Below are 113530 nucleotides of genomic sequence, written 5' to 3' on the forward strand. Positions count from 1 at the left end.
AGAATCGACAGAAGTTACTGAGCAAATCGTTAAGAAAATTAACGAGGCTCGCCGTAAAGAATACACCCGAATTGCTAACGAGAACGACATTGCTGTTGCCGATGTTGAGTTAGTAGCCGGAAAGCGTGCCATTGAGCTGACTAAATCAGGCCTTTACATCAATGTCGATGGAGAGTGGCGGAAGAAGCCTTAAGCGGCTTCTAAACGCTACCCTCCAGATGTCTTAGAGCGACTCCCAGTCTTGTGCTGGGTATGACGGCAGTTCTAACGGTTTTGACGGTGCTGCACGCCCTTGCTCTGCAAGGCCACAAAATGCGAGAGGAATGATTGTAAGACCAGCAATACTAGTTAAAGTTAGCTGGGGAAAACACTAAGATAGTTCAAAGGGAACTGAAGTTTAATCTAATCGGAATTGGTGCCCGGGGCCGGACTTGAACCGGCACGAAGTTACCTTCGAGGGATTTTAAATCCCTTGTGTCTACCAATTCCACCACCCGGGCACTACATAGAAGTGTTCTCGAATAATGGAGGCGGGTCCCGGAGTCGAACCGAGATCCACGGATTTGCAATCCGCTGCATAGCCATTCTGCCAACCCGCCAGAATTTGGAGCGGGAAACGAGATTCGAACTCGCGACCCCAACCTTGGCAAGGTTGTGCTCTACCAGCTGAGCTATTCCCGCGTATTGGTACTTTTTACAGTATTCTGGAAAGTCTGACGTTGGAGCGGGAAACGAGATTCGAACTCGCGACCCCAACCTTGGCAAGGTTGTGCTCTACCAGCTGAGCTATTCCCGCACCGTCATCTGCCGTGGCATTCTACTGTTTAATCATTTTCAGTCAATGACTTTTTATCAATTTAGTGACTGTTTGCGCAAATTTACGGCAAAGCTGTTATTTTCTGGTCAATTCACCCCTGGCTCCGCGTAAATATTCCCACATTGACCAAACCGTTAATACAAAGGATGCGTAGAATAAAAACATCGATAACCAATAAATATAAATATTAGCGTTCCAGAGCAATCCAATTAAGGCAATCATTTGTGCCACCGTCTTCCACTTTCCTAAATTGGAAACCGCGACTTTTGCTCTATTGCCACTTTGTGCCATCCACTCCCGCAGGGCGCTCACAATAAGCTCACGGCAAATCATTGTTAAAGCCGGAATAGTAATAAAGGCGGAGTTGTAATCTTCGACAATTACCACCAGAGCAGCAACAACCATCGCTTTATCTGCTACCGGATCAAGAAACTCACCAAACTTAGTGAATTGATTAAAGCGGCGGGCGATATAACCGTCTAACGCATCGGTAATTGCAGCTAACCAAAAAATAAATGCAGCCCAAAAGCGCGCATCTTCCATTGGCAAATAGAAAACCACCAGAAACACCGGTATCAGTACTATCCGAAAGCTGGTCAAAATATTAGGGATATTCCACTTCATTATCCGCTCATTCCTTATTGTTTTTACTCATCACGAAATGAGTAATAAATTTTTTCCGCCAATGCTCGGCTAATACCAGGTACGCTGGCAAGTTTCTCAATACTAGCGTTTTTTACCTCTTGTAATCCACCTAGATTTTTCAAGATTGTTTGTCTGCGCCTTGCCCCTACCCCTTCAATTTGTTCTAAGGTTGAGGTTTTCTTAACTTTCGCTCTTTTCTGTCTGTGTCCCGTTATAGCAAAACGATGTGATTCATCACGTATATGTTGAATCAAATGTAGCGCGCTGGCGTCTTTACTTAACGGAATAGTCTCGTGACTACCGGCCATAATTAAAGTTTCCAGTCCGGGTTTACGCGACTCTCCCTTCGCAACACCAATTAAAACCGGCGCCTCTTTGCCCCAGTCACTAAAGTAATTCTCTGCCTGGGCCAACTGTCCCTTGCCGCCGTCAATAAATAATATATCAGGTATGTTGCCTTGTTCTTTGGCGTTATCATAACGCTTAGCCAGAGCTTTTGACATTGCTGCGTAATCATCTCCCGGAGTAATGCCGGTAATATTATAGCGACGGTAGTCAGACTTTTTAGGTCCGTTTTGATCAAACACCACGCAAGAGGCTACCGTTTGTTGCCCCATAGTATGGCTAATATCAAAACATTCCATACGCTGTATGGGCACGCCGAAATCCAACACTTGTTGTAATGCCTGAGTACGACGGTTCATTGTACTTTGTTGATTTAACCGGCTTTCCAGCGCATTAACGGCATTTTTCTGAGCCAGCGACTGATACTGACGTTTATCCCCTCTCACTTTGCTTTGCAGTTTGACGGGTTGTGACAACGCATCACTCATCACTTCGGCTAATACGTTGTCCGGCTGAATATCGACGGGAAGAACCACTTCCTTTGGAATTTTGCGTCCAGCCGTATCCGACAAGTAAAACTGCAACAAAAAGGCTCTGAGCACTTCATCGTCCGGGGTATCTGTCGGCACCTTAGGAAAATAGCTACGACTGCCCTGTAAGTGGTTATCTCGGATAAAAAGCATCTGTACTGTGGTCATTCCATTACCACGCGCTAAACCAATAACGTCCAGTTCCTGCTGGCTACCGGTCACCGAGTTACGCTCCTGCGTTTTTCTTAATGCGGCAATCTGATCACGAAACCTTGCAGCCCTTTCAAAATCCAGGTTTTCACTCGCCTGCTCCATCTTGCTCATAAGCTCGTCAATAACCTGCTGGTTTTTCCCTTGCAGGAATTGCCGCGCCAAAGCCACTTGTTCGGTATATTCCTCGTCGGTACATACATTCACACAAGGCGCAAGGCATCGCTTTAACTGGTGCTGCAGGCACGGTCGGGTACGTGCACGATAATAGGTATCGTCACACTGACGAATCGGAAACAGTTTTTGTAGTAAATTTAAGCTTTCACGCACTGCTGACCCGTTTGGAAAGGGTCCAAAGTATTCACCTTTGGTACGCCGGGCACCGCGGTGAAAGCCTAGCCTGGGGTGTTGATGTGCTGTCAGAATAATGTACGGGTAAGATTTATCGTCTCGCAGCAATACGTTGTAACGAGGGCGATACTTCTTAATAAAGGAGTTTTCGAGTATTAAAGCTTCAGCTTCGGTATTGGTTACGGTGACATCCATAGAAGCAATTTGCTTAACCATGACCTGAGTCTTTACCCGATCAACTTTATCGCGAAAGTAGCTGGATACGCGTTTTTTTAAGTCTTTTGCTTTACCAACATAGATTACGTCACCCGACTCATCGTACATGCGGTATACACCGGGTTGATGAGTCAAGTGACGAAGAAAGCTGTCGCTGTCAAAATGTTTCTGTGTATTACCTTCCGTCATCTACCTTCAAACTGAATTAGGTCGACAAGACCGTGCTGAATTGCAAGATGAGACAATTGTACATCACCATCGATACCGAGTTTAGAGAAAATACGATAACGGAAAGTATTAATTGTTTTACTACTGATACACAGATGCCGGGCGATTTCTCTGACACGAATACCACGACTGAGCATTTGCGCAACTTGCAACTCGCGTTCACTGAGCATATCAACCATGCTTTTCTGTTTCTGAGAACGTGGGTTTTGCGCCAAATATGCCGCTACCGGAGCCGCGACATAAACATTGCCCTGCTTTAATGACCGAATTGCCTGAACTAAATCGGAGCTGTTACATGAGTCAAGCAAGTAGCCATCGACAACACTGATACCACACTGAAAATCCAGTATATCCTGCTGGTTTCTTCCCCACACAATGAGCTTTAAGTCGCAATGACGCCTTTTTAGACGCCGCCAGTGCTCAACTGTAGCGGCCCCGCCCAGTTGGCTGCAAAGTACCACCACAGCATCTTCATATTCATAACACGTGCGACGCAAGTCAGCTATTCCCGTAACAGTCAGCACCGTGTCGCTAAAGTGCTGCTGTAAAACAGAGGCCATACCGGCACTTATAATTGGATTGGGAATTGCTAATATAATACGGTTCATAGGTTACATTCCTTATTTGTATACCTTGTTGGTCATCCTTATTAGTTTAAATCCGTACCGCCCTGCCCGAATTCGCGTCGCATATTCTGAGCTTTTAACGACGATAACAAGTTGCTTTTACAGAATTTTACAAAAGCTCGGAAAAAGCCAGTTTGAGGGTGTGGTAATAGCTATTAAAGACAAGTCAAAGGTGGAGTTTTTGAATAGAGATTACAAGCGGGCCTGGTCCAGCATATCCCACAAATAACAAGCCAGGTAGCTTCTGTAGGGTTGAGCCCTTTCCGGAATAATTAGAATATCCTGATCTTTTAAAAGACTCATAGCTTTACGAAGCGAGCTGTCCTGAATTGGGAAAAGATCCTGATGGGCAAAGTGGAACATCGCTAAAATAGAAGCAGTCCACGGACCAACCCCCTTTAGCCGGGTGACATCGGTAATTAACTCTTTCGACCCCATGCCAGACCACGACTGTACCCTATCCGGTTCTTTTTGCTGACATTGTGCAACACTACTAATAGCGGCAGCTTTGGTGCGGCTAACACCGCACCCCATAAGCTCTTCGACCGGAAGATAAGCGATACCTCCGGCACCAAGTGATTTAGCCTTTTGCTCAGCCCTTTCAATGATGGTTGCCGACGCTTTCAACGACAGCATTTGACGGATAATGATCCGGGGTAATGCCTCAATAACCGGCATATTTGAAGGGGCCAGCAACTCTCGTGACGGTAACTGTAACAACAGCAAATCGATACCCGGTTGAGTATCGATAAGGTGCTGTCGGATTATTTCAGGTGTTGTTTCCATAAACCTATTATGCGAACACAGTGAAGCTCTGTCGACTAATAGCTAACAATTTCCCTTCCTCACTCCATAAGCCTGCTCTACTGTGGCCATACCCTTGTTCAGCATGCTCAATAAAAGCTTCGTACTGAAACCAGTCGTTGGTGTTAAATTCGTCCAGGGGGAGATCCGGAAATTCGATAGTCCAGGTAAGTGACGAAGCCGGCGCGGGGCTATCCAGGTGAGGGAGCACCGCAGGTGGCCAGGCATCAACTAACGCCAAAACTGCTGCTGTGGTCAGTTCTTGCTGCTCTTTACGAAAGCGTATCCAGCCACCAAAGGTTCGACCCGGCTGCCCACTAAATGGCATACCACCGGAAGTAATACGGTAATCAAAGTTTTTTGCAAATTCAGGAACAATATCGGCTTCAGGTAAGCCAGGACCGTCATTAATTGTTTTTAAGTCAGGCGGTGTTTCACCGCTAACCGATACAGAGGATGAGCGCCCTTTACCTAAGCTGGCTAATCCAGCTAACATGACTTCGTCATTTTGTGTTATTTCAACCGACACCTGCAACACAGAAGATCCCTGTCTTAATACCCGATAACTTAACGTTGCATCCCCTGGTGTCGCCGGCGCGACAAAAGAAATAGCGAAGCTCCGCAAATGGTAATCTCCCGGGAACTGTCGCAATAGAAACTGTGCAGCTAAAGCCGCACTAAAACCACCAAAAAATGCCCTACCCTGTGCCCAGCCTTCCGGTAGCTTAATGGTTTGATTGTTTTTGTCGTTTTCTATTAACGCTAAAGTCTCGTGAAACAGCATGACGCTTCCCTGTTAAACAGTTGTTTGAATTAGCTATTAAGAATACCAATTATCACCATGATGACAAAGGATGTTATTAACAAAACCAAATAAACCGCGTTACTAGCATAAAGGTTTTATAAACATATCAGCGAAGGAGGAGTTGTCGAATAACTCTGGAGGTGTGTAAAAAGCAAAAAAGCCCAACTCAAGGAGCTGGGCTTTTTTGCTAAATTTGGCGGAGAGGGAGGGATTCGAACCCCCGGTGGGAATGAACCCACGCCTGATTTCAAGTCAGGTGCATTCAACCGAGCTCTGCCACCTCTCCGTATTGTTTGTTCTCTTCAACTGCGTCGTTGAGAACGAAGCGAATATTAAAGACCTAAATTACGCTTGTAAAGGAAAAATTTGAACAAAGTGTCCGTTTGGGCGTTTATTAGACAAACTGAACGTTTTTCGCTAGAAATTACCCTTTAATTTCCTACCCAAGGCCCCCATTAATGCTGTAGTATTTAGGAAACTTTTTAAATAAAAAACCGTCTTAACAGACAGTAAGTTCAACACGGAGAAATCTATGAACAATCGCAGTCAGACTTATGTCGGTCAGAACGAATCGACGCTGGCCGTTAATAAGGTACTACGCAACACTTATACATTATTGGCAATGACACTGGCTTTCAGTGCTGTTGTTGCAACTATCAGCACTATGATGAACTTACCTTATCCGGGCCTCATCATTACTTTAGTTGCCTACTTTGGTTTGCTTTTTGGTATTCACAAGACCAAAGATAGCGGCATGGGTATTGTATTAACCTTCGCTCTAACTGGCTTTTTAGGTTATACCCTCGGTCCTATCCTCAATATGGCACTATCAATGCCTGGAGGCGGCGAAATGGTTGCTACTGCCCTCGGCGGCACAGCCCTGACGTTCTTTGCAACTTCAGCCTATGTCTTAACCACTAAAAAGGACATGTCTAAATTAGGTGGCCTGGTTACTGCCGGTATTATCATGGTCTTTGTAGCGATAATAGCTAACCTGTTCTTCCAGTTGCCAGCATTACAGCTTGCAATCTCTGCTATCATGATTCCATTAATGGCTATGTTGATTATGTGGCAGACCAGCGACATCATTAACGGTGGCGAGCGCAACTACATCCTCGCAACAGTGACTTTGTATGTCTCAATTTATAACTTATTCCTTAGCATGCTACAGCTGCTAATGGCGTTTGGCGGCGACGAATAAAAGCGACTGCCTACAGGGTTACAATAAACGCCCCGCCATGCGGGGCGTTTTTGTTTAAAGTGAGTATTTATGGCCAAAATAACGCTCATAGTTCAAAACAGTGCTGAAGAACAGCTAAAGTCTCAGGAAGCTTTATCCTTTGCTCTCGCTGCAATTAACGGCGGCCATGAGATTGCTTGTATCTTTTTCTACCGGGAAGCCGTGAATCATGCACTACTGACAACACCGGTTGAAAATAAAGCTTTAATAAATCAATGGGAAGCAATGAGCCGTCAGCATAATGTCCCCTTAGTGGTGTGTCACACGGTAGCAGAGCGTAAAGGAATTGAAGAGTTCCACCCAAGTTTTCAAGCTTCGGGCTTGACCGCTCTGGCAACAGCTATTGCCAACAGTGACCGGACTTTACAATTTTAACCATTATGAAAAAAATCGCTATTTTACAATGCAGTTCAGACACTAACGCAGCAACAGAGGCCTTAGATGTCGCTTTATCGCTGGCAAGCTTTGATCACCCTGTTCAGCTCATACTGGCAGGCGAAGCAGTTAACTGCCTACTCAATAGCCCTTCAAAGCGTTACGGCATGCTGGAGCTACTCGATGCAGAACCTATCGCTATAAGCTCAGAGTCTACAATTAACATAGACGCTCTGCCGGATTCGTTAGACACAGTAATTATTTCTGCAAATGAACTAAAGCAGCACCTGGATCAATTTGACGAGGTTCTACACTTCTCATGACATCTACCCTGCACTGGTTAAGAAATACGGCACTAACTCAATGGTTAGCACAGTACAGTCATTTACTCGGCAATAGGGACGCTCTGCTTATTTCCGGGGAACAACTGGGTCAGTTACCTGATAAACAGCCTGTAAAGCAGTCAATATATGCCAGAAAAAATGACGCTGAGTGTTTAGGAAATACCTTACCAACTTATGTCATGTTAAAATCTGACGAAGAGTGGGTTGAACTGGTTCTCAGTTTTCAGCAGCAAATTACCTGGTAGTCCGCATGATTGAATTTAACGGTAAAACATACGAAACCGACAAGCACGAGTATTTAGCCAATATTGATGACTGGAATGAAGAGCTGGCCCTGCATATTGCGGAGCTTGAAAACATTGATATGACACCGGCACACTGGGAAGTTGTCAATTTTGTACAAGACTTTTACCGAGAATTCGATACCAGTCCGGCTATGCGTGTTTTGGTGAAAGCCATGAAAAAGCAGCTGGGAGAAGATAAAGGCAACAGTCGTTACCTTTACAAATTGTTCCCGAAAGGCCCGGCTAAGCAGGCCACACGAATTGCGGGCCTGCCGAAACCGGCTAAATGCATTTAGGGTTAACCTTAGCCCTTAATAACTTCAAGGCCACCCATATAAGGCCGCAGGGCTTCAGGCACAACTATTGAGCCGTCTTCCTGTTGGTAGTTCTCCAGTACAGCGACTAACGCCCGGCCTACTGCCAGTCCAGAGCCATTTAGTGTGTGCATAAGCTCTGGTTTTTTCGCACCCTTGCGGCGAAAACGAGCCTGCATACGACGTGCCTGAAAGTCCTGCATATTTGAGCAAGAGCTGATTTCACGGTACGCCTGTTGCGCTGGTAACCATACTTCTAAATCGTAAGTTTTAGCGGCGCCAAAGCCCATGTCGCCGGTGCAAAGCAATACCTTACGATACGGCAGTTCCAGCTTTTGCAGCACAGTCTCGGCATGCCCCGTCAGTTGCTCTAACGCATCCATTGACGCTTCCGGTTTCACTAACCAGACAAGCTCGACTTTATCAAACTGATGCTGACGAATAAGGCCTCGGGTGTCACGACCATGAGAACCAGCCTCGCTGCGGAAACACGGTGTATGCGCCGTAAATTTAAGCGGCAGTTCGTCTTCGTCGGCTATCTCGTCACGGTATAGGTTCGTTAACGGTACTTCGGCCGTTGGAATCAATGACATTGGTATTTGGTCTTGTGACTCGCCTTCAATGTGGAATAAGTCTTTACCAAATTTAGGTAACTGCCCTGTTCCCAGCAAAGAATCCTGATTCACCATATAAGGCACGTAGGTTTCCAGGTAACCGTGCTCTTGTGTGTGTAAATCCAGCATGAACTGAGTCAGCGCACGATGCAGACGAGCAATGCCACCACGCATAACCACAAAGCGCGCACCGGTTAATTTCGCTGCAGCTTCAAAGTCCATGCCTTTGGCTAACGCTTCGCCAAGATCAACGTGATCTTTTACTTCAAAGTCGAACGACTTAGGTTCGCCCCAGGTCAGTACTTCCTGGTTTTCACTCTCGTCTTCACCTTGCGGCACTTCGTCTGCCGGCAGGTTAGGGACACCCAGAATAATGTCGTTTAGTTCATCCTGAATGGCTTTAAGTTCTTCTTTTGCGCTATCCAGCTGGTCACCTAAATCACTCACCGCATCCAGTAACGGCTGTATATCTTCACCCGCTGCTTTCGCTTTACCAATCGCTTTGGAGCGACTGTTACGTTCAGCCTGAAGTTGTTCAGTACGTACCTGTACCTCTTTACGTTGTTCTTCAAGCTTGCTGAGTTTAGCAACGTCTAAGTCGAAGCCTCTTTTAGCAAGTGCTTTTGCGGTATTGTCTAATTCCTCACGGAAGTATTTAGCGTCTAGCATGAGTGTCCTATTTAACCGTTGTTGAGTACAACATCATTGCTGCAACAACAGCAGCAATACAGATAATTACGTTTAAGCCTATGTGTAAGGCGGCTTTTAGCATTTCGCCCTGGCTGGCAAGCGTCACAACCTCAACCGAGAACGTTGAAAAGGTTGTAAATGCCCCTAAAACCCCAACACCAAGGAATAAGCGGGTTGTCTCTGACACGGATTGTTGTTGCCCATACGCCAGTAACAGCCCCAATAAAAACGAGCCTAATATGTTAACGGTCAGCGTCGCAAAAGGGAATGCCCGCAGCCCAAATGATTGCATTGCAAGGCCAATAGCGTAACGTCCCGAGGCGCCAATGGCTCCGCCGGCAGCAACGCAGAAAAAATGCAGCAGTAGGTTATTCATCGGGCTCCCTTTTCCAGTCTGACTTAGCATCCATATCTTGTAGCCAGCGCAGCTTTTCCTGCAACTTAATTTCTAAGCCGCGCGGCTCGGGCTGATAAAATTGCGTTTCAGCCAGTTCTGACGGTAAATAACGTTCACCGGGCACATAAGCATTTGGGTAGTTGTGCGCATATTGGTAATCAGCACCGTAGCCCTGCTCTTTATGCACTTTGGTGGGTGCATTGCGTAGGTGTTCCGGTACCGGCGCGTCGCTGTGCTCTTTTGCCGCCCTGAGTGCCCCTTTAAAAGCATTGTACACCGCATTACTCTTAGCGGCACAAGCACAATAAATAACGGCCTGAGCTATGGCTCTTTCGCCCTCTGCCGGCCCTACTCTGTGATACGTATCCCAGGCGTTTAACGCTAACTGCAGGGCTCTTGGGTCAGCATTACCAATATCTTCAGAGGCAATAGCCAATAACCTACGTGCTATAACCAGAGCGTCACCGCCGCCTGTTAATAAGCGCGCGTACCAATATAAGGCACCGTCTGGTGAAGAGCCTCGTACCGATTTATGAAACGCCGATAGAATATCGTAATAATGGTCACCCTGATGATCGAATGCGGTTGCCTTTTCGCCAATAGCGGCGGTAATTAGCTCAGGCGTAATAGGCTGGCTGCTGCTTTCAACAAAGTCGGCCACTACTTCAAGGTAATTCAGCAACCGTCGAGCGTCGCCACCGGCTAAGTCCAGCAGCTTTGCCCGGGCTTCACCTTCTAACCTTAATCCCCGCTGACCCAGGCCCCGCTCTGTATCTTTCAGCGCTCTGTTTAAGGCTAGCTCAAGGTCTGCTTTTGAAAGCCCCTGCAAGCGATAAACCCGTGCACGCGATAACAACGCATTGTTTAATTCAAAGCCGGGGTTCTCTGTCGTCGCGCCAACAAATACAATAGTACCGTCTTCAATATGCGGTAAAAATGCGTCCTGCTGGCTTTTATTAAAACGGTGCACCTCGTCGACAAACAAAATAGTTCGGCGCCCCTGCTGTTGGGCAACCTGCTTTGCTTCTTCAATGGCTTGTCTTATGTCTTTTACACCGGAGGTAACCGCACTGATACGACTGACAGTAGCATTGGCGGTAGTGGCGATGAGCTCAGCTAAGGTGGTTTTACCGGTACCCGGAGGCCCCCAGAGAATCATTGAATGCAAATGACCTTGTTCAACCGCCACTCGCAGCGGCTTTCCGGGGGCTAATAAATGCTGTTGCCCGACATACTCCTCAATAGTTTGCGGACGCATGCGCGCCGCAAGAGGTTTGAAATCAGGCTGAAAGTCTAAATCAAGGCTGGCCACAACAGTTAACTTTGGTCGTCAACATCAACGCCGTCAGGCACGTCAAAAACGAATTGCTCATCATCAATACTTTCGTTTAAAACAACGTCACTTAACATCAGCTCGGTGCGTTCACCTTGTGCCTGAACCATCGTTATCTCTTTTAACTTTTCATCGGAGAAAAGAAGCTCAAGCTTCCGACCATTGGTTTCATGCTCAACGAAATAACGTCCTGCTTCTGAACTCACGCTATAGTTTTCCCATTGCTTGCCATTGCTGTCCAGCACCAACAATAACGGACTGTCATCCACCATGTCCTGCTGTGCATAGACAGTGACTTGCTCGACAAATGGGTTGTAGTACCAAACCTTAGTACCATTAGCGATCATTACACTCTCATCCGGCTCTTTAGTATGCCAGTAAAGGCTTGCCGGACGCTTTAGCTTTAATGTGCCACTAAGGTTTTGCAATACACTGCCCTGCTCGTCTCTCACCTTTTGCTGAAAGTCGGCAGATAGGCTTTGCGTTTGTTTCAGGAGTTTCTGTAACTCATGCTTATCTGACTCAGACTCTGAAGCAAATGCGCTAAAAGAAACGGCCATAATCATGGTAAATACAACTGCTTTCATGAATTTAATCCCTTGGAGCTCTTGGGGCCAACACTTCGCGCTGGCCATTGTTACCGGCACTGGTTACGACACCGGACATTTCCATTTGTTCGACAATGCGTGCAGCGCGATTATAACCAATACGGAATTTCCGCTGTACACTGGACACAGATACTCGTTGAGTTTCGGTCACGAAAGCAACAGCTTCGTCATAAAGCGGATCGGACTCTGCGTCATCCATTTCTTGTTGCTCACCCGGCAGTAAACCCTCTTCACCCTGGTCGCCGGACAGTATTTCTTCCAAATAATTTGGTCGACCGCGTTTCTTCCAGTCTTTAACCACGGCATGCACTTCGTGATCATCAACAAAGGCTCCGTGAACACGCACCGGAGAACCACTTCCCGGCGGTAAATAGAGCATGTCACCCTGACCTAAAAGCTGATCGGCCCCCGGTTGGTCGAGGATAGTACGGGAATCCACTTTGGAGGACACCTGAAACGCAATACGGGTTGGGATGTTAGCTTTTATCAAACCAGTAATAACATCCACTGACGGGCGCTGTGTTGCCAAAATAAGATGGATACCAGCGGCTCGGGCCTTTTGAGCTATGCGAGCAATGAGCTCTTCTACTTTTTTGCCAACAATCATCATCATGTCGGCGAATTCATCAATGACAACAACTATGTTCGGCAACTTCTCTAACACCGGTGGCAACTCATCCATAGAGTCACCCGGTTTCCAGATAGGATCCCGCAGCGGTTCGCCGGCTTTTTCTGCCGCTTTAACTTTGGCGTTATAGCCTTTTAAGTTACGCACACCTAATGCTGACATTAACTTATAACGACGCTCCATTTCGCCGACACACCAGCGTAAAGAGTTTGCCGCATCTTTCATGTCAGTCACAACTTCTGTCAGCAAGTGTGGAATACCCTCGTAGACAGACAACTCGAGCATTTTCGGGTCAATCATAATGAGTCGGACATCTTCCGGTGTGCTCTTATAAAGCAAGCTCAGAATCATCACGTTGACACCAACGGACTTACCTGAACCTGTCGTACCTGCGACCAGGAGGTGCGGCATTTTAGCTAAGTCCACAACCACAGGCTTACCCGCAATGTCTTTACCTAAAATCATTGTCAGTGGCGAGTCGCTGTTCGTGAATTGATCGCTGTTGATCACCTCACTCAGCTGTACAATTTCACGATGCTTATTCGGAAGCTCCAGCCCCACATAAGACTTGCCGGGTATCACCTCGACTACCCGCACCGCAACAGCGGACAACGTACGAGCAATATCTTTTGCTAAATTCGATATTTTCGAAACCTTAACCCCCGGCGCTAAGTCAAGCTCAAACCGGGTGATAACAGGTCCCGGCTGAACGTGGGCTACACGAACATCAACGCCAAACTCTTTTAAGACGGTTTCAACCGTACGTGACACTTGATCAAGTTCTTCCTGGGTAATGGGGTTGTCTTTTTTGTTTGGCCGGTCCAGAAGCTCTATCGACGGTAAAGGAGGAAGCAATTCGCCTTCGTCTGTACCATCGCTTTCCGGCTCTTTTGTTTTTGGTGTTGCCGGTTCGCTACTGTTTGTTTTTTTCTTCGCAGCTTGTTTGCTGAACCGTGGTGCACCACTCTCATCATGCTCATCATGCTCATCATCGACAGAGTTTATCGACGGCAGGCTCAATACCGGCTCTTGTTTATCCGCGCCAAATAAGTCGCTGGTTAAGCTCGAAGCGCTTTTTTCTTCCAGCGCTTGCTCTCGCTTTTCATTGTAGGTTTCGTCATTTTCACTATCTGATGCTTCTGTGCTACCTCGGCTATTCCATAGAACTTTTGCCTTTTCTATCAGCCATAAAACACCGTCAATAACCCACTCACCTAATTTGTCTGCAACCTGCAACCAGCTTATTCCGGTAACTAAGGTTACTCCGGTAAAAAAGAAAGTCAGTAGCAGTAAGGTGGTACCCACAAAATTCAAATACGGCAATAATGAAGCGGCGATAACGTCGCCAATGACGCCACCGGCTGAAAAGTAATAAATATCATCGAAGTTAATGGAAGACAGCGCAGAAGCGCCAATCAGCGCGAGCATTGCGCCAATCATACGTAAACTGACTGCCAGGTAATCCATTTCCAGCAGTTGGTAGGTTTTTCGGAATAATAAGTAGCCTACACCGACAAAGCCAAAAGGAATAAGATAGGCCACAAAGCCAAAAGCAAATAGAAGGACATCGGCCACCCACGCGCCTACGGCTCCACCCGCATTATGTATGCTTCCTTCATAACCTGTTTGTGACCAACTGGGATCAGCCGGGTTAAAGCTCACCAATGACAAAAAAATGAAAATGGCTAGCGCACCACTTATTAGCAACCCTGCTTCTAAAACTCTTTGTACACCTGTCATTATCTTATTGCAGCGCCTTCGTTAATATTATTATTGGTATTCATTAGTATCCGCATGATTGTAGCGGATGTCAGCCCTAATGTTACCCCTTTACTAATACTTTATTTTCCTGTTTTACCTCTTCCATGACCACATAAGTTCGTGACTCATCAACCCCGGGCATCATTAACAAAGTTTCACCCAGTAATTTACGATATGCACGCATATCGGGAACTCGCGCCTTTATCAGAAAATCGAAATCACCCGCCACTAAATGGCACTCTAGAATTTCATCCGTTTTTCGTGCTGCCTCACTAAACTCCGCAAAAGCGTCTGCGGAAGTTCGCGTCAACGTTATTTCAACGAAAACCATCAGGTTAGCACCTAATTTAGCAGGATTAATTTTAGCATGGTAACTTTCTATAACCTGTTCTCGCTCCAGCTTGCGGACACGCTCCAGGCAGGCTGTCTGACTAAGGCCTACACGCCTTGCCAGCTCCACGTTTGACATGCGTCCATCGTCTTGCAATAGACGAAGGATCTTCCTGTCAGTTTTATCAATAGTGACTTCTACGGGCTGCTCGGCATTAAACATCATAATTCTCTAAATAATTAACTTTAAATAGTGTATCACACCAAAAAATAACTTAAAAAAAGTAAGTAATACACTAGGGTTTACGTCTATAATTTGCGCCAAATAATTTCCCTTAAACACGAAAATTTTAAGAGGCAGACAATGCTAATTGGTGTACCAAAAGAAATTAAAAACCACGAATACCGCATCGGCTTAACACCTGCTGCTGTGCGCGAGTATGTGGAGAATGGCCACGACGTTATCGTTGAAAACAACGGTGGTGCTGCTATTGGCTTCACGAACGAACAATACATGGAAGCCGGCGCGACTATTATTGATACACCAGAAGAGATTTTCCAGCGTGCCGACATGATTGTTAAAGTAAAAGAACCTCAGCCAAACGAATGCAAAATGCTTCGTGAAGGCCAAATTCTTTATACTTTCCTGCATTTAGCACCGGACCCAACTCAAACGGAGTTACTGGGTAAAGCAGGTTGTACTGCTATTGCTTACGAAACGGTCACCGATAACCGCAATGGTTTGCCTCTTTTAGCACCTATGAGTGAAGTTGCCGGTCGTATGTCAATTCAGGCAGGTGCACACTACTTAGAAAAAGCACACGGTGGCAGCGGTACCTTATTAGGTGGCGTTCCTGGCGTAGCGCCGGGCAAAGTACTGATCATCGGTGGTGGTGTTGTTGGAACTAACGCTGCAAAAATGGCTATTGGCCTGGGTGCTGAAGTCACTATTCTAGATCGCTCTCTGCCTCGCTTACGTGAACTGGATGATATTTTCGCCGGCCGTGTACAAACGGTTTACTCTACCGTTGATGCCATCGATAAATATTCCCAGGAAGCCGATTTAGTCGTTGGCGCGGTTCTTATTCCCGGCGCTGCAGCACCTAAACTGCTTACGCGTGAAAACATCAGTAAGATGAAACCCGGTTCAGTACTGGTTGACGTAGCTATTGACCAGGGCGGTTGTTTTGAAACATCAAAAGCGACAACGCACCAGGACCCTGTTTACATCATTGATGACGTTGTTCACTACTGCGTCGCTAATATGCCAGGTGGCGTTGCACGTACCTCTACTATCGCTCTTAACAATGCAACTTTACCTTACGGTATTGCACTTGCGAACAAAGGCGTTAAAGCCATGTTGGAAAACGAGCACCTGTTACGCGGCCTGAATATGCACAAGGGTAAAATTACCTACAAAGCCATTCACGACGACTTGGGTCAGCAGTTAGGTCTGGACTACCAGGACCCACGCGAAGCTCTGCAGGGTTAATACTGACTCTAATAGAAACAAGCCCGTGAACAAAAGTTTGCGGGCTTTTTTGTTGCGGTTCTTGTCGGTCAAGCTTGTAAACCCTACAATCAATCCCCATAGCTAAATAATAAACAATCAAAAACGCATTAATGGAGTTTTTCTAATGGCTGAAGCCAAACACTGTAAGTTACTTATTCTGGGATCAGGACCTGCTGGCTATACAGCTGCAGTCTATGCTGCACGCGCTAATTTAAACCCTGTTATGGTGACAGGTATGCAACAAGGTGGGCAGTTGACTACCACGACCGATGTTGAGAACTGGCCCGGGGACGCAGAAGGTCTGACCGGTCCTGATCTTATGGTGCGTATGCAAAAGCATGCGGAACGTTTTGATACAGAAATTGTGTTTGATCATATCAGTAGCGTCGATTTTTCTAAGCGCCCTTTCCAGTTAAAAGGTGACGTTGGCGAGTATACCGCGGACTCAGTTATTATCAGCACGGGCGCTTCAGCTAAGTACTTAGGCTTAGATTCAGAAGAAGCCTTCATGGGTAAAGGCGTTTCAGCTTGCGCAACCTGTGACGGCTTTTTCTACAAAAAGCAAAAGGTCTGCGTTGTCGGCGGTGGTAACACAGCCGTTGAGGAAGCCCTGTACCTGTCGAACATTGCCAGCGAAGTGCACGTTATTCATCGCCGCGACACTTTCCGTGCGGAGAAAATCCTGGTTGACCGGCTGCATGAAAAAGAGCAAAACGGAAACGTTACCTTCCACCTCAACAAAACCTTAGATGAAGTTCTGGGTGATGATGCTGGCGTTACCGGTGTTCGTATTAAAGACACCAAAGACGGCAATACAGAAGAGCTGGAAGTCGCTGGTTGCTTCATTGCTATTGGACACCAGCCAAATACCGGTATTTTTGACGGCGAACTGGAAATGCAGGACGGTTACATTCAGGTGCAGAGCGGTCTTCAGGGCAATGCAACGGCAACCAGTGTACCGGGTGTTTTCGCTGCAGGTGATGTCATGGATCATATCTACCGTCAGGCTATTACTTCTGCAGGCACAGGCTGTATGGCTGCATTGGATGCCGAGCGTTACCTTGACGCACTGACTAAGTCTTAGTCGTCTACAGTGATTGTCCAGCTCGATCCGGCATCGATCAGTTTCCCACCAACAGCGACAGCTTTGCACGAACCCAATGGGCTACTCGCTGTCGGTGGTGATTTATCGCCGGGTCGGCTAATACACGCTTATCAACAAGGTATATTTCCCTGGTTTTCTGATAACGACCCTATTCTTTGGTGGTCTCCCAACCCCAGAGCCGTCTTTTTTCCGGACAAAATTCACATCAGCCGCTCTCTTGCCAAGGCAAACCGGAAACCAAACTGGCAAATCAGTATTAACCGTTGTTTCGTTGATGTTGTTCGTGCCTGTGCCGATCAGCGTTCAGAGAACGAAGGTACCTGGATAACCGAAGAAATGATTGAGGCTTATTGCAAACTTCACCAGTTAGGTCATGCACACTCGGTCGAGGTTTGGTTCGATAACGAACTCGCCGGCGGTTTATATGGTATTTCTGTTGGTCGTGCATTTTGTGGAGAAAGCATGTTTCATTACAAAACTGATGCCTCTAAAATTGCATTAGTGCGCTTTGCCCAGCATTTTAATAACTGTGGCGGACAACTTATCGATTGCCAGGTCGGTAACCCTCATTTATTTTCATTGGGGGCGGTTAATCTGCATCGGGAACGCTTTTTAATGAAATTGAATATAGCTCAACAACAGTCCATGCCGGAAACTTTCTGGCAAACTCGCGAGCTTTCTAATTTCGGAGAATTGTAGTGCAGTTTGGAGTGACGAAAGAAAGCCAGTGTCACTATTTAACGGCACAAGACGAACGTCTCGTTGTCGCCCTCCCCAATGAGTTGGAACCACTTAACGCCGATCTTTACCAGCAATTAATGCAACACGGCTTTCGAAGAAGTCACAACGACGTTTACCGCCCTCATTGTCGTTTATGCAGCGCCTGCCAGTCTCTCCGGGTAGTTGTGCCCGAGTTTCGCTTTAGTAAGAATCAAAAGCGACTGTTAAACAAAAACAGTGACTTAACTCTTAGTATTAAACAAGCACCGGAGGCTGACTATGATGAGCTATTCTCGCGCTTTATTAATGAACGTCACTCTGACGGCGAGATGTACCCGCCGGACCCTGATAAGTTTTGGAACTGGGTTTCATGTGACTGGTTAACTCCGGAGCTATTAGAATGGCGTAATGACCATGAAGAGCTCATTATTGTGTCGGTTGTCGACAGAACCGCGGACACCATGTCAGCAGTTTATACGTTCTTTAATCCTGATCACGACAAACGCTCACCGGGAACATACGCCGTACTGGAAATGCTCCGCTTAGCGCAGCAAAGACAGGTATCACGATTGTATCTTGGGTACCAAATTGATGACTGCAAGAAGATGAATTATAAGACTCGATTTGCGCCATATGAACGACTGGTTGGCAATCATTGGAAAAAAGAGCTAAAATCGCACACACTTTAGGCTTCAAACAAATATTAGAGGATTTTAATGGCGAAAGAAGACAGTATTGAGATGCAAGGAACGGTTCTTGAAACCCTTCCTAACACTATGTTCCGAGTAGAGTTGGAAAATGGTCATGTGGTTACTGCCCATATTTCAGGAAAAATGCGCAAGCACTATATCCGCATCCTGACAGGCGATACCGTGACTGTACAGTTAACTCCGTACGACCTGACTAAAGGCCGCATCGTCTTCCGCGCACGTTAATCCGCACTGAGGATTAAAAAAACCGGCCTGGTTAACGGGCCGGTTTTTTCATTTCTGACTGACGTCCTAAATTAGCCTTCGACAGTTTCGTTCTTACTGTCGTAGTCAAAGGTTAATCCGTCTTTGTCGTTCGCGCTGACCTTCACGCTTCCGCCACGGGCAAGCTTACCGAACAGAATTTCATTGGCTAACGTCTTTTTCAGGTGTTCCTGGATAACCCGGCTCATTGGACGGGCACCCATTTCCTTGTCATAGCCCTTCTCTGCTATCCAGGCATGAGCTGAAGGATCAACCTCAAGAGAAACGCCTTTCTTATCCAACTGAGCCTGCAACTCGCAAATAAACTTATCAACGACTTGTTCAAGCACTTCCGGCGTCAGGTGGTTAAACCAAACAATACCGTCCAGGCGGTTACGAAATTCCGGCGTGAAAATGTTGTTAATTTCAGCAAGCGCATCAAAACTGTGATCCTGCTGCTTAAAGCCAATAGATTTACGAACAGTTTCGCGCACACCTGCGTTTGTTGTCATAACAATAATGACGTTGCGGAAATCAGCCTTACGGCCATTATTATCCGTTAAAGTACCGTTATCCATTACCTGCAGCAGTATGTTGAATACATCGCTGTGAGCCTTTTCAAGCTCATCCAGCAACAACACACAGTGTGGCTGCTTGATAACCGCATCGGTTAACAAACCACCCTGCTCATAGCCGACATAACCGGGAGGTGCACCGATTAAGCGACTCACTGCGTGGCGTTCCATGTATTCCGACATATCAAAGCGTACCAGCTCAATGCCCATAGCTTTAGCCAGTTGCTGAGTAACTTCCGTTTTACCAACACCCGTTGGGCCGGCAAAAATGAAAGAACCTATTGGCTGGTTTTCGTTAGCAAGGCCTGAGCGTGACAAGCGAATAGCCGCTGTCAGCTTATCAATCGCTTCATCCTGACCAAAGACAACCATTTTCAGATTGCGATCAAGCTGTTTCAATAAGTCTTGATCGGACTGAGAGATCGACTGCTCTGGAATACGGGCTATTTTCGCAATAATGGTTTCAATATCCGATACACCGACCGTTTTACGACGTTTCGATGGCGGCAGTAAACGCTGTGAAGCACCGGCTTCATCCATGACATCGATGGCTTTATCCGGTAAATGCCGTTCATTAATGTATTTAGCAGAGAGTTCTGCCGCTGCTTTAATAGCTGGCTGCGTGTAGCGAATGCCATGATGGCTTTCGTATCTCTCTTTTAGACCCATTAATATTTTTGTGGTGTCTTCCACTGAAGGTTCAACCACATCTACTTTCTGGAAGCGGCGAACTAATGCTCTGTCTTTTTCAAAAACGTTCTTAAATTCGTTATATGTCGTCGAACCAATGCATTTTAACTGACCACTGGAAAGCAGAGGTTTTATCAGGTTAGACGCATCCAATACACCACCGCTGGCCGCACCGGCCCCAATAATGGTATGAATTTCATCGATAAATAAAATGGCATGCTCTTTTTCCTGAAGCTCTTTCAAAAGCATTTTAAAACGCTTCTCAAAATCACCCCGGTATTTTGTTCCCGCCAGCAGGTCACCCATATCCAGTGAATAGATGGTTGCATCGGAGAGAATTTCAGGAACTTCGCCCTTAATAATTCGGTAAGCCAGGCCTTCGGCTATGGCTGTTTTACCCACACCGGCTTCACCCACTAAAAGCGGGTTGTTTTTGCGCCGACGGCAGAGAATTTGAGCGCAACGCTCAAGCTCGTAATCGCGGCCTATCAGTGGGTCTATTTTGCCTTCTTTAGCCTGCACATTAAGGTTAGAGCAGAAGCGTTGTAAATAACTCTGCTGCTCGTCATTACCTTTCATGGCCTCTTCTTCGACCATTTCTTCATCTATCGGCTCGTCATCAATACGAGATATTCCGTGTGAAATGAAGTTAACAATATCCAGCCGGGTAATGTCGTTCTTATTCAATAAATAAACAGCTTGGGATTCTTGCTCACTAAAAATAGCGACAAGAACGTTCGCTCCGGTAACCTCAGCGTTGCCAGAAGACTGCACATGAAACACAGCGCGCTGCAGCACACGTTGGAAGCCTAATGTCGGCTGTGTATCAGGACTTTCCTCGTCAGGACCGAACAATGGTGTACTACGGTCAATGTAACTCAGCAGTTCTTCTTTCAATTGTTGAAAGTTTGCCCCACAGGCACGAAGCGCTTCAGATGCATCTGGGTTATCCAGCAATGCAACCAATAAGTGCTCAACTGTCATCAGTTCATGATTACGTTCGCGCGCTAGCCGAAACGCATCGTTTAGCGTTAATTCAAGGGCTTTATTCAACATAGACCACTCCTTCCCAGACAACTCGGCTCATTCCTGCTCCATAGTACACAATAACGGATGCTGATTTTCCCGAGCGTATTGGTTTACCTGTACGACTTTAGTTTCGGCGATTTCCGCAGAATATACACCGCAAACGGCCTTCCCTTTATAATGCACCTGTAACATGGTGTCCGTGGCGCGCTCCTGATCCATCTTAAAAAATCTCATCAACACTTCAATCACAAAATCCATGGGCGTGTAGTCATCGTTATTAATGATGACTTTGTACATGGATGGTGGCTTGAGCTCCTGCTTTTCCTCTGTATCGCTAAGGTGCTGGTGGTCAAACTGACTCATTTATTAACAACCTGCCATAATAATAGTTTTAAATTTACCCGAAATGATAAAAAAACAACCAAAATATTAACAACGTAGGTTATTTTTTAAACTTTAGGGCTTGACTAATCACTCACGTCACCTAGAGTTAAACATGGTGCTAAATCGGCGATTTTTCAAGCCACCGCACCTAATAATAATAAACTATCTGTTACAGAAGAAGGATGTAGAAGTATGGCTACCGGAAAAGTCAAATGGTTCAATAATTCGAAAGGCTTCGGCTTTATCGAAAGCGAGGACCGCGAAGGTGATATTTTCGCTCACTATTCAACCATTGAGATGGAAGGCTATCGCACACTGAAAGCGGGACAACCCGTAGAGTTCGAACTCGAGGAAGGTCCCAAAGGTTTGCACGCCAACAACATTGTTCCCGGTCCTGCCGATAAATAATACCGGCTTAACCAAACAATTAAGTGCCTTTAAAACGCCGGCTTGTCCGGCGTTTTAATTCACTAAAACATCTTCTAACTATCTATACCAAAATAACGCCGTAATTGATCACGTAAATTCGGTGGCGTCCCGTTTATTGTCAACGTATCAGTGGCTGCATCGTAATGCACTCTCTCACCTAAGGCTGTGTGATCAAAGCCGACACTAACACCGCCCCCCTGCCCCTGAAACTTCACCAGCTTACGCAATGTCGACTTATCCGCCGGAAAATCATCAACTAATTCGCGTGAATTCTGTTCTGCAAAATCTTTAGAGAAGCTTTCAAAGCTTTTTTCTGCAGGATAGGCTTCTGCAAACTGCTCTGAGAGATCTTTAATTTTTACCGTATCGCCTTGCTTCCATTGGTCGTCACAGTATTCATAAGCGGCTTTGCTTAATGCTTGCCGTTGCTCATTCTCCAGCTCGGACTGCTTGGCATACTCTTGCACAGAATCAACCAGTTGTTGTGTATGAGCTTTTGAATTTAAGCGCTCGGTACAGCCTAAAAAATCTAAAAAGAAATCGGAAACCTTACGTCCGGCACGACCTTTAATAAAAGAAATGTATCTTTCGCTTTCAGGCGCCGTTTTCCATTCGGTTAAATCAATTCGTGCCGCTAACTGTACTTTTGTAATATCAAGTTGAGACGAGCGGTCAACAGCTAAGTCAGGGTTAATTGTGACCCCTTCCTTTACCGGTAAGAAACACACCAATAAATATTCAGTACTAATGTGCTGGTAACGAGTAACCAACAGGAAGCCCGCTTCCAATAAGTTATAGTTTTGCAGCTCTTCTAAAAGTAACTTGGCAGACTGCTGACTGAACTCAACAAAGTCCAGTTGTCCGTCATACCAGGAGGTTAGCTGCTCGGGGAAAGGCCCCGGCTCGCCCTCTTCGCCTTCTTTTATAAAGCTGGCATAACCTTTTGCAGGTTTGCTGGTATAGACATCCGTTAACTCAACTAATAAGTCATGTAACTGGTCATCTTCCGTTAACGCTGAGGGAGCCAGTCGCAAGCCGACCTGCCCGTCATTTTGGTAAAACTGGTGAATAATGCTTTCTTCTATCCGCAATTGCATAACGGGGACTATCCTTGCTGTTTTGCTGTGTTACTATACCGACATTGTAACACGGGACTGACGAACGATGGGAAAGTACCAACGTAGAGATAAAATTGCCCGACTAATAAGCTGGGGACATTGGTTTACCTTTGCCAATATCATTCTTTGCTTATTTATTGGCCTTTTATATATTGAAGCGGCTCCCAAGCCATCTAGTGCTATTGGCAACCTCTATATGTTGGTTAGCTGGGTTGGCCACTTTGCATTTTTGCCCTTCGTTTTCTTTATCATTCTGATATTTCCATTCTGTCTGGTTGTCCCATACTCAAAGATACTTAGAGGTTTTGCCGCATTAATAACCTCGTTCGGCCTGATAGCACTTATCGCCGACGCATTATTTTTCCGTCAATACGGTTATCATTTAAATACCTATTCTCTGGCGCAAATGACCCGGGACGCCGAGGCAGTATTCACCGGAGCCAGTTTCGTTATCATTTCTGCCATTTTACTTGGCTTCCTGCTTATTGTCGGTATTCAGCTTCTGCTCGCTAATTTAGCCTGGAAGCGTCTCGATGATCTGCAAAACCGTAAAATTGGTGCTCCGGTCACAGCGGTTTTTGTTCTATGCTTTTTTGTTAGTCACAGCGTTCATGTGTGGGCTGATGCGGTGCTTTACGACCCCATTACGCAACAAGACGACATGTTCCCCTTGTCCTACCCGACAACGGCAAAAACCTTAATGGCGAAACACGGGGTAATAGACGTTGAAAGTTATCAGGCCAGACAGCAAATGCTCATGGCGACTGATCAGATCAAACTAAAATACCCTCAGCAGCCCCTACTGTGTTCAAAAACCGACACACAACAGTCAACCACTCTTGTACTCTTCGACCGGGCAAGTTCCGACATACAGCAGGTATTAGAGACTCTGGCAGCGAAACACCGGCTGGAGAAGCCGAATCTGCAATTGCTGGCACACCCTAACCGCGAAGGTGGTCTGTTTCAGGTTCTGTATGGTCTGCCCGACTTTTATCAGGAATCTATTGAGCGTCAGCAACTCACTCCGGCGTATCTGAAGCCGCTGAATGACTTTAACTTTGATATTCGCTGGTATCATAGTCAAAGCTGGGAAGATTCACTTAGCCTGAGCCAGTTCAACAGTGATTGGCACAGCCAAAATCTCACAGAGTTTTCGGCCCGTAGTCAAAATCAACTGAATGTTGTTCTAATGACCGAAAGCGATATTTCAGCACTAGACAAGGTACTTCAGCAAACGGCAGGCCATCAGTTGCTGATAACATCCTTATCACCCGCACAAAGTGAAGAGTTGTTAGGGAATAAGCAGTTTGCACTTGAGAATATGCAAGTACCGCTTTGGCAGCGTAACTACCAACTGGCTGATCAACCGATTGCCGGGCTAATGGACATTGTACCAACCATGCTGGAAAGCCGAATTTCCTGCGCCGGCTCTCATAAAAACTATACAAACGGCGAAAGCCTGCAAACACTTAAACGCCGCTGGCCTTTAGTTGAGACCTACAGTCCTTACATTGTTATCTACGATGAAAAAGAGATTACGATTCTGGATAACAGTGGTCAGTTTAGTGTATACAGCAGCGACAAATTTGAATTGAAGAAACAAGCCGAGCCACCGGTTCCTGTGCTGATTGACGCACTTAAAGACTTAAAGCGCTTTAGCAAAACGGAAGAAACCAATTAATTGATGAAAATAGCAGCAGTTGACTGCCCTAAACCGCGTTCGTGCTTGCTAATTCAGACCAATACAGTAACATAGCACTCCTCGGTCGGCGTGTAGCGCAGCCTGGTAGCGCACTGTCATGGGGTGTCAGGGGTCGGAGGTTCAAATCCTCTCACGCCGACCAATTCTTCCTAGTTTTATCAAACTCTTTTTAATTCCAGTCGGCAGGCAAGCTCAGCTGCTCTTCTATTTCGGTTGTTACTCTCCAGTAGCCTCCTCTGGCAGAACCTTTTCGAACTAACAAGCCCTGATCTTTCAGTTTTGAAATGTGTTTTTCCACCGCCCGCGAAGAAATATTCAACACCTCTGCCACTCTGGCCGCGCTCCAGTCAGGTTGTTCATTAAGTAGTCTAAGAACCATATTTCTTGTATTTACACCAGAATAAGCTCGCTTCTCCGAACCATTAACCGAACAAAACAACGAACTTTTAACCGAACCTTCGGCTTGCTGGAGAGTTAAAGCATTAGCGGCATTACTCTCTTTTTTAGCAGTCGCTTTAGCTGTCTCGGATTTAACTGTGCGGGAAATTGTCTGCTGCATACAGCTCAGAACGAATTCAACCATCGGCACCTTGTCATTCTCTGCAATTGATCGTCTTAAGCAGTCAAGGTACTCATCTTTACTGGCTTTAAATGTCTCTTCAAAACTCAACCATGCAACGGCCGGATGCCAGTCCGCAAGAATGAGGCTAAACCAGAGCCTCCCGATACAACCATTTGCCACAGAAAAAGGCTGGATAAACTCAAATTGCTGCAAAAATATCGCCGCTTTAAGCAATGGATGTTCGTCGCTTTGCTGCAGCCAGTTAAGCAGATCTTTGACCGACTTTCGGGCTTGCCCGGCCGGCGCAGTCATATGTACAAGTTTATTATTCTGATAAACGCCCATTCCGGTAGCACGATAGCTACCAGCACTTGGAGTGACACCTGCACAAACTAACTGATGAGCATTCTTTAAGTCAGCCTCTGAAGAAAAGCTCCACTGCGCCAACTGCGTATAAGCTTCATTTAAACGAATGTTCTGCAACAATTGTGATTGTTCTTCAATGCCGACCGAAGCAAATACTTTCAACGGCATTTGTTGAGACTGAAACTCTGCTAAGTCGCTACCCTCTGACTCTAACAAAGCCAGCCATCGTCCAAATTCAGTACTAATTTGCGCCACTAGGTTAACGCATCGACTGGTAATCAAATAATCTGGTGTTGCCATTATTCTTTTAGTAACCCAAGAGGTTACTCTCCGTTATTTGTTCTAATATTTGTATTATTCTGGTCGATACAACATCTATCAGCTTAACGCATATAATTGCGGTCGGGTAACTATTTGAGGTTCTCATGAATTTACAGAATAAACTCACTCTCAGCATGGCAATTGCGTTAACCACGTTGCTTGTCATAGCCCTGGGAATATCAACCTTCATGATGCGTTCTTTAATTGAAGAGCGTGTAACCAAACAAGAACTCCCGGCCACACTGGGTGAAATTAGGGGGGAAGTTGGCCAATTAATAGCGACTCCAATGTTAATTTCCCAGGAACTGGCTAATAACCAGTATTTAATTGACGCATTAAAGAATGGTGAGTCGCAAACCGATCAAAACGAAATTGTTAGCTACCTTAACCGTATTTACCAGCAGAGAAATGCCGTGGCAGCATTTACGGTCAGCGCCGAAAGTAACAACTATTACACCGCAGAAGGTCTATTTAAAACCGTTTCAGCTAACGAAGAAAGAGACCAGTGGTTTTTCGACTTTGTAGAAAGTAATACCGAGCAAGAACTTAATTTTGATGTTGATGAACAGTCTGGAATTCCCACTGTTTTTGTCAACGTTCGTATTCAGGATAACGGGCGCACTCTTGGCGTCGGTGGTATAGGGCAAAGCCTCGAAGCACTGCAAAATGCCATTGCCGATTTTAATGTGGGAGAAAATGGTATTGCTTACCTGGTAGACGCTGAGGGGCGCATTCAAATTCACCCTCGCATTAGTGACTTTCGACAGTTGTCATCGGAAGTCGGCAATAAAGTCGCGAATAAATTAATGAGTAATAATGAAGTAGAAATTGATTACACCAGCCAAAGTGGCGATGACCTCATTGTAGCCAGTACCAACCTGCCTAACAGTGACTGGCGAATTGTCATTGAACTGCCGGAAGATGAACTTTATTCAGGCCTGAACAAGACCATTACTGCAATTGTTTTTATCAGTTTAGTCATTGGGCTGGGCTTTGTAATTGCAAGTTGGTTTTATGCCCGCCGTATTGTTCGTCCTATTAAATATGTCGCTAATAGCCTCAACAGAATGTCCAATGAAGGCGGTGACTTGACTCAGCATTTAGATATAGAGAGTAATGACGAAGTCGGTGACCTGGCGAAAGGCTTTAATGCTTTTATAGCCAACTTAGGCAGTATTATTACCCACGTTCGAAATACAGCCTACGAAGTTAATGAAAAAGTACAAACTATTGATAAGTCCATGCTGCAAATTGATGGTTTGTCTTCTGAACAGGAAAACAAAACCGACCAAGTTGCGGTGGCTATGAACGAAATGGAAACCACTGTCAGGGAAATAGCTGAAAACGCAAACCAGACGGCCAATCATGCCAGTGAGTCGCGAACGACCACCTCGCAGAATCAGGAGCAGTTGCAACTGGCCGTGGAAACCATGCAGGAACTATCAACTTCCATGCAAAGTGCCGCAAGCTCAGTTGAGCAGCTCGCCGATGAAGTAGCCAGTATTGTTACGGTAATTGATACAATTCAGGGTATTTCCGAACAAACCAATTTGCTCGCATTAAATGCAGCCATTGAATCAGCGCGCGCCGGTGAGGCGGGACGAGGCTTTGCTGTTGTAGCTGACGAGGTTCGTACCCTGTCTCAACGCACCAGCCAGTCAACCGAAGAAATACGGGAAAAAATTTCGCGTCTACAAAAAGGGTCTAAGTCCGCCGTTTCAGCTATGGAAACCAACCGAACCCAGGCAGATAGCACCAGCGAGCGTATTCTGAACGCAAATCAAAAACTTAATGAGTTAGTTGTGCTCATACAGGAAACCGCAGATATGAGCACGCAGATTGCCACCGCAACGGAAGAGCAGGCATCGGTCAGTCAGGACGTCGCTAAGAACATTCAGGCAATTGCAGATTTCTCCAGTCAGGTTTCAACGGCGGTTAAAGGCAGTCACAACGAGTGTGATCAAATGTCTGCACTCGCAGATAGCCTGCGCAACCAACTGGAGCAGTTTAAAACGTAATATCAGCAAATACCGATTGCAGCCGTGCTACCTCCCCATCATTCAGAGGTTGCATTGGCTGCTTCCCCCATACCGGAGCCGGCCAGGCAACATCCGTTTGAAAACGTGCAATGTGGTGCACATGCAACTGCGGAACCACATTGCCTAGCGCCGCAACATTCAGCTTGTCCGGTTGGTATTCTGCTTTTAACCAATGGCACAAAAAACGACTTTCTCTTAACAACTGCAGTTGGTCGTCTTCACTTAAATCAATTACTTCGCGCACATCGGCCACTTTCGGCACTAGCAAAAACCAGGGAAACTGTCCGTCATCCATTACCCTGACTTCACATAATGGCCAGTCAGCTAAATGGTAACTGTCTCTGGCTAATTCCTGAGCTATTGTGAATGACATAAAACCACCCTTATTCTTTAAAGTGTTTGAAGAAAACGTTTAAACAGTGCGTTAGTCTGCTGCAGGCTGTCAACTAAACGATGGTCGTCATCAACGACGTGCAACTGCGAGTGAGTTCTTTTAGCGTAGCGCCAACTGTTTTCTACCGGGACAATATCATCGTTCCAGCCGTGGACAATTTCCGTTACGCAAGTTGGCGTTATTTTGTCAAAGTCGGCTTCACCACCTAAATAAAAGGCCGGCGCCATTAAAAACAAGCCTTTGCAATCAGGTGCTTCTGCTGCAACAGTCGCGACATAGCCTCCCATACTCGAACCAACGAGCACAAAAGGCTCTGGTATAGAGCGAATAGCTTGCTTCAAAGTGTCCACACGTTGGTCTGGATTATCAATGCCCTGATAATCAATACTGCTCACTTCCATTCCCAAAGTTTCAGCTGTTTTTGCTAATACTTTGATCTTAGTCCCCCAGGGACCGCTTTCTTTACCGTGATTAAAAATAACCTGCATTTAACAATTGCCTATTTTTCTATGCTTAGATAAATTGGAATGAACGTTAATCATTTGATAACAAAGTTACCCCATATCATGACAGTAAAATTAAACAGCGTGAAACTGTTAATTTGTTTCTTATTATTGAGCGGCAGTGCAATTGCTCAAGAAGATGAGCTGTCCGCGCCCTTGATTTTTGGCGTCAATGAGTCTCCCCCCTTTCATATTACGCAGGGAGACCAGGTGAATAGCGGTTTTTGTGATGTTTTGGTTGAAACCATCAAGGCCGAACTGCCCGATACTGATCAGGTTATTCGTAAAATGCCGCATGGTCGAATCCGAACCATTATGAAACGCGAAGGCAGCATGTGCTTTCCCTGCATGATAAACCGTACCAGCTACAACCCTAACTACTACTTTAGCAAAACCACACATTTGTACGCTCCTCACGGCATTATTACCCGCGCTTCTCTGGCTAAAGACATTACAGAGAGATACGGCAACCCTGTGTCACTTGAAAAGCTACTAGCCGAGTCTGAATTGCGTTTCGCTCAACCTGTTGGCCGCCGTTACGGTGATATTCAACACCTTATTGATGAGCATTTGGTGGGTACCAAACACCATAAACAAGTATATGGCGAACTTGCGTTATACAATTTACTTGCCATGATCCTTATTAACAGAGTTGATTTTACCATCGACTACGAAATGATGATTCAGTCATACCAACGGAACGCGGGAGCTCAAAAGAGTAAGGAAGCTCTTAGCTTTATTCCAATAAAAGAATATGAAGGCAAAGTCATTAGAGGAGCTGTCGGTTGCAGTAATAACGAATGGGGTAAGAACGCAACTCAATTGATTGATAAGGCCATTAATGACATCCGTCGTAATAAGGATTTTCAACAAAGCCTTGATTACTGGTTGGGTACGGACAGGCCTAAGTTAAACGAGCTAACAACCAAATGAGGGTAGACTCTATGAGTTTTCAAAAGCTAGTAACTGCTCTTTTTTTTACCCTGTTGCTTTGTCAAAACAGTCACGCTGCGTATGAAGAAGATATTATATGGGGAGTAAATTCATCGCCTCCTTTTCATATTTTTTATGGCGAATATAAAGACCTTGGCTTTTGTGACGCCTTAGTTACAGCGTTTCAGCGTCAACTCCCTGAGCTGTCCCACAAAATACGTAAGTTACCATCCCGTCGAATTACCATGCTCATGAGAAAGAATAAAAACCTGTGCTTTCCCTGCCTAATTAAAAAAACAAACTACAACTCGGAGTTTAGTTACACCGAAACAACTCATCTCTATCAGCCTCATGGCATTATTACTCGTGCATCCATCGCTTCTCGAATTATAAAAAACTATGGCCAGCCCGTTGTATTTTCACAGTTAGTGAAAGATCCGGATTTACGCTTTGCACAGCCCACTGAAAGGCGATACGGCCGATTACAGGCTGTTCTTGAAGAGCACCTGATTGATTCAGATAACTTTAGTTTCATTAGCGGCGATAATGCAAATGTTAACCTATTAACGATGATCGTGAACGAGCGAATCGACTACACCATCGATTACAGCAGCATTATGACCTACTACAATGAAACTCAAAGTAAACGAAGTGAATTAGTATTCTTGCCAATCGCCGAGTACGACAATGAATTCATAGAAGGTGCAGTTGGTTGCAGCAATAATGAATGGGGCCGCAAGGCTGTCAACCAACTCAATCGAGTTATTCCTCAGATAAAAACCGACCCGGACTTCCAACGCGCTCTGGATAAGTGGATGGGAAGTAACCGCCCCAGAACAAACTAAGCGAAACGGTTTTCTAAATACTGGTTAATATCGTCAGATTCGTACATCCACTGTACTTTATCACCCTCTTCAATTCGCAGGCATGGCACTTTAACGCGTCCGCCACCATTCAATAACGCATTGCGATGCTCATCGTTATTCTTTGCGTCTCGTAACTCAATGTTCAAATTAAGACGGGCTATTTCTTTGCGAACTTTCACACAAAACGGACACGCAGCAAACTGATACAAGGCAAGTGACTTGCACGCTTCGTCAACTTGCTTTTGCTCTTGTTCTGAGCGTTCTTTTCCCTTTGGCGTTGTTAATTTTTCAACCAATAACACTATGGGTGTCAAAACAAGTCGCAAACCCCGGAAAAAGTAACGAATAATAATTCTCATAAATACAACCAAATAGCTTGTTTAAGATGGCTCTATTCTAACGCGTTTAAAGCATCAGCGGCAATTTCAAAGGAGCGTAACCGGGCGTCATGATCAAACACATGACTGGTAAGAATAATTTCATCTATTCCGGTATCGTCAATAAACTGTTGCAGGTGTCGCTGAACCGTTTCCTTGGTACCTACTGCTGTATAAGTTAACGCATGGTTCGCGCCTGCCAGCTCATGCGGAGCCGCGACCGCTCTTATATCATCCACGGGGGCTTTTAGAGGACCCGGCATACCACGACGTAACGCAATAAACTGCTGTTGCATAGAACTCATCATTTTACGTGCTTCACTTTCATCATCTGCCGCAAAGACATTCATTGCCGCAGCCACGTAAGGTTTACTGAGGTAACGTGACGGTCGGAAATTATCACGGTAAGCTTTTAATGCATGTTGTAGATAATCTGGTGCAAAATGCGATGCAAAGGCGTATGGCAGACCTAAATGCGCCGCGAGCTGAGCACCAAATGTGCTTGAACCTAACAACCATACCGGAATTTTCTGTTGAAACCCGGGAACCGCTTTAATCGCATCGCTTTCCTGGGCTTCTTCCAAATACCCCAATAGCTCCTGGACATCGTTCGGGAACTGCTCGGCATCGTCCGGCTTACGCCTTAGCGCTCGTAAAGTACGACCGTCTGTTCCAGGTGCTCTGCCCAGACCAATATCCACACGGCCAGGGTACAACGCATCCAGCGTACCAAACTGTTCAGCCACCACAAAAGGTGCATGGTTAGGCAACATCACACCACCCGAGCCAATTCGAATTTTGTCGGTTTTGCCGGCGACATAACCTAAAGCAACTGCGGTAGCGGCCGAAGCGATTCCGGTCATATTGTGATGCTCAGCCATCCAGAAGCGGTGGTATCCCCACCGCTCTGCATGCTGGGCTAAATCAGCAGAGTTACGCAATGATTCACCCACTGACCCATCTTCCGTGACAGGCGCCAAGTCAAGAACTGAATATTTCATAACAAATTACAGCTCTTGCTTGGTTGGACGAATGATCATTTCATTCACATCAACTTGCTGAGGTTGTTCAATAGCAAAAGTAATGGCACGAGCAATAGCAGCTGAATCAATTGCATCTGAATATAAATCGTCAGCCATTGCTTTCGCGTCTTTGTCGCTAATGTGGTCCGTCAGTTCTGTTGCTACAGCGCCGGGAGAAATATTCATTGCACGAATTTCACCATTAGATTCCTGGCGAATGCCTTCAGAAATCGCTTTTACCGCAAACTTAGTTGCACAATATACCGTTCCGCCAGCAAAAACCTTCTGACCAGCAACCGATGATAAATTGATGATATGACCCACGTGCTGTTCGCGCATGACCGGTAATACAGCGGCAACACCGTATAGAACACCTTTAATATTTACATCTATCATAGTGTCCCACTCGTCCACTTTCAGTGCATCGAGAGGCGCCAGCGGCATTAATCCAGCGTTATTAATCAATACATCAATGCGACCAAATTCAGCTTTAGTGTCATCTGCCAGTTTTTGAACTGCGGTTTTATCAGTCACATCAACTACTCGGTAAGCTGCCTGACCACCGTCTTTCTTAATTGACTCAGTCAATTCTTTTAAACGATCTTCACGGCGCGCCGCTAACATCAGTTTGGCGCCTTTTTTAGCAAGCATACGAGCTGTTTCTTCACCTAAACCACTGCTTGCACCTGTAATAATCACAACTTTATCTTGTACTTCTGACATAGCTTTACCTCCGGTTGACGCTATTGGTCCACTGCCCCTAACTGCTTTAAAATCATGTTTTCAAAGCGCAGCAGCGGCAGCATAGAACGTTGTACTTTGGCCCGCAGCAATGCCCCCTGCCAACCAGACAGGATAAAAGCGCCCATCTGTTCAGTGTCGACATCCTGCTTAATTTGCTGTGTTTCTTGCGCCGCTTTTAAACAATGCGCAATACGCAACTCCCAGTCAGAAAAAATATCGTCTAACCGTTCACGGAAGAGCGGGCTCTGCGAGGCCAATTCCTGCCCCAGATTGCCTATCAGACAACCCCTGGAAAAATCACACGACTTCATATCTTCAACTGAACAACGCAAGTACGAACGTAACCGATCGACCGGCTGTAAGCTTTCGTTGCCCAGAGTTTCATTCATACGCGCTTCGTACTCTTCTGCGTATGTTTCAATGACCGCCAGGCCAAAGTCGTTCTTACTTTTAAAGTAATGATAGAACGAGCCTTTTGGTACCTGCGCTTCACTCAAAATTTTGTTCAAACCGGTGCTGCCGAAACCATGAATGGAAATCAGGTCAGCACCTATCGTGATGATGTGTTGTCGTGTATCGTTCTTTTTCATGCTTTTAATATTAGACCAGTCGTCTAGAACTTTCAAGGCAAGTCATAAATAAGCCCTCATAGAGCTTCAGCTATAGGCTCTGGCCATACCCCACACTGAACTTTGGCAATATGATCGCTTTGCAGTATTTGCATCACCACGCGAGACTGACCTATTCCCCCACCAATAGTTAAAGGCAGCTCGCCAGCCAAAAGTGACTGGTGCCAGGCTAACTGAAGCTTTTCCTCCTGGCGTCTTAAACCTAATTGTCGCTTTAACGCCAGCTGATCAACACGTATTCCCATAGAGGACAACTCCAATGCGTCATTCAAGCCCGGATGCCAGACAATAATATCGCCATTTAACCCCGTACTGCCCTGCTCATTAACAGAGCTCCAGTCATCGTAGTCTGGCGCACGCACATCATGGGCATAACCATGACTCAGTTCACCACCAATACCGACCAAAAACACAGCGCCGTATTGTTTTACAATTTTGTGTTCTCTCTGTTTAGCCGTGAGCTCCGGATAGGCTTTCATTAACTCTTCCGTATGAACCACATGGATAGTTTCAGGCAGGACATTTTTAGCGTCATATTCCTCAGCGTACAGACGCTCCGTTTCACGCAAGGCCGAGTAAATTTTCTTGACTGTCTGGGTTAAAAAGTTCAGTGAACGCTGCTCCTCTGTAATGACTTTTTCCCAGTCCCATTGATCAACATACACGGAATGCACTGAACTCAAAGCTTCCTCATCAGGCCGCAATGCCTTCATCTGTGTAACGATTCCTTCGCCAGCACTAAAGCCATAGCGACCTAAAGTGTAACGTTTCCATTTTGCTAAGGAGTGAACCACTTCATAGCTTTTGTCCGGCACGGCTTTAACCTTGACCGAAACGGCTTGCTCCCAACCTGAGAGATCATCCTGAATACCACTGCCATGCTCACTAAGTAATGGCGACTGCACCTCAATAAGTCCCAGCTGAATTTGCAGTTGCTGGGTAAAGCCGCTTTTTACAAATTGGATTTTCTCTTGCTGTAACCTGTACTTTGATTTCATAAACACTCCGAATCGTTAAACAAAATAGCTAAAAACGATTCAATTAACACCTTTTTGTTTTTTTTATTCAATATCTTTTAACAGAAATAGCTTTACTTAATAATTTCCGTTAATTTAAGGACACATTAATTATTGAAGCATTAACAAACGATGAAAAAATCAGCTGAAAATTATCAAATCGATGATCTGGACCGCTCAATACTTAACGCCTTAATGGAGGATGCGCGCACACCCTATGCTGAGCTCGCCAAACGTTACAACGTCAGTCCGGCCACTATCCATGTTCGCGTTGAAAAGATGAAACGAGCCGAGATTATTGAAGGCACTCGTTTACAGGTTAACGCCAAACGCTTAGGCTACGATGTCTGTTGTTTCATCGGTATTACCTTAAAAAGCGCAGGTGACTACCCTGCAGCCATTGAGAAACTGGAAAAGCTGGAAGAGGTTATTGAGGCTTACTACACCACCGGACAGTACAATGTTTTTATTAAGATCATGACACCGTCGATTAACCAGCTGCAGCACACGCTTATCAATCGAATTCAGGCTATTGATGAAATACAATCAACGGAAACGCTCATATCGTTACAGCAACCTATCAACAGAGACATACAACCATGAGTCAGGACGTTAAATTAACTGAGTACAGTCACGGCGCCGGTTGTGGCTGCAAAATATCCCCACAAGTGCTATCGACCATATTACAAAGTAAGCTCGATATAGCACCCGACCCTAAACTGTTGGTGGGAAACAGCACCCGTGACGATGCCGCAGCTTATGACATGGGCAATGGCCAGGTTGTATTAAGTACCACCGACTTCTTTATGCCTATCTGTGATGACCCTTTCGACTTTGGCCGCATAGCTGCCACCAATGCCATTAGCGACATCTATGCCATGGGCGGTCAGCCCTTAATGGCTATCGCAATTTTCGGCTGGCCAATCAACAAACTGTCAGCGGAAGTCGCCCAACAGGTTATTGATGGTGGGAGACAAGCCTGCGCTGACGCGGGTATTATGCTGGCCGGCGGACACAGCATTGATGCGCCAGAGCCCATTTTTGGGTTGGCGGTAACAGGTCAGGTAGAAAAACAAAAACTCAAACAAAACGATACAGCTCGCGAGGGTGATGTATTAATGCTGACCAAACCTTTAGGGGTTGGCATTTTGACGACCGCGCAAAAACAGAAAAAGCTGCTACCCGAACATAACGGAATTGCGATTGAAACCATGTGCCAAATGAACAAAATTGGTCCTGTTTTGGCTGGTATTAAGGGTGTGAACGCAATCACTGATGTTACCGGTTTTGGTTTGGCCGGACATTTAATCGAGATGTCCGAAGGTGCAGACCTCTATGCAAAAATTCAGTTCGACAAGATCCCGACACTGCCTCACGTACACGACTACCTGAGTCAGGGATGTGTCCCCGGCGGTAGCTCGCGAAATTTTGATAGCTACGGTCAACATATAAGCCCGGTGCCGGAGCACCAGCGTAACCTCTTATGTGACCCACAAACGTCTGGTGGCTTACTCATCAGCGTGGCAAAGGAAGACGTTGAAGTCGTTTATCAAACTTGTCGCGAGCATAATCAGCTAATACAGGTTATTGGTGAGCTTTATTCTGCGCAGTCACAAACATACCGGGTGGTCGTCGAATAAATGACCGGTAAATGGATAACTCACTCACAATTCGACGAGCTGTTTATTAACGATACGCCGTTGCTTGATTTAAGGGCGCCTTCAGAATTTAAAAAAGGCGCTTTTAGCACAGCCGTTAATTACCCGCTGATGACGGATGACGAACGGGCGAAAGTTGGCACTTGTTATAAACACCATGGCCAGAAAGCAGCAATTGAACTCGGCCATGCGCTGGTTAGCGGCGAGACTAAAAAACGTAGGGTGAATGTCTGGAAAGATTTTTTCAGTGCTCAACCTAAGGCGGTTATCTATTGCTTTCGCGGCGGTTTGCGCTCTGAAATAGTGCAACAATGGCTAATTGATGAAAACATACAACGCCCTCGTGTAAAAGGTGGTTACAAAGCTTTAAGACAGCATTTGATACAACGTACCGAGGAGCTTGTCTCGCAGTTTCACTGGATTGTGGTCAGTGGCCGCACCGGGTGCCAGAAAACCGAGTTTATTAAAGAAAAAGCCCACTCTATTGACTTAGAAGGTTTAGCGCATCACCGAGGTTCAGCGTTCGGCCGTTTTCCTGAACCTCAGCCAACCCAGATAGACTTTGAGAACCAGTTAGCTATTGAGCTTATTAAGTTGAAAGCACAAGGTGCAACGACCCTTTTTATTGAAGACGAAGGCAGCCATATAGGCTCGGTTTCTGTTCCCGAGTGCCTGCGTCTGGCAACTCAAAAAGCAGAGCGCTATCGTATTGAATCCACCGTTGAACAACGGGTAGAGGTTATTTACCAGGAATACGTTGTTGAGGCGGAAAAACGTTACTCAACAAGAGCGCAGTTTGAAAACTACCTGCTGGACAGTTTGGCCCGCACTCGCAAGCGATTGGGCGATCTCAGGTTTCGTCAACTTCGTGATACGTTGCAGCAGGCTCTGAGCAGCAACAGTAAAGAGCTACACAAGCAATGGATAAAAGGACTACTGGTCGACTATTACGATCCCATGTACGACTATCAAATGAAAAAGAGATAAGCATCGCTAAAAATCTGCGACCTACCGAAAACAGCAGTTAATCTCCAAAGCTTTTGTTATGGTGGAAAGATAATAACACCAAGGGGATCTATCTATGTTGAAGCGAATGTTAAGCCGTTTAACAGCGGCCGCATTGGTCATCGTTGCCCTGCCCACTATGGCAGAAACAAAAGACCTTTCGTATTACCTACCACAGGATGTCAGTTACAACCCGGAAATTACTAAGCCAAAAGATGTTCTTGGCTATCAGGTTGGCGAGTGGCATGCACGTCCCGAACAAATCGTTAAGTATATGGAAGTTCTGGCCGAAGAGTCAGACCGTATTACACTGGAAGTTACCGGTCGTACGCATGAGCAACGTCCGTTATTGCTGCTTACGGTTACCTCAGAAGACAACCACGCCAATATTGACGATGTTCGCGAACGTCATTTAGCGGCAGCCGACCCTGACCGTGATGCTGATCCGGACAATACACCGGTAGTCATGTATATGGGTTACAGTATTCACGGCGATGAATCCAGTGGCAGTAACGCAGCGATATTATTCGCCTACTACCTTGCCGCTGCTGAAGGAGAAGCCGTTGACGCGCTTCTGAATGATTCTGTTATTCTGCTTGACCCCGCATTCAATCCTGATGGATTGGCGCGTTTTGCACAGTGGGCAAACCAGCACCGCAGCCAAAATTTGGTTGCCGATCCACAGCACCGTGAACACGTACAGCCGTTCACTCGTGGCCGGGTTAACCACTATTGGTTTGATATGAACCGTGACTGGTTGTTATTACAACACCCAGAGTCACGTGCACGAGTGGCTAACTTTCAAAAGTGGAAACCGAACGTTCTGACCGATTACCACGAAATGGGCACCAACAGCACCTATTTCTTCCAGCCTGGTATTCCGTCGCGCAAAAACCCGCTAACGCCGGATGAAAACGTTCGTTTAACAGAGATTTTAGCCGCAGAACACGCTGACTCTTTAGACGATATTGGCAGCCTTTATTACACCGAAGAGTCGTTCGACGACTTTTATTACGGCAAAGGCTCGACCTATCCGGACATTCAGGGGTCAGTCGGTATTTTATTTGAGCAGGCCTCCAGCCGTGGTCATTTGCAGGATTCAGTTAACGGTGAAGTCAGCTTCCCCTTTACTATCCGGAACCAGTTTGTGGCTTCGCTTAGTACCATTTATGGCACGCACAAGAACAAAAGTCGTTTTATTGAGTTTCAGGAACGGGCTTACGATGAAGGCATTGAAGCCGCTAAAAAAGCGAACTTTGATGGTTACTTAATTGGTGACTCAAGTGACCCTTCACGAGTTGAAGGCTTGCTGGAAATTTTTAAGCAACACGATATTAAAGCTTACCGTGTCGAAAAAGACATTGAACAAAACGGTAAAGAGTTTAAAGCCGGCAGCAGTTATTACATACCACTGGCGCAAGCGCAGTACGGTTTAATTCAGGGTATTTTCAGCACTCGTAAGAGCTTCCCTGATAATACCTTCTATGATGTATCTGGCTGGACGCTTCCGTTAGCCTTTAATGTGCCATTTGAAACACACCGTGGTCGCATCCAAATTGCTGATGCAGCCTGGGATGCTCCTGAGCGTAAATCCTCGGCGCTTACCGACGCTTACGCCTACGCATTTAACTGGGATGACTACCACGCTCCGGGTTTACTGCAGGAGTTGTTAGAGCAGAATATTCACGTACGTCAAAGCACCAAGCCGTTTACTGTCGAGGCTCAACAAGGTCGTCAGGAGTTTTCTCCCGGCTCTGTCATTGTGCCTAAGGCTTACCAGGAGCGTGACTGGCGAGATGTTCAGCGTCGCCTGGCAACGGCAGCAAAAGAAAAAGGCGTTCACGTCACTTCTATAGAAACCGGGTTAACACCAGAAGGAGTTGATTTAGGTAGCCGCAACATTCAGCCAGTAGAAGAGCCCAGCGTCATGATGCTGACTGGTGCTGGTGTAAACCTCTATGAAGCTGGTGAAACCTGGTACTACCTGGACCGTCATGTGGGCATTCCGCTTTCTATGGTCGATACAGAACGCCTTTCACGTGCCGACCTAACTCGCTACAGCCATATCATTATGGTTGATGGGCGCTACGGTAACCTCGACAAAGCGTTACGCAAAAAGCTCAAGCAATGGGTTAGTCAGGGCGGCACAATAATTGGTCAACGTGGTGGTGCCGAGTGGCTCGCAGAAAATAATCTTCTGCATACACGCTTCATCGAAGACTCCGTCTTCCAGGATGCCTTCGCTAAAGATCGTATGAGTTATGACGATCGCGATAGCTTCTATTCAGAACAGCGGATTGCCGGTGCGATATTCTCCATGGAAGTCGACACTTCTCACCCACTCTTCTTTGGCTTCCCTCGTGAGCAAATGCCGGTATTTAAAAACTCGGTTGCTGCTATGGAAGAGCCTGAGTCTCCTTTTGTTTCAGTAGCTCGTTATTCAGAACAACCATTAATGAGTGGCTACACCGATGAACGGAACCGGGAAATTCTGAAAGGAAAAACCAACATTGCCGCTCATCGCTATGGCAGTGGACAGGTTATTGGTTTTGCCGACAACGTAAATTTCCGTGCCTACTTCTGGGGAACAGCGAAATTGCTGAGTAACGCTATTTACTTAGCGCCCCGCATTCAGGTTTACGCCGATAAGCTAGATGATAAAGCAGCAGCGGACGCAGCAGCAGAAGCTCACTAATCATCACTCCTGAAAAACTGAAAACTGCTAAGGTTTATACGCCTTAGCAGTTTTTTACATTTCTGAATACTAGTTATTCTCATAATCATGGTCTACCTTACTAATTGAAACTTCTCAAATAATTAGTGAGGTCACTATGTTACGTTGGGTTCTTATCTTTTTCGTCGTTGCAGTTATCGCAGCCATTTTAGGATTCGGTGGTATTGCTGGTGCAGCCGCTGAAATTGCTAAAATTATCTTCTTTATCTTCGTTGTTCTATTCGTAATTTCATTGGTTGTGCGCCTGCTTCAGGGGAACAAAAGGCTCTAAATGCTTTAAGCTTCTATAGATATTAGACATTGGTCGTATGCCATCGGTTATTGAATCTACGCTACAATAACCGATGGTACTTTACGTTATCTGTCTAACACCACAACAATGAGGCTTTGCCATGAACGCAATCGTAATGATGGTTCTGGGTTTAGGCGCTATGTTTCTCGGTTATGTTTTTTACTCAAAATTCATTGCTGAGAAAATTTTTAAGCTTGATCCAAACTTCAGAACACCAGCTCATGAATTAGAAGACGGCGTTGACTTCGTCCCTACCAATAAATATGTTCTTTGGGGTCACCACTTTACATCTGTAGCCGGCGCGGCGCCTATTATCGGCCCTGCTATCGCCGTTATTTGGGGCTGGGTTCCCGCCTTCCTATGGGTCATTTTCGGAACCATATTTTTTGCTGGCGTACATGATGCAGGTGCTATTTGGGCAAGCAACCGAAATAAAGCAAAGTCTATTGGTAATTTAACCGGCGACGTTGTCGGAAAACGCTCTCAAACCTTATTTATGATCGTGATATTCCTGGTGTTGTTGATGGTTAACGCCGTTTTCGCCACAGCAATATCGGGTCTGCTCATCAAGTTCTCGAGTTCTGTCGTTCCTGTTTGGGGAGCAATTTTCGTTGCGCTTATTATCGGTCAGATAATCTTCCGTAAATGGATGGGTCTTGGTGCCATATCGATCATTGGTGTTTTGGCACTATATGCGCTTATTTGGGCCGGTCCGTCTTTCCCAATTCAGTTACCTGAAACCGTTATGGGAATCAGTGATAACGCCCAATGGGTACTTATCCTGTTTGGTTACGCTGCTATCGCCTCATTGTTACCTGTTTGGGTATTATTACAGCCTCGTGATTATATTAATGGCCTGCAGTTATTTATTGGTCTTATTCTGCTTTACGGTGCAACTTTACTGCTCGGCCCGGAAATATCAGCTCCGGCCTTTAACAGCAACACCCCGGAAGGCACTCCTTCCATGTTGCCATTGTTGTTCGTCACCATAGCCTGTGGTGCTATTTCTGGTTTCCACGGGCTGGTAGCCTCAGGAACAACGTCCAAACAGCTGGATAAAGAAACCGATGCCCGCTTTGTTGGTTACTTTGGTGCTATTGGTGAGGGTTCTCTTTCGTTGGCAACCATTATTGCTGCGACAGCAGGTTTTGCTACGTTAGCCGACTGGGAGGCCGTCTATTCTTCCTTCGGTCAGGGCGGTGTAGCAGCTTTCGTTGAAGGCGGTGCCAATATCATTAGTCAGGGTCTGGGTCTGGACGTAGGTATTTCCGAGACTTTACTGACTGTCATGGCGGTGCTCTTCGCTGGCACAACCATGGATACCGGTCTGCGCTTACAACGTTATATTTTTCAGGAATGGGGCAACCTGTATAACATCAACTGGATGCAAAAAGCCCTTCCGGCAACTTTGTTAGCTGTAGGTAGCTGCTTATTACTGGCATTTGGTGCCGGTGGAGCGGACGGTACCGGGGGGTTAGTCATCTGGCCTCTGTTCGGTACCACAAACCAGTTACTGGCCGGTTTAACTTTATTGGTCATTACTGTCATGCTGGTACGCTTGGGTCGTCCTATGTACTACACCCTGTTACCCTTAATTTTCTTACTGATAATGACTGTATTCGCGCTTATCGTTCAGCTTAAAGGCTTCTACGATAGTGGCGACTGGTTCTTAATGGGTCTGGATTTAGTGGTTCTGGTTGCGGCTATCTGGATTGCCCTTGAGGCCAGTGCCGGATTATCTAAAATCCGTAAAGAACAAAAGGCTCAGAAACAAGAATAAACAGGAGTAAGTAGCATGAACATTCAGTCCGTGCGCCGTTGGTTTAGTCGTGCAAGCGACTTAGCAAACGAGTTTTATAATGCGCCCTATCGCTCTGCTATTGCCCGTGCAAAGCGTGATGAAGACGACTTGTTCATGCTGCTGGTTTTTTCTGAAATGATGGGCGTGCCGAATCCGGCCGCCTATTATACGCTGGAGCTACAACCACTAATGTTGGAACGCTTCCACGAGTGGCATCAACGCATGGGGATGGAACACTCACCTCTTGATCACTTCCGTTGCTGCTAATTTATAACCCGACCAGATACAGGGTTCATTTCTCATGTTGTTAAGCGATAAAAAAGTTTTGTTGATTGGCGGTAAAGGCGGCGTTGGTAAAACAACGGTTTCTTCTGCGCTGGCGGTGCTGGCGGCTCGTCATGGCAAAAAGGTTTTGCTGGTCTCAACTGACCCCGCCCACAGTCTGGCTGATGTTTTTGATCAGCAAATCGGTGATCACAAAACGGTTGTACGCGAAAATTTAACCGCATTAGAAATCGATCCTGACCACGAAGTAAAGGCACATATCGATCGTGTCAGTTCACAGATGAAGCGCTTTACTAACCCTGATCTTTTTCCTGAAATTGAACGGCAGATGCGCTTAACACAGCAGTCGCCCGGAGCACAGGAGGCTGCTTTGCTGGAGAGAATTTGTGCCGTTATTGATGAGGCAGAAAAAGATTACGACTTACTCATTTTCGACACAGCCCCTACTGGCCATACGTTACGCTTGCTAACTTTGCCCGAAGCCATGGCAGCCTGGACTCAGGGCATGCTGCGTTCACAAAAGCGCTCTGAAAACTTAGATTCGGTATTGGATCATTTATCCCCTAAAGCGGGTAAAGACATTAATAACCCCATGTCCGATCCTAAAGACAACGCCAGCGATGGTATGACCGACCGCACTCGCGCAATTACCGAACAGTTGTTAAATCGGCAACGCTTGTTCCAGCGAACCCGCCGATTATTACAAGATGAAAATTACACCTCTATTTTCTTTGTTTTAACTCCCGAGCGGCTTCCTATTCAAGAAACGGACCGGGCGCTGCAGTCTCTAACCACTGAGAAGTTGCCTGTTGGCGGCGTTATCATTAACCGCATTTTGCCTGAACAAGCTGACGGAAGCTTTCTTGCAAAACGACGCACACAAGAAAAGTCTTATTTAGAAGACATAGCAAAGCGTTTTAACGCTTGGCCAAGTTACTCTCTTTATTTATTAGAGGAAGACATTCAGGGAGTCGCCGCTCTGGAAGCATTTGCAGATAACCTGGAACAAGCCGGCTTTTCTTCTTAACTGCCACTTTTTTGTCATCGGTTTCTCTTATAATACGTATACAGTGTCATCATTGTTACTAAGGAGAGCACTATGCGCGCTGTAGGATATAAAAAATCACTTCCTGTAGAAGACTCAAACTCATTACTGGACATTACGGTTGATGACCCAAAGCCAGAGGAAAACGACTTACTCGTTAAAGTAAAAGCTATTGCAGTTAACCCCGTCGATACAAAAATTCGAATGCGAATGGCACCTGAATCCGGCCATAAAATTATAGGCTGGGACGCTGTTGGTGAAGTTATATCAATGGGTAATAAAGTGAAAGGTTTTGAACCAGGAGACAGAGTCTGGTACGCAGGTGATTTAACCCGTCCAGGTTGCAATGCTCAAATGCAGGTTGTTGATCACAGAATTGTCGGAAAGGCACCTGAAAACCTCGACGACTGTCAGGCAGCAGCCCTGCCTTTAACCAGCATTACCGCCTGGGAAGTACTTTTCGATCGGTTGCAAATTGATAAACCCTCTACTCACGCAAAGAGGACTTTATTGGTCATTGGCGGTGCAGGTGGTGTTGGCTCCATCTTAATTCAACTCGCCGCTCAATTGACCGATGCTACGATTATTGCCACAGCCTCACGCGCCGAGTCTCAGCAATGGGTGAAAGCCTTAGGCGCAGACCATGTTATTAATCATTACGACGATTTAGCCGAACAAATTGAAAGCACGGGTTCAGATCCGGTAACGGATGTTGCCTGCCTGACGCATAGCGAGCAGTATTTTACTCAGTGCATGAAGTTTATGGCGCCTCAAGGACGCTTTTGCTTAATAGATGATCCTGCTGAAAATATTGATATTACATTAATGAAGCAAAAGAGCATCAGTCTGCATTGGGAGTTTATGTTTACCCGGTCTATGTTCAATACTGACGACATGATAAAGCAACAGGAGTTACTTAATCATATTTCTGAAATGGTCGAAAAAGGTCAAATACGATCAACACTTGGTAAAACCTTTGGCGAAATGAATGCAGAGAACCTTCGCAAAGCACATGAAGCAGTTGAAAGTCAGAAAACCATAGGAAAAATTGCATTAACTGTTGCCGAATAGTTTTACAAACATACATGAATGTATGTATAATTCCGAAATGCTAATAAATTTATAGGCCAGAGGTAGGTTTAATGAACACGCGTTTTAGGTTTGTCCCAGTTTTAGCAACGGGTATCCTGTTAACAGGAGCACTAGCCGCTTGCAGTGACCAACAGCAGCAACAGCAACAAGGCCAACAGCAAGCGGCCCAAGTAGAAGTGGTTACAATAACCCCTGAATCATTGAATCTAAGCGTTGATCTACCGGGTAGGACTGCCGCCTACCGCGTAGCACAGGTTCGGCCTCAGGTCAGTGGTGTCTTGCTTGATCGAACCTTTGAGGAAGGTACTTTTGTCGAAAAAGGACAACAGCTCTATCAAATTGATCCCGCCGTTTATGAAGCCGAACTTGCCAGCGCAGAAGCTGAGGTGGAAAGTGCTAAGGCGGTATTACGTAGCTCTGAATTACGTTATAAGCGCTTTCAGGAGTTATTGGACGAAAATGCCGTTAGCAGAGATGAGTTTGATAGCGCAGAAGCCACTTTCTCTCAAAATAAAGCCGCAGTTTCTTTAGCTGAGGCTCAATTAAAGAACGCCCGTATTAATCTTGAATACACAAAAGTAAACGCCCCTATTAGTGGCATCATCGGTCGTTCAAACTTTACTGAAGGTGCTTTGTTGACAGCTTCACAGGCTGACCCTCTGGTTACTATTAATCAACTTGACCCTATCTACGTCGATATTAATCAGTCCAGTAAGCAGTTTATGAAATTACAGGCTGACATTAAGTCGGGTCGTATTTAGGCCAACGACAAGGGAAACGCTCCAGTTCGGTTAAAATTGAATGGTCTCGATTACGACCAAAAAGGCGAATTACTCTTCTCAGAAGTTAGCGTTGACGAAGACACCGGTGCCATTTTACTTCGTGCGGTATTCCCTAACCCGGATAAGACGCTCTACCCTGGTATGTTCGTGCGCGCTGAAGTCAGCGAAGGCAGCATAAGTGACGCCATTCAGGTACCGCAAAAAGCCGTTACCCGAGACCCACGTGGACGCCCTTATGTCATGCTGGTTAATGACGACAATACTGTCGAACAGCGAATGATTACAACGGAACGTGCCATCGACAACAAATGGCTGATCTCTGACGGCCTGAAAGAAGGAGACACTGTGGTCATCTCAGGCTTACAAAAGATTCGTCCTGGCGATGAAGTCACTATCGATTCGTCCAACTCTGAACAGCAGCAGTAAGGGAAGTCAGTAATGGCCAAGTTTTTTATTAATCGCCCGATATTTGCATGGGTTATCGCACTGCTGACAATGATGGCCGGTGCCATCGCTATGATACAGCTGCCTATAGCTCAGTATCCAACCATTGCTCCGCCTGCTGTCGAGATTCAGGTGAGCTACCCTGGTGCTAACGCTGAAACAGTGTCTAACACAGTTACCAAAGTGATCGAACAGAACATGACAGGTATCGATAACCTGCTTTACTTCTCTTCACAAAGCAACTTTGGTAATGCAAGTATCAGCCTGACTTTTGCGTCAGGAACAGATCCGGATATTGCTCAGGTTCAGGTTCAGAATAAGCTGTCACAGGCAACTCCACAACTACCTCAGGAAGTACAAGCTCAGGGCATTACTGTCAGTAAATCCAGCAGTTCGTTCCTGATGGTTGCGGCGCTTGTTGCGACCGATGACCGCTACACACAAACCGACTTAAGTGACTATATTGCCTCGAATATTCAGGACCCTATAGCCCGTACAACCGGCGTTGGTAATGTTCAGTTATTTGGTGCGCCTTATGCTATGCGTATTTGGGTCGACCCTTCTGCGTTAGTTAATTACGGCATGACCATGGCCGATATAAAAGACGCTATCCGAGCACAAAATGCTCAGGTTGCGGCAGGTGAATTAGGCGGAACCCCGGCTGTTGACGGCCAGCGGCTTAATTCGACAATTATTGCCCAAACCAGAATGTCGGACGCTGAGCAATTTGAAAACATCACTTTGAAGGTATTATCTGATGGTTCTCAGGTACGCCTGAAAGATGTTGCTGAGGTCGAAAAAGGTGCTGAAAACTACTCTATTCGGGCAAATTACAACGGCAAACCGGCGACAGGTCTGGCAATTAACTTGCAGACTGGTGCTAACGCGTTAGAAACAGCCGATGCCGTTAAAGCCCGCATGGACGAACTTGAACAGTTTTTCCCGGATGGAATGGAATTAGTCACGGCTTATGACACTACACCCTTTATTAAGATTTCAATTTCAGAAGTTGCGCAGGTATTAATAGAAGCGATCATTCTGGTCTTTCTGTTAATGTTCGTTTTCCTGCAGAATTTACGGGCAACCCTAATTCCGACGCTGGCAATTCCAGTTGTTATTCTGGGCACTATGGGTGTCATGTCTTTGGCTGGCTTCTCAATTAACACCCTGACCATGTTCGGTATGGTACTTTCCATCGGCTTATTGGTTGATGATGCCATCGTTGTTGTTGAAAACGTTGAGCGTTTAATGTCTGAAGAAGGTTTATCACCCAAACAGGCAACAATAAAATCGATGGGGCAAATTACCGGCGCACTGGTTGCCATCGGTGTGGTAATGGCAGCGGTATTCGCACCCATGGCCTTCTTCCCGGGATCCACGGGTGCTGTTTACCGACAGTTCTCATTGACCATTATTACCTCTATGGGTCTATCGGTTCTTGTGGCGATAATTTTCTCACCGGCACTGTGCGCTACTTTGCTTAAACCGGTTAAGCATGACAAAAACAGTGGCTGGGGACCGCTTGGATGGTTCAACCGTACCCTTGAGAAGTGGACCGTCAAGTATACAAACTCCATTCATTCAATTTTACGCCGCACCATTCGCTTTGGCTTGCTGTATTTGGGTATTATTGGCGTGCTTGCCTACCTCTTTACTCAACTGCCATCATCTTTCTTACCAGACGAAGACCGTGGCGTATTTCTGACCCAAATGCAGTTACCGGTTGGTTCTACCATAGAACAATCGGTCAACACTATGGATAAGATTGAAGACTACTACCTGAACCAGGAAGATGCAGTGCAGTCCGTCTTCTCCGTTGTTGGGTTCAGTTTCTCAGGACGCAGTCAGGCTAACGGTATCGCTTTTGTTCGCTTAAAAGACTGGGATGAGCGTGACGAAAGCCAGAGCGTTGAAGCCGTTATTGGACGAGCTTTTGGTTTCTTTGCGACCATTAAAGAAGCCATGGTCTTTGCCTTTAACCTGCCACCAATTCCGGAACTCGGCGTTTCCAGCGGTTTTAATCTGTTTTTACAAGATCGGGGGAACCTGGGTCATGCCGGTTTGCTCGAAGCCCGTAACCAATTACTGGGTATGGCCGGACAAAGTGATAAACTGGTTCAGGTACGCCCGAACGGACTTGAAGACGCTCCACAGCTGCGAATTGATATCGATTTTGAAAAAGCTCAGGCACAGGGGCTAACTATCGCAAGTATCAATGACACCTTGAGCACTGCCTGGGGCTCATCCTATGTGAATGACTTTATTGACCGGGGAAGGGTCAAAAAAGTGTACCTTCAAGGCGAAGCTGAATCTCGTATGCTGCCGCAGGATATTAACGACTGGTACGTACGAAATAACCAGGGCGACATGGTGCCATTCAGCTCCTTCTCCAGTTGGGAATGGACTTATGGTCCACAGCGAGTGGAGAGCTATAACGGCGTTTCTGCAATGGAGATCCAGGGGCAAGCTGCTCCGGGCGTTAGCACCGGTGAAGCGATGCTTGAAATGGAGCGAATGATCGAGCAACTGCCGCCGGGAATAGGCTTTGAGTGGACAGGTATTTCACTGCAAGAACGTCAATCCGGTGATTTCGCCCCAATTCTTTATAGCGTATCCCTGATTGTCGTATTCCTTTTCCTTGCGGCGCTTTACGAGAGTTGGTCGATACCCTTCTCTGTCATGCTGGTTGTGCCTTTGGGAATTTTGGGTGCTGTTATCGCGGTCATGCTGCGCGGTATCTCTAACGATGTCTATTTCCAGGTTGGTCTGCTCACCACTGTTGGTGTGTCGGCACGAAACGCGATACTCATCGTGGAATTTGCCAAAGACTTACAGGAACAGGGCAAGGAGCTGTTAGAAGCTACTCTCGAAGCCGTACGTTTACGTCTGCGCCCTATTCTTATGACATCTCTGGCCTTCGTATTCGGTGTTATGCCTCTGGCACTAAGTGATGGTGCCGGTGCTGCAAGCCGTAATGCCATCGGAACCAGTGTTATCGGCGGTATGATAGGCGGTACTGTGCTGGCAATCTTCTTTGTTCCACTGTTCTTTTATGTGGTACGACGAATTTTCCCGCCCAAACAACCTGAAGAGTAACAGAAACAAAAAACCGGAGTTTGAACTCCGGTTTTTTTGGGAAGCTGGAAACTATTTTTAAACAGCCTTTTTAAAGACCAACAACTTTTGACCTCTGTAACTCAATAAAAAAACCAAACCTTCCGCTAGCGGTTTGCCAATAAATGGTGTTAGCCCTATGTACCTAAAGGCCTCTGTCAGCCCATAATTAGCAGCGATCAGGACGACCGCTAAGCATCCATATTTTGTCGCATCCCAGGCAATATGAGAACCCTGTTTGAATACCCACTGACGGTTTAGAGAAAAGTTAAATACTCCGGAAATCACTCTGGCTAAAACAATCGACTCAAGCACTTGCCCTGAAAAAAAGTAGGCGGTAGCAAAAACCGAGTAATCAAGTCCGGCAGACAAAATGCCAATACTGGCAAATTTTAAAAACTTTCGATAAATTTTTATCGAGTCAACAATGGGCCGATAATGACTGGTTTCATTGCCTTCCTCATAGACCGTAGTAATTTCCTGAGATTTTATCCGGTAGCCATAACGTTTAGCAGACAACAGCATCTCTAATTCAAATTCATAACCACAGCTATTGAAGTCAACGAGCTTTTCCAAAAAGCCGACAGGAATTCCGCGCAGTCCCGTTTGCGTGTCTTTAATATCCTGCCCTGTTACAAGCCTGAAAATAACGCGAGTTAACTTATTACCCACTTTAGAACGCAAAGGAATGTCATTTTCATCAAAAGTTCGGCTACCCAGCCATAACTTATCCGGATACCCCTTTAGGCGTGTGCAAACAGCCAGTATGTCTTCAGCAAGATGTTGTCCGTCAGCGTCAGCAGTAACCGCTCCTGAACAACGTTCTTCTTGCTGCGACAGAATCCATCGAAAAGCGGTCCGTAATGCAGCACCTTTTCCCTGGTTTTCCTCATGCTCTAAAATGTGAATGCGGTGTCGGTTGGCAAGTTCCTGAAAAACAGATTTAGACTGACTGCCATCATCAACAATGATAATTCCCAGAAAGTGGCTCCAGTCCGGGTCTTTCGCTGTGACCTCATCAACAAGCGTCAGCAAGTGATGATCAGGGTCCAGCGCAGGAATAACTATATAAGGTTTCTTCATTCGAGCACTGGACCCTGTTTTTTAAGATTTTTTGTCCTGATCGTCTTTAACTTCGTATTCCCCGTCGATAACCGATCCGCCATCCTCTCGCCTATTCTCATAATGTTCTTGTTGTTTTTGATGTTGGCGTTGTTGTTCCTGGTAGTGCTCTTTGGCTTGTTTACGCATTCGCCAAACCTGTTTAATTGTGTGGCGCTGACGCCACATTACAGGAATCGCCAGCAGCAATAAAACTACCGCAATGACCATACCAAACGCCAGTCCAAGACCCACTAAAACCAGCAATAAAAAAAGGCCCAGCAAACGACTGAGCCAGTTACCGGAGGAACTTCCTCCGGTACGTGAACCTTGGTTGAAACGGACATAAACTTTATCTCGTTTATGAGTCATAACTGCTCCTAAAAAATGACTGCAAAGTTAAGACAACTTACGGCAGTGACCGTTCCTACAAGGTTATCTTAACGCTTATTTTCGCATATCTTCTGTTGCTTTACGCGCTGCCTCAAATTCATTTCCGGGTGCCCACTGAGGCCACTCGCGTGAATTTGCCAACTCGTTACCTATTGAGTAGAAGATAGACATATCCTGTTGAACACCGCGCAGGTCCCAATCTTCATTATACTCATCTGCTGGTTTGTGATAAGCATCGCGATTAAAGATAGCACGTTGCTCTTCGGTCCATTCACGGCCTTTCTCGACGTGATCGTTTCCGCCTTTCGCATACAGCATAGGCACACCTCGTTTCGCCAAATTAAAATGATCTGAACGATAGAAAGAGCCAACTTCCGGAGTTGGTTCAGGTGCTACATAACGATCTTGGGCCTTTACGTAGCGTTTCAAGTAGTCTTCCATAGAAGAATTACCATAACCCACCACAACCATGTCTTTCATCGGGCCATAGACGTTCATAACGTCCATGTTAATACCACCAACCGCTTTGCCCAGCGGCAGCATGGGGTGAGTCGCGTACCAGTCAGAGCCCAATAAACCACTTTCTTCGGCACCTACAGCAGCAAAAACAATTGAGCGTTCAGGCTGAGGTCCTTTTGCAAACTGCTCTGCCATGGCCATTAGCGCGGCAGTACCTGAAGCATTATCCTGCGCTCCGTTATAGATAGGATCATCTTCACGGACAGGATCCGTTCCCAGGTGATCGTGGTGAGCCATATAAATAACGTGCTCTTCAGGATATTCAGAGCCCTCAATATAACCAATCACATTGTTGGTATCTAAATACTCAAATTTATTATTAACTGTTAATGACGCTTCAATATTCAATGGCTCTGGCTTAAACTCACCACTCAGCGCCAGCTCCCGCATTTGTTCCAGATCTTTACCGACGCTGGCAAAAAGTGCATTTGCGCTTTCCTCAGTTACCCAGCCTTCAATCGCCGAACGATCCATATTTTTGTTTTCACGTTTCAAGTCAAAACGCACTGGTGAGCCACCAGCCACAACGCCCCAACCGTAACCGGCAGGTCCTGTTTCGTGTATTACAAAGGCGGCTTCAGCCCCCTGCCGAGCAGCTTCCTCAAACTTATAAGTCCAACGGCCATAGTAGGTCATTGCGTTACCATTAAATAGCTCTGGGTCACCGGTTGCGTAGCCCGGGTCATTAACCAACATGACAACGGTCTTACCTTCAACGTCCAGTCCCTCATAGTCGTTCCAGTCATATTCAGGAGCAACAATACCGTATCCGACAAAAACAACATCGCTGTCTTCAACTTTCACTTCATCCACAACGCGAGGCGTCCAGGCCATCATCTCGGTGCGGTATTCCATAGACTCAGGAGCTGACTCACCACTGAAGTTTAAAGAAGTGACTTTGTACGGCATAAGCTTTACAAGTGGAACCGGCTGACGGTAGCTATCATTTTCTTCGTCATAAGGTTTCAGTCCCCATTCACGAAAGTGGTTTTCGATAAAACTCACCGTTTTTTCGCCGCCAGCAGATGCAGGAGCACGCCCTTCGAACTCATCAGAAGATAAGGTTTTCAAATAATCTCTGTAGTTAGGGTTAAAGGCTGAGTCCTGAATATCTGCAACAGCTTTATCGGTGTCGTTATCTGACTGAGTGGCCGGTCCACAGGCTGCTAATACAGTCAAACTCAGCGCCCCCATTATGACGTACTTCATGGTCTCTCCTATTGTTTACTTTTTGTTATTGTTATTTTCTTTTGCCGACTCGCAATTACCGTCCGGGCTTTTATTTAATTGATCACCCGTACGTATACCGTGCTCAGCAAAAAATCCCGCATTCACTTCAAGCACACTCCAGTAACGTTTACCCGGAGAATAGCTTCGACAGTTATTCGGGTCGTTACTGCCACAAGGTCGCATCGTAAAAGTTTTTACAATACGCCGATTTTTATCAAGGTATGCGATATCCAGTGGAATCAAAGTCTGGTACATCCAGAAACCGCTATAACCAGGCCTCTCCTGCCCATAACGAAACCACATGCCATTATATTTGCCCAGCGACTCCCGTTGCATCAATCCACGAGCATGCTGCTCTTGAGTATCGGCAAGCTCTACCGTTAAAGGTTGAGACAAGTCACCCAGGCAAACTTGAGTCGTATCAAATTCCTGAGGCTCGGGAACTTGCCACTGCTGCGCCTGAACGCAAAATGGCAGCATAAAAATTAAAGCGAAAAACACTCGGTAATTCATTCCATTACCCCTGTCATTATCCATTCCTTCGATTCTGTCCTATCCAACGGGAGATCGCAATTCAAACCTCAACTGGAACACGACAATTGAGATACCTGCTCATTGGGCTTCGGGGGCCTGGCCCAGACACTGTCACTTAAAGCATCGTCAAACGGATTCATTAACGCCTGCGTATACTCTTCCAATAATGAATTATCACCAGCCTCTGACGCCTCTATTACACGCTGAGCATGATGCGTTCTGACAATAACCCAGGGGTTTACCTGCTTCATGAAATCAATGTCAGTATAACCATTAATTGCTGATTGATACTCCTTCCACCAGCTTTCTCCACTTTGCTTAAGCAGTCCTTTCGGTGCGCCGGATTCAAGCGAATCAATTAAATCTCTGAACGAGAGCTGGTAATCCGCGTTATTGACTTCAAGCAAACTCAACCACCCCCCTATTAACGCCATTTTCTGTTCATCCGGAACAGCGGATAAGCCCAGCCGCTTGGTCATAAGATTAAGATACGCCTGGCGCAACTGAGTTTCATAATTATCAAGTGCGCTCTGTAACTCGTCAGGCTCTACCATGGTACTCAATGCCTGAGCCAGCCGCTTTAAATTCCATAACCCAATGCCCGGTTGCTGAAAGAATCCGTAGCGCCCGCCGGCATCGGTATGATTGAAAATCTTTTCAGGTTTATAATTATCTAAAAATGCATAAGGCCCAAAGTCAAAGGTTTCCCCGGCTATACTCATATTGTCGGTGTTCATTACACCATGAATAAACCCATAGGCCTGCCACCCTGCTATCATCTCCGCTGTTCTTTTGACCACCTGAGCAAAACCTTCAGCAACGCTGGCATTGGCTAACTGTGGCCAGACCGTTTCAATAGTGTCCTGCCACAGGCGTTTCATAGTATCTTCAAGGTTACGATGAAAACAGTGCTCAAAATGCCCGAAACGCACGTGAGTTGCCGCAGTGCGGGCCAAAATCGCGCCTGGCTCCAGACGTTCCCGCTGTATCTTTCCTTCAGTTGATACTAACGCCAGTGCCCGAGTTGTCGGCACGCCCAGTGCGTAAAAGGCCTCACTTGCCAATAACTCACGCACAGACGAGCGTAAAACAGCTCTGCCGTCCGCCCCTCTGCTGTATGGCGTTGGCCCTGCTCCTTTTACATGAATGTCCTGTAGCTTTTCACCAACAACAACCTGACCCAACAGTAGCCCTCGCCCGTCTCCTAAATAAGGATTAAAATGGCCAAACTGATGCCCGGCATACTTCTGAGCCACAGGCTCTGCGCCCGGCCATGGCTCAAGGCCGCCCAGCCAATCGGCAAGTTTAGCCGGCGGCTTATCCCCTGCTGATAATTCAGCCCATAACGGTTCGTTCAACCACAATAAGTTAGCCTTACCATCCGGCTTAATCGGTTGGCTTGTTGTTATTTCAGGGAACTTACGAGCATAACGGTTATCAAAAACTATTGGCATACATCCTCCTGCTCATTAGATTGTTACACAGTCAGCGAGGCTTGCATAATTCATAATAAATCAGCTAAGGTCGCAGCGTTCGACCAAAGGCAGCAAAGGAAGCCGGATGCAATTGCACTCATTACGACGTATTACCGCAATAGGTGGTGGTCATGGACTCGGTCGAGTTTTATCGACTCTGTCCTTTATGAAACATAAACTCGTAGGTATTGTCGCGACTACAGACAACGGCGGTGCTACTGGTTTATTGCGTGAATCGCAGCATTGCATTGCCTGGGGCGATATTCGTAACTGCTTGTCACAGCTTGTGGAGCAACCGCTCGCGGCCGAAGTGCTCAACTATCGTTTTGACTGCACGTCCTCTCTTCACGGCCATAATTTCGGCAATTTGCTGCTTTATACACTGGACCAACTCAGTGCCCGCCCGTTAGACGGTATTCAGCTTTTAAGTCGTCTATTGAATATCGACAACCGAATTTTACCGATGTCGGAATGCCCGACAGATCTTATAGCAACAACGGCGGACGGCATTCAGTGCCATGGCGAAATTCGTATTGATAAGCTTCCTGCCATGCCTCGAAAGCTGTCTCTATCAGGCACAGTTAAAGCCACTCCTGAAGCCATTCGCCATATACAGAATAGCCAGTTAATATTGCTGGGACCGGGTAGCTTTATGACGTCGGTTATGCCTCCGCTATTGGTTTCTGGTATACGCGACGCGCTGCTGACAACAAATGCGAAAGTCGTCTTTATTGATAACCTGGCGGATGAGAGCGGACCCGCTGGCGCAATGAGTCTCGCCGATAAAGTTTCATTTATTGAAAAACAGCTCGGTCAGCAAATTATCGATTTAGCGCTAAGCAATAAAAAAGAGAAAGACCTAAAGTTACCGGTTATTGGCGGCCTGGAAAGTGATAAAGATGTCCATTACCGCCATAACACCAGTAATTTATTGGCTAAACTGCAAGAGGCCAGCAAGCAGCTTTTAACAGAAAGTGCTTAACCGCCGTCAGCTGAAATCCGCGAAGCCACCGCTCCATGCTGGTCTTTATATTTAGCATCGTCTCGTTTGTTATAAGGTCTTGCGCAGGGACTGCTCAATTTCTCAAAGCTGATGGCACCAATTTTCATACCGGCTCTCAGAGCCAGAGGTAACTTTCCACTATTGTAAAATTCCAGCACTATTTGCCCTGACCAACCCGGGTCAATACGGTGCGCCGTTACGTGAACCATTAAACCTAAGCGTGCTAACGACGAACGTCCGTCCAGCCAGCCAACCATATCTGCGGGTAATGTAATTGATTCATGCGTTACGGCCAGGGCAAACTCGCCCGGGTGAATGAAGAAAGCCTGATCATCTTTTAGCACAATTTCATCACTCATGACTTCACGAATCGCCGCTTCAATAGCTTCACGTGAGCCACTTATATCGATAAAAGGTGCGGCATGATCCTGCAATACACGAAAATCGTTGCCTAAATGAATATCCAGTGTCACGCCTGAAATATTACTGGCTTGGGGTGCAGGTTCGACACCTATAATTCCGTCTTTCAAATGTTGTTCTATTTCAGTGTCGTTTAGGCGCATGGTTGATCTATCTCCGTGTTGTCGTTTAAGACCTTAAGGCCAGTACTATAACGAATTTTCCTGTTGATAATAGAGGTTTGCCGCAACTTGTTGTGCAGAATTAAAAATTAACTGACTTAACGGGTGTTGTGGCTGTGCTATTAACAAGGGTGTATCACCATCAAGACTCTCTCTTAGCTCACTGTTTAAAGGCCACTGTCCGAGTAATGGCAAATGATGCTCTGTTGCCATGTCCGCTCCCCCATTTTTGCCAAAAACCGGATCTTCATGCCCGCAGGCCGGACATTCGTAATAGCTCATGTTTTCCAATATACCCACTAATGGAATATTCAGTTTTTTAAACATGGCCACACCTTTTTCTGCGTCTTTCAACGCTACCGTTTGCGGTGTTGTCACCACAACCGCCCCGGTAACCGGCAGTTTCTGAGCCATGGTCAGTTGAATATCGCCAGTGCCGGGTGGCATATCGACAATAAGATAGTCCAATGCCGGCCAGGCAGTATCTTTGTAGAGTTGCTGCAACGCACCACTGGCCATTGGCCCACGCCAAATTGTCGCGTCTTTATCATCGACTAAGTAACCCAGCGAATGCACATGGAGGCCGTGTCGTTGCAGTGGCTGCATTTTATTGTTTTTTGTCAGCTCCATATCGCCGTGCCTTCCACCTAACATGGTAGGAATCGACGGGCCATAAATGTCGGCATCAAGCAGGCCAACACTAGCACCAAGCTCAGATAAGGCCAAAGCCAGGTTAACACTTACCGATGACTTACCAACGCCGCCCTTACCGGAAGAGACGACAATGACATTTCCAGTCGTTAGCGGTAACTCTGGTTGAGAATTTTTCAGCTTTTTGATGTGACAGTTAAGTTGCCATTCAAACTCCCCCAACTCGGCGTCATTCTGAATGGCCTGAAGTAAACTCTCGCCGGCAACAAAAGGTAAGTTCAGGACCCGCTCTTTACCTGAACCGGTCACCCAGTTCTCAGGAATACCATTCGGCAATAAGGGGTGAGTAAAATCTGTCATCATCAACCTCAAGGATCTGTGTATCAGGCAAGAGCTATGCTAACATGAGCGGCATAAAACTTTGGGTTTAGATTCGATTAATCAACGAAACGGAAGCAGATTTTCGCATGAGCCAATCCGCACGTAAAATACTGGTTACTAACGCACTACCATACGCTAACGGACCTATCCATATTGGTCACATGTTAGGTTATATTCAGGCCGATATCTGGGTACGCTTTCAAAAGCTACGCGGTAACGAGTGCCACTTCGTCTGTGCAGACGATGCACACGGCACCCCAATAATGCTGAAAGCTCAGCAGCTTGGAATAACGCCGGAGCAAATGATTGGCGACATGCAACGCTCGCATGAATCAGACTTTAGCGACTTTTTGGTCGGCTTCGATCACTATTACAGCACACACAGTGATGAGAACCGTGAGCTGGCTGAAACCATTTATACGCGCCTTGATAAAGCCGGTCATATCAAAACAGAAGTCATTGAACAGCTGTATGACCCGCAAAAAGAAATGTTTCTTCCCGATCGTTTCGTTAAAGGCGAATGTCCCGACTGTGGTGCCGAAGACCAATACGGAGACAACTGTGATGTCTGCGGAGCAACTTATGCGCCGACCGACCTGAAGAACCCAAAGTCAGTCGTCTCTGGTGCTGAGCCGCAATTGCGTGAATCAGAACACTACTTTTTTGACCTGCCGGCATTTGGTGACATGTTAAAAAGCTGGACCCGTTCAGGCTCACTGCAAAATGAAATGGCGAACAAGCTGAACGAGTGGTTCGAGCAAGGTTTACAGCGTTGGGATATTTCCCGCGATGCCCCCTACTTCGGTTTCAAAATTCCAGGCACAGAAAACAAATACTTCTACGTCTGGCTAGACGCGCCAATAGGTTACATGAGCAGCTTTAAAAACTACTGCACAACCACAGGCAAAGCCGACTGGGATACTTATTGGCAAGCTGACAGTGAAGCAGAGCTTTATCATTTTATTGGTAAGGATATTATCTACTTCCACAGCTTATTCTGGCCTGCCATGCTTAAAGGCGCAAACTTCCGCCAGCCAACCAATGTGTGGGCGCATGGTTTTATCACAGTTAACGGCACTAAGATGTCCAAGTCTAAGGGCACTTTTATTAAGGCTCGTACTTACCTCGAACATCTTGATCCGGAATATCTGCGTTATTACTTCGCAGCAAAATTAACCAGTCGTATTGATGATTTGGATTTAAACCTGACGGATTTCACTCAACGAGTGAACTCTGATCTCGTCGGTAAAGTCATTAATATCGCCAGCCGCTGCGCCGGTTTCATTCAGAAAAAATTTGACGGGAAGTTGTCTGCCAATATTGCTGACTCAACACTGCTAAAAGATTTTCAGATCGCCGGTGATGATATTGCTGTCCTTTACGAAAAACGCGAATTTTCCCGTGCTATGCGCGACATTATGGCATTAGCTGATCGTGCCAATCAGTATATTGCTGATAAAGAACCCTGGCAGTTAATTAAACAGGAAGGCAGCGAGCAGGAAGTTCATGAAATCTGCTCTTTAGGGATCAACTTGTTCCGCGTGTTAATGGTTTACCTTGCGCCGGTAGTTCCTAAGTTGACTGAAGAAGTACAACACTTTTTAAACGATACTTTTACCTGGGAAAGTCACAAAACAGCTTTGACCGACCATCCTATTAATAAATTTAAAGCGCTCATGCAGCGTGTTGAAATGGACGACGTAAACGCCATGATTGAAGCATCAAAAGAAGAGCAAGCCTCGCAAGCGCCAGTGACTGAAGTTAATGATGAGCTCAAAAAAGAGCCAATTGCTGATGAAATTAACTTTGATGATTTTGCTAAAGTCGACTTAAGGGTTGCTCTTATTGCCAATGCTGAGCACGTTGAAGGTGCTGATAAACTATTGAAACTGACGCTGGATCTGGGGGGTGAAACTCGACAGGTTTTCGCCGGTATTAAATCAGCTTACGAGCCAGAGGCTCTGAAAGGCCAACTGACTGTTATGGTTGCCAATCTGGCTCCCCGTAAAATGCGTTTTGGCCTATCCGAAGGCATGGTGCTTGCAGCTGGCCCGGGTAAAGATGAAATCTATATCCTGAACCCGCATGATGGCGCAAAACCAGGCATGAGAATTATGTAGTAACCAGGCTGTCAGCTCATTGAAATAATACGACAGCCTACAAGAGACTCTCCGCTGTTGTCGCCCAGTCGCTGGCTGCGAACGACTTCAGCGTTGATTTTTAAAGGTGCAACTGGGCCCGAAGACGAAATTTCAACAAAGACTTTGTCGCCAACCTCGAGATTAGCCGACAGCTGAAGTGACAACCCCTCTGCACTCAAATCAAGACAAACGCCTTCGAGTACTTTTTTACTCTCACCCTCTGCCAAAGTAACTTTCGCATCCGCATTGACAGCCATCCGCATAAAATTCCGGTTTTCCTGCGATTCCAGCATGTTGCCCTCAACTTTGTTTAAAAAGTGTAAATCTTACTTCAGTTTTAGCACGGTCTGGCCGATAAAAAAATAGTATCGGATAACAAGGAACCGTCATCATGGTAGAGGCAAAATTTTCAATTGGTCAACTCATCACCCACAGTCTTTATGGTTATCGTGGTGTGATCATTGATGCTGACCCCTGCTTCACATTATCTGACAGTTGGTATGACAAAATGGCGACCTCTAAACCGGCAAAAGATCAGCCTTGGTACCATATTTTAGTGAATAACTCGTCAATCCAAACCTATGTCAGCGAAAGCAGTCTGGAAGCTGACTTTTCAGAACAAGAAATTCAACACCCTATGGTGGATCTTTTGTTTTCCGGAAAATCTGCCAGCCAATATAAGCTGTCTGAAAATCTTAACTAAATTTGCCGACGCCTACTGCTATAGTTACCATAGACTAAAATAGCGTAATAAGGGCAAGGTAATGGCAGAAGAGACAATTTTTACGAAAATTATTAACCGTGAAATTCCTGCGGATATTATCTACGAAGACGACCAAGCGCTTGCGTTTAAAGACATCAACCCGCAAGCACCTTTCCACTGTTTAGTAATTCCTAAAACCCCGATTGCTACAGCTAACGACATTAATGAAGACAACGCCGCATTAGTGGGACACCTTTATGTGGTAGCCGCTAAGTTGGCTGCTGAGCACGGTTTTGCAGAAGACGGGTATCGACTTGTAATGAACTGTAACGAATACGGCGGCCAAACCGTATACCACATTCACCTGCACGTTTTAGCAGGAAAGCAAATGGGCTGGCCACCTTATACCGATAAAAAGAAGCAAGGCTAAACCCTTACGGGCGGTATCTGGCGTCGAGAATTTTATCGACAACCCAGCTGCCGTCCTGTTGAATCAGAACCACATCGCGACTGTCTTTAATATTATCGCCTTCGTACGTTCCTTCGAAGATAACCGTTGCTCGTAGCTCATTAGAGTCATTCAGATAATCGGTAAGCGAGTCACTGACAACTTCAATTTCAACGGTATCGAAATAACGCCCAAGCACATAACGCTGAACCTGGCTGACAGCTCCGTAATGCGTAATTAGGTCAGCCAGTCGATTCGAAGAAAGCTTTTTCGCCTGTTCCAAGTCTTCCTGTTCGTATACCGCATTATAAAATCCGCTGATCACTTCAGCAGGTTTCGCAGATGTATAGTCGTCTGGTTGTTCGTCACCGCTACAAGCGGAAATAATGGTTGCTACCAGGGCTAAAAAAGCAACTCGTAATAGTGCCATGATACTCTACTCTCCTTTTGCCACGCCTTCACGACGAGGATCAGCGCCACCCACCAAGGTGCCGTCTGAATTAATAGTAATTCCGTGTAAACCGCTGTTTAGGTCGATGACCCTGACATCATGCTTTCGCTTCTCTAAAGCCGCTTTGAGTTCGCTGATATCCCGTCCTTTCTCCAGAGAGGTGTAATCATTACGGTTGGTTACATGGCCAAGATTAATCGCTTCCTGCACGTTAAGGTTCCAGTCCAGCATACCCACTAACGTTTGAGTGACGTAGTTAATAATTCTGCTTCCGCCAGGAGAGCCAATAGCATGTATAAGCTGCTGCCCTTCTTTATCAAGAACTACAGTCGGAGCCATTGAGCTGCGAGGCCGTTTGCCAGGCTCCACACGATTAGCAAACTTCTCTTTACCGTCACCCGGTGCCAGAGAAAAGTCAGTTAATTGATTATTGAGCAGAAAGCCACCGGCCATAACAGTGGAACCGAATCCCATTTCAATGCTGGTGGTCATAGAGACCACATTACCTTCGCCATCAACAATAGAAATGTGGCTGGTGTTAGGCAGCTCGTAGGCAATATCTTGCTCGTACGCGGGCTGCAGTTGAACACCCGGCTTGGCTTTCCCCATATCGTCTTTCTTAATAGTTTCTGCCCGGCTCGATAAATAAGCTTTATCCAACATAGCCTCGACCGGAATCTCAACAAAATCAGGATCAGCTATCCACTGGTTTCTGTCGGCATAAGCTAAACGCGATGCCTGAGTGAACCAATGCACAAACTCTTCAGAATTTGGTTTCAGTTTACCTAGCTCAAAGTTCTCCAGTACGCCCAATGTCTGCAGCGTTGTTATTCCCCCTGAGCTAGGCGGCCCCATACCGCAAACCTGATATTCACGGTAATCATTACATACCGGTTCGCGCAGTTTTGCGCTGTATTGACTCAGGTCTTCAAGGCTTAACACACCGGGTTCAATAGTACTGTTCTGCACAGCCTTAACAATTTTCTCGGCTAATTCGCCCTCATAGAAGGCATCAGCCCCCTGCTCAGCAATCAAACTAAGGCTCTTTGCATACTCAGGGTTTTTCAATGTGTCTCCAGCTTTTAAGGCGTTACCATTAGGGAAGAAGTAGCTGCTGGCCGCCGGCATTTTCTTAACACCGGGGTTAATCTCCATTTCCACTAACTTAGCGAGCCTTGGCGACACTTCAAACCCCGCTTCTGCCAACTCAACGGTTTCACTAAAGAGTGAAGACCAGTCTGACTTACCCCAGCGTTCATGGGCCAGCTCCAGTCCGCGAAGAACACCGGGAGTCCCTACTGAGCGGCCGCCAACAACAGCCTCAATCCATTTGGGAGGATTACCCTTGTCGTCCAGAAAGAGTTCCTCTGTAGCAGCCTGAGGTGCAGTCTCACGCGCATCAATGGTATAAAGTTTGTTTTCGTTGTTATCCCAATAGAGAATAAAAGCGCCGCCACCAATACCTGAAGACTGAGGCTCAACTAATCCCAGCATAGACTGAACTGCTACAGCCGCATCCACGGCAGAGCCGCCTTTTTCTAATACATGATACCCGGCTTCAACTGCATGTTTATTTGCGGCAGCAACCATGTACTTATTGGCGGTCGCAGCGGTTTTCTCGGAAAAACCTGTAGCCGCTTCCGGTTCACGGACTTCTTGTTCAGTACCAGGGGTACAGGCAGATAAAACACCTGCGGCTATTAAACCAGGGAACCAGAACTTCATAAGGCCTCATTCATATTAGGAACAATTTGCCCTATCATACGAACCAGAAACCAATGACGCAACGAAAAGGAAAGTAAATGGAGAGGTTTAACCAATATTGGGCAGGGCTCATTCTGGTTCTGCTACTATCGGTTTTTCTGCAATTAATGCCTCACTGGCATGCGACGCTGAGCTTTAACTCAAGTACTGTCATGTCCGAGGGCTGGCCACTCATTACGACCCATTTTATTCATCTTGACTGGTGGCATGCCTTATTCAATTTTATTGGTTTAACACTTATTGTTCTAATTTGGCGGGAATACTGGACCACCCGCTGGTTAATTAATGCGTTATTGCTCAGTGGCACTGCAACTGCTGTATTGCTCTGGCTGGCTCCATTGAACCTTAGCTTTGTTGGTTTATCAGGAGTACTCCATGGCTTACTGGCTTACTGTTTAATAAAGGACATTCGTTCGGGTAAGAAATGGATGTGGCTTATATTGATAGCACTGGTTGCCAAAGTCATTGCTGAACTCCTGGGCTGGCGACCTACCCATTTTGTCGGAGAGCACGTTAGCTATATTCACGCAGCTGGTTTAGTCAGTTCTTTATTGCTGTACAAACTAGAACGGCGCCGCATTAGCGACGCCGTTAGTCGGGATGAGTAAAACCAACAAGTTTACTTTAAGTTTTCCTCAAACAATTTAAATATCCGACGGTATTCGTTCAGCCAGCTTTCTGGCTGGCGGAAACCGTGCGGCTCTACCGGGTAAATTGCCGTTTCCCAGTCTTCTTTCTTCAACTCAATCAGGCGCTGAACAAGGCGAACACTGTCCTGGAAGAAAACATTGTCATCAATCATGGGTGAATTGATTAACAAGGCATCCTCTAAGCCTTCAGCAAAATAGATGGGTGAACTGCGACGGTACGCAATTGCATCATCCTGTGGCAAGTTCAAGATATTAGACGTATAGCCTGTGTTGTAATGAGCCCAGTCTGTAACAGGACGCAGCGCCGAGCCCGCTTCAAATAATCCGGGTTCGTTAAACAAAGCCATAAAAGTCAGGAAGCCACCGTAAGAACCGCCATAAGTTCCTAATTTGTCACCATCAACGTTCAGGTCACTTTCTAAGTAACTTGCAACATCGACCAGATCTTCAACTTCCGGCGTTCCCATTTGACGGTAAATAGCGGTGCGCCAGTCGCGTCCATAACCTTTTGAGCCACGGTAATCGAGGTCAGCAACCACGTAACCGTGCTTATTCAACAAACTATGGAACATGAACTCACGGAAATACCCTGACCAGCCCATGTGCGCATTTTGCAAATAGCCAGCACCATGAATGAACACAACCGCAGGATATTCTTCAGCCCGGTTTTCATCAAAGCCTTCTGGCTTATAAATGCGGGTATAAATAGGCTCGTCAACATGAGAAGAATTAACGCCCACCAACTCAGGAGCCGTCCAGTCAATACTTAAAAACTTCTCCGAAACCGTATGAGTCAAACGCTCTGCTGTTCCAGAAGCATTGACAGACTTATGGTATAGCTCTGGTGGCATTAACGGCGTTGAATGCGTCAGCAATAACTCATCATCTTCAGGGCTGAGCTCAAAGGCTGTCATACCATCAAGGTCCGTCAGCGCTTCCGGCTCACCACTACCATCAGTCTTCACCCGGTACACTTCATAGATACCCGGGTGCTCGATGTTTGCCTGAAAGTATAAGTAGTCACCATTACTGCTTAAGTCGGCATCTTCAACGACATAACTTCCGTCAGTCAATTGACGCGTGCTGCCGTCAAGCGGTTTAACATACAAGTGCGAATAACCATCGGCCTCTGACATGAACCACAACTCATCGCTGTCTAACCAGCCGAATTCGTTATGGGTGTAGTTGATCCAGGCATCATCGTGTAAACGGTCTTGAGAAACCAGTTTTTTACCGGCGGTGTCTACTGTTGCAAGCCAGCGATCTTTGTTGTCCCAGGCTTCCAGCATAACCGCAACTTCAGTGCCCTCTTCATTCCACTGAATAGCGCCGTTTTCCCAGCCCCAGTCAGCCATTAGCGTAATTGGGCGAGGTTTCTCTTCCGACTTGTAGGTTTCACCACGAGCTTCATGGTTTTCACGTTTAACTTCTGCCAGAACATCTTCATTCCAGCCCGGTAAGGTGTTGTAGGTTAGCGTCGACTGGCTGCCGTCGCTTAAATTAAGTAAAACCAATTGGTGTTCAACCGGCTTTGCATCGGCCACACGACGACGCACATTTTCGCTTTTTACACGGCCATCTTCGCTAATGTAATTCGGCATAATATCGCCTTCGTCACGCCAGCTTTGCGGCTCGGTAATGGCTATCAGCATAAAGTCGCCCTTTGGCGATAAGCTTGCAGAAACCAGTTCCTTATCCTTTGGCAAATAGAACGGCTCCGGCGCCAATGTCGAATTTCGGTTTTGTAACTCAGAACGCTGAGCAAAACGCTCTTCAGACGCTTTTCGTTCTTTCTGCACGTACTGAATTAACTGTTGTTCTTCACGGGCCAGGTAATCCTTCGGCTCTTCATTCGCTTTCGGCTTTTCCTGAAAGGCCAAAGCAGCGACCTGACGGCTTAAACCTGAGTTCACGTCAATAATGAAGAAGTTATTACCCTGCTGGTAACTCAGTTGTCCATTTGCCATAGGCTGCAGGTTGTGCTGCCTGGCGTCGTCACGTGTCAACTGGCGAACCGTACCGTCATTAAAGCGAACAAAAACATTGCCTTCAAAGGTATAGGCTAAAAAGCTGCCATCCACTGCATGAACCTTTTCATCTGCCACGTACTGATGCAGGTTTTCTACAGCAACTTTCTGCGGTTCTCCAGCCCCATTTTCCCGCATCATTAGGTCACGAATATCACTACCTTCGCGCTTCTGGTAAAACAGAATATCTTCACCGTCCATGCTCCAGAAAGCCTGTTCAGGGAATCTCCCCATCCAGTCTGGATCAGCCATAATTTGTTCCATAGTCAGTTCAGCCGTTCCTTGCGCACTGGCAAGTGAGTTGGCTTGTATGGTCGGTGTGCTTCTCTGCGTATCTGCAGTGGTCGTGCCTTGTGGGGAGGTTGATGCGCAAGAGGCGACAAACAATGTCGCCCCAATGGCCATCACCAGACGTGATTTCACCATATTATTTTTCCTTTTTAGGATCCGCTGGATTATTGTGCATCCGCTTGATTTTCAGGCCGAGCCTGTTGCACCGCGTCAAGCGCTTGCAAACGTTCATGCACTGCCATTAAGGTTGGATAAGAAGATAAATCCAAATTAAAGCGTTGTGCATTGTATACCTGAGGTATCAAACAGATATCAGCCAATGTTACCGAATTACCATAGCAATAATCACCTGCATACTCGGTCAGCCGCTGTTCAAATGCGGTAAAACTTTTTTCTACCCAGTTTGCTATCCATTCTGAGCGTTGTTTATCGCTGCAATTCAACTCACCGGTTAAATACTGTAACACCCGTAAATTGGTAACAGGTTGCAACTCGCAGGCTAAATCATAAGCCAAGGCTCTGACTCTGGCTTTATCAGCGGGAGCCGACGGTAATAATGGGTTTTGTGGGTAACACTCTTCCAGATACTCAATAATGGCTAAGGACTGATTTAACTTAACATCGCCATCGATAAAGGTAGGAACCAACCGCGCTGGATTAAGCTTTCGATAAGCCTCACTGTGCTGTTGCCCGCCATCTTTTACTAAATGTACCGGTTCATACTCGTAGGATAAGCCCTTCAGGTTTAAAGCAGTACGAACCCGGTAACTGGCGCTTGAGCGCCAGTAGCCGTAGAGTTTCATCACTTTTGAGGACCTTCGTATTGAACAACTTTCTGATTAATGGTGCCGAATATTGACTGATCACCATCATCTTTCATTTCAATTTTAATGGTGTCGCCAAACTGCATAAACTGAGTTGCCGGCTTGCCATCACGAATGGTTTCAATCATGCGCACTTCGGCAATGCAGCTATAACCTACGCCACCTTCATCGATAGACGTACCGTGATCAGTCCCCTGTTTATTTGAGACGGTTCCTGAACCAATGATAGCACCAGCACCTAAGTGACGTGTCTTCGCAGCATGAGCAACTAACTGACCGAAATCAAAGGTCATATCTTCGCCAGCGTTAGGCTTACCAAAGGCCTTACCGTTGTACTCTGACAGTAACGGTAAGTGGACTTTATTCGCTTTCCAGGCATCGCCCAGTTCATCGGGGGTTACCGCTACCGGGGAGAAAGCTGACGATGGTTTACTCTGGAAAAAACCAAAACCTTTGCCCAGTTCGCCCGGAATAAGTCCACGCAGTGAGACGTCATTAACCAGCATCAACAATTTAATGTGTTGCCCTGCTGCTTTAGCGTCAACACCCATAGGGACATCATCAGTAATAACGGCAACTTCGCCTTCAAAGTCGATGCCCCATTCGGTGCTGCCCATTTCAATGTCGTCGTACGGCGCCAAAAAGTCATCAGAGCCGCCCTGGTACATCAAAGGGTCTTCCCAGAAGCTCGGTGGCATCTCGGCACCACGGGCACGACGAACCAATTCAACATGGTTCACATAGGCACTACCGTCAGCCCACTGATACGCACGAGGTAAAGGCGATTCACATAATGCTTCATCGAACTGGACGCTGCCATCAACGTCACTGTCATTCAACTGCTGATAAATTTTCTCAAGCTTCGGTGCAATACCGTCCCAGTCATCCAGCAACTCTTGCATGCAAGATGCAATGGCCGGAACCGCTACTGCTGAACTTAAATTTTTGCTGACCACCATTAACTGGCCGTCACGTGTACCATTTCTGTATGTGGCGAGTTTCATAAGTTGTTATTTCTCCTGCCAACTGTAGACGTAGTCCGGGTTCTCTACTGCCAATGCCTCGTCACTTGCTTGCAAGGCATCGCGGGTGTCGAGCATGACCGCAACTTCGTCAGTGAATTTCTTTTTATGCTCACGCCCGGCTTTAAACGCTTTCGGGTGTGGGCCATGAGTAAAGCCTGCCGGATGAAAGGTTACCATACCGCGATCGATATTATCACGGCTGAAAAAGTCACCTTCATGATAAAAAAGCACTTCATCGTAATCGTCATTGTTGTGGTAGAAAGGCACCTTCAATGCGCCCGGGTCTGACTCAATAGGACGCGGAACAAAAGTACAAACCACAAAACGATCAGCAACAAAAGTCGTATGCGCCGAAGGCGGCAGATGGTACCGGTGGCTCATTAACGGCCGGATATCACGCCAGTTCAGACGAACCGGAGCTAACTCACCGTGCCAGCCTATCGCATCCAGCGGGTTATAAGGGTACGTAATAACCGATACCTGCTGATGGCGTTTTACATACACCTGCCACTGCTCTTCGCTGTATTGCGCCTGAAACGCCTCATCAATATCCGGCGTATCCAGAACCGCAGGGTCAAAAATGGCATGATTACCCACCAGGCCTTTCTCCGGCAAGCTATAAGAACCATTGGTCGCTTCAATCATCAGCAACTGCATGGTTTCATCAGGCTCAAGGCGCCAGTTAGTAGAACGGGGAATTAAGAAGTAGTCCCCTTTCACCAGGTGAATATGCCCGTAGTCACAATGCAGATGACCACTGCCTTCATGAACAAAGAGCAAGTCATCGCCATCGGCATTACGCACTAAATAATTCATTTTGCTGTGGCAATGCCACAAACGAAAACGACAGTTACTATTGTGCAGTAAGTCAGGCGTTAACCAGGGGTTTTCCGGAGCTATGGCTTCTAACTTATTAAAGTCAAACGCCCGTGGACGCAAGGGCCCACGCCACTCCGACCAACCGGTCGGAGCATGCTGATGGTGAAAATGCGTGGCCGGGCCAAAAAAGCCACTACGACCAGCTTCACGTTCATAAATGGCCTGCTCCGGAAAATCAGCATGAGCTTGTCGAGACGACTTGCCCACCTGTTTCGGAAAGCTGATCCATTTACGCATCGCTTAACACTCCCCGGCGGATCTGGTCTTCTTCAATACTTTCGAATAATGCTTTGAAGTTACCTTCGCCGAAACCTTCGTTGCCTTTACGCTGAATAATTTCAAAGAACACCGGACCAATGACGGTTTGAGTAAAGATTTGCAGTAAAATGCCATCTTTCATTGGCGCACCGTCAATTAGAATGCGCTGTTCACGCAGTGCGTCTAAATCTTCCTGATGCCCTTCAACGCGCTCATTGACTTTCTCGTAGTAGGTTTCAGGTGTGTCCATGAAATCCATACCAATAGAACGCAGATCTTTTACGGTTTTGTAGATATTGTCACTGGTTAAAGCAATGTGCTGAATACCTTCACCTTTGTACTCTTTTAAATATTCTTCAATTTGCGATTTGTCGTCGTGAGATTCGTTAATTGGAATACGGATCTTACCGCAAGGCGCTGTCATAGCGCGGCTTAACAAGCCTGTCAGCTTACCTTCAATGTCGAAATAGCGAATTTCGCGGAAATTACCAATGCGCTCATAGAAACCTGCCCAGGTATCCATGTTTCCACGGAATACGTTATGCGTCAGATGGTCTATTTCGAACAACCCGGCTGCGTGATCGCTCATTTTCGCTTCCCAGCTTTCATAGAAATCGAAATGCTGGTTATAAATTTCATGGCTTTCGTAGTTATCGACAAAATACAACGCACTTTCGCCAATACCAAACACCGCCGGTACACCTTCAACAACACCTTTATCAGCTGGGAAAGCTTTGGCCCCGTTATCAAGAGAGTGCTTTAACGCGTGGTCAGCGTCTTTAACACGCCATGCCATACCGCAGACACTTGGGCCGTGGTCTTTAGCAAACTCTTCAGCCTGTCCGCCCGGCTCAGCGTTAATGATGAAATTAATGTCGTTCTGTTTGTACAACCACGCCTGTTTGCTTTTGTGCTTAGCCACTTCAGTGAAACCCAGCTTGTCGAACAAGTCTTTTAACGCATCAATGCCTTTTTGATCCGGAGCGGTATACTCAACGAATTCAAAACCGTCTGTGTTTAACGGATTAATCATCTTATCTGTCATGGTTACTTCCTCTTATTATTCGGTTGTTAACAACATGACTATAGCGGTACATGAGGGAAAAAGGCGAATAAGAGAAAAAGATAACTGAGCGGGGAATTTATGACCAGAACGTAAAGTTTACTGTACAGGCTACACACTTGCTCTGGATCAAGGTGCAGCCTTGTTAAGACGTAAAGTTAAATTTACAAAGCTAGTTTTTTGTCCGTTCTGCTTTACGAGCGCGTCCGCTGCGCTGCTTTCCAATGCCATAATCACGCAGTTTATTCGCAACGGCAGTATGTGAGAGTCCCAGGCGTTTCGCCAATTGGCGGGTACTCGGAAAGCTGGGGTATAAACGGCGCAGTACGTGGCTTTCAAAACGGCGTACCGCATCATCCAGGCTCATGTCATCAATGTCTAATGCTAACTGGTCGTCTTCCTGATTCAACTCGGGCAAACGTATATCGGCGGGCTCCAGCGTGTAGCCTTCTATCATTGAGACAGAACGAAACATGGTATTTTCCAGTTGGCGAACATTACCTGGCCACTGATAACGTTTTAGTCGCTCTTTTGCTGCCCGGCTTAAGCTCACCTGACTTCGCCCGAGCTTCTTGCAGGCCTGGGTTACGAAATGCTCCGCCAACAACAAAATATCACTTTTACGCTCGCGCAGTGGTGGAACATTGAGCGCTAATACATTGAGTCGATAATACAAGTCTTCACGGAACTCACCGCTTTCAACCAACTCATAGAGATTTCCCTGAGCGGTGCAAATGACCCGCACATCGACACTCACTTCCTGCTCTTCGCCGATGCGTCGAAAAACGCCGTCTTCTAAAAAACGCAGTAGCTTAGCCTGCAGGCCAATAGACATCTCACTAACCGAGTCCAGTAACACGGTGCCGCCGGCGGACTGCTCTAAAACGCCAGTTTTACGAGTGCTTTGAGCGCTCAGGCTGCCTTCACCATGGCCAAAGAGTTCGCTCTCTGCAACATTATCCGGTAGCGCTGCACAGTTTATCGCCAAAAATGGTTTGTCTTTACGCGGGCTGGCCAAATGACAAGCTTTTGCCAGCAGCTCTTTGCCAACTCCGGTCTCACCTTCAATCAAAAGTGGTGCATCCAGCTCAGCCATGCGCTGAGCGTCTTTAATCACTCGCTTCATTGTGCTGTTGTCTGTCAGCAAGCGTTCAAAAGCTTTTTCGTTACTCTGACTCTGCCAGCTTGCTGTTACGGGTTCTGACTTACAGGTCATTACCGCCCCTGCAAACGCGGTGCTGCCTTCCTCGTCATTCACCCAGATAGGTAAAAGCTGAGCATAGTATTCCGAGTTACCAATGGTAACCGCTTCATAAATTGGATCCTCAGGCTTTTTGTCCAACCACCGCTGCAAAGAGATACCGTGTACATACTGCATCAGCGGCTCGCCCTTAAGACTGTCTTCGTGGCCAGCCAGTAGCCGCAGTCCGGCATCATTAATAATGTCTATACAGCCTTTGCTATCAATGGACAGCACCGGATCAGGTAACGTGCTCAACAACAAACTGAACTCATAGTGCTCGCGTTCAAACGGCATATAAGGAATGGTTTTCACATCAATAACGTTAGGAATGCGACGAATTTGGGGCATTAAATGCCGAAAGTCATCGAAAGCGAGTTCAGGAAAGTTCAGAAAGATTTTTCCTTTAGGATCGACCTCAATACCACGTAAATCAATCTCGTGGTCTCGCAAGATTTGCAGAACGTCCTGGCAGATACCCAGACGGTCATCACACGTTATCTCAAGTCGCATAAACCCTACTGCATCGAACTAAATGTAAAGCAAATAATACACTATTGTTCCCGCTTAAAAAACAAAAACCCCGGCCAACAGACCGGGGTTTTATGTCATTCATCGACAAAAGCGAGTTATGCGTCAAGCACGCTGTCGGTTTTTGCTGCCATAATAAAGTCATTTTTATGCAAACCGTTGATGGCGTGTGTCCACCAGGTAACCGTTACTTTACCCCATTCAGTGATTAGCTCAGGATGATGTTTTTCTTCCTCAGCAATGTCACCAACTCGGTTAGTAAAAGCCAGCGCCTGTTTAAAGTTCTTAAACTTAAACTCGCGCTGCAGCATCATAACGTTGTCTTTTGTTACCGGAGTCCAGTCCGGTATTTCACGCATCAGCTCTTTCAGTTCTTCATCGCTCACTTGTGGCGCGTCTGCATGACACGCTTCACAACGTGCATTTTCCAAGTTTGACATTATTTATTACTCCTTTGCCTTAAGCTGCATCTTTTGGTGGAAATTTCGGCTCAAACAACCCAAGCTCCATAGCCTCATGAACCAACGCCATAATATCCATGTCGGATATCTTAAACAGCTCGTCCACACTCTCTATGGTGTAGTAGATAGGTTGAATGATATCAATTCGGTACGGTGTACGCAGTGCATCCAACGCTTTTAGCGGTTTGCGCTCTGGCGTATCACTATTAACGGCATATTCTGTTTCCGCAGGTGACGATAAAATACCGCCGCCATAAATTCGAATGCCCTCTTCGGTTTTTAATAACCCGAACTCTACGGTAAACCAGTACAGACGAGCCAGATAGACCCGCTCTTTAGGTGTAGCTGCATAACCCAATTTACCGTATTGGTGAGTAAAATGCGCAAACGCCGGGTTGGTTAATAGCGGGCAGTGTCCGAATATTTCGTGAAAAATATCCGGTTCCTGCAAGTAATCAAACTCTTCCCGTGTGCGAATAAAGGTTGCTACCGGAAACTGCTTGTTTGCCAGTAAGCGAAAAAACTCGTCAAATGGAATTAACGCTGGAACTGCTGCAACTTGCCAGCCTGTCTCTCTCTCCAGTACTTCATTAATTTCATGCATCTGTGGTAAGCGATCCTTCGGCAGGTCGAGTAATTCCAGTCCCTTCATATACTCATCGCAAGCTTTTCCTGGTATGCATTCCAACTGACGTTCAACGAGATCTTTCCAGATACCGTTCTCTTCGTCGCTCCAGTGAATAATACCGTTTTCGTCCGGTTGCTTTGATACGTATTGACTTTGTTTACCCATAATTCAGCCTTGTTGCTTCCTCATTAGTGTTAGATCGTTGTTGTTATTATTAGTTCAGATTACGCAGATTGCATCCATTGCACGCGGCACGCTTCCAACGCTTGTTCAAGATCAGCAATAATATCGTCCGCCGCCTCTAAACCAACGGCAATTCGAATCAATGTATCCGAGATACCTGCTTTAGCCCTTGCTTCAGGCGTATATGGCGAATGTGTCATCGATGCCGGGTGCTGAATCAAAGTCTCTGCATCTCCCAGGCTCACAGCCAAAGTAATCATCTGCAGTTGATTCAAGAAATAACGCGCTTTTGTTTCATCACCTTCCAGCTCAAACGCAATAACCGCGCCGTGACTGCTCATTTGTTTACCCATTAAGGACTGCGCTTCGTGATCCGGCGCTCCAGGGTAGTAAATCTTCTTAATATCATCGCGCGCTGCCAGAAACTGATAAACCGCGTCTGCATTTTCACAGTGGCGCTGCATACGCACATCCAGAGTTTTCAGACCTCGTAATATAAGCCACGCGTCATGTGGGCTGATAGTTGCCCCCATGTCTTTTAACGTCGTACTTTTAATGGTGCTAATATCTTCGTCACTGCCACAAATAATCCCGGCAACCACATCGCCGTGCCCATTCAGAAACTTAGTTGCGCTATGCACAACAATATCGGCGCCATGCCTTTTGGGTTGCTGCATCAGTGGCGTCATAAACGTATTATCAACCACGAGTCTAATGTCTAAATCAGCAATTACCGCATGAACCTTTTCGATATCAACCACTTTCAGGTGAGGGTTAGCCGGAGTTTCCAGGAATACTAAGCGGGTATTTTCTCGCAAAGTTTCTTTTAGCAGGCCTTCGTCGTTTAAATCAATAAAGTCGGCTTCGACCCCAAAGCGTTCAAACAGCTCGCTGAACAATGCGAAGCTGCAGCCGTAAATGGCATCAGATACCACAATATGATCACCGCTGCGCACAAAAGCCATAGTCGCGGCAGCTATAGCACCCATTCCGGTCGCAGCAGCTGCCGCTGCCTCATAACCTTCAAGCGTTGCCATGCGGCGTTCAAGCTCGGCTGTTGTGGGGTTGCCTAAACGGCTGTAAATATAACCTTCTTCTTCGCCTGCAAAACGGCGAGTGCCCTGCTCTGCAGAAGAGAACTTAAATGTGGACGTTTGATAAAGTGGTGAAGTTAACGCCCCATGGGGGTCATCGTGCGCTGCACCGGCATGAATAACCTGAGTCGCTGGCTGCCAATTATTATTATGTGTTTTTACATCAGAGGACATGCGTTTTGGGCTCGTTTGTCAGAAATTTGTTAACGAGCAACAGAGTGCAACGAGCTTACCTTAATTGGCAATCTTTGCGCTGCGTCAAAGCTTGGAAAAACTGTAACGCTAATTTTCCACTTCCTGCTCTGAGGCCGCTTTAGCCTTTGCCTGACGAGACTTATAGACAAAAGGCAAAACGCTCTTTAACTGGCTTAGTAAGTCCTTTTGTAATTTAAGGTAGCCTGGCTTTTTTACGTTAACAAAAGGCATCGGCCGACAGAGTTCAATGACCTGGTATCCCAGACGAGCTGTGAGCAAACCAGCACCGAGCCCTTGTCCTGCCCGGGTAGACAAGCGTGTTAACAGCTCCGCACTTACCCACTGCGCACCCAGGTCAACGGCAACTTCACTGAGCCCGGCGTAAGCAATATTCGCGAATACCTGACGCCATAAACGAATACGGGCCCAGTAACCCAGTTTTACGCCGTAAAGTTCAGCAATACGCGATATCATGCGCTGGTTACGCCACATCACAATCAACATATCCAGTAAAGCAAAGGGACTAACAGCCACCATAGCGGCAGCTTCAGCTGACCAGCGGCTGATAACCCGGGTCGCCTGCTGATCAACCCGGCTTAGAATATCGACTTCAAATCGCTCACGCTCTTCATCTGCGGACCAATACGGCTGCTTGATTTGCTGCCAGCGGTGCTCTAAATCGGGGTGTTGCAACAACTGCAGCTGTTGCTCTGGTTCCGGCTCATCAGATTGCTTTTTCCAACGCCGCTTCAAGCGCTGTAACAACCAAACTTCCCGCACAATAAAACTTAAAAATGCCAAAGCAATAACGCCAAAGCCAACAGCCCATAAACTGCCTAAGAAAATATTCTGCTGCAGCCGCTCAAGAACCATCAATACCGCTTCAATTAAGGCGGCCGACAACGCAAAAACCACACCCACTGCCAGCCACTTACCCCAACGGCCGGGTTTGCGGTCAACTGTGCCTGCTGTCGCCTCTGGCTTTAATCCATCTGGCACATTACTGCTTTCTGAGACTTCAACTGCCGGTTCTTCCACCGAATAATAAGTTAGCTTGCGCGAGTCACTCACTTCAGTTTATCTCCTAAAACGTATTCAAGTAGCTGATCGAGACGAATATGTGGCAATGGCGAATCTTGCACGGTGAAGCCTGGATAAAATTGCGGATAAACGTAACCTCGTCGCCAGTCTGCTCCGGTTGGTATAGCGTCCGGCATCTCCGGAGCCCCTACCCGCACAAGCTCTCGCTGTTCATTAATACCGTCAAGCACCGTAGTTCCGTCACTCAGTTTCTTAATTTGACTGGTCGCAATGCCGGCAACACTAAATACCTGATGCGGAATTTGGTCGAACTGAAGCTCCTGACGCTGCTTTTGTGTCATCAATCGTAATAGATTAGTCAGTTTTTGATGGTCTTGCGGAGCTATGCTGTCAGCTTTAGTGGCAACCAGAGCCACTTTATCAATCACGGGTGAAAACAGTCGTTTCAGCAAGCTGTTATTGCCATAAGAGAAGCTCTTCATCAGCTCATTGATAGCCAGTTGCAGCTCGGCAAAATGGTGTTCACCATTTTGTAGCGCCTGCAGCACATCAACCAATACAACCTGTCGGTTAAAATACTTAAAGTACTTTTGGTAAAACGGTGTAATAACGTGTTGTTGATAATAGCGGTATTTTTCCTGCAGTCGTTTTGCCCAGACATCAGGTAATGGCCGGGACAAGGGCCAGGGGAAAAACTCGAGAGCCGGAGCTCCTTCAAGCTCACCGGGTAACACCATCCGCCCGGGCTGCAACAGTAATAATTTTCGACTTCTGCACTGACGCAAGAAGGCGCGATAGTCGGCCGCTAACTCGCGTAGCTGCTGCTCAGCACTGTCTTCCGATGCTTCATTTACCATTGAGTTAACTTTTTCCAGCCACTCACTGGCCAGTTTATGGCGCAGTTCCGCGTTAAGCAGCCGTTGCTGTTGCTGGCTCCATTCATCATAGCTCAGCTGCAATAAAGGTAAATCGAGTAGCCATTCACCCGGGTAGTCAATTAAGTCTAAGGTTAACCGACGAGTCTCCAGAACACGTCCTGCAAGACCACTTCGCGGCTGGTATTTTACTTCTACCCGTATTTCGCTAACGTCGCGAGTTGACTGAGGCCACTTCGGGGTGTCTCCGGTTAAACAATTAATAGCCCCCTCATAATCGAAACGGGAAACCTGCCAGTTGCTGCTGGTATGTAAACGACAGCCATTAAGCCGCTGCTGCTGTTTCACCTTTAAGTAGGGCAGTTGCTGAGTTTCGTTGGCGTAGAGTAGCTGCTCTAAAATTCCGGTAATTAAAGCGGTTTTACCGGCACCACTTAGGCCTGTTACAGCAAGACGGATATGACGATCAAACCCGCGATGAATAGCGTCGCGGGTTTGGTGCTTAAGCTTCTGGAAACGGCTCACAGACGATTGAATTCTCGTTGAAGATTATAGTGATTCGAGGTTACGTACTTTTCCATTGATTGCAACTGCTCTTCCAGCTCATCAAACTCGCGCTTAATGTCACGGAAAGCATCTCTTGGCGGCTCTCCGCCCTGCCATACCTTTGTCTTAACGTCGACATTGTGGCGTATGCCATTTGCCGGCTTTTTATCCAGAATAAACCATCCTGCGATATACAGTATAAAGAAAAAGCCATCGGAGAAAATTAAGCCGGTAAAAAACACCACACGTACTAACCAGGGTTCCAGATTCAGGTACTCTGCAAGCCCGGCGCAAACACCGGCAATTTTCCCTCTTTCTGAGTCGCGACGTAGTTCACGTTTCGGTAATTGCACACTCATTGTCTGTCCCTCCAACCCGGAGCGTCAGCATCCAAAATGCGTTCCAGTGTCTGTACACGCTCCCGGATGCGTTTCGCCTGATCGGCCAGTAACGCCAAAGATTCCCTTTCTTCCTCATTCAGTCCCTGGTTCATTTGCCGCTTACTGCGATAATGAAGGATGATCCAGATGGGCGCGACCACCAAAACAAACAGAATGATCGGCGCCATAAACATCCCTAAAATTGCTTCAATATCCATTTTGTTCAGCCTGCTTTAAGAGTCTTGTTTTGTTTTTGAGCTCATACGAGCGCGTAAAGCTTCCAACTCGTCATTCACTTTACTCTCGTTTTCCAGCTCTGCAAACTCATCACGCAATGTCCGTTTACCCATATCGTAGGATTCGACCTGAGCTTCTAAATCATCGATCTTCGCTTCGTAACGGTCAAAACGCTGCATTGCATCGTCAACTTTGCCACTATCAACCTGCTGTTTAACCTGTAAACGGCTGCTCGCGGTTTTCTGACGCATTAAAATGGTTTTTTGACGAGACTTAGCATCGGCCAGTTTTTCCTGAAGCTGACCAATTTCATCATTCAGTTTATCCAGGCTTTCGTTAACGCGATCCATTTCCTGCTGCAGCGCATCAACGCCTTGCTGTGCTTTTTGCTTTTCAACTAAAGCCTGGCGTGCTAAATCTTCACGCTCTTTAGTTAACGCCAGTTCAGCTTTGTTTTCCCATTCCTGAACTTCGTTTTCCATACGCTGCTGCTGACGCTGAATGTCTTTCTTTTCAGCCAACAAACGTGCAGATGTTGAGCGTACTTCAACTAACGTATCTTCCATTTCCTGAATGATCAGTCGCACCATTTTCTGCGGATCTTCAGCTTTATCCAATAAAGAATTGATATTGGAGTTCACGATATCGCTAAAACGTGAAAAAATACCCATAATAATTACCTCATACTGGTTTAATAAACGATTCGGTAATTTATTATTCAAGTATCAAGCCAACTTTTATTTATTTTTTAACAAGCTGTTTTATAAAAGTTTTTTTGATTTCACGAACATTTTGCACTTGCGCCAGTTCGTAAAATAAACTAATAATTAGCAAAAATAACTATAATATAAGGCATTCGACATGCGCCCTGAGCGACAACCCGACAACCTCATTGGCCAGTCCAACAGTTTTTCCGACGTGCTGGAACAAGTTTCGCAAATTGCGCCTCTCGATAAACCCGTCCTTATTATTGGAGAACGTGGCACCGGTAAAGAGCTTATCGCCTCACGCTGTCATTACCTTTCCAAACGTTGGCAACAACAATATATTACGCTTAATTGTGCTGCGCTGAATGAAAACCTGTTAGACAGTGAGCTGTTCGGGCATGAAGCCGGCGCATTCACCGGAGCCGCTAAAAAACACGAAGGCCGCTTTGAACGCGCCGACGGCGGCTCGTTGTTTCTTGACGAGCTGGCAAATACTTCATTACGAGTACAAGAGAAACTCCTGCGCGTTATTGAGTATGGAGAGTTCGAACGAGTCGGCGGACGCCACCCGGTTAAAGTGGATACGCGCCTGATAGCCGCTACAAATGAAGACCTTCCTTCACTTGCTGCCAGTGGTAAATTCCGCTCAGATTTGCTTGACCGCCTCGCTTTTGATGTCATCACCCTGCCACCCTTACGTGAAAGACGCGACGACATTATGTTACTTGCTGAGCATTTTGCGATTTCAATGGCCAGAGAAATGGAGCTTGAACTGTTTAGCGGTTTTTCAGAAAAAGCCCGAAAAACACTAATGGAATACCACTGGCCCGGTAACGTAAGGGAATTAAAAAATACCGTTGAGCGCAGCCTGTACCGACTGGGCAATGGGCATGTCCCTATTCACGATATTATTATTGATCCGTTTAATAGTCCGTTCCGCCCTAAAACTTCAGTCACGAAAACTGCGGCACAGGAGCCGGTGGTCAGCGAAATAGCGCCTCAGGACAATAACGGATCGAACGACCTGCCTAAGTTGAACCCAGAACAACCCATCGACTTTAAGCTGAAGTCTCAGGAGTATGAAACTGAAGTCTTGTCACAAGCCTTACGTTTATGTCAGTTTAACCAAAAGAAGACAGCAAGTTTTCTCGGACTGACATATCATCAATTACGTGGTTACTTAAAAAAGTACCAGTTATTGGAAGGGGCTTCTGCAGCTAATGATTAAAGCGTACGCCAACGTCGCTGTTATTGCGGCCGCACTGGTATCGGGTTGCCAGTCGGAAGAGCCAGAGCCCGCGCCTCTGGCTGACGGCATTATTTACTGCTCAGAAGGCAACCCGGATACCTTTAATCCGCAGCTCATCACTTCCGGAACAACAGTAGATGCTACGGCAGCTCAGTTATACGACCGCCTAATAGACTACGATGCCAAGCAGCAAAAGTTTGTACCGGCATTAGCAAAGCGCTGGGAAACTTTAGACAATGGAACACGCTACCGATTTTATTTACGTGAAGGCGTTCAGTTTCATAAAACCGACTACTTTGAACCAACAAGAGAATTAACCGCTGAAGATGTTCAATTTAGTTTTAACCGTTGGCTCGATGAAACCAGTCTTTACCATCATGTCGGCGGAAGCTATCCGTTTTTCAGTGCTACCGGCCTCGATCAACTCATCAATAAAGTCGTGAAGATTGACGAAATGACAGTCGATATTGTACTTAACAATGCCGACAGCTCATTCCTGGCAAATTTAGCAACAGATTTCGCTATCGTTTTGTCCGCCGAGTACGCACAGAAACTTTTAGTCGCGGAACGACCAGAGCAAATTGACAGCTTACCGATAGGAACCGGCCCTTATCGTTTTGAAAGTTACCGAAAAGATATCTTAATTCGGTACTCGCGTCACCCTGACTACTGGCGTGAAGGGCCAGGTATTAAGCACTTAGTTTACTCTATTACCCCCAACGCCAATAAACGCATGCTGAAATTAGTTACCGGCGAATGTGACATCATTCCTTACCCATTGGTCAGCGAGTTGAAAGCTCTTAACCGGGAGCAACTCATGGTCACCAATGAGGTCAGTCCTAACGTTTCATTTTGGGCTTTTAACACGCAAAAAGAACCCTTTGATGATCCTCTCGTTCGTCAGGCTTTAAGTCACGCGATTAACCGCGAAGCCATTATTCAGACAATTTATTACGGCAACGCAGAGCTGGCGCAGTCGATATTGCCCCCAACATCCTGGGCATACGATGACCGGGGCATTCAGTATCAATACGATCCGGAAAAAGCCAGACGCCTGTTACAGGAAGCAGACCACTCCAGCCTGGACATTACGATTTGGGCGATGCCCGTGCAGAGAGTCTACAACCCCAATGCCCGTAGAATGGCAGAGTTGATGCAATCGGATTTAGCTCAAATAGGCGTATCTGCGCGCATTGTTTCATACGAATGGAATACCTTTCGGCGACGCCTTTCTCGGGGGGAACACGATACAGTACTTATAGGCTGGTATGCCGATAACGCCGATCCTGATAACTTTTTCCGGCCCCTGCTGAGTTGTGCCGCAGTAGCGACCGGCGGCAATCGGGCGAACTGGTGCCATACCGGTTTTGATCAACTTCTGTACAGTGCCATTGCAACGACAAACCCAGAAGAGCGCAAAGCTTTATATCGGTCAGCGCAGCACTTGTTGAATCAACAACAACCTTTACTGCCCATTGCTCATTCAAAACGTTTTCAGGCACAACAGAAAAGTATTAGCGGTGTCGAATTACCCCCTTATGGCGGCATTAACTTTCGTCTTGCGACTAAAAAGCCTGTACAGGAGCAATCGCAATGACTCGCTATCTTGTTGGCCGCTTAAGTGTTTTTATTATTGCCGTTTTTTTACTGACAGTTTTTAGCTTCAGTCTTAATTACCTGTTTCCGGGTGACCCGATAACCAATATGACCGGTGTTCGTACCTTCCAGAACAATTATTCATTAGTGATGGAGTTACGCGCCGGAGACGAAAACATTGCCGCGCAGTATCTGCATTACTTACGCCACTTGTTCGCAGGTGACTGGGGGCTGTCGTTAAGTAATAGCACACCAGTGTTTGCTGACGGTCTCCAGCATTTTATGGCGTCAATGGAGCTGATTATTCTGGCGTTATTGGTTGCAGTCATCTTTGGTTTACCTTTGGGCGTGTTTGCAGCGACCCGCTTCAGACAACGCTCAGACAAGGCAGTAATAAGCCTGGCAATGATGGGCTACTCTATTCCGGTATTCTGGCTAGCACAGCTCTTGATCTTACTGTTCGCTATAAAGCTGGGCTGGTTTCCCATTACGGGCCAAATTAATCCACTATATGGCGTAGAACCACAAACCGGCTCTATTCTAATCGATGTATTCCTTAGTCAGTCAGAGTATAAAGCTGAAGCACTTCAGGACGCTTTAAACCATATTGTTTTGCCGGTGCTGATATTGGCCATTATGCCTATGATGTTGCTACTCAGACTTATGCGAAACGCAACTCAGGAGATGCTGCAGAAACCTTTTGTCAAAGCAGCCAGAGCCCGCGGTTTAAGCGAATGGCGCGTACTAGTAAAGCACGCTATTCCCAACGCCGTGCAATCGGTACTGCAACAAACCACGCTACTTTTTAGTTTACTGTTAACGAACAGTATTGTTGTCGAGTCCATTTTTAACTGGCCCGGAATGGGTAATTGGCTTATCCGCAGTATATTTGAACGCGACTACCCTATTATTCAGGCTGCAGTGCTTATGTTCGCTTTCGTGATTTTACTATTCAACCTCCTGGTTGAGCTGTACCACGGCTGGCGCTTTCCAATAGTGAGGCATGAACAAAATGCCACAGATTAACCTCTATCATCACGACGAAACACCGTCTCCGCTGCAACTGGTCTGGAAAAGCTATCGAGCCAGGTTTTTATCCATGGCAGCGCTTTATGTTTTATTAGCAATGATTCTCGTGGTTATTTTGTCGCCACTGCTGGCGCCGTTTAACACTTCAGCTCAATTTTCTGACGCTATCGCACTACCACCCTCATGGGTTGAAAGCGGTAATATGAAGTATTTATTCGGTACGGATGATCTTGGTCGCGACATGCTTTCAAGGCTTCTGATAGGCGGGTTATACAGCCTTGGCCTTCCCATACTTATGGTTGCTGTATCGTCATTAATAGGAATGAGTATTGGCGCACTTGCGGGCATTGATCGCACCATCAAGTATCAAAGTCTGTCGCGATTATTTGATACTCTGCTATCTATCCCATCCTTTTTGATGGCTCTTATCATTATTGCTATTCTCGGCACCGGTTTTAACAACGTTGCCTTTGCTATAACACTGTCGCTCATTCCACAGTTCATTTTTGTCACGCGCAATGCTGTTCACGAAGAGTGGCACAAAGACTACGTGACAGCTTCGCGGCTAAATGGTTGCTCAAAGGCTTATTTGCTTTATCGGGTTATCTTACCCAATGTTACACCAACACTGGTCATGCAGTTAACGGTGTCTCTTTCTGTTGCTATTATGGATATTGCTGCGCTTAGCTTTCTTGGCCTGGGTATTCAGGCACCTACTCCAGAGTGGGGAAGCATGTTAGCGCGGAGCCTGGACGAAGTTTATTTATCACCCTGGTCAATGGTGTTACCGGGCGTTACCCTGTTCATTACGATAATGGCTATTAATATTGTTGGAGACAGTTTACGTCGCGCCTTAAAAGAAAGGGTTAACAGCTAATGCAGTTACTCGACATCCGCAATTTGACGGTTGAAATGCAAACGCCACAAGGTGTTGTTCGCGTGCTCGACAAGGTCAACCTGCAACTCAGCGAAGGCGAAATACACAGCATAGTGGGCGAATCTGGCTCAGGTAAAAGCTTGCTGGCTAAAGCGATTGTCGGCTTTATTAATCCTAACTGGCAGGTTACTGCAGACAGACTCTGGTGGAACGGTCAGGATTTGCTGGCAATGACACCTAAGCAACGTCGGCACATTACGGGTCGCGACATGGCAATGATTTTTCAGGATCCTAACGCCTATCTTGACCCTAACAGCACGGTTGAACAGCAAATTATTGAGGCCATTCCACAAGGCGATGTGCGCGGCACCTTTATGCGCCGCAGAGTAGATCGTAAAACTCGGGTAAAAAGATTATTGCACCGGGTTGGTATTCGCGACCATGAATCAATTATGGACAGTTACCCTTTCGAATTGTCTCAGGGCATTGCACAGAAAGTGAGTATCGCCATCGCTATAGCTCACCGCCCCCGTCTACTCATTGCTGATGAGCCAACCACTGCCATGGAGCCATCGACACGACTGCAGATTCATCGTTTGATTGCCCGGCTGGCTGTCAGTCAGCAGATGTCAGTCGTACTTATTTCACAGGACGTAGCGTCAATTTTGCCGGAAACTAAGCGGCTAACAATGCTCTACTGTGGTCAGTTAATGGAAACCGGCCCGGCAAATGAAGTATTGTCAGAGCCTGCGCACCCTTACACCGACTCAATGATTCGCATGTCGTTACAAACACAACAGCAGCTTCCTCATAAAGCTCGGCTACCGACCTTACCAGGTACTATTCCAACGCTGCGCCATATGCCCATTGGTTGCCGCTTAGGACCAAGATGCCCATACGCGCAAAAAACCTGTGTAAAAGCACCGGTAGCAACCCATGAACGGCAACGTGTCTTTCATTGTCACTTTCCATTACTGGATACAACACCATGAGTCATTTACTCGAAGTGCGCAATTTGGGTAAAACCTTTCGTTCGCGTAAAGGCTGGCCTTGGTCACCCAAGTCGGTCGCGATAGAACCACTTTCATTTACACTTGAAGCTGGCGAAATACTGGCCGTTATGGGCGAAACGGGTTCGGGGAAATCCACTCTTGCGCAAATTATTGGCGGCGTTGCGACCGCCAGCAGTGGAGAAATTTGGCTCAATGGTCAAAAAGTTCATAGCAAGAACTACTCTCAGTTATGCAACAATATTCGCATGATTTTTCAGGACAGCGAAAACTCACTGAACGCTCACCTCACCATAGGTAAGCAGCTGGAAGAGCCTTTGTTGTTCAATACGGAGCTTAGTCCTGCTGAGCGCCGGGAACGGGTCAATCTGACTTTACAGCGTGTTGGTATGCTGAGAGAGCATTGGGAGTTTTACCCCCATATGCTCTCTAGTGGCCAGAAACAGAGAGTGTGCATTGCGCGGGCTATTATTCTTGAACCACAAATTGTGGTTGCCGATGAAGCCTTGGTTGCACTTGACCCATCAGTTAGAGCTCAAATCATTAACCTAATGCTCGATCTTCAGAAAGATATGGGTATATCTTACATTTTAGTGACACATTCGCCGCAAATCGTGAAACACATTGCTGATAAGATCTTAATTTTATATCGTGGTAAAATGATCGCGTTTGATAAAACAGACATAGTACTAGAAGACACGCAGCAACCTTATGTTCAACAGTTGCTGCACGAGCACTTGAAACAGAACATTCAATATAACAGCGACAGAAGCGCTAAGATCGCTGACTAAAACTAAAAAAACAGGAGTTTAATGTGGAAACAGGTACTCTGATATCACTAGCGCTGTACTTTATTGTCATGCTAGGTATTGGGCTTTATGCCTACAAAAAATCTACTGACTCAGTTTCAGGCTATATGCTTGGAGGACGGGGTTTAGGACCTGGTGTTACAGCATTGTCAGCTGGTGCATCCGACATGAGTGGGTGGATGTTGATGGGCTTACCCGGTGCAATTTACGTCTCTGGCGTATCACAGTTGTGGATTGCAGTGGGTCTGGTCATCGGTGCATATCTTAACTATGTGATTGTCGCACCACGCCTAAGAACCTATACAGAAGTCGCTAACGACTCTATTACTATTCCCGACTACTTTGCCAATCGCTTTAACGATAAAGGTCGTCGGCTGCGTATTTTTTCTTCCGTCGTTATCATTATATTCTTCACCCTATACACCTCTGCCAGTCTGGTTGCGGGAGGCAAGCTGTTCGACAGCTCCTTCGGCATGGACTACACCACCGGCCTCTGGGTAACAGCCGGTGTTGTTTGTGCTTATACACTGTTCGGGGGCTTCCTTGCGGTCAGTATGACTGACTTTGTGCAAGGCTGTATCATGTTTGTCGCTTTGGTCTTGGTGCCTATCGTGGCCTTTTCCGAACTTGGTGGCTACAGCAGTGTTGTCGGTCAGGTAGGAGACATTAATCCGGACTTCCTTGCCTTCTTTAAGGACGGAGCTACCGGGGAGATGTTAGGCACACTGGGTATCATTTCGCTTCTGGCCTGGGGTCTTGGCTACTTCGGCCAGCCACATATTATCGTGCGCTTCATGGCGATTCGTTCAGTGAGTGACGTAAAAGCGGCTCGCCGTATTGGTATTTCCTGGATGACCGTTTCTATCATCGGTGCCATGGCAACGGGCTTTGTCGGCATAGCTTATGTGGCAGAAACCAAAATGAGCCTGCCCGATGCTGAAACTATCTTCATCATTTTCTCGCAGTTCTTGTTCCACCCATTAATTGGTGGTTTCCTGCTGGCAGCTATTCTGGCCGCAATTATGAGTACCATCTCATCGCAATTGTTGGTTAGCTCAAGCTCTTTAACAGAAGACTTTTATAAGGCCTTCCTGCGTAAAGACGCCAGTGATAAAGAACTTGTTTTTGTTGGACGCATGTCGGTTTTAGCGGTTTCTTTAGTCGCTATTTGGCTGGCATGGAACCCGGAAAACACCATCTTGAGTCTGGTCAGTAACGCCTGGGCTGGCTTCGGTGCCGCATTCGGCCCCGTAGTTATTCTGAGTCTATTCTGGAAACGCATGAACCGTAATGGCGCATTAGCAGGCATGTTAGCCGGTGCCGTCACTGTACTGTTCTGGATTTACGGACCAACCTTTGGCGGCGAGCACCTTTCAGCGTACGTCTATGAAATTGTGCCCGGCTTTATTCTGTCTACTCTGGCTATTATTATCTTCAGTAAATTTACCGCTGAACCAGAGCAAGAGCTTCAGGATAAATTTGTTGAAATGGAAAGTGTCATTGACGACTACTACCATGGTGACAAGAAAGGCTAAAATGGCTTTCGCTATGTAACTGATAAAAAGACCAGCCCATCGCGGCTGGTCTTTTTTGTTTTAAGAGTCCAGCCTATAGTGATAGAAAACAAAAAAGGTAAACACTATGGCTAAATTAAATATTATTGCATCAGCCGCAATCGCTTTCTCATGCGCTACGGCAACTCTACCAAGCAATGCCAGTGACCGAATTACCGGCCATCACTTTGCGACCCGATCTGAAGCTATGGCACCGACAGCTATGGCTGCAACCAGTCAACCCCTAGCAACTCAGGTTGCGTTAGATATTATGCAGGAAGGCGGTAACGCTATTGACGCGGCAATTGCTGCCAATGCTGTATTAGGACTGGTTGAGCCCACAGGTAACGGTATAGGCGGCGACTTATACGCCATTGTATGGGATGCCGACTCAGAAAAACTCTATGGGTTGAATGCCTCTGGCCGTTCGCCACAAAGTCTTTCGCTGGAATACTTTCAAGAGAATGGCTATGAGTCGATTCCGGCCCGGGGCGTATTGCCACTGTCTGTACCCGGTGCCGTAGATGGTTGGTTTGAATTACACGGCCGGTTTGGCAATTTGAGTATGGATAATATCCTGCAACCGGCCATAAACTATGCCGAGTCTGGCTTCCCGGTTACCGAAGTCATCGCTTATTACATGGAGCGTAATGCTGCAGTACTGGAAGACATACCAGGGTTTGCAGATGTCTTTATGCGTGACGGTAATGTATCGGAAAAAGGAGAGCGATTTAAAAACCCTGATCTGGCAAATACTTACAAAATGCTCGCCAACGAGGGTCGTGACAGTTTTTATAAAGGTGAAATTGCCCGCACCATTAGTGACTTCGTGGAGGAGCATGGTGGCTTTCTTTCCTACGAGGACTTAGCTCAGCATACATCAACCTGGGTCGACCCTGTCTCGACTAACTACCGCGGGTACGATTTATGGGAATTGCCGCCTAACACCCAGGGAATTGCCGCTCTTCAAATTTTAAACATGCTTGAACAGTTTGATATCAAAGCGATGGGTTATGACAGCCCGGAGTACATTCATCATTTTGTTGAAGCCAAGAAGCTCGCTTTTGAAGACCGTGCTAAATACTATTCCGATCCGGACTTTAGCGACGTACCGGTTGAAGGTCTTATTGACAAAGAGTACGGCAAAGAACGCGCTACACTGATTAACTCTGAACGTGCCGGACGTTCTTATGAACCGGGAAACCCGCCAACTGAGGGCGATACTATTTATCTCACCACGGCCGATAAAGACGGCAATATGGTTTCTCTTATCCAGAGTAATTATCGTGGTATGGGCTCTGGTGTCACCCCGACAGGCTTAGGTTTTGTTCTGCAAAACCGTGGAGAGCTATTTGCTTTAGATCCAAACCATCGCAACGTATTTGAGCCAGGAAAGCGCCCTTTCCATACCATTATTCCTGCCTTTGTGACTAAAGATGGCAAACCAGTAATGAGCTACGGTGTTATGGGGGGCGCAACACAGCCTCAAATGCATGCACAGATTCTTATCAATATGATTGATTTTGGTATGAACCTACAAGAAGCTGGTGACGCTCCTCGCATACTGCACACAGGCTCAAGTCAGCCAACAGGATCTAAAATGAACGACGGAGGTGTCGTTAGTCTGGAAAATGGCTTCTCAAAGCATACACGCCGCGAGCTAATTAAAATGGGGCACACCCTACAGGAGGCTGTTGGTCCATACGGTGGTTATCAGGCTATTTGGAAAGACCATGAGCAAGATGTCTACATTGGTGCTTCTGAAAGCCGTAAAGACGGTCACGCAGCTGGTTACTAATTAAGTGCCCGTTTCGCTGCTTACCGAGCAGCGAAACGGCTTTGTTTTTACTGTATCGAACTAACCTCTTCGCTCGCGATACAGATCAATTTCTTCCATGATCAAATCACGCATTCTCGTTGTTGTCTCATAACCAAGATCAATGGCTTCCTGACCACGATAAAACTCCATAATACCAATATGACCAAGTTTTGGTTGTACGAGTATGTCCGGCGGATCACCCGCCATACGGGCCTTAGTAATACGCTCCTGCATAATGTCTATGGAGCTGGCCATAACACTGAACATACCCGGTGCTTTTTCACCATTATTTCTAAAGCGTTCTTTAAAACTATCCAGATATTCTTTACTACCAGACCACATGTTATCGAAAAAGCCATTTTCGTTATCCTGAACTTCCATATCAGCTTTTTCTTTTTCAAGCTGTTCAGCTTCTGTTTGAGGTGGAATACTGCGCCCACGCCGTTGTAGTGCTTTAGAATTCAACTGCGAGTTAAGATGTACTGCAATAACAAAGTCTGCGCCTAGAGCTCTGCACAAAGACACAGGTACCGGGTTAACCAGACCACCGTCAATTAGCCATCTTCCGTCAAAAGATTTAGGGGATAAAACCCCCGGCATCGCACAAGAAGCGCGTGAAGCATCGTAGAGGTCGCCTTCGCGCAACCAAATTTCGCGGCCGCTGTATAAATCTGTAGCCACGGCACCATAAGTAATTGGCAAGTCTTCTATATTTCGCTGACCGAACTCTTCCCGCGCACGGTTAAATACCTTTTCGCCGCCAATAATACCGCCATGGTTAAAGCCGAAATCCAGCAAATTGAATACTTCCCAGCGGTTCATGCCCTGAACCCATTGCTCGATTTCAGCTAACCGACCTGAAGCATAACCCGCTCCGACTAAAGAGCCTATTGACGTTCCTGCCACCATATTAATCCGGACGCCCATTTCTTCCAGCGCCTTTATAACCCCAATATGCGACCAACCCCGAGCAGCACCAGAGCCCAGAGCCAAAGCGACTTTCACTTCCGACATGTTCTTTTTCCTGCTTTTCTTACTAATGCATCTATCGTACTATGATTATTCATTCGTCAACAACATCACTGAGCAGTTAGATGATTTGGACAGAACGCCAGTCAGGTACATCAGAGCAGCGCCCGAACGATACCCGCACGGACTTTCAACGCGATAAAGCCCGGATTCTTCATAGCGCTGCATTCAGGAGACTGCAGGCTAAAACGCAAGTCATGTATGTTGGTATGCACGACTTCCCGCGGACTCGACTGACACATTCGCTCGAAGCCAGCCAAATAGGCGCAAGTCTGGTTGTTCATTTAAGTAACCAGAATCCAGACGTCGCTTCTCAGCTTGAACTGTCAGAGCCGTTACTTGAATCATTATGTCTGGCTCACGATATAGGCCATCCACCATTTGGTCACGGCGGCGAAATTGCCCTTAACTACATGATGCGAAATAACGGAGGGTTTGAAGGTAATGGCCAAACCTTTCGCATTGTAACTCAACTTGAAGCCTACACGCCCCAGCATGGCATGAACTTAACCCGGCGAACCTTAATGGGGTTACTAAAGTATCCGGTCTTAGCCAGTCGTATTTGCCAACAGAAACTCCCTGCCGATGTCACTAACTTTCGCCATTTACGCACCCGCGAGTGGTTACCTCCTAAAGCCTTATACGATGATGACTCTGAGCAGTTGAACTGGGTCCTTCAACCCTTAAGTGATTCAGATAAGAAAGGCTTCCAGGAATTATTACAGCAACCTTCTGGCAATACCCATGGCAAAAGCGCGCTCAAAAGCATTGATGCATCCATTATGGAAGCTGCAGATGACATCGCTTACGGCGTCCACGATCTTGAAGACGCTATTGTCGTAGGTCTTATTCAGCGACATCACTGGGAAGACCAAATGCTTTCTGACCTGCGACAACTGGAAGCAGAGCTACCTAACTTTAATGCAAAGGAACTGACAGAAGATCTCTTTTCCGGAAGCCATCACCGTCGAAAACAAGCCATTGGTGGCTTAGTGAACCGCTTACTGACATCTGCAAAGTTAGAACGAACGGCCTATGACTTCGAATGTCCGTTACTTCAGTATCAAGTTCAGCTCGGTGAAGCCGAGAAAATTCTGCTGAACTCATTGAAACAGTTTATTTTTAATTGGGTAATTCGTAAGCCGGAAATGCAGGCTCAGGAGTTTAAAGGCCAGCAAATTGTCATGGAATTATTCGAAGTTCTGGCCGTAGAACCTGAACGGTTGCTTCCGGAAAATACGCGCTTACGTTATATGCAGCAAAAGCAGAAAGGCGAAAATGCATTACGCGTTATTTCCGACTACCTGTCAGGCATGACCGACGGTTACGCGGCTAAGCTGTATCAAGAGCTGTTCTCTGTTAGCTCACCCAAAAGCGCTTTTCAGTAACACTTCTAGACAAAAAAGCCGAAGCAATAAGCTTCGGCTTTTAACTCTGATAAGAAAGCTTTTATTTATGACAGACTAATGTCATCTTTCTCATTGGTTTTTGCTTCGTTCTTAGCTTCTTCTTTCGCCGCAGCGCGTTCAGCTTCGCGGTCTTCTTTCGTTCTCTTTTCTGGTCTGGATAACAACAGCTCACGCAGGCGACCTTCTAGTTCATCAGCAATTTTCGGGTTGTCTTGCAAGAACTTCATTGAGTTCGCTTTACCCTGCCCAATTTTATCGCCGTTATAGCTATACCAGGCTCCTGCTTTGTCGACCATTTTGTGCTTAACACCCAAGTCGATTAGCTCGCCTTCTTTAGATATGCCTTTTCCGTATAAAATTTGGAAATTTGCTTCTTTAAACGGCGGTGCAACTTTGTTCTTAACGACTTTAACACGGGTTTCGTTACCGACCACTTCGTCGCCTTCTTTCAATGCGCCGGTACGACGAATATCCAGACGAACCGAAGAGTAGAATTTCAACGCGTTACCACCTGTCGTGGTTTCAGGGTTACCAAACATAACACCTATTTTCATCCGAATTTGGTTGATGAAAATACACATGGTGTTTGATTTCTTAATGTTCGATGTCAATTTACGCAAAGCCTGTGACATTAAACGAGCTTGCAAACCAACATGGCTGTCACCCATTTCGCCTTCAATTTCAGCTTTAGGTGTCAAAGCCGCTACAGAGTCGACAATAACTACATCGACAGCGCCTGAGCGAACTAACATATCGCAGATTTCCAGCGCCTGCTCTCCGGTGTCTGGCTGTGATATCAATAAGTCATCGACATTAACCCCAAGAGCTTCAGCATAGATTGGGTCGAGTGCGTGCTCAGCATCAACGAAAGCACAGGTCTTACCCATTTTCTGGGCTTCAGCGATAACTTCCAGAGTTAACGTTGTTTTACCGCTCGATTCAGGACCATAAATTTCTACGACCCGACCAAAAGGCAAACCGCCAATACCCAGAGCAACATCCAGCCCTAATGAACCGGTTGAAACAGAGGCAATATCCAGAGTCTGGTTATCGCCCAGACGCATGATAGAACCTTTACCAAATTGACGTTCGATTTGTCCGAGCGCTGCATCTAACGCCTTTTGACGATCATTGCTCATTATAAGCTCCGTTATTAATCACTGGTTTTATACACAGTATACTGTACACATTTACAGTATCAAGTATTGTTCTGACTTTTTCCTTGAAATACAACTAAGTTATTGTAATTCAATTATATTTATCAGTTTATTTAAAACTGAGTCCATTGTTTTCAAACGAATCTCTGCGCGATTACCCGAAAAGTGCTCATGCCAAGTCCAGCAGCTTTTATGATTCGTAATAGCCATCCAGACCAAACCAACCGGTTTATCGGCAGTGCCACCTCCCGGCCCTGCTACACCGCTAACTGCAATACTCCAGTCAGCACCGCATAAGGACAAAGCCCCGGAAGCCATTTGTTCAACACAGGCTTCAGAAACAGCCCCATGTTCTTCCAGTACATGTGTTTCAACCGACAGCAGCTTTTGTTTGAGCGCATTAGTATAGGTGATTATTCCACCATTAAACCAAGCAGAACTTCCAGCAACTTCGGTAATAGCGTATCCTATTCCTCCTCCGGTACAGGATTCTGCGGTACAGACTGTCTGCTGTTTTTGCTGCAGGCGTAGACCGACTTGTTCCGCGAGTTCAAAGGTTTGCGGCGCGACTGCCGTGGTTGCTAACATAACAATGGCTCCAGATAAGAATATTCAACTATGCCTGAATTCTCTGACAAACAGATCCAATCACATACCCCAATGATGCAGCAATACCTACGTATAAAAGCAGAACATGCTGACATGCTTTTATTCTATCGTATGGGGGACTTTTACGAACTGTTTTTTGAAGACGCTAAACGTTCGGCACAGTTACTGGATATCTCTCTGACGGCACGAGGCCAAAGTAACGGCGAACCTATCCCTATGGCGGGCGTGCCTTATCATGCGGTAGAGAACTACTTAGCACGCCTGGTCAATATGGGAGAATCCGTTGCGATTTGCGAACAAATTGGCGACCCGGCAACCAGTAAAGGCCCGGTTGAAAGAAAGGTAGTCCGCATTGTCACTCCCGGAACAGTCACCGATGAGTCACTATTAACTGAGAAGCAGCAAAACCTTTTAGTCGCTATTTGCCCTCTGGATCAGAAACAACCAGAAGGCGAGTATGCCATTTCCAGCCTTGAGCTTAGCAGTGGCCGCTTTTGGTTAACCAAAGCGTACTCAGCCGAGCAGCTTGCAGCAGAAATGCAACGCCTTGAACCCGCTGAACTGCTTTACCCAGAGTCCATTTCTCTGGCCGGGCTGCCACTGGCAAAAGCCAAGTGTAAACGCCGCCCTGCCTGGGAGTTCGAACAACAAACAGCTTTCATGTTGCTGACCCGTCAATTCGGAACTCAGCACCTTGAAGGCTTCGGTATTAAAAACAATGAGCCGACCCTTGCTGCTGCCGGAGCTATTCTACACTACGTAAAAGAAACTCAACGCGCCGCTCTGCCCCATATTCAGGCCCTGGTAACTGAACATCCTCAGGATGCCATTATTCTGGACGCGGCAACACGGAGAAACCTAGAGCTGCAACAGAGCATGGGCGATGGCAACACGCATCTTTCTGCGGTACTCGACAAAACCGTTTCCGCTATGGGAAGCCGTCAGTTTCAACGATGGTTACAGCGCCCTATCCGGAATCATGAGGAACTGAACCAGCGTTACGACGCTGTCGATGCTTTACAGGGCAACAATAGCTACGAAAATGTGCAGTTTTCGCTGAAGAAGCTGGCCGACATTGAACGTATTGTCGCGCGGGTTGGTTTGAGAAGTGCCCGCCCCAAAGACTTTGCCAGACTTCGCGACAGCCTGGCGCAAGTACCCGAAATCCGCGACTACCTGTCTCATAACGCTTTAAGTTATTTGAAACAGAACATCCAACCCTTTCCGGAAATTGTCGATCTGCTGACCAGAGCCGTAATTGAACAACCGCCCTTATTGATTCGTGATGGTGGAGTCATTGCAAAAGGCTACGACAAAGAACTCGATGAATTACGAGATCTCGCCACCGGAGCTACTGACTACCTTAAGCAGTTAGAGCAGCGCGAACGGGAAAGAAGCGGCATTGCCACACTAAAAGTTGGATACAACAAAGTCCACGGCTACTTTATTGAAGTCAGCAGGCAGTCATCAGGGTCCGTACCAGATGATTATCAGCGCCGTCAGACGCTTAAAAACACTGAGCGTTATATAATTCCCGAGCTAAAAGAGCACGAAGATAAAGTACTTAACGCTCAGGCTCGCTCGCTGGCCAGAGAAAAATGGCTGTACGATCAGCTTTTTGAACATCTTCTACCGCAGGTCAATGCTTTACAAAAGAGTGCCTCCGGCCTTGCGCAACTCGATGCTCTTTGTTGCTTTGCAAAGCTAGCGGATAACTACCGCTACTGTCGGCCTCAACTTAAAAAAGACAATAGCTTAATTGAGCTGGAAGCGGCCCGTCACCCAGTTATTGAGCAGCTAAGTGACGAGCCTTTTATCGCTAACCCGATGTCTCTGACACCCGAGCAGCGAATGCTAATGATTACAGGCCCGAATATGGGCGGTAAGTCGACTTATATGAGACAAGCAGCGCTCATTGTTATTCTGGCTCACATGGGCTGCTACGTGCCCGCGGATAAGGCGATTATTGGAGATATCGATCGTATTTTCACACGTATTGGGGCTTCCGACGATCTAGCCTCAGGCCGCTCAACATTTATGGTAGAAATGACAGAAACCGCTAATATTTTGCATAACGCTACCGCAAAAAGCCTGGTTCTCATGGATGAGATAGGCCGTGGCACGTCAACCTACGATGGTTTATCTCTAGCCTGGTCCTGTGCGGACTACCTGTCCCGACAGCTTAAATGTTTAACTTTATTTGCGACACATTACTTTGAACTAACGGAGCTTGCTGAAGAGCTGCCGGCAACCATCAACGTGCATGTTGATGCTAAAGAACATGGCGACACCATAGCGTTTTTGCATAAAGTCAGTGCGGGAGCTGCAAGCCAGAGTTTTGGTCTGCAAGTTGCGAAGTTAGCCGGGGTTCCCGATAATGTCATAAAAAGCGCAAAACAAAAGCTAACAGAGCTCGAACACACTCACCATGGCATTTCAAAAGCACCCCAACAAAAAGCTATGGAACTCCCCTTGCCAACTGAAGAGCAGAACCCTTTGCTTAGCGAGTTAGAACAGCTCGACTTAAACGATTTAACGCCAAGGCAGGCACTGGATATCCTTTACCAATGGCAGCAGAAACAAAAAAGCTCAACCTGAGGTTGAGCTTTTTCTTCTAACGACTTCTATTCCGGGCTAAACAACGAATCAAGTGTTAATCCTTGCTGCTTAAGGGAGTCCCTCAGTTTTCGTAAAGCCTCAACCTGTATCTGCCTAACACGTTCACGCGTCAGCCCTATTTCATGGCCGACATCTTCCAGTGTTGACGGCTCATAACCCATAAGCCCAAAGCGACGAGCAAGTACTTCCCTTTGCTTAGGATTTAAAGACTGCAGCCACTCGGTAATGTTAATTTTCAGATTTTCATCCTGAAGAATGCCTTCCGGGCCGGTATCAGAATCATCCGTTAATATGTCTAGCAATGCTTTGTCGTTATCACCACCAATAGGCGTATCGACTGAACTTATTCGTTCATTCAAGCGCAGCATTTTGGTAATGTCACCGACCGGTTTATCCAGACTTTCTGCAATATCTTCAGCCGTTGGTTCGTGATCCAGCTTATGCGCTAGCTCCCGAGCAGCACGAAGATACACATTCAGCTCTTTAACTACATGAATTGGCAGACGGATGGTTCGCGTCTGATTCATAATAGCTCGCTCGATAGTTTGTCGTATCCACCATGTGGCATAAGTTGAAAAGCGAAAACCACGTTCAGGGTCAAATTTTTCGACTGCCCTGATAAGACCCAGGTTACCTTCTTCAACTAAATCCAAAAGAGGTAAGCCCCGGTTAGAATAACGACGGGCAATTTTAACCACTAGTCGTAAATTACTCTCGATCATTCGGCGGCGAGCTGCCTTGTCGCCTTTTAAGGCTCGGCGGGAATAAAAGACTTCCTCTTCAGCAGTCAATAAAGGAGAGAATCCTATTTCTCCTAAATAAAGCTGCGTTGCGTCCATCTTTTTTTGATAACTGGTGGATGATGACAATAACGCTTCTTCCAGCTCTTCTGCAGAACTGTCCGCGCTATCAACTAACGTTTCTTCGTTAACTTCACCATTAATTTCTGCATTGTCGACTGATTCTTCCTTTATGCGGCTCATAACAAGCTCCTGTTATACTGAACACCGTGTTACTACACACGTCGACTTCCCTATCTTGTTATTATTATTCCCACATTACTAGCGAGATCTTGGTAAGTAATGCCTCGGATTAACCGACTTACCACGGAAACGAACTTCAAAATGTAACTTCACTCGCGGACTGCCTGAATCTCCCATTCGGGCAATTGTCTCACCTACGTCCACCCATTCCTGTTCCTTTACGAGAATTTTATCGTTGTGGGCGTACGCAGTAATAAAATCATCGTTATGTTTCAATATGATTAAATTACCAAATCCGCGTAATGCATTTCCGACATAAACCACTTTTCCAGCTGCTGCAGCATTCACCGAATCGCCGCGCTCACCTGCAAAATCAATACCTTTATTACCCTGTTCCTGCAACGAAAAATCAGCTAAGACTTTTCCCGATGAAGGCCAACGCCAGACAATTTTATCGTTACTGGGCAGATCAACTTCAGGCCTTTTAATCTGCTGCTTAGGCTGCCTCTTACGACGCTTATCGGTTTGTTTTGCAACTGTTTTTTTTGTGCTCGTTTTTTGACCATACTCTTTCTGTTCAGTATTAGCAACGGGCGTTTTTATATTATTTTGTGCGTTATTTGAGGTTTTATTATTCTGTTTAGCACTAGTCGTTCGCTGTGCCTTTCTGGCTGAGGTGGCCCCGTATTGCGGCTTACTCACCAGACTCAGTTTCTGTCCCGGATAAATAGTGTAAGGTTTTTGTAAATTATTAATTTGAGCAATATCCTGAACATCCATATTGGCTCTGAATGCAATTGAATAGAGGGTTTCGCCGCGTTGAACTTCATATTCTTTATCGTTCAATGAGTTTGGCTCAAAATCCCGGTAAGTTTTTCCGGTGTACAGTTCATCGACCGGTGCAGGTGCTGATCGACCGCTGCATGCCTGAAGCAGAGTAATGGCAAAAATCAATAATATTAATTGCTTGATTGCCCCGGACGATAGAACCATCATTACACCAATTGCGCTATTACGTACCCAATAATAACCAGTATTACCAGTGTCCAGCCAATACGGTCAACATATTCACGAAGTTTTACACCCATTTCCGGACCGCCGGTACGTAGTAACCATGCGACAAGATAGAAACGCATTCCACGGCTAATAGCGGATGCAATAACAAAAGGGAAAAAGGCTATCTGCATGACACCTGCAGTTACCGTAAATAGTTTATAAGGAATTGGTGAAAATCCGGCAATAAAGACTATCCATACGCCCCAGTCCGCGAACCAACCCTGTACCGTTAAAAGTTTATCCTGATAACCGAGCGTTTCCACAGCAGGCAATACCAACGACTCATAAGCCCAGTACCCCAGGAAATACCCCAAAATACCGCCAGCTACCGACGTAACTGTGGTTAAAAAGGCCAGTCGCCAGGCTTTTTTTGGTTGAGTCATAGCCATTGGCGCCAGCATGACATCGGGAGGGATTGGAAAAATAACGGACTCAGCAAAACTTAATAAACCGAGGATGACATTCGCTCTGGGGTGTTGTGCCCAGGATAAGACTTTATCGTACAGTGCTGAGAACAACTTCAAATGACATCTCCCTTAACTAACGGTACAAAACGAACATCGCCAATGCGCTGCTGCTCCAATGAATCGCCAAAACGGCGCATAACGACCAAACTTTGTGATTCATTCTGTTCACCAACCGGAATGATCATCACACCGCCATCGGCAAGTTGATCGACTAAATCCTGAGGGATATCGCTTGCCGCAGCCGTGACAATAATACCGTCAAACGGACCTTTACTACGCCAGCCTTTCCAGCCATCACCGTGGCGCATGGACACATTATGCAAGTCAAGCTGACGCATACGTCGCTTCGCCTGATACTGCAAAGTAGCAATACGTTCGACGCTAAAGACCTTATCAACCAACTGAGCCAGCACAGCCGTCTGATAGCCCGAGCCTGTACCTATCTCCAGCACGTTTTTGCAATGATGCTGCATTAACAACTGAGTCATAGTTGCCACCATTAACGGCTGCGAAATGGTTTGCCCATTACCAATGGGCAATGCCGTATTTTCATAGGCTTTATGAGCTAATGACTCAGGCATAAAGAGGTGCCTCGGGGTATTTGCAATAACCCTCAAAACCTCTTTATTGGTAATACCCAGTTCTTCCAGTTGTTGAATCAGCCGCTTTACCCGCGACTGTCCGTTACTAATCATCATTTTTGTTGTTCTAACCAGTCTGTCAGTGTGTCGGTATGTCGTTGAGCTGTCATGTCCAGACTTAACGGAGTTATAGACACATAACCTTCATGTATTGCTGTAAAATCGGTATTTGGCTCGTCACTTGCGTGGTGACCAATTGGGCCATACCAAAATATCTCACTGCCAAAAGGGTCGCGATCGTGGACCATAGTTTCTGCGCGGTGCCGGCGACCCAGTTTAGTTACCCGTGTACCTTTTAACTTATCGTAAGTTGTGTAAGGGACATTAATATTCAGCACTGTGTCCAGGCGAAGCGGATCATTTTCCATGCTGGCAACAATCTCGGCGACAACACGTCCGGCAGTATCGTAGTAGTCGTGTCCGCGGCCGCCCATCGACACTGCAATAGAAGGAAGCCCCATAAAGCGCCCTTCCATCGCCGCTGCAACAGTGCCGGAATACAGCACATCGTCACCCATATTGGGGCTGTCATTAATGCCGGAAACAACTAAATCCACGTCTTCCGCCATCGGTGAGTTCGTGCCCAAATGAACGCAGTCGGTCGGTGTACCGTTAACTGAAAAGAAACCGTTATCCAGACGGCGTACACGCAATGGATTATGCAGTGTCAATGAGTTACTTGCGCCGCTGCAGTTACGGTCAGGAGCGATGACTCTTACATCAGCGACTTCTTTTAACGCTTGATACAATGCCCGAATCCCCGGGGCATGGACGCCATCGTCGTTACTTAATAGAATTTTCATCATCTGGATTCACCACTTAAGTCCACAATTTCATTTAACACAGTCGTTGCATATGCGCCTGAAGGTAGCGTAAAGCGTAATTCAGCATCCTTGCCATGCCAGCTTAACTCTGGCTCTTTTACGCGCAATAGTATGCTGCGTCGCGCCGCATCGACCCGTAGTTTTCTCAATGCTTCCAGCCAGTTTTCATAAGGCTCTAATAAACTTGATTCAAACGCTTCTGCTTCATCTTTTACCAACGGTTTATTGGTCGTGCCAACCAGAGGTGCGGTTAAATAAATGTCATTATTTGCAAAACGTTGTCTGAGTTCATCGTTCCATTGTTCAACGGTAAAAACAGACTGAGAGCCTTTTAGCATGACACAATCACCCGCCAGTGTGCCTTCTGGCCCAAACTGACGCAGTCGTTCCGCCACAATTTGGTTGAATAAATAACTGCGCAGAGACGATAAATACAAGCTTCGTTTGTTACGGCTAATTCGTGCAGGACGGCTTGCCATCAACCAGCGTTCAGCCTGTGCAACGTTGTCGCCGTTGCGACCAAAGCGTTGCTCACCAAAATAATTTATAACACCCTTCTCAGTAACGCTCTTCCATAACGCTTCCAGCTGCTGCGGAGAACTGACACCGCTAAGCCGAATCACAAATCGGTTACCGTCGTGAAAACCAGACTTTAGCTTTTTTGTTCTGCGAATGACTCGCTCGACAGACATTTCCTCGTCGTTCAACTCTTGCCAGTTCAGCGTTTCTTTACCCGGCAATTGAACTGAAAACCACTGCCAGGTTACCGCCTGACGATCTTTTAATCCTGAATAGCTCACGTTTTTTACCGATACGCCAGCAAAACGCGCTATTTTTTCAGCACAAAAATTGGTGTTTGCACCTTCTTTTCTAACCCAAAGCCACTGATGTTCGCCTTCCCCGTCATCGGGTACATCCAATTGCTCAATGACCTGAAAGTCCTGCGGTGTTTGCTTAAACTCAGCCTGTGGCCGGTCGCCATGATTTAAACGCGGCAGCTCATTAAGTGTCACTTTTTGCGGAGCCAGCATTAAAGAGACTCCATAAGAACCACTGCATGGCAAGCTATACCTTCTTCACGCCCGACAAAACCGAGCTTTTCAGTTGTTGTAGCTTTAACATTCACGTTATCAACACAAGTTTTTAAGCACTGAGCAATGCTGGCTCGCATGTCGTCGATGTGCGGTGCCATTTTAGGTGCCTGAGCAACAATGGTTACGTCGATATTTCCCGTTCGGAATTCTTTTTCCTGACAAAGCTGAACGGCATGACTTAGCAGCTCAGCACTGTCAGCACCCGCATACCGCTCATCGGTATCTGGGAAATGCTGTCCTATATCACCTAAAGCAAGAGCCCCTAACACAGCGTCGGTTACCGCATGCAACACAACATCGCCATCAGAGTGCGCCAACAATCCCTGATGATGTTCAACGTTAACACCACCCAGAATCAATGGTTTATCAGAGCCCCAGCGATGAACGTCATAACCATGACCGACACGGATTTTCATGAACCATTTTCCTTATTGTTGTCTTTGGCAAGCAACCAGTCACGAACACAGTCGAAATCTTCCCGGTGAGTCACTTTTAAATTACGAATAGAGCCGTTAATAAGCGCAGGCTGAAAGCCACACCATTGCATTGCCGATGCTTCATCCGTTAACTGGGGGTTTTGTGTGCCCATATGTTCAATGGCGTGTTGCAGTTTCTCTGCATTAAAAACCTGAGGGGTTTGAGCCTGCCATAGTGCTTCGCGTTCAACGCTGGATTCAATGTGAACAGATCCCTTTCCGGATACCGTTGAAATAAGTGAACGCTTTAATGAATCACGCACAGGGATAGCCAGAATAGCACCCTGAGGGTCAAATAAACCGGTATCGATAACACGCTTTAACGCAGGTTCAGGAAGACACGGGCGCGCTGCATCGTGAACCAGTACATGAGTTGCTCCCTGCGAAACCGCGGCCCGTACTCCGGCTAATACAGACTCAGCTCTACTACTTCCGCCTTTTAGCCATGCTACTGGTAATGACTGTCTCTTTTTAATATCGTCTATGAACTCAGCATCGGGATCTGAAACAGCAACAAAAACCTTCTGTACGCGAGGATCCTGACAAACCGCGTCAATGCTATGCTCCAATAAGGTCTTGCCAGCGACGGTCAAAAACTGCTTAGGAACATCGGTTTGCATGCGGCTTCCGTTGCCGGCAGCCGGAATTACTGCCATCAATGCATTATTCACCTGACTCTCCACCTGATTATCCATCTGACGCTACGGGTTGCGGTCAGGAACAAGACGGAAGAAAACTTCATCCTTTTTAATCATCCCTAGTTCGTTGCGAGCACGTTCTTCCAGCGCATCCTCCCCTTCACGCAAATCTTCAATATCCGCGTAAATAAGTTGATTGCGCCGTTCCAGGTTTTCGTTCGTTGTTATCTGATTGCTGACTTCTTGCTGCAACCGCCAATAGTCAGGTAAGCTATTTTTCCCAAACCACAGACGATACTGTAACGCAATAAACAAGGCCAACAACACGACCAGAGTCACCCGCATACCCAGCTCCGTTGTTTTTCCTGTTATCATTATGAAGACTATTCGCGTGGCTGAAAAGCCGTTTTCAGAATTTACAGATAAAAGAGGTTAATTTGGAGTATTTTGCTGCTGCTTTGGTGTTCTTTTTTGCTGCCTTGCTACAGGGTATCAGCGGCTTTGGCTCTGGACTGCTCGCCGTGCCAATTCTTGCTCTTTGGTTCCCAATTAGCGTTCTTACTCCAGCACTGTCTGTTATAAATATTATTGTCGGCGGCTGGATCTACTGGAAGAACAGAGAAGCAGCGCGACCCTCGCAGTGGAAGTGGCTCATTCTGTCCGGCGTTATCGCCTCTTTAATTTCAGGCTCTTTGCTATTAACCGTTAATGAGCAGCTTATTAAACTCATTCTTGGGTTTGTGATACTTGCTGTCGCACTTATTTTGGCCAGCGGTAAGCAACTACCTACGGCTGAGCATGCTCCCGGTCACATTGCCGTAGGCACTGGCTCTGGGCTACTCAATGGTTTAATGACTTTAGGCGGCCCTCCCATAGTATTATTTTTGGCCAATGCTCGTATCCCTAAACAGCAGTTCCGAGCCACCCTCAGTCTATTTTTTTGCTGTATCGCTATTGCAAATGTCGCAAACTTTTCACGTCAATCGATCTACGCTGAACCGCACCTTTATCTCATTTTGACCTTATTGCCCTGTGCCCTGATTGGTGCCAGTGTCGGCCATAGGCTTCAGCACCAGGTGTCAGAAAGACGTTTTCGTCAGTTTACTCTCGTACTTATGATACTTTCGGGCCTAAGCGTCGTAATACAAAGCATTAAATAGTCTTAGTACTCAAGCCACCTGCTCTGGTAAAGTCAAAGTTATGCAAGACATTCTTTATACATTTTTTGATTTGGGTCAGTTTGCCCAACTGCCACTGACGGGTTCCCATCACTCAGGTTTGGTGGCGCTATCCTACTGTGTCGCATTATTAGCTTCCTATACCGCCATTTTAACACTTGAGCGAGTGCAGTTTCATTCAAAAAATACCTCTCGATACAGCTGGCTGTTGGTCAGTTCAATTATTGCAGGCATAGGCGTCTGGAGTATGCATTTTATTGGTATGCTTGCCTTCGAGCTCAACTTACCAATGAACCATGGCGTAGGCCTAACCTTACTTTCCATCATTCCGGCAATAGTCGGTAGCTTTTTCGCTTTAAAAGGGCAAATAGCCTCGCCATCGGTGCGTCAGACTTTATTCGGAGGAACCGTTTTAGGTGCCGGCATAGGGCTCATGCATTATACGGGTATGGCAGCAATGATATTGCCAGCATCTCTGCGTTACGATCCTTTATGGTTTCTGTTTTCTGTCGTTGTCGCTGTTTCGCTGGGCATAATTGCGTTGCTTACCTACCGTCGATACCGACACGCAGAAAACATGACGTTAAGTAAACGTCGAACGGTGCAAATTATCGTCGCGGCCATTATGGCATTGGCAATATCCGGAATGCACTATACCGCCATGATTGCCGCTAACTTTTATCCAACGGGCGAATCGGAAACTCTGTTTACTGGCCATAGCAGTTGGCTTGCATACGGTGTGGGTATTGGCGCTGCTTTCAGTGCGTGTATGGCAATTGTTGCAACCCGAATTGATCACCGTATTCAGCAACAGCAAAAATTAGCTCAAATGTCTGCCAAACAGCTTTATGAGGTCATCAGTGCAATTGATGATGGACTGCTGTTATTTGATGAACGCAACCGCGTCCTTCTCGCTAATGAAGCCTTCGCAAGGCTAACCGGTGATAACCTGGATAAAATTAAGGCTCAAAAGCTGGATATCGAACACTATCTCGAACACGCGAGTGAGTTATTAGAATATATACAAAGTACACTGGACAGCGGTAAAGCCTGGCATGGCAAAGTCGAAGTGAAGAAACGTTCAGGGGTCAGCTTTCCAGTACGTTTAAGCATTTCCGAAGTGCGTTACCAGGATCAAAAAGAACGTCATTTCGTTGCCACAGTAACAGATATCACCGCAGAGGTTGAGGCCAGCGAACGTATACGAAACCTAGCTTATAACGACGCATTAACCGGACTGGCAAACCGTCGCTCATTACTGGACCATCTACACCAAGAGCTGACAGATTGTGAGAAAAGTGATGAAACCGGCGCCCTAATTCTTTGTGATATTGATAAGTTTAAAATACTTAATAATACTCTGGGCTCGGATATGGGCGACCTGTTACTGAAACGTGTGGCAGAAAGATTACAAAACTCCACCAAAAGTAACTCTTTTCTCGCTCGTTTAAGTGCTAACGAGTTTGCAATTGTTTTAACTGGAATAAGCAGTGGTAACCTTGCCAATGTAAAGCAACAATTATTAACCCGAATTTATCAGTTACAGGAACAACTCCAGCAACCTTATCAACTGAATAGTTATACTCACCTATGCTCTTTTAGCGCCGGAGCCTCGCTTTTCGAGGACAGTCAACTAAACGCAGAAACTTTAATGACACAGGCAGGGCTGGCGTTATCTCACTCTAAGCGCAAAGGCATTGGTGAGGTCTCACTTTTTCATCAAGAGCTTGCTGATGCCGTAACAAAGCGAGTGAAACTCGAAGAACAGTTACGCCATGCCATTAAGCAACAGGAGTTCGAGCTCTACCTGCAACCTCAGGTAAATTCCGTTGAAAAGATAACCGGAGCAGAAGCACTTATCCGTTGGCCACAAAAGAACGGCAGTTTTATCTCTCCCGCCGACTTCATACCACTTGCGGAAGAAACGGGATTAATCATCCCTTTGGGTTATTGGATAACGGAACGAGCTTGTAGCATTTTGCAGCAATGGCAACAAGACCCGGTTAAATCCACTTTGCAGTTGTCAATCAATGTCAGCGCTAAGCAATTTCAACAGCCTGACTTTGTTGAGCAAGTAAAGGGATTAATCAAAGCATATGCAGTCAAAAAGCATCAACTGAAACTGGAATTAACGGAAAGTTTGCTCATGGATGATATTTCCGATATTACGAACAAGATACAGCAGCTAAAAGAGGTAGGCGTCGAGTTTGCACTGGATGACTTCGGAACCGGCTATTCTTCCCTTTCTTACCTTATGCAAATTCCGTTCGATACACTTAAAATTGACGTTTCTTTTGTTCGCAATATGTTAGACAGCGAAGAAAAAGCACAGATTGTTCATACCATCATTCAGTTAGGGGAAAGCCTGAAACTCAGCATCGTTGCTGAAGGCGTAGAAACTCAGCAACAGTTCGATTATTTATCGAGCTTGGGCTGTAGTAATTTTCAGGGATATCTATTCAGTAAACCTCTGCCTGAGGCTGAGTTTTCTAAAAGCTAGAATTCCACTATTTAACGAAGTTGGCTGTCTTTACTTCCGCGTCGATTAAAGCTGCCTTCGCGTGAATCTTGCTTATCTTGCTCTGCCTGACAGTCGACACATAAACGAACACCGGCAATAGCTTCTCGCCGGGCCTGAGGAATGGGCTCACCACACTCTTCGCAATACTCCAGGCTCTCGCCATCCGATAATTGGCTTCTTACCCGTTTTACTTCGTCTTCTGTGCTTGCATCAATTTGTTCCTGCACCGCACCATCGTGTGACCAGCCACCGGCCATAATTAACTCCTCAAAGCAAAATGGAGAACACAAACGAACTCTTAGTCTGATACATTAATTATAACGTAAAAACCACAAACACTTTAGTGACAGCCGAAGAAGGCCTTATGAAACTTATTTATACGCGCGAAAACAAACTATTGGTGGAAAACGCCCGTAACTTACTGCAAATGGAAGGTATTGAAACAGTAATGAAGAACGAGTTTTCCAGTGGTGCGGCGGGTGACCTGGCGCCACAAGACACCTGGCCTGAGCTTTGGCTAGTCGATGAGATACAATTGGACAAAGCCAAGGCATTGCTTGAGAGAATGGAAGAACAAGCTGAAGGTGATGACTGGCGCTGCAATAACTGTCAGGAAGTTAACGGAGCCGCTTTTGAGGTTTGCTGGAGTTGTGGAAGCCCGGCTTAACTAACTAAAAGTAACTGAGGGATATCATAATATGCTGCTATGGATTCTTGGCTTTACGTTATTAGGCAGCTTAGGTGCTATCTTTTGCGCAGGCCTTTTTCTGACCTTCCCGCACAGTGTGCGTAAGTTATTAACGCCCAGCTTAATGAGTTTTGCCACCGGTACCCTGTTAGCTGCGGCTTTTCTTGGCATGATACCCGCCGCCTTAGAACTTGCTGACGGTTATCAGGTATCGGCCAGTGTACTGGCCGGTATTATTTTATTCTTCGTAGTAGAAAAGCTGATTCTCTGGCGCCACTGCCGCGACCGCGACTGCGATCCTCACGAACGTGCAGGCCCCTTAATTCTTATTGGCGATGCCGTGCATAACTTCACCGATGGTGTCGTTATTGCCGCGGCTTTTCTCACCTCTGTGCCTTTAGGCATTGCCACTGCGTTAGCAATCATAGCGCATGAAATACCGCAAGAAGTCAGCGACTTCGCTATTTTACTGGAGAGCGGTTTTGAGCGGAAAAAAGCACTTTTACTGAACAGCCTGGCCTCATTAACAGCCATCCCCGGTGCTTTAATTGCCTATTTCTGGCTTGCTCAGGTCAGCTCCGCTGTTCCCTATGTATTAGCAATTTCCGCTTCAAGCTTTATTTATATTGCAGCAGCGGATCTTATTCCAACGCTGCAGCGACAACACAACCCTGCCTCATCGGTTCGGCAGTTTATTATGATAATCATTGGCATCGCAATTATCGGCTGGGTAAATACCCTGGCTTAATTTGAAAAAGGAGACATAACATGAACGGAAGTGAAACTTATACTATGGCTTATTGGGGTGTGCTCATTGCGCTGGTCATTTTGCTGGTTCAATGGCTTATAGCCAGTGGCCAGAAAGCCAAACAACCGGGGGCCGTACCCGGAAAAATTGATGACTCACTCAGTCACTCATCTTTTGTATTTCGTGCTCACCGCACCTTAATGAATTCACTGGAAAACTACCCATTGATGCTGGGAACGGTATTTCTTGCCTTTTTCATCGGCACCAGCGCTTTCTGGACTGGGTTATTCATCTGGGTATTCGCAATTGCGCGCTTAATTCACATGATTCTCTACTACAAAATTGCTACAGAGAAAAACCCAAGCCCACGCAGTTATTTCTTTATGATTGGCCTGGCAGCCAACGTCGCTTTACTGATTTTGTGCGGTATAACCCTCGTCTGAGTATGTTTCTAAAAGGGCTGATTAAACATCAGCCCACTCTCTTAGCAGGTTATGAAATACTTTCGTCAGCCGGTCAAAGTTTTCAGATTTACCATTGGTATCGAACTCTGCTTTTAGGGATTGCTCCAAATCAAACAGCAGTTCTCTGTGGGAAGGCTGCTTCACTAAGCTCTGTACCCAACCTATCATCGCCAACCTCTCCCCTTTTGTTACCGAATTAACCCGATGGAGGTAATGACTTGGATACATGAGAATATCACCCTGCCCCAGACGCCAGCTTCGCTCACCACTGGTATCCTCGATGACTAATTCTCCGCCTTCAAAATCAGACAATGGTGACAAGCCCAGAGTAAAGGAGATATCGGTTCTTACCCCGTTCATTAAAGAGTCATCCATGTGCGTTCCATAATAATCACCCGGCTGGTAGCGATTAATACTAACTCGCGCAACCTGCTTAGGTCGCATTACTGATTGCACCAGGCTATTTTGCTGCAGCCTGTCCAGTAGTACCTCAGTTGCGGCCTGTGATTTCTTGCCGGCCAGTTGCTGATTATTTTTCACATCCTTTGCCGCCCAACCAGCCGTGCTTATACCGTCACTAAACTGACTGACATCCAGGCCGGAAACAACGCTGCTTATGGTTTCTTTATCAATAGCATTGCTGATTTGTAATATCATACTGCTGCATTTCCAACTTGCGAATAGTTATCATTTCTGCAAATATACAGAAGTTCACTCTTTTAAAAAAGCTTACTAAGGTTTTTCTATGTTTGAAAAGAAAAAAGTCTGGTTAGGTGTTGGTAGTGTTCTCGCCACCACCGTAGCCGCCTCACAAGTATCAGCCACGGCGCTCACGCAACCCGGTGCGGCACCCACTATGTTTATGGCAGCCCCGATGGCAGAAGGCGAAATGGCGGCTCCTGAAATTGATTTAAACACGAATGATACCGCCTTTCTGGCGCAGCTTGGCTTTATCCGCGGGCATTTGTGGGTAGGCATGAAACTTTATGAACAAGGTCACATTGAAATGGCCAAGACTCATATGAAACACCCCGGCGATGAGCTTTACAGTGGCCTGACTGAAGCCTTTGAAGCCCGTGGCTTACCGGGTTTCGCTGAACCTTTGAATACACTGGCAGAAAGCGTGATTAATGACCAGAGTAAAGACGTTGTTATGAATAATTACAACGAACTCCGGGATGCTATCAGCGCTAATGAGCCCATTGATAATATGTCAGCTAAAGACGTAATACTCAGCGTTTCATCAATGCTCATGGTTGCAGCCGACGAATATGCCATCGGCATCCAAAATGGCGAGGTTGCAAACGTACACGAATATCAGGATGCCATGGGCTTTAAAGAGATTGCGTTGGATCGTTTGAATCGCATTAACGATGCAGAAGCTAATAAAGCCCAGGATGCAATCAATGAAACCCGCCAGGTCATTAATAACCTGAATAACCTCTGGCCGACTACCACTCCGGAAGGCAAAATTGAAGGCGAACCCAGTAAAATTTATGGGGCTGCGTCTCGTATTGAATTAGAAGCACGCAGTATTTAGTACTCCTTTCTTAGTTTTGGACCTACTCCCATTATACCCATAGGAGTAGGTCTTTCTTACCTCTTCATATCACTAGCTAAAACCCGCCACAGCGCTATTCTAGGGGCATCTTAAGTCAGTCACTAAGGTGTCATTATGAGCATTCATTCTTTCGTTAAAGTATCACTCATCGCAGTGTCACTTGCTGGTCTATTTATGAGCCAGTCAGTCAGTGCCAGCGACGGCGAAAACGTTTACAAAAAATATTGTCAGGCCTGCCATCAGCCAAACGGTAAAGGTATGCAGGGTATTTTCCCTCCGCTGGCAAACAACCCAAACCTTAAAGATAAACCTGCTTATATCACAGAAGTCATCATTAAAGGTAAGTCTGGCCCTATCACTGTCAACGGAACTAACTACAACGGCTCCATGCCGCCCATGGGTTATTTAAAAGACGCCGATATTGCGGCGTTAGTTAATTACATCAACACAGAACTGGTGCAGGGCAGCGAAGAAACAACTGCCGATGCGGTTAGCAGTTTACGTTAAATCTATTTATTAGTTGTTAAAGGAAATATCACTATGAAAACTCTCAGCTTATCCATTATCAGTGCGTCTCTGCTAGCCGCTATGGCTTCTGTATCAACTCCTGCCACTGCGACAGACATGAAGCTTAAGCACGACAGCGAGTACGTTATTGACGGTAAAATCTATGGCCTGCCAGAAGCTAAGGTCTATCGCGAAGAATACAACGGTCCAGCGGTTGTTGGCAACTATCTGACTTCAGTTCCCCATTTAGCGGAACTGGATTATGAAGGTAATAAAACTCATGACGTACGCATGGATGTTTTCTCTCAACAAGTTGAAGTTGCTCCTGGCGTCAGTTATTCAGCCTGGACATTCGGCGGCTCAGTACCTGGTCCGGTATTGCACGTGCGTGAAGGCGACCGTGTCATTTTCAAAATGAAAAACCGCTCTGATGAAGAAGTGGTCATTACTAAGCCGGTTAAAAATGGTTCACCTTTCTTCCAGCAAATACAGGACAACCCTTACCAGAATAACCAGCCTGTCATTAACCCTATGCCACACTCTATGGACTTTCATAGCGGCACAGTAGCGGCGGAAGACAAGTGGCGTACCATTTCTCCGGGTGAAACTATTGAGTTTGAATGGATAGCCAACTACGCCGGTACTTACATGTACCACTGTGGTACTTCCAGTGTGCTTATGCACACAGCTATGGGCCAGTATGGTGCGGTTGTTGTATCGCCCAAAGACGGTTACCCAACTGATAAAGACGTTGATCACGAGTACGTTTTGGTGCAATCAGAGCACTATTTGGAAGAAGCGGCTGAAGGTAATTATATTTACAACCACGGCGCAGCGCTCGATCGTCAACCAAGCCACGTTACCTTTAATGGCCATGTTGCAGCTCTTAGCGACAACCCATTACGTGCAAACGAAGGTGACCGGGTACGCCTACATGTATTAAACGCAGGCCCGTCCGGCACATCAAGCTTCCACGTTATTGGAGCCATTTTTGACCGCGTGTGGTACGAAGGCGACCCGCGTAACGAGTGGTACGGAATGCAAACTGTTCTGCTGGGTGCCAGTAACAGTGCAACCATCGACTTTATTGTTCCGGAAGAAGGCATTTACAAACTGGTTGATCATGAATTTGCTGATGCAGAACGTGGTGCAGCTGGTGCGTTAATTGCCGGCCCTCGTAAAGAGAAATAAGGGGAAAGGTTATGGTTAAGTGGCTTGGAGTTGCAGGTGTTTTGTTTTCACCGTTAGTGCTCGCGGACCCAGTCCTGATTAACGGTGGTCCTTTCGAACCTCCGGTATTACTGGACAAAGAGCGCCTCAGCATTGAAGTGGACAGTTTTATGCTGGATGCAACTCCGGTCACTAACCAAGCTTACCTGGAATTTGTACATGAGAACCCTCGTTGGCAGCGAGATAACATCGCTGCCCTGTTCCACGATGGAAACTATCTGAAACACTGGCGTGGGAACACCGCTATTGCAGAGGATAGAGAAAACGAACCTGTGACTTATGTTTCCTGGTTTGCCGCACGAGAATACTGCGCCGCTCAAGGTGGTCGGTTGCCCAGTCTTAATGAGTGGGAATATGCTTCTGTGCAATACCGGCAACAGCAAAACATTAGTGACAACGACTACGCACGCAAACTGTTTGCCTGGTACAGCCAGCCACACACGAGTAAACAACAAACTGTTGATCCAAACGCAGACCAACTGATGCACATGCACGACCGCGTCAACGAATGGGTGAACGACTATCAATTATTATTAAGTAACGGCGATGATGTCGATTTGCTCTCCGGTTCTTGTGGCGACGGAGCGCGCTTTATGTCCAGTTTTACCAACGCCAATTACGCCACATTTTTCCGTTATCAGTCTCGCAGTGATTACGCTCCTCAAAGTGCAACCAGCACTATGGGATTCCGCTGCGCATACGACCTGGAGAACGACCATGAATAAATTCTTTCAACTTACTGCTCTGGCTTCATTGGTGTTCTCTGCGCAGTTAATAGCGCAAGATCATTCACACCACAATAAGCACGGTGACCATAGCAATCACACAACAATGAATGCGGCAGAAGTGTCTCACTCCCAGTCGGTATACCAAATTGATGCGTCCTGGAAGACACATCAAAAAAATGAGTTAAAACTGTCTGAGCTTGAAGGAACACCGGTAATTATTTCGATGATTTACGGCAGTTGCACCACCGCCTGCCCGGTGTTGGTTCATGACGTAAAACGCTTATACAGCAAGCTGGACGAAGATACCCAAAAGCACGTTAAGCTTGTTATGGTGAGCTTCGACACTAATCGCGATACACCCGAGGCACTAGCCGACTACGTTAAGCAATATAAGCTTAACAATGACAACTGGCTGTTTCTGAATGGTTCAGAGCAGGACATCAGAACACTTGCTACAGTACTTGGAGTGAGATACCGCCAACGGCCTGACGGCGATTTTGATCACAGCAATTTGATCACCATTCTCGATAAGCAAGGGGTTATTGCTGAGCGTATAGAGGGCTTAAGCCAGCCGATGGATAAGCCTGCAAAAGTTGTCACTAAACTGGTTAGATAATAACGGCGGTTGCATTCGCTCTAAGATTTTGTTCCACTAAAAAAGAATCTTGTCGGAGTGCCGGTTACTTTATTGAGTAAGTAGTCGGCTGAGACCGCAATTGCGGGATCCGTTGAACCTGATCAGGCTAATACCTGCGAAGGGAACAAGAGAGCATCAGCATGACACAACCGTCGTTTCTGCGCTGGTGTTCCTTTCAACACTCCTGACAAGCATCTCTAACATCAACAAAATGAGAGAATGCTATGTCAACTGCACCATCGAATAACCGTTTAAACCGCCAACAGGCTGAATCTTTTTTATCCTCACTTTCCGGGCATTATTACCCTAATTCCAGCCGTGAATTTCTGTCCGGCACTAACGATATCCAGGTGCCCTTTCGTCGCATTCATTTAAGCGAAACCTTGCACCAGCCCACGCCTGGCGTTAAGTTACCACCAAATGAACCGGTGGATGTCTATGATACCTCCAGTGTCTACGGCGACCCGGAAGCTAAAATCGACGTCAAAGCGGGTTTGAAAAAGGTTCGTGAGAACTGGATTCAGCAACGACACCGCGACAGTCAACAAAACAATCACGGTATTACTCAACTGACCTACGCCCGACGTGGCATCGTTACGCCCGAGATGGAGTTCATTGCACTGCGCGAGAATATGGGTCGGGAGCATCTGGAAAACCCCATAACGCCCGAGTTTGTTCGCGATGAAGTTGCCAGTGGGCGCGCAATTATACCCGTTAATACCCACCACCCGGAATCAGAGCCAATGATCATTGGACGCAACTTTTTAGTGAAAGTGAACGCCAATATCGGTAACTCCTCGGTCAGTTCGTCCATTGAAGAAGAAGTTGAGAAGCTGGTATGGGCCACGCGCTGGGGCGCTGATACCGTTATGGACTTATCTACCGGCCGTAATATTCACCAAACTCGGGAATGGATCTTACGCAACAGTCCAGTCCCTATTGGTACTGTCCCTATTTACCAGGCATTAGAGCGCGTAAACGGCATTGCCGAAGATCTGAGCTGGCCAGTATTTAAAGACGTACTGCTGGAACAGGCTGAGCAAGGAGTCGACTACTTTACGATTCACGCCGGCGTACTGCACGACTTCATTAAACTGACCGCAAAGCGGGTTACCGGCATTGTTTCGCGCGGCGGTTCAATTATGGCGAAATGGTGTATGGCGCACCAGCAAGAGAGCTTTCTTTACCAGCACTTCCGGGATATCTGCAAAATTTGTGCGAAATATGACATATCACTGTCTTTAGGTGACGGCCTGCGCCCCGGATCAATAGCCGACGCTAACGATGAAGCTCAGTTCGCAGAACTTCGAGTACTCGGCGAGTTGACTCAAATAGCCTGGGAATACGATGTGCAGGTGATGATAGAAGGCCCAGGCCATGTGCCCATGCATAAAATTCAGGAAAATATGGATGAGCAGTTAAAGCATTGTCATGGCGCGCCGTTCTATACCTTAGGGCCGCTAACCACCGATATCGCCCCCGGTTACGACCATATTACTTCAGGTATTGGTGCTGCCATGATTGGCGCTTTTGGCTGCGCCATGCTCTGCTACGTAACACCGAAAGAGCACTTAGGCCTGCCCAATAAAGAAGATGTTAAACAAGGGATGATCGCGTACAAGATAGCCGCTCATGCCGCCGATTTAGCCAAAGGTCACCCGGGTGTTCAGGCGCGGGATGACGCTATGTCAAAAGCCCGCTTCGAGTTTCGCTGGGACGATCAGTTTAACCTGGCGTTGGATCCTATAACCGCTCGCAGCTATCACGATGAAACACTGCCGCAGGATTCGAACAAAACAGCACAATTCTGCTCTATGTGCGGCCCTAAATTCTGCTCAATGAAAATTTCTCATGAGGTGCGTCAATACAATCCGGACACTCGCATTGATGTAAAAGTAAAAGATGCGGCGACCGAAGGAGCAGAGTAATGTCGGTAGCTGTCGTATGGACCGTCGCTGGTTCTGACAGCGGCGGTGGCGCAGGCATTCAGGCGGACTTGAACACCTTCCGCAGTCTGAACGTGCATGGCTGCAGTGTCATAACCACAGTGACCGCTCAGAACTCTGTTGAAACCACCGGGTTATTCCCTTTAGCTGCTGACGCCATTCGTCAGCAGTTAGAATGCCTGCAACAGGACATGCCCCCTGCTGCGATAAAAATTGGGTTGCTTAGTAATGTGCAACAGCTTCAGTGTGTGGCTGACTTTTTAAAGCAATGGCCTGATACCCTTCCCCGACCTTTCGTGGTTTGGGATCCGGTCGTTGTCAGCACTCAGCAGGATAGGCTGTCAGAGCTGCTCCCGGAACACTGTACGGAGTTGCTCCCACTGGTTGATATTATGACACCGAATTTGGATGAGCTCAGTTGGTTGAGCGGCGTAGAAGTTATTGATGAAAACTCAATGTGTCGCGCCGCCGAAAAACTCTTTCATGCGGGACTAACTCAGATCCTTATCACTGGTACTGAGCTTGGTCACTCCGATGAAATCTCTGACTATTACCTTAGCGCCGATGAGCATATTCAGTACATTCAGCAAAAGCTGGAAACAAAGCACAGCCACGGAACAGGTTGTACCTTGTCTTCTGCCATTGCCGCGGCACTAGCACATGACTATCCACTTGAGGATGCCATAACAGTCGCTAATGCCTATGTCCATCAGGGCCTGATTGAGGCGAAAGGTATAGGCCGCGGACCAGGCCCTGTTGCTCATACACACTGGCCACAGAAAATTAAACATTTTCCAAGGATTAAAACGCCGGAGTTGCCCTGCGTTGACCTCCAGTTTCCCAGGCTGGACAAGGAACCCGGACTGTATCCGGTAGTAGATTCTTATGAGTGGATAGAAAAGCTCTTAAAACTGGGCATTAAAACGCTTCAGCTGCGTATTAAAGACCCAGATGCTCCTCAGTTGGAAGCCGCTATTAAAAAAAGCATTCAGCTGGCGGAGCAATATTCAGCTCAGTTGTTTATTAATGACCACTGGCAACTCGCTATTAAGCACAGCGCTTATGGCGTGCATTTAGGTCAGGAAGACTTAACGGAAGCTAACCTTCACGCTATTCAGCAAGCAGGGTTGC

Annotated in this window: 113 protein-coding genes, 6 tRNA genes, 1 pseudogene and 1 riboswitch (2 of these 121 only partly in view); of the genes and pseudogenes, 55 read left to right on the plus strand and 65 right to left on the minus strand. The window is 46.5% G+C overall.

Features of this window, described 5'->3' with window-relative positions; translation table 11 throughout:
- Nucleotides 1-193, plus strand: partial view of a YdbL family probable chaperone protein gene (locus BM359_RS03025; protein WP_054487835.1) — the 3' portion only. It extends 161 nt beyond the left edge of the window; 193 of the gene's 354 nt are visible here — the last part of the coding sequence; the start codon falls outside the window, past its left edge; its stop codon occupies nucleotides 191-193.
- Between the two features lie 220 nt (nucleotides 194-413).
- Here the strand turns inward: BM359_RS03025 and BM359_RS03030 are convergent.
- From BM359_RS03030 to BM359_RS03075, 10 genes are all read right to left on the minus strand, one after another.
- Nucleotides 414-500, minus strand: a tRNA-Leu gene (locus BM359_RS03030).
- 25 nt (nucleotides 501-525) lie between these two features.
- A tRNA-Cys gene (locus BM359_RS03035) sits at nucleotides 526-599 on the minus strand.
- 6 nt (nucleotides 600-605) lie between these two features.
- Nucleotides 606-681, minus strand: a tRNA-Gly gene (locus BM359_RS03040).
- Between the two features lie 39 nt (nucleotides 682-720).
- Nucleotides 721-796 (minus strand) — tRNA-Gly (locus BM359_RS03045).
- A 96-nt stretch (nucleotides 797-892) separates the two neighbouring features.
- The gene (gene pgsA / locus BM359_RS03050; RefSeq protein ID WP_054487837.1) at nucleotides 893-1441 is read right to left on the minus strand and encodes a CDP-diacylglycerol--glycerol-3-phosphate 3-phosphatidyltransferase; all 549 of its coding nucleotides are present in this window, start codon (nucleotides 1439-1441) and stop codon (nucleotides 893-895) included.
- A gap of 23 nt (nucleotides 1442-1464) precedes the next feature.
- On the minus strand, nucleotides 1465-3303 hold the full coding sequence (gene uvrC / locus BM359_RS03055) for an excinuclease ABC subunit UvrC (RefSeq protein WP_054487839.1): 1839 nt from the start codon (nucleotides 3301-3303) through the stop codon (nucleotides 1465-1467).
- On the minus strand, nucleotides 3300-3950 hold the full coding sequence (locus tag BM359_RS03060; protein WP_054487841.1) for a LuxR C-terminal-related transcriptional regulator: 651 nt from the start codon (nucleotides 3948-3950) through the stop codon (nucleotides 3300-3302). Before BM359_RS03060 ends, uvrC begins: the two co-directional genes overlap by 4 nt.
- A 210-nt stretch (nucleotides 3951-4160) precedes the next feature.
- On the minus strand, nucleotides 4161-4754 hold the full coding sequence (locus BM359_RS03065; protein ID WP_054487843.1) for a DNA-3-methyladenine glycosylase family protein: 594 nt from the start codon (nucleotides 4752-4754) through the stop codon (nucleotides 4161-4163).
- A 7-nt stretch (nucleotides 4755-4761) separates the two neighbouring features.
- Complete coding sequence (locus tag BM359_RS03070; protein ID WP_054487845.1) at nucleotides 4762-5556, minus strand: thioesterase family protein; 795 nt, start codon at nucleotides 5554-5556, stop codon at nucleotides 4762-4764.
- Nucleotides 5557-5771: 215 nt separating this feature from the next.
- Nucleotides 5772-5863: transfer RNA gene (locus BM359_RS03075), tRNA-Ser, on the minus strand.
- A gap of 246 nt (nucleotides 5864-6109) precedes the next feature.
- Here BM359_RS03075 and BM359_RS03080 point away from each other — a divergent pair.
- The 5 genes from BM359_RS03080 to BM359_RS03100 all read left to right on the plus strand — a co-directional run bounded on the left by BM359_RS03080 (nucleotide 6110) and on the right by BM359_RS03100 (nucleotide 8116).
- Complete coding sequence (locus BM359_RS03080) at nucleotides 6110-6778, plus strand: Bax inhibitor-1/YccA family protein (protein ID WP_054487847.1); 669 nt, start codon at nucleotides 6110-6112, stop codon at nucleotides 6776-6778.
- Between the two features lie 69 nt (nucleotides 6779-6847).
- Nucleotides 6848-7192: a sulfurtransferase complex subunit TusD gene (tusD, locus tag BM359_RS03085; RefSeq protein WP_054487849.1), complete on the plus strand. Its 345-nt coding sequence runs from the start codon at nucleotides 6848-6850 to the stop codon at nucleotides 7190-7192.
- A 5-nt stretch (nucleotides 7193-7197) separates the two neighbouring features.
- Nucleotides 7198-7515, plus strand: a complete 318-nt coding sequence (locus tag BM359_RS03090; RefSeq protein WP_054487851.1) for a DsrE family protein — start codon at nucleotides 7198-7200, stop codon at nucleotides 7513-7515.
- Nucleotides 7512-7781: a hypothetical protein gene (locus BM359_RS03095; RefSeq protein WP_054487852.1), complete on the plus strand. Its 270-nt coding sequence runs from the start codon at nucleotides 7512-7514 to the stop codon at nucleotides 7779-7781. Before BM359_RS03090 ends, BM359_RS03095 begins: the two co-directional genes overlap by 4 nt.
- A 5-nt stretch (nucleotides 7782-7786) precedes the next feature.
- Nucleotides 7787-8116, plus strand: coding sequence for a TusE/DsrC/DsvC family sulfur relay protein (locus BM359_RS03100; RefSeq protein ID WP_054487854.1), 330 nt, complete (start codon nucleotides 7787-7789; stop codon nucleotides 8114-8116).
- An 8-nt stretch (nucleotides 8117-8124) separates the two neighbouring features.
- Here the strand turns inward: BM359_RS03100 and serS are convergent, their stop codons facing one another.
- The 6 genes from serS to lrp form a co-directional block, all read right to left on the minus strand.
- Nucleotides 8125-9417, minus strand: a complete 1293-nt coding sequence (gene serS / locus BM359_RS03105) for a serine--tRNA ligase (RefSeq protein ID WP_054487856.1) — start codon at nucleotides 9415-9417, stop codon at nucleotides 8125-8127.
- A gap of 7 nt (nucleotides 9418-9424) precedes the next feature.
- Entirely contained in the window at nucleotides 9425-9814 is a 390-nt protein-coding gene (crcB, locus tag BM359_RS03110) for a fluoride efflux transporter CrcB (RefSeq protein ID WP_054487858.1), read from the minus strand.
- Nucleotides 9807-11093, minus strand: a complete 1287-nt coding sequence (locus BM359_RS03115) for a replication-associated recombination protein A (protein WP_278354708.1) — start codon at nucleotides 11091-11093, stop codon at nucleotides 9807-9809. Before BM359_RS03115 ends, crcB begins: the two co-directional genes overlap by 8 nt.
- 59 nt (nucleotides 11094-11152) lie before the next feature.
- The gene (lolA, locus tag BM359_RS03120; protein ID WP_054487862.1) at nucleotides 11153-11755 is read right to left on the minus strand and encodes an outer membrane lipoprotein periplasmic chaperone LolA; all 603 of its coding nucleotides are present in this window, start codon (nucleotides 11753-11755) and stop codon (nucleotides 11153-11155) included.
- Nucleotides 11756-11759: 4 nt separating this feature from the next.
- Nucleotides 11760-14144 (minus strand): DNA translocase FtsK, encoded by a 2385-nt coding sequence (locus tag BM359_RS03125; protein WP_054487864.1) that lies wholly within the window; start codon nucleotides 14142-14144, stop codon nucleotides 11760-11762.
- Nucleotides 14145-14226: 82 nt separating this feature from the next.
- Entirely contained in the window at nucleotides 14227-14718 is a 492-nt protein-coding gene (gene lrp, locus BM359_RS03130) for a leucine-responsive transcriptional regulator Lrp (RefSeq protein WP_054487866.1), read from the minus strand.
- A 141-nt stretch (nucleotides 14719-14859) separates the two neighbouring features.
- Here lrp and ald point away from each other — a divergent pair, with 141 nt between their 5' ends.
- From ald to infA, 5 genes are all read left to right on the plus strand, one after another.
- The gene (gene ald, locus BM359_RS03135) at nucleotides 14860-15987 is read left to right on the plus strand and encodes an alanine dehydrogenase (RefSeq protein WP_054487867.1); all 1128 of its coding nucleotides are present in this window, start codon (nucleotides 14860-14862) and stop codon (nucleotides 15985-15987) included.
- Between the two features lie 145 nt (nucleotides 15988-16132).
- The gene (trxB, locus tag BM359_RS03140; protein WP_054487869.1) at nucleotides 16133-17092 is read left to right on the plus strand and encodes a thioredoxin-disulfide reductase; all 960 of its coding nucleotides are present in this window, start codon (nucleotides 16133-16135) and stop codon (nucleotides 17090-17092) included.
- A 9-nt stretch (nucleotides 17093-17101) separates the two neighbouring features.
- The gene (gene aat / locus BM359_RS03145) at nucleotides 17102-17812 is read left to right on the plus strand and encodes a leucyl/phenylalanyl-tRNA--protein transferase (protein WP_054487871.1); all 711 of its coding nucleotides are present in this window, start codon (nucleotides 17102-17104) and stop codon (nucleotides 17810-17812) included.
- The gene (locus tag BM359_RS03150; RefSeq protein ID WP_054487873.1) at nucleotides 17812-18522 is read left to right on the plus strand and encodes an arginyltransferase; all 711 of its coding nucleotides are present in this window, start codon (nucleotides 17812-17814) and stop codon (nucleotides 18520-18522) included. The genes aat and BM359_RS03150 overlap by 1 nt, the downstream gene beginning before the upstream one ends.
- A gap of 27 nt (nucleotides 18523-18549) precedes the next feature.
- On the plus strand, nucleotides 18550-18768 hold the full coding sequence (infA, locus tag BM359_RS03155; RefSeq protein ID WP_054487875.1) for a translation initiation factor IF-1: 219 nt from the start codon (nucleotides 18550-18552) through the stop codon (nucleotides 18766-18768).
- A gap of 71 nt (nucleotides 18769-18839) precedes the next feature.
- On the opposite strand, the gene clpA is transcribed toward infA, so the two are convergent.
- A complete protein-coding gene (gene clpA, locus BM359_RS03160) occupies nucleotides 18840-21107 on the minus strand; it encodes an ATP-dependent Clp protease ATP-binding subunit ClpA (RefSeq protein WP_054487877.1) in 2268 nt (755 codons plus the stop codon).
- 27 nt (nucleotides 21108-21134) lie between these two features.
- Nucleotides 21135-21443, minus strand: a complete 309-nt coding sequence (clpS, locus tag BM359_RS03165) for an ATP-dependent Clp protease adapter ClpS (protein ID WP_011233927.1) — start codon at nucleotides 21441-21443, stop codon at nucleotides 21135-21137.
- 213 nt (nucleotides 21444-21656) lie between these two features.
- On the opposite strand from clpS, the gene cspD reads away from it, so the two are divergent.
- Nucleotides 21657-21872: a cold shock domain-containing protein CspD gene (gene cspD / locus BM359_RS03170; RefSeq protein ID WP_054487879.1), complete on the plus strand. Its 216-nt coding sequence runs from the start codon at nucleotides 21657-21659 to the stop codon at nucleotides 21870-21872.
- Nucleotides 21873-21946: 74 nt separating this feature from the next.
- Here the strand turns inward: cspD and yejK are convergent, their stop codons facing one another.
- Nucleotides 21947-22990, minus strand: coding sequence for a nucleoid-associated protein YejK (yejK, locus tag BM359_RS03175; RefSeq protein WP_054487883.1), 1044 nt, complete (start codon nucleotides 22988-22990; stop codon nucleotides 21947-21949).
- Nucleotides 22991-23057: 67 nt separating this feature from the next.
- Between yejK and BM359_RS03180 the strand changes: the two genes are divergently transcribed.
- Together BM359_RS03180 and BM359_RS03185 are read left to right on the plus strand one after the other, a co-directional pair.
- Nucleotides 23058-24692, plus strand: a complete 1635-nt coding sequence (locus BM359_RS03180; protein ID WP_054487885.1) for a DUF3413 domain-containing protein — start codon at nucleotides 23058-23060, stop codon at nucleotides 24690-24692.
- An 86-nt stretch (nucleotides 24693-24778) separates the two neighbouring features.
- A tRNA-Pro gene (locus BM359_RS03185) sits at nucleotides 24779-24855 on the plus strand.
- A 27-nt stretch (nucleotides 24856-24882) separates the two neighbouring features.
- Here BM359_RS03185 and BM359_RS03190 read toward each other — a convergent pair.
- Nucleotides 24883-25941: a Fic family protein gene (locus BM359_RS03190; protein ID WP_054487887.1), complete on the minus strand. Its 1059-nt coding sequence runs from the start codon at nucleotides 25939-25941 to the stop codon at nucleotides 24883-24885.
- Between the two features lie 125 nt (nucleotides 25942-26066).
- On the opposite strand from BM359_RS03190, the gene BM359_RS03195 reads away from it, so the two are divergent.
- A complete protein-coding gene (locus BM359_RS03195; protein ID WP_074930761.1) occupies nucleotides 26067-27980 on the plus strand; it encodes a methyl-accepting chemotaxis protein in 1914 nt (637 codons plus the stop codon).
- Here BM359_RS03195 and BM359_RS03200 read toward each other — a convergent pair.
- Together BM359_RS03200 and BM359_RS03205 are read right to left on the minus strand one after the other, a co-directional pair.
- Entirely contained in the window at nucleotides 27970-28374 is a 405-nt protein-coding gene (locus BM359_RS03200; RefSeq protein ID WP_054487894.1) for an HIT domain-containing protein, read from the minus strand. The two genes, BM359_RS03195 and BM359_RS03200, sit on opposite strands and share 11 nt — an antisense overlap.
- A 17-nt stretch (nucleotides 28375-28391) precedes the next feature.
- The gene (locus BM359_RS03205; RefSeq protein ID WP_054487896.1) at nucleotides 28392-28883 is read right to left on the minus strand and encodes an alpha/beta fold hydrolase; all 492 of its coding nucleotides are present in this window, start codon (nucleotides 28881-28883) and stop codon (nucleotides 28392-28394) included.
- 78 nt (nucleotides 28884-28961) lie between these two features.
- Here BM359_RS03205 and BM359_RS03210 point away from each other — a divergent pair, with 78 nt between their 5' ends.
- The gene (locus BM359_RS03210) at nucleotides 28962-29831 is read left to right on the plus strand and encodes a hypothetical protein (protein ID WP_054487898.1); all 870 of its coding nucleotides are present in this window, start codon (nucleotides 28962-28964) and stop codon (nucleotides 29829-29831) included.
- A gap of 11 nt (nucleotides 29832-29842) precedes the next feature.
- Nucleotides 29843-30676 (plus strand): TIGR02285 family protein, encoded by an 834-nt coding sequence (locus tag BM359_RS03215; RefSeq protein ID WP_054487900.1) that lies wholly within the window; start codon nucleotides 29843-29845, stop codon nucleotides 30674-30676.
- Here BM359_RS03215 and BM359_RS03220 read toward each other — a convergent pair.
- The 5 genes from BM359_RS03220 to asnA are packed head-to-tail and all read right to left on the minus strand — an operon-like array spanning nucleotide 30673 to nucleotide 34467.
- Complete coding sequence (locus BM359_RS03220; protein ID WP_054487902.1) at nucleotides 30673-31056, minus strand: glutaredoxin family protein; 384 nt, start codon at nucleotides 31054-31056, stop codon at nucleotides 30673-30675. The two genes, BM359_RS03215 and BM359_RS03220, sit on opposite strands and share 4 nt — an antisense overlap.
- Before the next feature lie 32 nt (nucleotides 31057-31088).
- Nucleotides 31089-32075, minus strand: coding sequence for an LLM class flavin-dependent oxidoreductase (locus BM359_RS03225; RefSeq protein ID WP_054487904.1), 987 nt, complete (start codon nucleotides 32073-32075; stop codon nucleotides 31089-31091).
- 6 nt (nucleotides 32076-32081) lie between these two features.
- Nucleotides 32082-32819: an SDR family oxidoreductase gene (locus BM359_RS03230; RefSeq protein WP_054487905.1), complete on the minus strand. Its 738-nt coding sequence runs from the start codon at nucleotides 32817-32819 to the stop codon at nucleotides 32082-32084.
- A gap of 20 nt (nucleotides 32820-32839) precedes the next feature.
- On the minus strand, nucleotides 32840-33430 hold the full coding sequence (locus BM359_RS03235) for a TetR/AcrR family transcriptional regulator (protein ID WP_054488532.1): 591 nt from the start codon (nucleotides 33428-33430) through the stop codon (nucleotides 32840-32842).
- Between the two features lie 56 nt (nucleotides 33431-33486).
- Complete coding sequence (gene asnA / locus BM359_RS03240) at nucleotides 33487-34467, minus strand: aspartate--ammonia ligase (RefSeq protein ID WP_054487908.1); 981 nt, start codon at nucleotides 34465-34467, stop codon at nucleotides 33487-33489.
- 150 nt (nucleotides 34468-34617) lie between these two features.
- Between asnA and asnC the strand changes: the two genes are divergently transcribed.
- The 11 genes and pseudogenes from asnC (at nucleotide 34618) to BM359_RS03295 (ending at nucleotide 48719) form a co-directional block, all read left to right on the plus strand.
- Nucleotides 34618-35088 (plus strand): transcriptional regulator AsnC, encoded by a 471-nt coding sequence (gene asnC, locus BM359_RS03245; RefSeq protein ID WP_054487910.1) that lies wholly within the window; start codon nucleotides 34618-34620, stop codon nucleotides 35086-35088.
- Nucleotides 35085-36125, plus strand: coding sequence for a selenide, water dikinase SelD (selD, locus tag BM359_RS03250; protein ID WP_054487913.1), 1041 nt, complete (start codon nucleotides 35085-35087; stop codon nucleotides 36123-36125). The genes asnC and selD overlap by 4 nt, the downstream gene beginning before the upstream one ends.
- Nucleotides 36126-37130, plus strand: a complete 1005-nt coding sequence (gene mnmH / locus BM359_RS03255) for a tRNA 2-selenouridine(34) synthase MnmH (protein ID WP_054487915.1) — start codon at nucleotides 36126-36128, stop codon at nucleotides 37128-37130.
- Between the two features lie 94 nt (nucleotides 37131-37224).
- Nucleotides 37225-39843, plus strand: a complete 2619-nt coding sequence (locus BM359_RS03260; protein ID WP_054487917.1) for a M14 metallopeptidase family protein — start codon at nucleotides 37225-37227, stop codon at nucleotides 39841-39843.
- A gap of 136 nt (nucleotides 39844-39979) precedes the next feature.
- Complete coding sequence (locus tag BM359_RS03265; protein WP_074930764.1) at nucleotides 39980-40153, plus strand: DUF1328 domain-containing protein; 174 nt, start codon at nucleotides 39980-39982, stop codon at nucleotides 40151-40153.
- A gap of 121 nt (nucleotides 40154-40274) precedes the next feature.
- On the plus strand, nucleotides 40275-41954 hold the full coding sequence (locus BM359_RS03270; protein ID WP_054487919.1) for a carbon starvation CstA family protein: 1680 nt from the start codon (nucleotides 40275-40277) through the stop codon (nucleotides 41952-41954).
- Nucleotides 41955-41969: 15 nt separating this feature from the next.
- Complete coding sequence (locus BM359_RS03275; protein ID WP_011233950.1) at nucleotides 41970-42242, plus strand: cory-CC-star protein; 273 nt, start codon at nucleotides 41970-41972, stop codon at nucleotides 42240-42242.
- Nucleotides 42243-42276: 34 nt separating this feature from the next.
- Nucleotides 42277-43287 (plus strand): ArsA family ATPase, encoded by a 1011-nt coding sequence (locus BM359_RS03280; RefSeq protein ID WP_054487920.1) that lies wholly within the window; start codon nucleotides 42277-42279, stop codon nucleotides 43285-43287.
- Between the two features lie 72 nt (nucleotides 43288-43359).
- On the plus strand, nucleotides 43360-44376 hold the full coding sequence (locus BM359_RS03285; protein ID WP_054487922.1) for a zinc-binding alcohol dehydrogenase family protein: 1017 nt from the start codon (nucleotides 43360-43362) through the stop codon (nucleotides 44374-44376).
- A 71-nt stretch (nucleotides 44377-44447) separates the two neighbouring features.
- Nucleotides 44448-45605 (plus strand): annotated as a pseudogene (locus BM359_RS03290) (efflux RND transporter periplasmic adaptor subunit).
- 12 nt (nucleotides 45606-45617) lie between these two features.
- The gene (locus BM359_RS03295; RefSeq protein ID WP_054487924.1) at nucleotides 45618-48719 is read left to right on the plus strand and encodes an efflux RND transporter permease subunit; all 3102 of its coding nucleotides are present in this window, start codon (nucleotides 45618-45620) and stop codon (nucleotides 48717-48719) included.
- Nucleotides 48720-48776: 57 nt separating this feature from the next.
- Here the strand turns inward: BM359_RS03295 and BM359_RS03300 are convergent, their stop codons facing one another.
- From BM359_RS03300 to BM359_RS03320, 5 genes are all read right to left on the minus strand, one after another.
- Nucleotides 48777-49820 carry a bifunctional glycosyltransferase family 2/GtrA family protein gene (locus BM359_RS03300; protein ID WP_054487926.1) on the minus strand — a complete coding sequence of 348 codons (1044 nt, stop codon included), beginning with the start codon at nucleotides 49818-49820 and terminating at the stop codon, nucleotides 48777-48779.
- 21 nt (nucleotides 49821-49841) lie between these two features.
- A complete protein-coding gene (locus BM359_RS03305; RefSeq protein ID WP_054487928.1) occupies nucleotides 49842-50210 on the minus strand; it encodes a hypothetical protein in 369 nt (122 codons plus the stop codon).
- Nucleotides 50211-50285: 75 nt separating this feature from the next.
- The gene (locus BM359_RS03310) at nucleotides 50286-51959 is read right to left on the minus strand and encodes a M28 family metallopeptidase (protein ID WP_054487930.1); all 1674 of its coding nucleotides are present in this window, start codon (nucleotides 51957-51959) and stop codon (nucleotides 50286-50288) included.
- A gap of 15 nt (nucleotides 51960-51974) precedes the next feature.
- Complete coding sequence (locus BM359_RS03315) at nucleotides 51975-52493, minus strand: DUF192 domain-containing protein (RefSeq protein WP_054487932.1); 519 nt, start codon at nucleotides 52491-52493, stop codon at nucleotides 51975-51977.
- Nucleotides 52494-52561: 68 nt separating this feature from the next.
- Nucleotides 52562-53968, minus strand: coding sequence for a protein adenylyltransferase SelO (locus BM359_RS03320; protein ID WP_054487934.1), 1407 nt, complete (start codon nucleotides 53966-53968; stop codon nucleotides 52562-52564).
- Nucleotides 53969-54074: 106 nt separating this feature from the next.
- On the opposite strand from BM359_RS03320, the gene BM359_RS03325 reads away from it, so the two are divergent.
- Nucleotides 54075-54971 carry a gluconeogenesis factor YvcK family protein gene (locus BM359_RS03325; RefSeq protein WP_054487936.1) on the plus strand — a complete coding sequence of 299 codons (897 nt, stop codon included), beginning with the start codon at nucleotides 54075-54077 and terminating at the stop codon, nucleotides 54969-54971.
- Here the strand turns inward: BM359_RS03325 and dcd are convergent.
- Together dcd and apbC are read right to left on the minus strand one after the other, a co-directional pair.
- Nucleotides 54968-55555 carry a dCTP deaminase gene (dcd, locus tag BM359_RS03330; protein WP_054487937.1) on the minus strand — a complete coding sequence of 196 codons (588 nt, stop codon included), beginning with the start codon at nucleotides 55553-55555 and terminating at the stop codon, nucleotides 54968-54970. The two genes, BM359_RS03325 and dcd, sit on opposite strands and share 4 nt — an antisense overlap.
- Nucleotides 55556-55600: 45 nt before the next feature.
- Nucleotides 55601-56587, minus strand: a complete 987-nt coding sequence (gene apbC / locus BM359_RS03335) for an iron-sulfur cluster carrier protein ApbC (protein WP_234972455.1) — start codon at nucleotides 56585-56587, stop codon at nucleotides 55601-55603.
- Between the two features lie 104 nt (nucleotides 56588-56691).
- Between apbC and metG the strand changes: the two genes are divergently transcribed.
- A complete protein-coding gene (gene metG / locus BM359_RS03340; RefSeq protein ID WP_054487941.1) occupies nucleotides 56692-58725 on the plus strand; it encodes a methionine--tRNA ligase in 2034 nt (677 codons plus the stop codon).
- Between the two features lie 11 nt (nucleotides 58726-58736).
- Here the strand turns inward: metG and BM359_RS03345 are convergent, their stop codons facing one another.
- Nucleotides 58737-59039 carry a PilZ domain-containing protein gene (locus tag BM359_RS03345; protein WP_054487943.1) on the minus strand — a complete coding sequence of 101 codons (303 nt, stop codon included), beginning with the start codon at nucleotides 59037-59039 and terminating at the stop codon, nucleotides 58737-58739.
- A 98-nt stretch (nucleotides 59040-59137) separates the two neighbouring features.
- Here BM359_RS03345 and hspQ point away from each other — a divergent pair, with 98 nt between their 5' ends.
- Nucleotides 59138-59449 (plus strand): heat shock protein HspQ, encoded by a 312-nt coding sequence (gene hspQ / locus BM359_RS03350; protein ID WP_054487945.1) that lies wholly within the window; start codon nucleotides 59138-59140, stop codon nucleotides 59447-59449.
- A gap of 61 nt (nucleotides 59450-59510) precedes the next feature.
- Nucleotides 59511-59879 carry a histidine triad nucleotide-binding protein gene (locus BM359_RS03355; protein ID WP_054487947.1) on the plus strand — a complete coding sequence of 123 codons (369 nt, stop codon included), beginning with the start codon at nucleotides 59511-59513 and terminating at the stop codon, nucleotides 59877-59879.
- A gap of 4 nt (nucleotides 59880-59883) precedes the next feature.
- On the opposite strand, the gene BM359_RS03360 is transcribed toward BM359_RS03355, so the two are convergent.
- The gene (locus BM359_RS03360) at nucleotides 59884-60327 is read right to left on the minus strand and encodes a hypothetical protein (protein ID WP_054487950.1); all 444 of its coding nucleotides are present in this window, start codon (nucleotides 60325-60327) and stop codon (nucleotides 59884-59886) included.
- Nucleotides 60328-60333: 6 nt separating this feature from the next.
- Nucleotides 60334-62073 (minus strand): gamma-glutamyltransferase, encoded by a 1740-nt coding sequence (ggt, locus tag BM359_RS03365; protein WP_054487952.1) that lies wholly within the window; start codon nucleotides 62071-62073, stop codon nucleotides 60334-60336.
- A gap of 77 nt (nucleotides 62074-62150) precedes the next feature.
- On the opposite strand from ggt (BM359_RS03365), the gene rrtA reads away from it, so the two are divergent.
- Entirely contained in the window at nucleotides 62151-62720 is a 570-nt protein-coding gene (rrtA, locus tag BM359_RS03370) for a rhombosortase (protein WP_054487955.1), read from the plus strand.
- Nucleotides 62721-62731: 11 nt separating this feature from the next.
- Here rrtA and BM359_RS03375 read toward each other — a convergent pair whose 3' ends face one another.
- The 14 genes from BM359_RS03375 to pspA all read right to left on the minus strand — a co-directional run bounded on the left by BM359_RS03375 (nucleotide 62732) and on the right by pspA (nucleotide 77211).
- Nucleotides 62732-65215, minus strand: a complete 2484-nt coding sequence (locus tag BM359_RS03375) for a S9 family peptidase (RefSeq protein ID WP_054487957.1) — start codon at nucleotides 65213-65215, stop codon at nucleotides 62732-62734.
- A gap of 29 nt (nucleotides 65216-65244) precedes the next feature.
- Nucleotides 65245-65883 (minus strand): maleylacetoacetate isomerase, encoded by a 639-nt coding sequence (gene maiA / locus BM359_RS03380; protein WP_054487959.1) that lies wholly within the window; start codon nucleotides 65881-65883, stop codon nucleotides 65245-65247.
- Nucleotides 65883-66908, minus strand: a complete 1026-nt coding sequence (locus BM359_RS03385) for a fumarylacetoacetate hydrolase family protein (protein WP_054487961.1) — start codon at nucleotides 66906-66908, stop codon at nucleotides 65883-65885. Before BM359_RS03385 ends, maiA begins: the two co-directional genes overlap by 1 nt.
- Before the next feature lie 6 nt (nucleotides 66909-66914).
- Nucleotides 66915-68045 (minus strand): homogentisate 1,2-dioxygenase, encoded by a 1131-nt coding sequence (locus BM359_RS03390; protein WP_054487963.1) that lies wholly within the window; start codon nucleotides 68043-68045, stop codon nucleotides 66915-66917.
- Nucleotides 68038-69111: a 4-hydroxyphenylpyruvate dioxygenase gene (gene hppD / locus BM359_RS03395; RefSeq protein WP_054487965.1), complete on the minus strand. Its 1074-nt coding sequence runs from the start codon at nucleotides 69109-69111 to the stop codon at nucleotides 68038-68040. Before hppD ends, BM359_RS03390 begins: the two co-directional genes overlap by 8 nt.
- Before the next feature lie 190 nt (nucleotides 69112-69301).
- Nucleotides 69302-70882: a transcriptional regulator TyrR gene (gene tyrR, locus BM359_RS03400; protein WP_054487967.1), complete on the minus strand. Its 1581-nt coding sequence runs from the start codon at nucleotides 70880-70882 to the stop codon at nucleotides 69302-69304.
- A 116-nt stretch (nucleotides 70883-70998) separates the two neighbouring features.
- Complete coding sequence (locus BM359_RS03405; protein WP_054487969.1) at nucleotides 70999-71340, minus strand: 4a-hydroxytetrahydrobiopterin dehydratase; 342 nt, start codon at nucleotides 71338-71340, stop codon at nucleotides 70999-71001.
- 19 nt (nucleotides 71341-71359) lie between these two features.
- Complete coding sequence (gene phhA / locus BM359_RS03410; protein ID WP_054487971.1) at nucleotides 71360-72154, minus strand: phenylalanine 4-monooxygenase; 795 nt, start codon at nucleotides 72152-72154, stop codon at nucleotides 71360-71362.
- 59 nt (nucleotides 72155-72213) lie between these two features.
- Nucleotides 72214-73440 carry a trans-sulfuration enzyme family protein gene (locus tag BM359_RS03415; RefSeq protein ID WP_054487974.1) on the minus strand — a complete coding sequence of 409 codons (1227 nt, stop codon included), beginning with the start codon at nucleotides 73438-73440 and terminating at the stop codon, nucleotides 72214-72216.
- A gap of 108 nt (nucleotides 73441-73548) precedes the next feature.
- Entirely contained in the window at nucleotides 73549-74532 is a 984-nt protein-coding gene (locus BM359_RS03420) for a YcjF family protein (RefSeq protein ID WP_054487976.1), read from the minus strand.
- Nucleotides 74529-75902, minus strand: a complete 1374-nt coding sequence (locus BM359_RS03425; protein ID WP_054487978.1) for a YcjX family GTP-binding protein — start codon at nucleotides 75900-75902, stop codon at nucleotides 74529-74531. The genes BM359_RS03420 and BM359_RS03425 overlap by 4 nt, the downstream gene beginning before the upstream one ends.
- Nucleotides 75899-76282 carry an envelope stress response membrane protein PspC gene (pspC, locus tag BM359_RS03430; RefSeq protein ID WP_054487980.1) on the minus strand — a complete coding sequence of 128 codons (384 nt, stop codon included), beginning with the start codon at nucleotides 76280-76282 and terminating at the stop codon, nucleotides 75899-75901. The genes BM359_RS03425 and pspC overlap by 4 nt, the downstream gene beginning before the upstream one ends.
- On the minus strand, nucleotides 76279-76521 hold the full coding sequence (pspB, locus tag BM359_RS03435) for an envelope stress response membrane protein PspB (protein WP_054487982.1): 243 nt from the start codon (nucleotides 76519-76521) through the stop codon (nucleotides 76279-76281). The genes pspC and pspB overlap by 4 nt, the downstream gene beginning before the upstream one ends.
- Nucleotides 76522-76536: 15 nt before the next feature.
- Nucleotides 76537-77211 (minus strand): phage shock protein PspA, encoded by a 675-nt coding sequence (gene pspA / locus BM359_RS03440; protein WP_054487984.1) that lies wholly within the window; start codon nucleotides 77209-77211, stop codon nucleotides 76537-76539.
- Between the two features lie 190 nt (nucleotides 77212-77401).
- On the opposite strand from pspA, the gene pspF reads away from it, so the two are divergent.
- The 8 genes from pspF (at nucleotide 77402) to ggt (BM359_RS03480) (ending at nucleotide 87168) form a co-directional block, all read left to right on the plus strand.
- Nucleotides 77402-78475 carry a phage shock protein operon transcriptional activator gene (gene pspF / locus BM359_RS03445; protein WP_054487986.1) on the plus strand — a complete coding sequence of 358 codons (1074 nt, stop codon included), beginning with the start codon at nucleotides 77402-77404 and terminating at the stop codon, nucleotides 78473-78475.
- The gene (locus tag BM359_RS03450) at nucleotides 78468-80093 is read left to right on the plus strand and encodes an ABC transporter substrate-binding protein (protein ID WP_054487988.1); all 1626 of its coding nucleotides are present in this window, start codon (nucleotides 78468-78470) and stop codon (nucleotides 80091-80093) included. The genes pspF and BM359_RS03450 overlap by 8 nt, the downstream gene beginning before the upstream one ends.
- Nucleotides 80090-81118, plus strand: coding sequence for an ABC transporter permease (locus tag BM359_RS03455; protein WP_054487991.1), 1029 nt, complete (start codon nucleotides 80090-80092; stop codon nucleotides 81116-81118). The genes BM359_RS03450 and BM359_RS03455 overlap by 4 nt, the downstream gene beginning before the upstream one ends.
- Nucleotides 81105-81998 (plus strand): ABC transporter permease subunit, encoded by an 894-nt coding sequence (locus BM359_RS03460; protein WP_074930767.1) that lies wholly within the window; start codon nucleotides 81105-81107, stop codon nucleotides 81996-81998. Before BM359_RS03455 ends, BM359_RS03460 begins: the two co-directional genes overlap by 14 nt.
- Nucleotides 81998-82990 (plus strand): peptide ABC transporter ATP-binding protein, encoded by a 993-nt coding sequence (locus tag BM359_RS03465; RefSeq protein ID WP_054487993.1) that lies wholly within the window; start codon nucleotides 81998-82000, stop codon nucleotides 82988-82990. The genes BM359_RS03460 and BM359_RS03465 overlap by 1 nt, the downstream gene beginning before the upstream one ends.
- Entirely contained in the window at nucleotides 82987-83799 is an 813-nt protein-coding gene (locus tag BM359_RS03470; RefSeq protein ID WP_054487995.1) for a peptide ABC transporter ATP-binding protein, read from the plus strand. Before BM359_RS03465 ends, BM359_RS03470 begins: the two co-directional genes overlap by 4 nt.
- A 23-nt stretch (nucleotides 83800-83822) precedes the next feature.
- Nucleotides 83823-85352 (plus strand): sodium/proline symporter PutP, encoded by a 1530-nt coding sequence (gene putP, locus BM359_RS03475; RefSeq protein ID WP_054487997.1) that lies wholly within the window; start codon nucleotides 83823-83825, stop codon nucleotides 85350-85352.
- 106 nt (nucleotides 85353-85458) lie between these two features.
- Nucleotides 85459-87168, plus strand: a complete 1710-nt coding sequence (ggt, locus tag BM359_RS03480; RefSeq protein WP_054487999.1) for a gamma-glutamyltransferase — start codon at nucleotides 85459-85461, stop codon at nucleotides 87166-87168.
- 60 nt (nucleotides 87169-87228) lie between these two features.
- Here ggt (BM359_RS03480) and rssA read toward each other — a convergent pair whose 3' ends face one another.
- Entirely contained in the window at nucleotides 87229-88203 is a 975-nt protein-coding gene (gene rssA / locus BM359_RS03485; RefSeq protein ID WP_054488001.1) for a patatin-like phospholipase RssA, read from the minus strand.
- A gap of 80 nt (nucleotides 88204-88283) precedes the next feature.
- Between rssA and BM359_RS03490 the strand changes: the two genes are divergently transcribed.
- On the plus strand, nucleotides 88284-89606 hold the full coding sequence (locus BM359_RS03490) for an anti-phage deoxyguanosine triphosphatase (RefSeq protein ID WP_054488003.1): 1323 nt from the start codon (nucleotides 88284-88286) through the stop codon (nucleotides 89604-89606).
- Nucleotides 89607-89671: 65 nt separating this feature from the next.
- On the opposite strand, the gene recA is transcribed toward BM359_RS03490, so the two are convergent.
- Both recA and BM359_RS03500 read right to left on the minus strand, forming a co-directional pair.
- Nucleotides 89672-90766: a recombinase RecA gene (gene recA / locus BM359_RS03495; RefSeq protein ID WP_054488004.1), complete on the minus strand. Its 1095-nt coding sequence runs from the start codon at nucleotides 90764-90766 to the stop codon at nucleotides 89672-89674.
- Between the two features lie 99 nt (nucleotides 90767-90865).
- A complete protein-coding gene (locus BM359_RS03500) occupies nucleotides 90866-91372 on the minus strand; it encodes a CinA family protein (protein WP_054488006.1) in 507 nt (168 codons plus the stop codon).
- A gap of 30 nt (nucleotides 91373-91402) precedes the next feature.
- On the opposite strand from BM359_RS03500, the gene mutS reads away from it, so the two are divergent.
- Nucleotides 91403-93991, plus strand: coding sequence for a DNA mismatch repair protein MutS (gene mutS, locus BM359_RS03505; RefSeq protein ID WP_054488008.1), 2589 nt, complete (start codon nucleotides 91403-91405; stop codon nucleotides 93989-93991).
- A gap of 26 nt (nucleotides 93992-94017) precedes the next feature.
- On the opposite strand, the gene rpoS is transcribed toward mutS, so the two are convergent.
- From rpoS to ftsB, 9 genes are all read right to left on the minus strand, one after another.
- Nucleotides 94018-94995 (minus strand): RNA polymerase sigma factor RpoS, encoded by a 978-nt coding sequence (rpoS, locus tag BM359_RS03510; protein ID WP_054488010.1) that lies wholly within the window; start codon nucleotides 94993-94995, stop codon nucleotides 94018-94020.
- A gap of 78 nt (nucleotides 94996-95073) precedes the next feature.
- Nucleotides 95074-95991, minus strand: a complete 918-nt coding sequence (locus tag BM359_RS03515) for a peptidoglycan DD-metalloendopeptidase family protein (protein WP_054488012.1) — start codon at nucleotides 95989-95991, stop codon at nucleotides 95074-95076.
- Complete coding sequence (locus BM359_RS03520; RefSeq protein WP_054488014.1) at nucleotides 95991-96575, minus strand: YqaA family protein; 585 nt, start codon at nucleotides 96573-96575, stop codon at nucleotides 95991-95993. Before BM359_RS03520 ends, BM359_RS03515 begins: the two co-directional genes overlap by 1 nt.
- On the minus strand, nucleotides 96572-97213 hold the full coding sequence (locus BM359_RS03525) for a protein-L-isoaspartate(D-aspartate) O-methyltransferase (RefSeq protein WP_404813262.1): 642 nt from the start codon (nucleotides 97211-97213) through the stop codon (nucleotides 96572-96574). Before BM359_RS03525 ends, BM359_RS03520 begins: the two co-directional genes overlap by 4 nt.
- A complete protein-coding gene (gene surE, locus BM359_RS03530; RefSeq protein ID WP_054488018.1) occupies nucleotides 97213-97965 on the minus strand; it encodes a 5'/3'-nucleotidase SurE in 753 nt (250 codons plus the stop codon). Before surE ends, BM359_RS03525 begins: the two co-directional genes overlap by 1 nt.
- Nucleotides 97962-99014 (minus strand): tRNA pseudouridine(13) synthase TruD, encoded by a 1053-nt coding sequence (gene truD / locus BM359_RS03535; RefSeq protein ID WP_054488020.1) that lies wholly within the window; start codon nucleotides 99012-99014, stop codon nucleotides 97962-97964. The genes surE and truD overlap by 4 nt, the downstream gene beginning before the upstream one ends.
- Nucleotides 99014-99493, minus strand: a complete 480-nt coding sequence (ispF, locus tag BM359_RS03540) for a 2-C-methyl-D-erythritol 2,4-cyclodiphosphate synthase (RefSeq protein WP_054488022.1) — start codon at nucleotides 99491-99493, stop codon at nucleotides 99014-99016. Before ispF ends, truD begins: the two co-directional genes overlap by 1 nt.
- Complete coding sequence (gene ispD, locus BM359_RS03545) at nucleotides 99490-100248, minus strand: 2-C-methyl-D-erythritol 4-phosphate cytidylyltransferase (protein WP_054488024.1); 759 nt, start codon at nucleotides 100246-100248, stop codon at nucleotides 99490-99492. Before ispD ends, ispF begins: the two co-directional genes overlap by 4 nt.
- Nucleotides 100249-100254: 6 nt before the next feature.
- A complete protein-coding gene (ftsB, locus tag BM359_RS03550; protein WP_054488026.1) occupies nucleotides 100255-100536 on the minus strand; it encodes a cell division protein FtsB in 282 nt (93 codons plus the stop codon).
- Nucleotides 100537-100628: 92 nt separating this feature from the next.
- Here ftsB and BM359_RS03555 point away from each other — a divergent pair, with 92 nt between their 5' ends.
- Nucleotides 100629-101351 (plus strand): sulfite exporter TauE/SafE family protein, encoded by a 723-nt coding sequence (locus tag BM359_RS03555; protein WP_054488028.1) that lies wholly within the window; start codon nucleotides 100629-100631, stop codon nucleotides 101349-101351.
- Nucleotides 101352-101391: 40 nt separating this feature from the next.
- The gene (locus BM359_RS03560) at nucleotides 101392-103869 is read left to right on the plus strand and encodes a bifunctional diguanylate cyclase/phosphodiesterase (protein ID WP_074930770.1); all 2478 of its coding nucleotides are present in this window, start codon (nucleotides 101392-101394) and stop codon (nucleotides 103867-103869) included.
- An 11-nt stretch (nucleotides 103870-103880) separates the two neighbouring features.
- Here the strand turns inward: BM359_RS03560 and BM359_RS03565 are convergent, their stop codons facing one another.
- The gene (locus tag BM359_RS03565) at nucleotides 103881-104147 is read right to left on the minus strand and encodes a DksA/TraR family C4-type zinc finger protein (RefSeq protein WP_054488030.1); all 267 of its coding nucleotides are present in this window, start codon (nucleotides 104145-104147) and stop codon (nucleotides 103881-103883) included.
- A gap of 107 nt (nucleotides 104148-104254) precedes the next feature.
- Between BM359_RS03565 and BM359_RS03570 the strand changes: the two genes are divergently transcribed.
- The 3 genes from BM359_RS03570 to BM359_RS03580 are packed head-to-tail and all read left to right on the plus strand — an operon-like array spanning nucleotide 104255 to nucleotide 105769.
- Nucleotides 104255-104557 (plus strand): putative signal transducing protein, encoded by a 303-nt coding sequence (locus tag BM359_RS03570; RefSeq protein WP_054488032.1) that lies wholly within the window; start codon nucleotides 104255-104257, stop codon nucleotides 104555-104557.
- 31 nt (nucleotides 104558-104588) lie between these two features.
- Nucleotides 104589-105326, plus strand: coding sequence for a ZIP family metal transporter (locus tag BM359_RS03575; RefSeq protein WP_054488034.1), 738 nt, complete (start codon nucleotides 104589-104591; stop codon nucleotides 105324-105326).
- Between the two features lie 20 nt (nucleotides 105327-105346).
- Complete coding sequence (locus BM359_RS03580; RefSeq protein WP_054488036.1) at nucleotides 105347-105769, plus strand: MAPEG family protein; 423 nt, start codon at nucleotides 105347-105349, stop codon at nucleotides 105767-105769.
- 21 nt (nucleotides 105770-105790) lie between these two features.
- Here the strand turns inward: BM359_RS03580 and BM359_RS03585 are convergent, their stop codons facing one another.
- The gene (locus BM359_RS03585) at nucleotides 105791-106447 is read right to left on the minus strand and encodes a Fe2+-dependent dioxygenase (RefSeq protein ID WP_054488038.1); all 657 of its coding nucleotides are present in this window, start codon (nucleotides 106445-106447) and stop codon (nucleotides 105791-105793) included.
- An 88-nt stretch (nucleotides 106448-106535) separates the two neighbouring features.
- Between BM359_RS03585 and BM359_RS03590 the strand changes: the two genes are divergently transcribed.
- The 7 genes from BM359_RS03590 to thiE all read left to right on the plus strand — a co-directional run.
- Nucleotides 106536-107330 (plus strand): hypothetical protein, encoded by a 795-nt coding sequence (locus tag BM359_RS03590; RefSeq protein ID WP_054488040.1) that lies wholly within the window; start codon nucleotides 106536-106538, stop codon nucleotides 107328-107330.
- A 135-nt stretch (nucleotides 107331-107465) separates the two neighbouring features.
- Nucleotides 107466-107858, plus strand: a complete 393-nt coding sequence (locus BM359_RS03595) for a c-type cytochrome (protein ID WP_054488043.1) — start codon at nucleotides 107466-107468, stop codon at nucleotides 107856-107858.
- 33 nt (nucleotides 107859-107891) lie between these two features.
- Entirely contained in the window at nucleotides 107892-109049 is a 1158-nt protein-coding gene (locus BM359_RS03600; RefSeq protein ID WP_054488046.1) for a multicopper oxidase domain-containing protein, read from the plus strand.
- An 11-nt stretch (nucleotides 109050-109060) separates the two neighbouring features.
- Nucleotides 109061-109813: a formylglycine-generating enzyme family protein gene (locus tag BM359_RS03605; RefSeq protein WP_054488050.1), complete on the plus strand. Its 753-nt coding sequence runs from the start codon at nucleotides 109061-109063 to the stop codon at nucleotides 109811-109813.
- On the plus strand, nucleotides 109806-110432 hold the full coding sequence (locus BM359_RS03610) for an SCO family protein (protein ID WP_054488052.1): 627 nt from the start codon (nucleotides 109806-109808) through the stop codon (nucleotides 110430-110432). The genes BM359_RS03605 and BM359_RS03610 overlap by 8 nt, the downstream gene beginning before the upstream one ends.
- 43 nt (nucleotides 110433-110475) lie before the next feature.
- A riboswitch (TPP riboswitch) is annotated at nucleotides 110476-110594 on the plus strand.
- Nucleotides 110595-110677: 83 nt separating this feature from the next.
- Complete coding sequence (thiC, locus tag BM359_RS03615; RefSeq protein ID WP_054488055.1) at nucleotides 110678-112381, plus strand: phosphomethylpyrimidine synthase ThiC; 1704 nt, start codon at nucleotides 110678-110680, stop codon at nucleotides 112379-112381.
- On the plus strand, nucleotides 112381-113530 hold the 5' portion of the coding sequence (thiE, locus tag BM359_RS03620) for a thiamine phosphate synthase (RefSeq protein WP_054488057.1). Its footprint extends 365 nt past the window's final position; the window shows 1150 of its 1515 coding nt (coding positions 1-1150); its start codon is at nucleotides 112381-112383; its stop codon lies off the right edge, out of view. The genes thiC and thiE overlap by 1 nt, the downstream gene beginning before the upstream one ends.

The organism is Idiomarina abyssalis (assembly GCF_900116625.1).
Lineage (GTDB): Bacteria > Pseudomonadota > Gammaproteobacteria > Enterobacterales > Alteromonadaceae > Idiomarina > Idiomarina abyssalis.

What these genes read in the sequence shown, in the direction of transcription:
- pgsA (WP_054487837.1), bottom strand. Translation starts at nt 1,441, where the DNA reads ATGAAGTGGAATATCCCTAATATTTTGACCAGCTTTCGGATAGTACTG.
- uvrC (WP_054487839.1), bottom strand. Translation starts at nt 3,303, where the DNA reads ATGACGGAAGGTAATACACAGAAACATTTTGACAGCGACAGCTTTCTT.
- BM359_RS03060 (WP_054487841.1), bottom strand. Translation starts at nt 3,950, where the DNA reads ATGAACCGTATTATATTAGCAATTCCCAATCCAATTATAAGTGCCGGT.
- BM359_RS03065 (WP_054487843.1), bottom strand. Translation starts at nt 4,754, where the DNA reads ATGGAAACAACACCTGAAATAATCCGACAGCACCTTATCGATACTCAA.
- BM359_RS03070 (WP_054487845.1), bottom strand. Translation starts at nt 5,556, where the DNA reads ATGCTGTTTCACGAGACTTTAGCGTTAATAGAAAACGACAAAAACAAT.
- BM359_RS03080 (WP_054487847.1), top strand. Translation starts at nt 6,110, where the DNA reads ATGAACAATCGCAGTCAGACTTATGTCGGTCAGAACGAATCGACGCTG.
- tusD (WP_054487849.1), top strand. Translation starts at nt 6,848, where the DNA reads ATGGCCAAAATAACGCTCATAGTTCAAAACAGTGCTGAAGAACAGCTA.
- BM359_RS03090 (WP_054487851.1), top strand. Translation starts at nt 7,198, where the DNA reads ATGAAAAAAATCGCTATTTTACAATGCAGTTCAGACACTAACGCAGCA.
- BM359_RS03095 (WP_054487852.1), top strand. Translation starts at nt 7,512, where the DNA reads ATGACATCTACCCTGCACTGGTTAAGAAATACGGCACTAACTCAATGG.
- BM359_RS03100 (WP_054487854.1), top strand. Translation starts at nt 7,787, where the DNA reads ATGATTGAATTTAACGGTAAAACATACGAAACCGACAAGCACGAGTAT.
- serS (WP_054487856.1), bottom strand. Translation starts at nt 9,417, where the DNA reads ATGCTAGACGCTAAATACTTCCGTGAGGAATTAGACAATACCGCAAAA.
- crcB (WP_054487858.1), bottom strand. Translation starts at nt 9,814, where the DNA reads ATGAATAACCTACTGCTGCATTTTTTCTGCGTTGCTGCCGGCGGAGCC.
- BM359_RS03115 (WP_278354708.1), bottom strand. Translation starts at nt 11,093, where the DNA reads ATGCGTCCGCAAACTATTGAGGAGTATGTCGGGCAACAGCATTTATTA.
- lolA (WP_054487862.1), bottom strand. Translation starts at nt 11,755, where the DNA reads ATGAAAGCAGTTGTATTTACCATGATTATGGCCGTTTCTTTTAGCGCA.
- BM359_RS03125 (WP_054487864.1), bottom strand. Translation starts at nt 14,144, where the DNA reads ATGACAGGTGTACAAAGAGTTTTAGAAGCAGGGTTGCTAATAAGTGGT.
- lrp (WP_054487866.1), bottom strand. Translation starts at nt 14,718, where the DNA reads ATGTTTAATGCCGAGCAGCCCGTAGAAGTCACTATTGATAAAACTGAC.
- ald (WP_054487867.1), top strand. Translation starts at nt 14,860, where the DNA reads ATGCTAATTGGTGTACCAAAAGAAATTAAAAACCACGAATACCGCATC.
- trxB (WP_054487869.1), top strand. Translation starts at nt 16,133, where the DNA reads ATGGCTGAAGCCAAACACTGTAAGTTACTTATTCTGGGATCAGGACCT.
- infA (WP_054487875.1), top strand. Translation starts at nt 18,550, where the DNA reads ATGGCGAAAGAAGACAGTATTGAGATGCAAGGAACGGTTCTTGAAACC.
- clpA (WP_054487877.1), bottom strand. Translation starts at nt 21,107, where the DNA reads ATGTTGAATAAAGCCCTTGAATTAACGCTAAACGATGCGTTTCGGCTA.
- clpS (WP_011233927.1), bottom strand. Translation starts at nt 21,443, where the DNA reads ATGAGTCAGTTTGACCACCAGCACCTTAGCGATACAGAGGAAAAGCAG.
- cspD (WP_054487879.1), top strand. Translation starts at nt 21,657, where the DNA reads ATGGCTACCGGAAAAGTCAAATGGTTCAATAATTCGAAAGGCTTCGGC.
- yejK (WP_054487883.1), bottom strand. Translation starts at nt 22,990, where the DNA reads ATGCAATTGCGGATAGAAGAAAGCATTATTCACCAGTTTTACCAAAAT.
- BM359_RS03180 (WP_054487885.1), top strand. Translation starts at nt 23,058, where the DNA reads ATGGGAAAGTACCAACGTAGAGATAAAATTGCCCGACTAATAAGCTGG.
- BM359_RS03190 (WP_054487887.1), bottom strand. Translation starts at nt 25,941, where the DNA reads ATGGCAACACCAGATTATTTGATTACCAGTCGATGCGTTAACCTAGTG.
- BM359_RS03195 (WP_074930761.1), top strand. Translation starts at nt 26,067, where the DNA reads ATGAATTTACAGAATAAACTCACTCTCAGCATGGCAATTGCGTTAACC.
- BM359_RS03200 (WP_054487894.1), bottom strand. Translation starts at nt 28,374, where the DNA reads ATGTCATTCACAATAGCTCAGGAATTAGCCAGAGACAGTTACCATTTA.
- BM359_RS03205 (WP_054487896.1), bottom strand. Translation starts at nt 28,883, where the DNA reads ATGCAGGTTATTTTTAATCACGGTAAAGAAAGCGGTCCCTGGGGGACT.
- BM359_RS03210 (WP_054487898.1), top strand. Translation starts at nt 28,962, where the DNA reads ATGACAGTAAAATTAAACAGCGTGAAACTGTTAATTTGTTTCTTATTA.
- BM359_RS03215 (WP_054487900.1), top strand. Translation starts at nt 29,843, where the DNA reads ATGAGTTTTCAAAAGCTAGTAACTGCTCTTTTTTTTACCCTGTTGCTT.
- BM359_RS03220 (WP_054487902.1), bottom strand. Translation starts at nt 31,056, where the DNA reads ATGAGAATTATTATTCGTTACTTTTTCCGGGGTTTGCGACTTGTTTTG.
- BM359_RS03225 (WP_054487904.1), bottom strand. Translation starts at nt 32,075, where the DNA reads ATGAAATATTCAGTTCTTGACTTGGCGCCTGTCACGGAAGATGGGTCA.
- BM359_RS03230 (WP_054487905.1), bottom strand. Translation starts at nt 32,819, where the DNA reads ATGTCAGAAGTACAAGATAAAGTTGTGATTATTACAGGTGCAAGCAGT.
- BM359_RS03235 (WP_054488532.1), bottom strand. Translation starts at nt 33,430, where the DNA reads ATGAAAAAGAACGATACACGACAACACATCATCACGATAGGTGCTGAC.
- asnA (WP_054487908.1), bottom strand. Translation starts at nt 34,467, where the DNA reads ATGAAATCAAAGTACAGGTTACAGCAAGAGAAAATCCAATTTGTAAAA.
- asnC (WP_054487910.1), top strand. Translation starts at nt 34,618, where the DNA reads ATGAAAAAATCAGCTGAAAATTATCAAATCGATGATCTGGACCGCTCA.
- selD (WP_054487913.1), top strand. Translation starts at nt 35,085, where the DNA reads ATGAGTCAGGACGTTAAATTAACTGAGTACAGTCACGGCGCCGGTTGT.
- mnmH (WP_054487915.1), top strand. Translation starts at nt 36,126, where the DNA reads ATGACCGGTAAATGGATAACTCACTCACAATTCGACGAGCTGTTTATT.
- BM359_RS03260 (WP_054487917.1), top strand. Translation starts at nt 37,225, where the DNA reads ATGTTGAAGCGAATGTTAAGCCGTTTAACAGCGGCCGCATTGGTCATC.
- BM359_RS03265 (WP_074930764.1), top strand. Translation starts at nt 39,980, where the DNA reads ATGTTACGTTGGGTTCTTATCTTTTTCGTCGTTGCAGTTATCGCAGCC.
- BM359_RS03270 (WP_054487919.1), top strand. Translation starts at nt 40,275, where the DNA reads ATGAACGCAATCGTAATGATGGTTCTGGGTTTAGGCGCTATGTTTCTC.
- BM359_RS03275 (WP_011233950.1), top strand. Translation starts at nt 41,970, where the DNA reads ATGAACATTCAGTCCGTGCGCCGTTGGTTTAGTCGTGCAAGCGACTTA.
- BM359_RS03280 (WP_054487920.1), top strand. Translation starts at nt 42,277, where the DNA reads ATGTTGTTAAGCGATAAAAAAGTTTTGTTGATTGGCGGTAAAGGCGGC.
- BM359_RS03285 (WP_054487922.1), top strand. Translation starts at nt 43,360, where the DNA reads ATGCGCGCTGTAGGATATAAAAAATCACTTCCTGTAGAAGACTCAAAC.
- BM359_RS03295 (WP_054487924.1), top strand. Translation starts at nt 45,618, where the DNA reads ATGGCCAAGTTTTTTATTAATCGCCCGATATTTGCATGGGTTATCGCA.
- BM359_RS03300 (WP_054487926.1), bottom strand. Translation starts at nt 49,820, where the DNA reads ATGAAGAAACCTTATATAGTTATTCCTGCGCTGGACCCTGATCATCAC.
- BM359_RS03305 (WP_054487928.1), bottom strand. Translation starts at nt 50,210, where the DNA reads ATGACTCATAAACGAGATAAAGTTTATGTCCGTTTCAACCAAGGTTCA.
- BM359_RS03310 (WP_054487930.1), bottom strand. Translation starts at nt 51,959, where the DNA reads ATGAAGTACGTCATAATGGGGGCGCTGAGTTTGACTGTATTAGCAGCC.
- BM359_RS03315 (WP_054487932.1), bottom strand. Translation starts at nt 52,493, where the DNA reads ATGAATTACCGAGTGTTTTTCGCTTTAATTTTTATGCTGCCATTTTGC.
- BM359_RS03320 (WP_054487934.1), bottom strand. Translation starts at nt 53,968, where the DNA reads ATGCCAATAGTTTTTGATAACCGTTATGCTCGTAAGTTCCCTGAAATA.
- BM359_RS03325 (WP_054487936.1), top strand. Translation starts at nt 54,075, where the DNA reads ATGCAATTGCACTCATTACGACGTATTACCGCAATAGGTGGTGGTCAT.
- dcd (WP_054487937.1), bottom strand. Translation starts at nt 55,555, where the DNA reads ATGCGCCTAAACGACACTGAAATAGAACAACATTTGAAAGACGGAATT.
- apbC (WP_234972455.1), bottom strand. Translation starts at nt 56,587, where the DNA reads ATGATGACAGATTTTACTCACCCCTTATTGCCGAATGGTATTCCTGAG.
- metG (WP_054487941.1), top strand. Translation starts at nt 56,692, where the DNA reads ATGAGCCAATCCGCACGTAAAATACTGGTTACTAACGCACTACCATAC.
- BM359_RS03345 (WP_054487943.1), bottom strand. Translation starts at nt 59,039, where the DNA reads ATGCTGGAATCGCAGGAAAACCGGAATTTTATGCGGATGGCTGTCAAT.
- hspQ (WP_054487945.1), top strand. Translation starts at nt 59,138, where the DNA reads ATGGTAGAGGCAAAATTTTCAATTGGTCAACTCATCACCCACAGTCTT.
- BM359_RS03355 (WP_054487947.1), top strand. Translation starts at nt 59,511, where the DNA reads ATGGCAGAAGAGACAATTTTTACGAAAATTATTAACCGTGAAATTCCT.
- BM359_RS03360 (WP_054487950.1), bottom strand. Translation starts at nt 60,327, where the DNA reads ATGGCACTATTACGAGTTGCTTTTTTAGCCCTGGTAGCAACCATTATT.
- ggt (WP_054487952.1), bottom strand. Translation starts at nt 62,073, where the DNA reads ATGAAGTTCTGGTTCCCTGGTTTAATAGCCGCAGGTGTTTTATCTGCC.
- rrtA (WP_054487955.1), top strand. Translation starts at nt 62,151, where the DNA reads ATGGAGAGGTTTAACCAATATTGGGCAGGGCTCATTCTGGTTCTGCTA.
- BM359_RS03375 (WP_054487957.1), bottom strand. Translation starts at nt 65,215, where the DNA reads ATGGTGAAATCACGTCTGGTGATGGCCATTGGGGCGACATTGTTTGTC.
- maiA (WP_054487959.1), bottom strand. Translation starts at nt 65,883, where the DNA reads ATGAAACTCTACGGCTACTGGCGCTCAAGCGCCAGTTACCGGGTTCGT.
- BM359_RS03385 (WP_054487961.1), bottom strand. Translation starts at nt 66,908, where the DNA reads ATGAAACTCGCCACATACAGAAATGGTACACGTGACGGCCAGTTAATG.
- BM359_RS03390 (WP_054487963.1), bottom strand. Translation starts at nt 68,045, where the DNA reads ATGCGTAAATGGATCAGCTTTCCGAAACAGGTGGGCAAGTCGTCTCGA.
- hppD (WP_054487965.1), bottom strand. Translation starts at nt 69,111, where the DNA reads ATGACAGATAAGATGATTAATCCGTTAAACACAGACGGTTTTGAATTC.
- tyrR (WP_054487967.1), bottom strand. Translation starts at nt 70,882, where the DNA reads ATGCGACTTGAGATAACGTGTGATGACCGTCTGGGTATCTGCCAGGAC.
- BM359_RS03405 (WP_054487969.1), bottom strand. Translation starts at nt 71,340, where the DNA reads ATGTCAAACTTGGAAAATGCACGTTGTGAAGCGTGTCATGCAGACGCG.
- phhA (WP_054487971.1), bottom strand. Translation starts at nt 72,154, where the DNA reads ATGGGTAAACAAAGTCAATACGTATCAAAGCAACCGGACGAAAACGGT.
- BM359_RS03415 (WP_054487974.1), bottom strand. Translation starts at nt 73,440, where the DNA reads ATGTCCTCTGATGTAAAAACACATAATAATAATTGGCAGCCAGCGACT.
- pspC (WP_054487980.1), bottom strand. Translation starts at nt 76,282, where the DNA reads ATGAGTGTGCAATTACCGAAACGTGAACTACGTCGCGACTCAGAAAGA.
- pspB (WP_054487982.1), bottom strand. Translation starts at nt 76,521, where the DNA reads ATGGATATTGAAGCAATTTTAGGGATGTTTATGGCGCCGATCATTCTG.
- pspA (WP_054487984.1), bottom strand. Translation starts at nt 77,211, where the DNA reads ATGGGTATTTTTTCACGTTTTAGCGATATCGTGAACTCCAATATCAAT.
- pspF (WP_054487986.1), top strand. Translation starts at nt 77,402, where the DNA reads ATGCGCCCTGAGCGACAACCCGACAACCTCATTGGCCAGTCCAACAGT.
- BM359_RS03450 (WP_054487988.1), top strand. Translation starts at nt 78,468, where the DNA reads ATGATTAAAGCGTACGCCAACGTCGCTGTTATTGCGGCCGCACTGGTA.
- BM359_RS03455 (WP_054487991.1), top strand. Translation starts at nt 80,090, where the DNA reads ATGACTCGCTATCTTGTTGGCCGCTTAAGTGTTTTTATTATTGCCGTT.
- BM359_RS03460 (WP_074930767.1), top strand. Translation starts at nt 81,105, where the DNA reads ATGCCACAGATTAACCTCTATCATCACGACGAAACACCGTCTCCGCTG.
- BM359_RS03465 (WP_054487993.1), top strand. Translation starts at nt 81,998, where the DNA reads ATGCAGTTACTCGACATCCGCAATTTGACGGTTGAAATGCAAACGCCA.
- BM359_RS03470 (WP_054487995.1), top strand. Translation starts at nt 82,987, where the DNA reads ATGAGTCATTTACTCGAAGTGCGCAATTTGGGTAAAACCTTTCGTTCG.
- ggt (WP_054487999.1), top strand. Translation starts at nt 85,459, where the DNA reads ATGGCTAAATTAAATATTATTGCATCAGCCGCAATCGCTTTCTCATGC.
- rssA (WP_054488001.1), bottom strand. Translation starts at nt 88,203, where the DNA reads ATGTCGGAAGTGAAAGTCGCTTTGGCTCTGGGCTCTGGTGCTGCTCGG.
- BM359_RS03490 (WP_054488003.1), top strand. Translation starts at nt 88,284, where the DNA reads ATGATTTGGACAGAACGCCAGTCAGGTACATCAGAGCAGCGCCCGAAC.
- recA (WP_054488004.1), bottom strand. Translation starts at nt 90,766, where the DNA reads ATGAGCAATGATCGTCAAAAGGCGTTAGATGCAGCGCTCGGACAAATC.
- BM359_RS03500 (WP_054488006.1), bottom strand. Translation starts at nt 91,372, where the DNA reads ATGTTAGCAACCACGGCAGTCGCGCCGCAAACCTTTGAACTCGCGGAA.
- mutS (WP_054488008.1), top strand. Translation starts at nt 91,403, where the DNA reads ATGCCTGAATTCTCTGACAAACAGATCCAATCACATACCCCAATGATG.
- rpoS (WP_054488010.1), bottom strand. Translation starts at nt 94,995, where the DNA reads ATGAGCCGCATAAAGGAAGAATCAGTCGACAATGCAGAAATTAATGGT.
- BM359_RS03515 (WP_054488012.1), bottom strand. Translation starts at nt 95,991, where the DNA reads ATGATGGTTCTATCGTCCGGGGCAATCAAGCAATTAATATTATTGATT.
- BM359_RS03525 (WP_404813262.1), bottom strand. Translation starts at nt 97,213, where the DNA reads ATGATTAGTAACGGACAGTCGCGGGTAAAGCGGCTGATTCAACAACTG.
- surE (WP_054488018.1), bottom strand. Translation starts at nt 97,965, where the DNA reads ATGATGAAAATTCTATTAAGTAACGACGATGGCGTCCATGCCCCGGGG.
- truD (WP_054488020.1), bottom strand. Translation starts at nt 99,014, where the DNA reads ATGCTGGCTCCGCAAAAAGTGACACTTAATGAGCTGCCGCGTTTAAAT.
- ispF (WP_054488022.1), bottom strand. Translation starts at nt 99,493, where the DNA reads ATGAAAATCCGTGTCGGTCATGGTTATGACGTTCATCGCTGGGGCTCT.
- ispD (WP_054488024.1), bottom strand. Translation starts at nt 100,248, where the DNA reads ATGGATAATCAGGTGGAGAGTCAGGTGAATAATGCATTGATGGCAGTA.
- ftsB (WP_054488026.1), bottom strand. Translation starts at nt 100,536, where the DNA reads ATGCGGGTGACTCTGGTCGTGTTGTTGGCCTTGTTTATTGCGTTACAG.
- BM359_RS03560 (WP_074930770.1), top strand. Translation starts at nt 101,392, where the DNA reads ATGCAAGACATTCTTTATACATTTTTTGATTTGGGTCAGTTTGCCCAA.
- BM359_RS03565 (WP_054488030.1), bottom strand. Translation starts at nt 104,147, where the DNA reads ATGGCCGGTGGCTGGTCACACGATGGTGCGGTGCAGGAACAAATTGAT.
- BM359_RS03570 (WP_054488032.1), top strand. Translation starts at nt 104,255, where the DNA reads ATGAAACTTATTTATACGCGCGAAAACAAACTATTGGTGGAAAACGCC.
- BM359_RS03575 (WP_054488034.1), top strand. Translation starts at nt 104,589, where the DNA reads ATGCTGCTATGGATTCTTGGCTTTACGTTATTAGGCAGCTTAGGTGCT.
- BM359_RS03580 (WP_054488036.1), top strand. Translation starts at nt 105,347, where the DNA reads ATGAACGGAAGTGAAACTTATACTATGGCTTATTGGGGTGTGCTCATT.
- BM359_RS03585 (WP_054488038.1), bottom strand. Translation starts at nt 106,447, where the DNA reads ATGATATTACAAATCAGCAATGCTATTGATAAAGAAACCATAAGCAGC.
- BM359_RS03590 (WP_054488040.1), top strand. Translation starts at nt 106,536, where the DNA reads ATGTTTGAAAAGAAAAAAGTCTGGTTAGGTGTTGGTAGTGTTCTCGCC.
- BM359_RS03595 (WP_054488043.1), top strand. Translation starts at nt 107,466, where the DNA reads ATGAGCATTCATTCTTTCGTTAAAGTATCACTCATCGCAGTGTCACTT.
- BM359_RS03600 (WP_054488046.1), top strand. Translation starts at nt 107,892, where the DNA reads ATGAAAACTCTCAGCTTATCCATTATCAGTGCGTCTCTGCTAGCCGCT.
- BM359_RS03605 (WP_054488050.1), top strand. Translation starts at nt 109,061, where the DNA reads ATGGTTAAGTGGCTTGGAGTTGCAGGTGTTTTGTTTTCACCGTTAGTG.
- BM359_RS03610 (WP_054488052.1), top strand. Translation starts at nt 109,806, where the DNA reads ATGAATAAATTCTTTCAACTTACTGCTCTGGCTTCATTGGTGTTCTCT.
- thiC (WP_054488055.1), top strand. Translation starts at nt 110,678, where the DNA reads ATGTCAACTGCACCATCGAATAACCGTTTAAACCGCCAACAGGCTGAA.